Source organism: Sphingomonas sp. UYAg733 (assembly GCF_054057355.1).
This window is the reverse complement of the sequence record NZ_JBSRZE010000001.1, coordinates 446,441-559,681: the sequence shown is the minus strand read 5'-3', so window position 1 is coordinate 559,681 and position 113,241 is coordinate 446,441. Positions and strand designations below refer to the sequence as shown.

The 113,241-nt window shown below is 63.6% G+C and carries 103 protein-coding genes and 7 pseudogenes (2 of these 110 only partly in view); 59 read left to right on the top strand and 51 right to left on the bottom strand.

The window, feature by feature from the left end; translation table 11 throughout:
• Both ACVWZA_RS02870 and ACVWZA_RS02865 read left to right on the top strand, forming a co-directional pair.
• Positions 1-41 carry the end of an Lrp/AsnC family transcriptional regulator gene (locus ACVWZA_RS02870; RefSeq protein ID WP_457309633.1) on the top strand. It extends 424 nt beyond the left edge of the window, so 41 of the gene's 465 nt are visible here — the last part of the coding sequence; its start codon lies off the left edge, out of view; it ends in the stop codon at positions 39-41.
• 115 nt (positions 42-156) lie between these two features.
• The gene (locus tag ACVWZA_RS02865; RefSeq protein WP_457309632.1) at positions 157-1,011 is read left to right on the top strand and encodes a helix-turn-helix domain-containing protein; all 855 of its coding nucleotides are present in this window, start codon (positions 157-159) and stop codon (positions 1,009-1,011) included.
• On the opposite strand, the gene ACVWZA_RS02860 is transcribed toward ACVWZA_RS02865, so the two are convergent.
• Positions 974-1,909 (bottom strand): alpha/beta hydrolase family protein, encoded by a 936-nt coding sequence (locus ACVWZA_RS02860; RefSeq protein WP_457309631.1) that lies wholly within the window; start codon positions 1,907-1,909, stop codon positions 974-976. The two genes, ACVWZA_RS02865 and ACVWZA_RS02860, sit on opposite strands and share 38 nt — an antisense overlap.
• Before the next feature lie 392 nt (positions 1,910-2,301).
• Complete coding sequence (locus tag ACVWZA_RS02855; RefSeq protein WP_457309630.1) at positions 2,302-3,045, bottom strand: SDR family oxidoreductase; 744 nt, start codon at positions 3,043-3,045, stop codon at positions 2,302-2,304.
• Between the two features lie 95 nt (positions 3,046-3,140).
• Between ACVWZA_RS02855 and ACVWZA_RS02850 the strand changes: the two genes are divergently transcribed.
• Positions 3,141-4,046 (top strand): LysR substrate-binding domain-containing protein, encoded by a 906-nt coding sequence (locus ACVWZA_RS02850; protein ID WP_457309629.1) that lies wholly within the window; start codon positions 3,141-3,143, stop codon positions 4,044-4,046.
• A 274-nt stretch (positions 4,047-4,320) separates the two neighbouring features.
• On the opposite strand, the gene ACVWZA_RS02845 is transcribed toward ACVWZA_RS02850, so the two are convergent.
• Positions 4,321-4,758 (bottom strand): nuclear transport factor 2 family protein, encoded by a 438-nt coding sequence (locus ACVWZA_RS02845; protein ID WP_457309628.1) that lies wholly within the window; start codon positions 4,756-4,758, stop codon positions 4,321-4,323.
• Positions 4,759-4,812: 54 nt separating this feature from the next.
• Between ACVWZA_RS02845 and ACVWZA_RS02840 the strand changes: the two genes are divergently transcribed.
• Positions 4,813-5,718, top strand: a complete 906-nt coding sequence (locus ACVWZA_RS02840; RefSeq protein WP_457309627.1) for a LysR family transcriptional regulator — start codon at positions 4,813-4,815, stop codon at positions 5,716-5,718.
• Positions 5,719-5,747: 29 nt separating this feature from the next.
• On the opposite strand, the pseudogene ACVWZA_RS02835 reads toward ACVWZA_RS02840, so the two are convergent.
• The 5 genes and pseudogenes from ACVWZA_RS02835 to ACVWZA_RS02815 all read right to left on the bottom strand — a co-directional run.
• Positions 5,748-5,946: pseudogene (locus ACVWZA_RS02835) on the bottom strand (transposase); the annotation flags it as partial.
• A gap of 106 nt (positions 5,947-6,052) precedes the next feature.
• Positions 6,053-6,802: an alpha/beta fold hydrolase gene (locus ACVWZA_RS02830; RefSeq protein WP_457309626.1), complete on the bottom strand. Its 750-nt coding sequence runs from the start codon at positions 6,800-6,802 to the stop codon at positions 6,053-6,055.
• A gap of 19 nt (positions 6,803-6,821) precedes the next feature.
• A complete protein-coding gene (locus tag ACVWZA_RS02825; protein WP_457309625.1) occupies positions 6,822-8,729 on the bottom strand; it encodes an autotransporter domain-containing protein in 1,908 nt (635 codons plus the stop codon).
• A 92-nt stretch (positions 8,730-8,821) separates the two neighbouring features.
• Positions 8,822-10,054: a helix-turn-helix domain-containing protein gene (locus ACVWZA_RS02820; RefSeq protein ID WP_457309624.1), complete on the bottom strand. Its 1,233-nt coding sequence runs from the start codon at positions 10,052-10,054 to the stop codon at positions 8,822-8,824.
• Positions 10,055-10,562: 508 nt separating this feature from the next.
• Positions 10,563-11,519 carry a zinc-dependent alcohol dehydrogenase family protein gene (locus ACVWZA_RS02815; protein ID WP_457309623.1) on the bottom strand — a complete coding sequence of 319 codons (957 nt, stop codon included), beginning with the start codon at positions 11,517-11,519 and terminating at the stop codon, positions 10,563-10,565.
• A gap of 663 nt (positions 11,520-12,182) precedes the next feature.
• Here ACVWZA_RS02815 and ACVWZA_RS02810 point away from each other — a divergent pair.
• Together ACVWZA_RS02810 and ACVWZA_RS02805 are read left to right on the top strand one after the other, a co-directional pair.
• Positions 12,183-13,055, top strand: coding sequence for a LysR family transcriptional regulator (locus tag ACVWZA_RS02810; protein WP_457309622.1), 873 nt, complete (start codon positions 12,183-12,185; stop codon positions 13,053-13,055).
• An 844-nt stretch (positions 13,056-13,899) separates the two neighbouring features.
• Positions 13,900-14,466, top strand: coding sequence for a GNAT family N-acetyltransferase (locus ACVWZA_RS02805; RefSeq protein WP_457309621.1), 567 nt, complete (start codon positions 13,900-13,902; stop codon positions 14,464-14,466).
• A gap of 532 nt (positions 14,467-14,998) precedes the next feature.
• Here ACVWZA_RS02805 and ACVWZA_RS02800 read toward each other — a convergent pair.
• Positions 14,999-16,810: a hypothetical protein gene (locus tag ACVWZA_RS02800; protein ID WP_457309620.1), complete on the bottom strand. Its 1,812-nt coding sequence runs from the start codon at positions 16,808-16,810 to the stop codon at positions 14,999-15,001.
• 83 nt (positions 16,811-16,893) lie between these two features.
• On the opposite strand from ACVWZA_RS02800, the gene ACVWZA_RS02795 reads away from it, so the two are divergent.
• From ACVWZA_RS02795 to ACVWZA_RS02770, 6 genes are all read left to right on the top strand, one after another.
• Positions 16,894-17,511, top strand: a complete 618-nt coding sequence (locus ACVWZA_RS02795) for a histidine kinase dimerization/phosphoacceptor domain -containing protein (protein WP_457309619.1) — start codon at positions 16,894-16,896, stop codon at positions 17,509-17,511.
• A 1-nt stretch (position 17,512) separates the two neighbouring features.
• Positions 17,513-18,412 carry a 3'-5' exonuclease gene (locus tag ACVWZA_RS02790; protein WP_457309618.1) on the top strand — a complete coding sequence of 300 codons (900 nt, stop codon included), beginning with the start codon at positions 17,513-17,515 and terminating at the stop codon, positions 18,410-18,412.
• A complete protein-coding gene (locus ACVWZA_RS02785; RefSeq protein ID WP_457309617.1) occupies positions 18,405-18,764 on the top strand; it encodes a hypothetical protein in 360 nt (119 codons plus the stop codon). The genes ACVWZA_RS02790 and ACVWZA_RS02785 overlap by 8 nt, the downstream gene beginning before the upstream one ends.
• Positions 18,765-18,814: 50 nt before the next feature.
• Entirely contained in the window at positions 18,815-19,612 is a 798-nt protein-coding gene (locus ACVWZA_RS02780; RefSeq protein ID WP_457309616.1) for a hypothetical protein, read from the top strand.
• Positions 19,600-19,977, top strand: a complete 378-nt coding sequence (locus ACVWZA_RS02775; RefSeq protein WP_457309615.1) for a hypothetical protein — start codon at positions 19,600-19,602, stop codon at positions 19,975-19,977. Before ACVWZA_RS02780 ends, ACVWZA_RS02775 begins: the two co-directional genes overlap by 13 nt.
• Before the next feature lie 68 nt (positions 19,978-20,045).
• The gene (locus ACVWZA_RS02770) at positions 20,046-21,905 is read left to right on the top strand and encodes a hypothetical protein (RefSeq protein ID WP_457309614.1); all 1,860 of its coding nucleotides are present in this window, start codon (positions 20,046-20,048) and stop codon (positions 21,903-21,905) included.
• A gap of 16 nt (positions 21,906-21,921) precedes the next feature.
• Here ACVWZA_RS02770 and ACVWZA_RS02765 read toward each other — a convergent pair whose 3' ends face one another.
• The 9 genes from ACVWZA_RS02765 to ACVWZA_RS02725 all read right to left on the bottom strand — a co-directional run bounded on the left by ACVWZA_RS02765 (position 21,922) and on the right by ACVWZA_RS02725 (position 29,500).
• Positions 21,922-22,278, bottom strand: a complete 357-nt coding sequence (locus ACVWZA_RS02765) for a hypothetical protein (RefSeq protein WP_457309613.1) — start codon at positions 22,276-22,278, stop codon at positions 21,922-21,924.
• Between the two features lie 482 nt (positions 22,279-22,760).
• Positions 22,761-25,769, bottom strand: coding sequence for a hypothetical protein (locus ACVWZA_RS02760; RefSeq protein ID WP_457309612.1), 3,009 nt, complete (start codon positions 25,767-25,769; stop codon positions 22,761-22,763).
• Positions 25,770-25,864: 95 nt separating this feature from the next.
• Positions 25,865-26,113, bottom strand: a complete 249-nt coding sequence (locus tag ACVWZA_RS02755) for a helix-turn-helix transcriptional regulator (RefSeq protein WP_457309611.1) — start codon at positions 26,111-26,113, stop codon at positions 25,865-25,867.
• 114 nt (positions 26,114-26,227) lie between these two features.
• Entirely contained in the window at positions 26,228-27,184 is a 957-nt protein-coding gene (locus tag ACVWZA_RS02750; RefSeq protein WP_457309610.1) for a hypothetical protein, read from the bottom strand.
• Positions 27,185-27,202: 18 nt separating this feature from the next.
• Complete coding sequence (locus tag ACVWZA_RS02745) at positions 27,203-27,577, bottom strand: XRE family transcriptional regulator (RefSeq protein WP_457309609.1); 375 nt, start codon at positions 27,575-27,577, stop codon at positions 27,203-27,205.
• 20 nt (positions 27,578-27,597) lie between these two features.
• Positions 27,598-27,720, bottom strand: coding sequence for a hypothetical protein (locus ACVWZA_RS02740; RefSeq protein ID WP_457309608.1), 123 nt, complete (start codon positions 27,718-27,720; stop codon positions 27,598-27,600).
• Positions 27,717-28,076, bottom strand: coding sequence for a type II toxin-antitoxin system RelE/ParE family toxin (locus ACVWZA_RS02735; RefSeq protein WP_457309607.1), 360 nt, complete (start codon positions 28,074-28,076; stop codon positions 27,717-27,719). Before ACVWZA_RS02735 ends, ACVWZA_RS02740 begins: the two co-directional genes overlap by 4 nt.
• 213 nt (positions 28,077-28,289) lie before the next feature.
• Positions 28,290-28,802 (bottom strand): hypothetical protein, encoded by a 513-nt coding sequence (locus tag ACVWZA_RS02730; protein WP_457309606.1) that lies wholly within the window; start codon positions 28,800-28,802, stop codon positions 28,290-28,292.
• Positions 28,803-29,005: 203 nt separating this feature from the next.
• Complete coding sequence (locus ACVWZA_RS02725) at positions 29,006-29,500, bottom strand: hypothetical protein (RefSeq protein WP_457309605.1); 495 nt, start codon at positions 29,498-29,500, stop codon at positions 29,006-29,008.
• Between the two features lie 214 nt (positions 29,501-29,714).
• Between ACVWZA_RS02725 and ACVWZA_RS02720 the strand changes: the two genes are divergently transcribed.
• The gene (locus ACVWZA_RS02720) at positions 29,715-30,053 is read left to right on the top strand and encodes a helix-turn-helix domain-containing protein (protein WP_457309604.1); all 339 of its coding nucleotides are present in this window, start codon (positions 29,715-29,717) and stop codon (positions 30,051-30,053) included.
• Positions 30,054-30,316: 263 nt separating this feature from the next.
• Here ACVWZA_RS02720 and ACVWZA_RS02715 read toward each other — a convergent pair whose 3' ends face one another.
• The 3 genes from ACVWZA_RS02715 to ACVWZA_RS02705 form a co-directional block, all read right to left on the bottom strand.
• Entirely contained in the window at positions 30,317-30,580 is a 264-nt protein-coding gene (locus ACVWZA_RS02715; RefSeq protein ID WP_457309603.1) for a hypothetical protein, read from the bottom strand.
• Positions 30,581-30,993: 413 nt separating this feature from the next.
• Positions 30,994-31,218, bottom strand: coding sequence for a hypothetical protein (locus tag ACVWZA_RS02710; RefSeq protein ID WP_457309602.1), 225 nt, complete (start codon positions 31,216-31,218; stop codon positions 30,994-30,996).
• Between the two features lie 122 nt (positions 31,219-31,340).
• Positions 31,341-31,664, bottom strand: a complete 324-nt coding sequence (locus ACVWZA_RS02705; RefSeq protein ID WP_457309601.1) for a hypothetical protein — start codon at positions 31,662-31,664, stop codon at positions 31,341-31,343.
• A gap of 86 nt (positions 31,665-31,750) precedes the next feature.
• On the opposite strand from ACVWZA_RS02705, the gene ACVWZA_RS02700 reads away from it, so the two are divergent.
• The gene (locus ACVWZA_RS02700) at positions 31,751-34,045 is read left to right on the top strand and encodes a hypothetical protein (protein ID WP_457309600.1); all 2,295 of its coding nucleotides are present in this window, start codon (positions 31,751-31,753) and stop codon (positions 34,043-34,045) included.
• Positions 34,046-34,122: 77 nt separating this feature from the next.
• Here the strand turns inward: ACVWZA_RS02700 and ACVWZA_RS02695 are convergent, their stop codons facing one another.
• From ACVWZA_RS02695 to ACVWZA_RS02670, 6 genes are read right to left on the bottom strand one after another with little or no spacing between them, the layout of a single operon-like run.
• Positions 34,123-36,087, bottom strand: coding sequence for a hypothetical protein (locus ACVWZA_RS02695; protein ID WP_457309599.1), 1,965 nt, complete (start codon positions 36,085-36,087; stop codon positions 34,123-34,125).
• Between the two features lie 53 nt (positions 36,088-36,140).
• A complete protein-coding gene (locus ACVWZA_RS02690) occupies positions 36,141-38,522 on the bottom strand; it encodes a sensor histidine kinase (RefSeq protein ID WP_457309598.1) in 2,382 nt (793 codons plus the stop codon).
• Positions 38,523-38,573: 51 nt separating this feature from the next.
• Positions 38,574-39,374 (bottom strand): phosphoadenosine phosphosulfate reductase family protein, encoded by an 801-nt coding sequence (locus tag ACVWZA_RS02685; protein WP_457309597.1) that lies wholly within the window; start codon positions 39,372-39,374, stop codon positions 38,574-38,576.
• Positions 39,371-42,736 carry a hypothetical protein gene (locus ACVWZA_RS02680; protein WP_457309596.1) on the bottom strand — a complete coding sequence of 1,122 codons (3,366 nt, stop codon included), beginning with the start codon at positions 42,734-42,736 and terminating at the stop codon, positions 39,371-39,373. Before ACVWZA_RS02680 ends, ACVWZA_RS02685 begins: the two co-directional genes overlap by 4 nt.
• On the bottom strand, positions 42,730-43,650 hold the full coding sequence (locus tag ACVWZA_RS02675) for a DUF4007 family protein (protein WP_457309595.1): 921 nt from the start codon (positions 43,648-43,650) through the stop codon (positions 42,730-42,732). The genes ACVWZA_RS02680 and ACVWZA_RS02675 overlap by 7 nt, the downstream gene beginning before the upstream one ends.
• On the bottom strand, positions 43,647-44,840 hold the full coding sequence (locus ACVWZA_RS02670) for a cysteine desulfurase family protein (RefSeq protein WP_457309594.1): 1,194 nt from the start codon (positions 44,838-44,840) through the stop codon (positions 43,647-43,649). The genes ACVWZA_RS02675 and ACVWZA_RS02670 overlap by 4 nt, the downstream gene beginning before the upstream one ends.
• A 301-nt stretch (positions 44,841-45,141) precedes the next feature.
• Between ACVWZA_RS02670 and ACVWZA_RS02665 the strand changes: the two genes are divergently transcribed.
• From ACVWZA_RS02665 to ACVWZA_RS02650, 4 genes are all read left to right on the top strand, one after another.
• On the top strand, positions 45,142-47,622 hold the full coding sequence (locus ACVWZA_RS02665; RefSeq protein ID WP_457309593.1) for a hypothetical protein: 2,481 nt from the start codon (positions 45,142-45,144) through the stop codon (positions 47,620-47,622).
• Between the two features lie 714 nt (positions 47,623-48,336).
• Positions 48,337-48,549 carry a hypothetical protein gene (locus ACVWZA_RS02660; protein WP_457309592.1) on the top strand — a complete coding sequence of 71 codons (213 nt, stop codon included), beginning with the start codon at positions 48,337-48,339 and terminating at the stop codon, positions 48,547-48,549.
• A gap of 276 nt (positions 48,550-48,825) precedes the next feature.
• A complete protein-coding gene (locus tag ACVWZA_RS02655) occupies positions 48,826-49,500 on the top strand; it encodes a class I SAM-dependent methyltransferase (RefSeq protein WP_457309591.1) in 675 nt (224 codons plus the stop codon).
• Positions 49,497-50,288 (top strand): hypothetical protein, encoded by a 792-nt coding sequence (locus ACVWZA_RS02650; protein ID WP_457309590.1) that lies wholly within the window; start codon positions 49,497-49,499, stop codon positions 50,286-50,288. Before ACVWZA_RS02655 ends, ACVWZA_RS02650 begins: the two co-directional genes overlap by 4 nt.
• Positions 50,289-50,307: 19 nt before the next feature.
• Here the strand turns inward: ACVWZA_RS02650 and ACVWZA_RS02645 are convergent, their stop codons facing one another.
• The 8 genes and pseudogenes from ACVWZA_RS02645 to ACVWZA_RS02610 form a co-directional block, all read right to left on the bottom strand.
• Entirely contained in the window at positions 50,308-50,808 is a 501-nt protein-coding gene (locus ACVWZA_RS02645) for a hypothetical protein (RefSeq protein ID WP_457309589.1), read from the bottom strand.
• A 151-nt stretch (positions 50,809-50,959) separates the two neighbouring features.
• Positions 50,960-51,163: pseudogene (locus ACVWZA_RS02640) on the bottom strand (arsenate reductase); the annotation flags it as partial.
• The gene (locus ACVWZA_RS02635; RefSeq protein ID WP_457309588.1) at positions 51,160-51,516 is read right to left on the bottom strand and encodes an ArsR/SmtB family transcription factor; all 357 of its coding nucleotides are present in this window, start codon (positions 51,514-51,516) and stop codon (positions 51,160-51,162) included. The gene ACVWZA_RS02635 and the pseudogene ACVWZA_RS02640, both read right to left, overlap by 4 nt.
• On the bottom strand, positions 51,516-51,968 hold the full coding sequence (locus tag ACVWZA_RS02630; RefSeq protein WP_457309587.1) for an ArsI/CadI family heavy metal resistance metalloenzyme: 453 nt from the start codon (positions 51,966-51,968) through the stop codon (positions 51,516-51,518). The genes ACVWZA_RS02635 and ACVWZA_RS02630 overlap by 1 nt, the downstream gene beginning before the upstream one ends.
• Before the next feature lie 273 nt (positions 51,969-52,241).
• Positions 52,242-53,321 (bottom strand): hypothetical protein, encoded by a 1,080-nt coding sequence (locus ACVWZA_RS02625; protein WP_457309586.1) that lies wholly within the window; start codon positions 53,319-53,321, stop codon positions 52,242-52,244.
• A gap of 58 nt (positions 53,322-53,379) precedes the next feature.
• A complete protein-coding gene (locus ACVWZA_RS02620; RefSeq protein ID WP_457309585.1) occupies positions 53,380-53,949 on the bottom strand; it encodes a hypothetical protein in 570 nt (189 codons plus the stop codon).
• Positions 53,950-54,035: 86 nt separating this feature from the next.
• The gene (locus ACVWZA_RS02615; protein WP_457309584.1) at positions 54,036-55,112 is read right to left on the bottom strand and encodes a hypothetical protein; all 1,077 of its coding nucleotides are present in this window, start codon (positions 55,110-55,112) and stop codon (positions 54,036-54,038) included.
• A 287-nt stretch (positions 55,113-55,399) separates the two neighbouring features.
• Positions 55,400-56,779 (bottom strand): tyrosine-type recombinase/integrase, encoded by a 1,380-nt coding sequence (locus ACVWZA_RS02610; RefSeq protein ID WP_457309583.1) that lies wholly within the window; start codon positions 56,777-56,779, stop codon positions 55,400-55,402.
• A gap of 812 nt (positions 56,780-57,591) precedes the next feature.
• Between ACVWZA_RS02610 and ACVWZA_RS02605 the strand changes: the two genes are divergently transcribed.
• From ACVWZA_RS02605 to ACVWZA_RS02540, 14 genes are all read left to right on the top strand, one after another.
• Entirely contained in the window at positions 57,592-58,791 is a 1,200-nt protein-coding gene (locus tag ACVWZA_RS02605) for a DUF932 domain-containing protein (RefSeq protein WP_457309582.1), read from the top strand.
• A 79-nt stretch (positions 58,792-58,870) separates the two neighbouring features.
• Positions 58,871-59,332 carry a hypothetical protein gene (locus ACVWZA_RS02600; RefSeq protein WP_457309581.1) on the top strand — a complete coding sequence of 154 codons (462 nt, stop codon included), beginning with the start codon at positions 58,871-58,873 and terminating at the stop codon, positions 59,330-59,332.
• Positions 59,333-59,452: 120 nt separating this feature from the next.
• Positions 59,453-61,585, top strand: coding sequence for a ParB/RepB/Spo0J family partition protein (locus ACVWZA_RS02595; protein WP_457309580.1), 2,133 nt, complete (start codon positions 59,453-59,455; stop codon positions 61,583-61,585).
• A gap of 62 nt (positions 61,586-61,647) precedes the next feature.
• On the top strand, positions 61,648-62,691 hold the full coding sequence (locus ACVWZA_RS02590; protein ID WP_457309579.1) for a DUF7146 domain-containing protein: 1,044 nt from the start codon (positions 61,648-61,650) through the stop codon (positions 62,689-62,691).
• Positions 62,692-62,994: 303 nt separating this feature from the next.
• Positions 62,995-63,918: a DUF2493 domain-containing protein gene (locus ACVWZA_RS02585; RefSeq protein ID WP_457309578.1), complete on the top strand. Its 924-nt coding sequence runs from the start codon at positions 62,995-62,997 to the stop codon at positions 63,916-63,918.
• A 669-nt stretch (positions 63,919-64,587) separates the two neighbouring features.
• On the top strand, positions 64,588-64,752 hold the full coding sequence (locus tag ACVWZA_RS02580) for a hypothetical protein (RefSeq protein ID WP_457309577.1): 165 nt from the start codon (positions 64,588-64,590) through the stop codon (positions 64,750-64,752).
• A gap of 128 nt (positions 64,753-64,880) precedes the next feature.
• The gene (locus ACVWZA_RS02575; protein WP_457309576.1) at positions 64,881-65,267 is read left to right on the top strand and encodes a hypothetical protein; all 387 of its coding nucleotides are present in this window, start codon (positions 64,881-64,883) and stop codon (positions 65,265-65,267) included.
• 655 nt (positions 65,268-65,922) lie between these two features.
• A complete protein-coding gene (locus ACVWZA_RS02570; protein ID WP_294042622.1) occupies positions 65,923-66,249 on the top strand; it encodes a DUF736 domain-containing protein in 327 nt (108 codons plus the stop codon).
• A 180-nt stretch (positions 66,250-66,429) separates the two neighbouring features.
• The gene (locus ACVWZA_RS02565) at positions 66,430-66,825 is read left to right on the top strand and encodes a transcriptional regulator domain-containing protein (protein WP_457309574.1); all 396 of its coding nucleotides are present in this window, start codon (positions 66,430-66,432) and stop codon (positions 66,823-66,825) included.
• A 67-nt stretch (positions 66,826-66,892) separates the two neighbouring features.
• Positions 66,893-67,264, top strand: a complete 372-nt coding sequence (locus tag ACVWZA_RS02560; protein ID WP_457309573.1) for a DNA -binding domain-containing protein — start codon at positions 66,893-66,895, stop codon at positions 67,262-67,264.
• A 141-nt stretch (positions 67,265-67,405) separates the two neighbouring features.
• Positions 67,406-67,669, top strand: coding sequence for a helix-turn-helix transcriptional regulator (locus ACVWZA_RS02555; RefSeq protein ID WP_457309572.1), 264 nt, complete (start codon positions 67,406-67,408; stop codon positions 67,667-67,669).
• Positions 67,669-68,241: a S26 family signal peptidase gene (locus tag ACVWZA_RS02550; RefSeq protein WP_457309571.1), complete on the top strand. Its 573-nt coding sequence runs from the start codon at positions 67,669-67,671 to the stop codon at positions 68,239-68,241. Before ACVWZA_RS02555 ends, ACVWZA_RS02550 begins: the two co-directional genes overlap by 1 nt.
• Positions 68,238-68,912 carry a lytic transglycosylase domain-containing protein gene (locus ACVWZA_RS02545; RefSeq protein ID WP_457309570.1) on the top strand — a complete coding sequence of 225 codons (675 nt, stop codon included), beginning with the start codon at positions 68,238-68,240 and terminating at the stop codon, positions 68,910-68,912. The genes ACVWZA_RS02550 and ACVWZA_RS02545 overlap by 4 nt, the downstream gene beginning before the upstream one ends.
• Before the next feature lie 95 nt (positions 68,913-69,007).
• A complete protein-coding gene (locus ACVWZA_RS02540) occupies positions 69,008-69,172 on the top strand; it encodes a hypothetical protein (RefSeq protein ID WP_457309569.1) in 165 nt (54 codons plus the stop codon).
• 77 nt (positions 69,173-69,249) lie between these two features.
• Here ACVWZA_RS02540 and ACVWZA_RS02535 read toward each other — a convergent pair whose 3' ends face one another.
• Both ACVWZA_RS02535 and traD read right to left on the bottom strand, forming a co-directional pair.
• A complete protein-coding gene (locus tag ACVWZA_RS02535; RefSeq protein WP_457309568.1) occupies positions 69,250-69,534 on the bottom strand; it encodes a conjugal transfer protein TraD in 285 nt (94 codons plus the stop codon).
• Positions 69,535-69,571: 37 nt separating this feature from the next.
• The gene (traD, locus tag ACVWZA_RS02530) at positions 69,572-69,877 is read right to left on the bottom strand and encodes a conjugal transfer protein TraD (RefSeq protein WP_457309567.1); all 306 of its coding nucleotides are present in this window, start codon (positions 69,875-69,877) and stop codon (positions 69,572-69,574) included.
• 152 nt (positions 69,878-70,029) lie between these two features.
• Between traD and traA the strand changes: the two genes are divergently transcribed.
• Together traA and ACVWZA_RS02520 are read left to right on the top strand one after the other, a co-directional pair.
• Entirely contained in the window at positions 70,030-72,462 is a 2,433-nt protein-coding gene (traA, locus tag ACVWZA_RS02525) for a Ti-type conjugative transfer relaxase TraA (RefSeq protein WP_457309566.1), read from the top strand.
• Positions 72,462-74,252, top strand: coding sequence for a type IV secretion system DNA-binding domain-containing protein (locus ACVWZA_RS02520; RefSeq protein ID WP_457309565.1), 1,791 nt, complete (start codon positions 72,462-72,464; stop codon positions 74,250-74,252). Before traA ends, ACVWZA_RS02520 begins: the two co-directional genes overlap by 1 nt.
• Before the next feature lie 118 nt (positions 74,253-74,370).
• Here ACVWZA_RS02520 and ACVWZA_RS02515 read toward each other — a convergent pair.
• The 5 genes and pseudogenes from ACVWZA_RS02515 to ACVWZA_RS02495 form a co-directional block, all read right to left on the bottom strand.
• A pseudogene (locus ACVWZA_RS02515) lies at positions 74,371-74,919 on the bottom strand (sulfotransferase family protein); the annotation flags it as partial.
• A 165-nt stretch (positions 74,920-75,084) separates the two neighbouring features.
• Positions 75,085-75,390 carry a tetratricopeptide repeat protein gene (locus tag ACVWZA_RS02510; RefSeq protein WP_457309564.1) on the bottom strand — a complete coding sequence of 102 codons (306 nt, stop codon included), beginning with the start codon at positions 75,388-75,390 and terminating at the stop codon, positions 75,085-75,087.
• Between the two features lie 17 nt (positions 75,391-75,407).
• Positions 75,408-75,874 (bottom strand): annotated as a pseudogene (locus tag ACVWZA_RS02505) (transposase); the annotation flags it as partial.
• Between the two features lie 65 nt (positions 75,875-75,939).
• Positions 75,940-76,207 (bottom strand): annotated as a pseudogene (locus ACVWZA_RS02500) (transposase); the annotation flags it as partial.
• Positions 76,208-76,293: 86 nt separating this feature from the next.
• Positions 76,294-76,968, bottom strand: coding sequence for a helix-turn-helix domain-containing protein (locus ACVWZA_RS02495; protein ID WP_457309563.1), 675 nt, complete (start codon positions 76,966-76,968; stop codon positions 76,294-76,296).
• A gap of 150 nt (positions 76,969-77,118) precedes the next feature.
• On the opposite strand from ACVWZA_RS02495, the gene ACVWZA_RS02490 reads away from it, so the two are divergent.
• The 9 genes from ACVWZA_RS02490 to ACVWZA_RS02450 all read left to right on the top strand — a co-directional run bounded on the left by ACVWZA_RS02490 (position 77,119) and on the right by ACVWZA_RS02450 (position 90,412).
• Positions 77,119-79,245, top strand: coding sequence for a serine hydrolase domain-containing protein (locus ACVWZA_RS02490; RefSeq protein ID WP_457309562.1), 2,127 nt, complete (start codon positions 77,119-77,121; stop codon positions 79,243-79,245).
• Between the two features lie 45 nt (positions 79,246-79,290).
• Positions 79,291-80,346: a dipeptide epimerase gene (locus ACVWZA_RS02485; RefSeq protein WP_457309561.1), complete on the top strand. Its 1,056-nt coding sequence runs from the start codon at positions 79,291-79,293 to the stop codon at positions 80,344-80,346.
• 2 nt (positions 80,347-80,348) lie between these two features.
• Entirely contained in the window at positions 80,349-81,638 is a 1,290-nt protein-coding gene (locus ACVWZA_RS02480) for an amidohydrolase family protein (RefSeq protein WP_457309560.1), read from the top strand.
• A 169-nt stretch (positions 81,639-81,807) separates the two neighbouring features.
• Positions 81,808-82,923, top strand: a complete 1,116-nt coding sequence (locus tag ACVWZA_RS02475) for a dipeptidase (RefSeq protein ID WP_457309559.1) — start codon at positions 81,808-81,810, stop codon at positions 82,921-82,923.
• Between the two features lie 38 nt (positions 82,924-82,961).
• Positions 82,962-85,247, top strand: a complete 2,286-nt coding sequence (locus ACVWZA_RS02470; RefSeq protein WP_457309558.1) for a TonB-dependent receptor — start codon at positions 82,962-82,964, stop codon at positions 85,245-85,247.
• A gap of 48 nt (positions 85,248-85,295) precedes the next feature.
• Entirely contained in the window at positions 85,296-86,354 is a 1,059-nt protein-coding gene (locus ACVWZA_RS02465; protein ID WP_457309557.1) for a DUF1611 domain-containing protein, read from the top strand.
• Entirely contained in the window at positions 86,354-87,484 is a 1,131-nt protein-coding gene (locus ACVWZA_RS02460; protein ID WP_457309556.1) for a YkvI family membrane protein, read from the top strand. The genes ACVWZA_RS02465 and ACVWZA_RS02460 overlap by 1 nt, the downstream gene beginning before the upstream one ends.
• Complete coding sequence (locus tag ACVWZA_RS02455; protein WP_457309555.1) at positions 87,481-89,052, top strand: serine hydrolase; 1,572 nt, start codon at positions 87,481-87,483, stop codon at positions 89,050-89,052. Before ACVWZA_RS02460 ends, ACVWZA_RS02455 begins: the two co-directional genes overlap by 4 nt.
• Before the next feature lie 73 nt (positions 89,053-89,125).
• Complete coding sequence (locus ACVWZA_RS02450; protein ID WP_457309554.1) at positions 89,126-90,412, top strand: peptide MFS transporter; 1,287 nt, start codon at positions 89,126-89,128, stop codon at positions 90,410-90,412.
• A gap of 970 nt (positions 90,413-91,382) precedes the next feature.
• Here the strand turns inward: ACVWZA_RS02450 and tnpC are convergent.
• The 3 genes from tnpC to tnpA form a co-directional block, all read right to left on the bottom strand.
• Positions 91,383-92,936 (bottom strand): IS66 family transposase, encoded by a 1,554-nt coding sequence (gene tnpC, locus ACVWZA_RS02445; protein WP_457309553.1) that lies wholly within the window; start codon positions 92,934-92,936, stop codon positions 91,383-91,385.
• Between the two features lie 61 nt (positions 92,937-92,997).
• On the bottom strand, positions 92,998-93,345 hold the full coding sequence (gene tnpB / locus ACVWZA_RS02440; RefSeq protein WP_457309552.1) for an IS66 family insertion sequence element accessory protein TnpB: 348 nt from the start codon (positions 93,343-93,345) through the stop codon (positions 92,998-93,000).
• Positions 93,342-93,734, bottom strand: coding sequence for an IS66-like element accessory protein TnpA (gene tnpA / locus ACVWZA_RS02435; protein ID WP_457309551.1), 393 nt, complete (start codon positions 93,732-93,734; stop codon positions 93,342-93,344). The genes tnpB and tnpA overlap by 4 nt, the downstream gene beginning before the upstream one ends.
• Positions 93,735-93,900: 166 nt before the next feature.
• Here tnpA and ACVWZA_RS02430 point away from each other — a divergent pair.
• From ACVWZA_RS02430 to ACVWZA_RS02420, 3 genes are all read left to right on the top strand, one after another.
• A protein-coding gene (locus ACVWZA_RS02430) for an IS630 family transposase (protein WP_457309550.1) occupies positions 93,901-94,958 on the top strand; the annotation gives its coding sequence in 2 pieces (ribosomal slippage) (positions 93,901-94,393 and positions 94,393-94,958; 1,059 coding nt in all).
• 6 nt (positions 94,959-94,964) lie between these two features.
• Entirely contained in the window at positions 94,965-95,330 is a 366-nt protein-coding gene (locus tag ACVWZA_RS02425; RefSeq protein ID WP_457309549.1) for an N-formylglutamate amidohydrolase, read from the top strand.
• Positions 95,331-95,469: 139 nt separating this feature from the next.
• Positions 95,470-95,835, top strand: a complete 366-nt coding sequence (locus ACVWZA_RS02420; protein WP_457309548.1) for a RidA family protein — start codon at positions 95,470-95,472, stop codon at positions 95,833-95,835.
• A 23-nt stretch (positions 95,836-95,858) separates the two neighbouring features.
• Here the strand turns inward: ACVWZA_RS02420 and ACVWZA_RS02415 are convergent, their stop codons facing one another.
• Entirely contained in the window at positions 95,859-96,788 is a 930-nt protein-coding gene (locus ACVWZA_RS02415; protein WP_457309547.1) for a LysR family transcriptional regulator, read from the bottom strand.
• Positions 96,789-96,937: 149 nt separating this feature from the next.
• On the opposite strand from ACVWZA_RS02415, the gene ACVWZA_RS02410 reads away from it, so the two are divergent.
• The 11 genes from ACVWZA_RS02410 to ACVWZA_RS02360 all read left to right on the top strand — a co-directional run bounded on the left by ACVWZA_RS02410 (position 96,938) and on the right by ACVWZA_RS02360 (position 108,655).
• A complete protein-coding gene (locus ACVWZA_RS02410) occupies positions 96,938-98,137 on the top strand; it encodes an acetylornithine transaminase (protein WP_457309546.1) in 1,200 nt (399 codons plus the stop codon).
• Positions 98,138-98,247: 110 nt separating this feature from the next.
• Positions 98,248-99,234, top strand: a complete 987-nt coding sequence (locus tag ACVWZA_RS02405) for a Glu/Leu/Phe/Val family dehydrogenase (protein ID WP_457309545.1) — start codon at positions 98,248-98,250, stop codon at positions 99,232-99,234.
• Complete coding sequence (locus ACVWZA_RS02400; RefSeq protein WP_457310052.1) at positions 99,162-99,440, top strand: hypothetical protein; 279 nt, start codon at positions 99,162-99,164, stop codon at positions 99,438-99,440. The genes ACVWZA_RS02405 and ACVWZA_RS02400 overlap by 73 nt, the downstream gene beginning before the upstream one ends.
• 49 nt (positions 99,441-99,489) lie before the next feature.
• Positions 99,490-100,911 carry a succinylglutamate-semialdehyde dehydrogenase gene (astD, locus tag ACVWZA_RS02395; protein WP_457309544.1) on the top strand — a complete coding sequence of 474 codons (1,422 nt, stop codon included), beginning with the start codon at positions 99,490-99,492 and terminating at the stop codon, positions 100,909-100,911.
• Positions 100,908-101,087: a hypothetical protein gene (locus tag ACVWZA_RS02390; protein WP_457309543.1), complete on the top strand. Its 180-nt coding sequence runs from the start codon at positions 100,908-100,910 to the stop codon at positions 101,085-101,087. Before astD ends, ACVWZA_RS02390 begins: the two co-directional genes overlap by 4 nt.
• Positions 101,084-102,112, top strand: a complete 1,029-nt coding sequence (locus ACVWZA_RS02385; protein ID WP_457309542.1) for a hydrolase — start codon at positions 101,084-101,086, stop codon at positions 102,110-102,112. The genes ACVWZA_RS02390 and ACVWZA_RS02385 overlap by 4 nt, the downstream gene beginning before the upstream one ends.
• Positions 102,109-103,128 (top strand): arginine N-succinyltransferase, encoded by a 1,020-nt coding sequence (locus tag ACVWZA_RS02380; protein WP_457309541.1) that lies wholly within the window; start codon positions 102,109-102,111, stop codon positions 103,126-103,128. Before ACVWZA_RS02385 ends, ACVWZA_RS02380 begins: the two co-directional genes overlap by 4 nt.
• Before the next feature lie 25 nt (positions 103,129-103,153).
• Positions 103,154-104,326, top strand: coding sequence for an acyl-CoA dehydrogenase (locus tag ACVWZA_RS02375; RefSeq protein WP_457309540.1), 1,173 nt, complete (start codon positions 103,154-103,156; stop codon positions 104,324-104,326).
• A gap of 7 nt (positions 104,327-104,333) precedes the next feature.
• Positions 104,334-106,520 (top strand): dehydrogenase E1 component subunit alpha/beta, encoded by a 2,187-nt coding sequence (locus ACVWZA_RS02370; RefSeq protein ID WP_457309539.1) that lies wholly within the window; start codon positions 104,334-104,336, stop codon positions 106,518-106,520.
• Positions 106,517-107,569 carry an ACP S-malonyltransferase gene (locus ACVWZA_RS02365; protein WP_457309538.1) on the top strand — a complete coding sequence of 351 codons (1,053 nt, stop codon included), beginning with the start codon at positions 106,517-106,519 and terminating at the stop codon, positions 107,567-107,569. Before ACVWZA_RS02370 ends, ACVWZA_RS02365 begins: the two co-directional genes overlap by 4 nt.
• Positions 107,570-107,644: 75 nt before the next feature.
• Positions 107,645-108,655 carry a LysR family transcriptional regulator gene (locus ACVWZA_RS02360; protein WP_457309537.1) on the top strand — a complete coding sequence of 337 codons (1,011 nt, stop codon included), beginning with the start codon at positions 107,645-107,647 and terminating at the stop codon, positions 108,653-108,655.
• Here ACVWZA_RS02360 and ACVWZA_RS02355 read toward each other — a convergent pair.
• Together ACVWZA_RS02355 and ACVWZA_RS02350 are read right to left on the bottom strand one after the other, a co-directional pair.
• Entirely contained in the window at positions 108,636-108,866 is a 231-nt protein-coding gene (locus ACVWZA_RS02355; RefSeq protein WP_457309536.1) for a helix-turn-helix transcriptional regulator, read from the bottom strand. The genes ACVWZA_RS02360 and ACVWZA_RS02355 overlap by 20 nt on opposite strands.
• Positions 108,867-108,929: 63 nt before the next feature.
• Positions 108,930-109,736: pseudogene (locus ACVWZA_RS02350) on the bottom strand (IS481 family transposase); the annotation flags it as partial.
• Between the two features lie 58 nt (positions 109,737-109,794).
• Between ACVWZA_RS02350 and ACVWZA_RS02345 the strand changes: the two are divergent.
• Positions 109,795-111,018 carry an IS256 family transposase gene (locus tag ACVWZA_RS02345; RefSeq protein ID WP_457309535.1) on the top strand — a complete coding sequence of 408 codons (1,224 nt, stop codon included), beginning with the start codon at positions 109,795-109,797 and terminating at the stop codon, positions 111,016-111,018.
• Between the two features lie 37 nt (positions 111,019-111,055).
• Here ACVWZA_RS02345 and ACVWZA_RS02340 read toward each other — a convergent pair.
• Positions 111,056-111,220 (bottom strand): annotated as a pseudogene (locus ACVWZA_RS02340) (helix-turn-helix domain-containing protein); the annotation flags it as partial.
• Positions 111,221-111,307: 87 nt separating this feature from the next.
• Here ACVWZA_RS02340 and ACVWZA_RS02335 point away from each other — a divergent pair.
• Positions 111,308-111,481 (top strand): hypothetical protein, encoded by a 174-nt coding sequence (locus tag ACVWZA_RS02335; protein ID WP_457309534.1) that lies wholly within the window; start codon positions 111,308-111,310, stop codon positions 111,479-111,481.
• Between the two features lie 15 nt (positions 111,482-111,496).
• On the opposite strand, the gene ACVWZA_RS02330 is transcribed toward ACVWZA_RS02335, so the two are convergent.
• Together ACVWZA_RS02330 and trbG are read right to left on the bottom strand one after the other, a co-directional pair.
• The gene (locus ACVWZA_RS02330) at positions 111,497-112,690 is read right to left on the bottom strand and encodes a TrbI/VirB10 family protein (protein WP_457309533.1); all 1,194 of its coding nucleotides are present in this window, start codon (positions 112,688-112,690) and stop codon (positions 111,497-111,499) included.
• A protein-coding gene (gene trbG / locus ACVWZA_RS02325; protein ID WP_457309532.1) for a P-type conjugative transfer protein TrbG crosses the window boundary here: on the bottom strand, positions 112,687-113,241 show its 3' portion. Its footprint extends 291 nt past the window's final position; only the last 555 of its 846 coding nucleotides appear in the window; its start codon lies beyond the right edge, outside the window — the gene reads right to left on this strand; it ends in the stop codon at positions 112,687-112,689. Before trbG ends, ACVWZA_RS02330 begins: the two co-directional genes overlap by 4 nt.

The following is a 113,241-nucleotide window of genomic DNA, read 5'->3' as shown; positions in this document are numbered from 1 at the left end:
CGCTCTCTGAGATCAAGTCTACCACGGCCATGCCGCTTTGACTTTCGTGGGGCGTGCAACGATCGACCGCCTGGATCGGAATCGCCTTTGGGCGCCGTTCGCGCGCGCCGAGCCAGAACCTCCTCAATTTGCCGTGAGTTCGATACCGGGAATGGCGTGCTGGACGAAAAAAGTGTTGTTCCGGGTTCCATGGTAGAGCCGTCACCTTCCGATGCCGGCCGCTTGCCGACCGACCCCGACCTGCATGGAACGACCACCGTGCTCCGGCGGGTGCCGGGTATCCACGTCCTTCGGGTCGAGCACCGACCTCGGCAGCGTATCGAAGAGCATATCCATGACTGGCCCTGCCTGACCTTTTTTCGTTGCGGCGCCTACGTAGAGCGAATCGACGAAGCTGAGGTAGCGATCCATGGGCCAGCGCTGGCGTTCCACCCGGCCGGTTGCGCGCACGCCAACGCGATCGGGACCGCCGGACTTGAGACGCTTTCGGTGGTCTTCGACCCGGCTGTGCTTGCGCCGACGCTAGGTGCTCTCCACCGTCAAAGCCGGATCTGGCAAGGCGGGTCGCTGGGGCGGACGGTCACGCGAACCGTCCGATACCTGCTCACCCCGGCGCTCGACCCTGCGCAGGAACTGTGCAACCTGTTCGAGGTGGCCCTTGCGGCCGATCAGCGGCGCCCGCAGCCCCATTGGCTGCCACGGATGCGGACGATGATCGCGCAGGGCACGACGTCGACCGCCGGGATTGCGAAATTACTCGGGCTTCATCCAGGCTGGTTGGCCCGAGCCTATCTCCAGGCGACCGGCGAGAGCATTCAGGAGCTGCATCGGCGTCGCCGTGTCGAGCGCGCTCTCGGCCTCATCAGGACGACGGCCGACTCGCTTGCGACCATCGCGGCCGAGGTGGGTTTCTGCGATCAAAGCCACATGGCCCGCGCGTTTAATGCGGTTCTGGGGCGACCGCCGAGCGCCGTCAGGGACTCGGCCTTGACCGGTATCCCGGGTGCGTGATCCCCAGTCTGTCCGACCACGCGCGTATCACTCCGGCGAGATCGTAGCGCGCCCCGCTGAAGACGTTGTAGAAATTATGGTCTCCGAATGGGAAGATGTGGATCTCGAAGTTCCCTCGGCCGGCCTTTTGGAGCTGTCCGATGCGGTCGATCGAGAGGTGCGTCGGAATCGCTTCATCGTAGAGGCCGTACGTCCACATCACGGGCACCTCCAAGGTCCTGAGCACTGACGCCGGGTCATAGCCTTTGTCGCCGATATAGTCCTCCGCGAGCGCGTCGGCGGCGTCTATCTGTCTTAGGCTGGGCCTCGATTGTCCGTAGGTCGCGACGGCGTCGAGATACGTCGAGTGGATCTCCTCGATGCCCGCTGGCAGAGGCACTCCTTCCCCGATGAACAGAAATCGGATCATCGGCTCTCTGGATGCCGCCAGCGGCATGATCCAACCGGCCTGACTTCCTCCCATCAACCCGAGGCGATGTGGGTCGATGCCGGGTTGCCTGGCGAGCCATCGCGTTGCCTCCTCCGCATCGGAAGCGAGGTCGGAGAACATCTTCGGGGTCGTCTTCACGTCCCACTCGGGATAGACGCCGGTCGATTTCCCGGTCCCGCGCTTATCGTACACCAGGACGGCGAAGCCGCCGGCGCGCAGCACGCTGTTGACCCAGAAGCTAGCCATATCTCGGGTGACCGGACCTGAACCATGGACGATGACCACTGCGGGCAGCATGCCCTTCGCGTCGGGTGGCCGGTAGAGCGTCGCGGCTAGAACATGATCGCTGGCGACAATCGTCGCGTCGCGGGATGTCGTTCCCGCCGGGCGTTCAACTGGTTGCGCCTCGACGCTGCCCGACCAGAGTAACAGGATTGCGAGAAGGCCGGCGAACCAAAATCTTTGCATGCTGCATCCTCCAACCGGTCCAAGACCACGCGACCGCGAACCACGAATAACGTTTTCGGCGGTCTGGGCTTGGACGATTCGAAGGTGTCGGCGGCGATTTTTGAGTATCAGGACCGTTGCCAGGATTTACGCTTTCGCCGTCGCTGGGCCGGCGAAGTCTGGCGAAGACTGGGAACCGTACAACTTAATCGGATTAGCGTTCCCGTCGATGTGGGGTGGACTTCACGGCGGACCAGGATCACCGCAGTCGGCGTTTTCGGTCCCAACTGCGAGATTGGATATCCACGGCCTAGGTGTCTGATCCCATGGTTTGATGGTGCGGTCCTTTCGATGGAATGAAAGGTGCCGATGCGGGGCAACTTCGTCTGCACTAATTAATCTGCCAAGTGCCGCTAGGCCTGCTCCGTTGGGTAGATCGTCAAGATATTTACGTTGACATGTTTGGGCTGCGACACAGCGTAAATCACCGCGTTAGCGATGTCGTCGCCTTGCAATTGTTCCATCGTTCCGAGCCGGTCTGTTACTGCCCGCTGAATTTCCGGACGCATGTGGGACAAAAATTCTGATTTGACTGCGCCCGGATCAATGCAGGTCACGCGGATGCCGTCCTTGCCTATCTCTCGGCGAAGCGATTCCGCGATCGCGCTTACAGCATGCTTGGTGCCCGAATATACCACGGAGGGATGAAAGTAGCGGCCGGCGCCCGAAGATATCACGACGACGTGTCCGTTCCCTTGTCGCCTGAACACAGGCACGGATGAGCTGAGACAATTGAGAAAGCCCATCAGGTTGACCTCGACCATGCGGCGAGATTCGTCTGGCTTCGTGGCGGCGAACGACGCTGCGACGCCTATACCCGCTGCATTCAGGAGAATGTCTAGGTGGCCATTTGTCTCCAACGCGAAATCGACCATCGCCGCCGTCTGCGCCTCGTCCGTGATGTCCGTGACGGTGATCTGGGCTATGCCTCCCTCTTCGCGAATACGCGCCGCTATTCGCTCCAAGCGATCCCGCCGGCGCGCTGCAAGAACTACTGATGCGCCATTGCGTGCGAGCGCCAACGCGGCTGCTTCGCCGATGCCTGACGAGGCGCCAACGATGAGCGCGACGCGCCCAGCTATCCTTTCCGAAACCATCTGCTTCCTTTCAAAATGAACACCGCAGATAAGTCGATGGCATTCATCGGAAAATGCCTTATAAACCTAACAGTAACTTCGGGTTATAGTTCATAATGCGCGGCAGTGAATTTTCGGAACTCCGGGCCTTCGCCGCGGTCGTCGAGCGTGGCGGCTTTGCAAAGGCAGCTGTTGAACTCGGCCTCTCCGCATCCACACTCAGCGAGACGATCCGCCGGCTCGAAGAGCGGCTCAGACTTCGATTACTCAACCGCACCACGCGCAGCGTGTCGCTGACGGAGGCAGGCGAGCGTCTCTACGGTCTGTTCCAACCCGCGATGCTGAAAATGGACGCGGCAGTTCGCGAGACGCTGGAGCTTCGCGACGTTCCTGCGGGCCGCGTCAGGATCCTGATTTCGAGTATCCCGGCCGAACTTTTTATCCGGCCCGCGATTGGGGCGTTTCGCCACGCCCACCCGGATATCCTACTCGACCTAACTGTCGATGATGCCCCGATCGAAATCATCGCAGCGGGCTACGACGCCGCGATCCGGCTGGGCGAGTTTCTTGATGAAGATGCCGTTTCCGTGCGCCTTGGCGGCTACCAGCGCCAGATTGCCGTCGCCTCCCCGGCATACCTAGACGCGCGCGGTTGCCCCGAAACCCCAAAGGACCTCGCACAACATGATTGCATCAACTGGCGAAAGCCATGGGATGCATGCTTGTACAATTGGGAGTTTGCACGCGGAGGCCGATGGTTCTCGGTCGCCGTCAGCGGACCCCTGATCGTATCTGATCGCAGGCTGGCAATCGCAGCGGCGCTACAAGACGTCGGAATCGCATTCTGGGCTGAAGAATTGCTTCAGCAGCATATCGAAGCCGGCCACCTGATCCCGCTACTCCAGGAATGGAGCGCGCCGTTTCCAGGCTGGCATCTGTTCTATCCCAAGCAGGCGAATATGCCACGACCGCTGCGCGCCTTCATCGATTTCTTCGTAACCGAAGCGCGCAATCGGGAATAAAGGTGGAGAAGATGCGCGGCGCCGTCGAGTTCCGTAAGGTGTCTCGGATGCTTGCATCTTCGCCCCGCTTAAAAGAGCTCGTCCATGCAAAACCCGTGCTCGGTCGACCATTCGCTGTGGGCGCTCACGCATTCTTGATTGCGTGTGCTGTCGCCATGGAGTGTCCATGCCCCAAGCCGAACTCCTGCTTCACGTTCGGCAGACCCAAGGACTGGAGGCGCATTCCATATTGGCGGCGCTGCAGGTCAGTTAGAGGGGGCCTTACCGCAGCAGATTAGCTTTTAGTGAGCTCGTATTCCTCCACCGCGCGGCTGTAGGGGCCGAGCGCCCGCTCCTCCAGGTCGGTGTCGCAGTATTCCACGATCTCGATGATCTTCCCGTCCCGGAAGCGGAACAGCATGCAGTACTGGTTGTCGTATCTGACTCCGGACTTCGTCTCCACGTCCCCTTCGATCTCCGCCACCACCCTGTCGCCTTCACCCAGCACGCTCACGAGCCGTGCCGTGTAGGTGCTGGTGAACTGGTTGAAGAGGGGTCCGAACAGCCGCGAGCGCACGTCTGCCTGCCCCTCATACCTGTCGGACCAGCTCGCTTTGCTGGGAAAGCGCCAGACGTAGTCGGGGTCGACCGATGCGCCGAAAACGCTGCGATCGCCTGTCTCCAATGCGGCATAGATTGCGCGCACTACGGCCTTGTTGTCTTCCACGGTCATTTCGGTCTCCTCGAGCGTCCGGCAATCCGCCTTCCGCTTGCATTTGTAAAATGCATGGATGATATTTCGAACATGTCCGAAACGCATGATGCGGGTAGATCGCTTGATCTATTGCACGCGCTCGACGCTCTGCTGGAGCTCGTGAGCGTGACGAAGGCGGCGGAGCGGAGGCGTCTGTCGCAGCCGGCCATGAGCCGGATACTTGGTCGGCTACGTGTTCAGTTCGGCGACCCCTTGCTCGTCCGCGTCGGTAAAGGCTGGGAGCTGACGCCCCGCGGACTCGCACTCCGTGCGCCCCTTGGCGACGTTCTGCGCGGCGCGGACGCGCTGTACCATCTTCCAAGTTTCCACCCCGACTCGTCGACGCGCACTTTTCGAATGGCCATCCCCGACGTGATCGGTGCGGCACTGCTGCCAGACCTGCACGGTGCCATCTCCCGGGCGGCACCCGGCTGCACGCTCGTGGTAATTCCCTGGCCAGGTGATGGTGTGGATCTGCAAGACCTCGATATCGCGATCGGCTCCGAAAGTCGCCTCTTTCCGACATTCCGGATGGAGCCGCTGTTTGATGACGTGGACGAGTTGGCCTACCGCCTCCGTGACGGTCCCCCTACGGAAGCCGAACAGCTGTCACGCGACCACGTCGCGGTGATCCCTGCCGGGTTTCGGCGCGATCTCGCCGACGATTGGCTCGCGACGCATGGCTTGTCGCGCGAGATCGCCATCGTCGTTCCGCACTACCTGCAGGCCCTGCATCTCGTCGCCAGAACAGGCCTGATGGCGATCCTGCCGAGCCGTCTCATCGCGACGCTCGGACAAACGGTCGGTGTTGGCGGCGCGAGGCTCGCAGTGCCGCAGGACCCCGATCGTCAATGGCTCCTATATCCAGCTCGGCTCCAGTCGGACCCGGCCGGGATCTGGCTGCGCAAGATGGTCCGCGCGGCCGTGAACGCGGTTTGAGCTGCCCATCATTTACCGGCCAGTCCATACTCCTTCTCGAGATTCTTCATTCGCCGCGCCTGATCGGTCTCCAGTCCACCATGTTTCTTGCGCCATCGGTGATACGGCTTCTCACTGACCGCGATCCCGCCGCACGCATCAGGTGTCGATGCACCGTGTGCCAATACGACCTCAACTTCACGCAGTTTGCCGATAGTGTCTCTCGGCTTTGTGCTTCTTGAATGGCATTCAAGGTCTCCTGCGCGATTCAAAATCCCAGAGATTCGGATCGATCAGAAGGGGCAGATCACTGCACGTGCCTGCACTTAAAGCGACAGGCTGGACTCGATGAAGCTCATTGAGGTGCCGGGTGGCCCGCCTTCACGGCGTCAGCGATGATATTCGCCAATTTTGAAGGCTGGTCACGCTGGATATAGTGGCCTGAGTTTTGGACCGGCTCTGGCGGGCCTGCGCCAATTTTGCGCAGCCAGTCTTGCGTCAGCGCGGTGTCGATCTCGCGCAGAGCCTTGCCGCCCATCGGGTCGAGCGTTGTGCTGATCAAACTTGTTATTGGAAAGGGAAGATGTCCCCGCGGCAATGTATCGAGGCACGAATCCTGGGCATCGAATTCACGTTTCATGGTTTTGGAAAATAACAGCGACTTCATCCCCTTAAGCATCTGTGCGACACCGGGCATGCCCTTTTGCATGGCTGCCCAATGCCCGGGCGGCGTGGCATCGACGAGGATCAGCCCCGCCACATCCTGCGGAAACAGGCGAGCGAAGGCATATTGATACTGGCCGCCCAAGGAGTGCCCCACCAGCAGATAAGGCGGGGCGATACCCTGCGCTCTGAGCTTTTCATGAAGTTCGGTGGCAATCGTGCATGGATCACGCGGACGTGTGCTCGCAGGCGATTTGCCATATCCCGCCCGATCATAGGTAAACGTAAGCATCTGCGGCGGTAGCTTCTTGATAAGTTCGCGCCAGACCGAGCCTCCATCACCCATTCCGGATTGAAACACGATTGTGGGCGCCGGCCCGGCCGGTTGCGCCAAAAACGGCGCGGCCCGAAGCGCAAGCAACAATGCAGCGAGCAATTTCATCGCGGGTCCTTTCAGTTCGTCAGAATGACAATGTGAGGCGCAGCGTGGCGGTGTTGCGGTTGCGCTCGGACCCGGCGAAATCGCGCTCATAGCTGGCACCGAAGGCAAATCGTTTGCCAGCCAGAACATCGACGCCCCCGCCGACCCCCAAACGGTCTTTGCCCGGGCCAGAGATGCGTGTTTTTACTGGATCGGCGAGGTTATCAGTCAGCTGCGAAAGGATGTCATGCTTGCCGCCTGCCAAACGCGCCCGGTGCGCAAGCGACACAAACGGCCGCACCGCAAGGTTCTGCGCCCCCTCGAAGACCGAAACACTTGCTTTCGTGGTTGTTTCGAGCAGGAGCCGGGCGGCGCGCTGACGGCCGATCGCCAGATTAAGCCCGTCGGCTCCGGCTTCGGTAAACCGTTCCAGTTGAACCTGCTCAAACGTCAGCCCCAAGCTGGAGATGATGCGAAGTGGCCCAAATTGCGTTACGCCGGCGATTGACAGGCTGCCCTCGAGCGATCGCCCGCTGGTCTGGGCGCGGGCGATAACGCTGGCGAATGCGGTTGGCTGGCGGGTAAGCGCCAGATCCGGGCGCGCATAGGTGATATGTGCGGATATTTGTGCGGTCTTCAGGTCCAGCCCGCCAAATAGCGACAGGCCCCATTGCCGGTTGGTAAGGTGGCTCTGCGCGCCAATATCGGCCGTGCTTCGCGACCAATCCCCCGAAACACCGACGAAGCCGCGCTGACCAAGCGGCACTTGCAGCCCCAGCAAGCCACCGTCCATTTCCATGTTCACCGCCGACGCACTGGCATTTCCTGCGAGACGTCCGCTAGATCGGAACGGGCTGGCAAACAGATGGGCGCGCCGTCCATCCGCCGCCATTTGCTCCCGCGCATCAACTGTAAACGCACGTGTATTCTGGCGCTGAACCAAGATTAGGTCGGGCATGCGCCCGGCGTCCTGCGCAGCGGTGCCATCTGCTGCGGCAAGCGTGGCGCGATACCACTGTGCCAGCAACTGATGCCCCGCCGCCGAAAGATGATTGCTGTCGAAGAACGGCAGACGGTTCTGCTCGGCAGGATTGGCCGAACATAGCGATCCGGTGGCGACGTCGTAGCAGGCCTCGTCGGGAGCGGTGAAACCCAAAGCCGCATAGTCGCGGCTGAGCGCGGCGAAGAATGGTTTTTGCTTGACCATGACAAGAGTGGTGCCCGCAGGAAGTGTCGCTTTGCTTGCCTGCAAAGCGACGGACAACGCCGCATTGGTGGCGGACACATACCCGCCCAGGGCTTGGCGCACGCCCGCCAGATCGGCGCCTGCAAACAGCGGCAAATACTGCACGGACTGGACATCGGCGATGACAATTCTGCGGGCGCCCGCCTTCGCCAATCTTTCGACGTTAGCGCTTGCCGCCGCGATGATGCCGGACTGCACAGCGGCCGGGTCTTCGCCATTGAGCAAACCGACCAGATCGTTCGACCCGGCATGGATGAAGAACCGGTCACTCGGCGAAACGGCTACCGTGCCGCTTTTCTGCAGGGTCTCGAACCAGCCGATCTGCGTGCTGACCCCAGTGGGCACGGGCAAAGCGGGATCACCTTGTAGATCCATCCGCGCTCCGGACACTGCAAAATTGAGCGAGCCACGCGGTCGGTCCTCGGCCAGCACGGGCCGAACGGCGGGGTTCAGCACTTCGGCCCAGACCGGGCCGTTGGAATCGCGGCACAAACCGCCGGCACAATAGTAGGGCGCGCTGTCCTGCGCCGTTTGCCCCGCAATGATCTGGAAATTGCCTTGTTCAAGATCGGAATCGCCAAAGAAGTAGTCATTGCTTGTAACTGGCGCCGTGGCCGGCTGGCTTTGGGACATGGCCGGGGTCGCGCAGTTCACGGCCCACAAGGAGACTGACGACAAAAGGAAAGTACGCAGGAACGACATAGGGAACTCCAATTGGCGAGTGGTGCCATGGAGGAACCCGAAATTGCGAAGTCTGTCGTCCGGGCCTATCGGCGCGGACCTACCAACGCGAATTATGTGGCGACTGCTCCTACCCGCGGGGGCCCCGCGTGGGTGGTGCGCCACGCGGTTGGAGTCATCCCGGTCTCCCTGCGAAACGCGTTGTTGAACGTGGATTTCGAATTGAATCCACTCGCTTCGCAAATGGCCAGAACGTTCTCGTCGCTGTTTTTAAGCGCTTCGCACGCAGCTTTGACGCGCCAGCCGTTGACGTAATCGAAAAAGTTGCGGTCGCGGCCTGCGTTGATCGCTTGACTAACATAATATGGCTTGGTCGCCACGTGTTCGGAGAGCAGTTTGAGCGTGAGGAAGGGGTCGCGCCAAAGCGCCGACCTAGCCATCGCTTCATCCAGTCGATCGGCGATCGTCAGGCAATCATCATATCCTAGCGCCGAACGCGCATAGCGGTTGCCGGGGGTGTTAGATGCGATATTTTCGATTGTCATGTCCGGCCGCGGGTCTTCGAGCACATCGTCGGCCCAATCCGGCAGCGCGCGACTTTGACCCAAGCCGAACAGCGCTAAACCCAGCAGTAACGCGACCTCGAAGGCGCCGCCGCCGACATCATCGAGCAAAGCCCGCCCGGACCATAACGCAAAGATTGGATCGGCCAGCGCGATGAGGGCGCCGATAACTACCAATACCAACAGCCCGTCGAGCCAGCGCAAATCGAGCAGCGCCACATTCGAGCAAAGTTGGCGCACGCGCTTTCGGTGCTGTGTAATCCTTTTGACGATCAGGATGCTCACCGCCAGTAGCTGCGCGATCCACAACACTATAAACAGGAGCAAGCCAATTACAGCTGCCAGAGCCATTGCAGTGACGGGCGGCACTCGTCCTTCATATAGGCCAAGCCTTGCGGCGCCCGGCAACAGCTGGAAGGGTATCCAGCACAAGACCATCGCGACGGGCGCACCCAATTGCCAGCGCGCCGGCCGCCAATCTTCGCCTTCTCCTGCCGTAATCGCCTTCACATATCCAAGCAGAAATAGTGGAATAATCGGCCAGACCAGCATCACGCTCAACCAGATCAGGCGCGACGTGATCGACCGCATCGGCGAAAGATCATGGAGCGAGGACAGGATATCCAGCGTCAGCGCCAGCAGCAGCCCGCCCACCATCCACAGCGCTGGGCGTTCTTTCTGTGGTGCACGGCCCAACCGGAGGGCCAATTGTGCTAGCGCCAAAATCCCGACGCCCACGCCCGAAGCGTTAAGTAGCGAGGCAATTTGCTGAAACGGCGACAATCAATATCTCTCCAGATGCGTGTTCGACGCCGTCGCAGTCAAAGCCCCCAAAGCCCCGAAAGCGATCGACAGGTTATAAAGGTTGGTCGGGTGCCTTGGCGACGTTTGGCATACGCCCCGAGGATGTAAAGATCGTGATTGCTAACTCCATTGGCGATCGGTCGTTCGCCAAGGGTTAGGGGTGCCGCAAGAGCGCACGCTTCGATAAGGAGGCGGGCATACGCCAAGATGCGATGAGCGGACATCGGGTTAGCCATTAAACGGGCTGCGGTGAGCCTACGTGGTTGCGGTATCGACGCTGACGGCACCTTAGGCCGTATGACGAGAGCGCGGTTGCGCGGCTGCCCGGTCACGCGCGGGTTGAGCAGGGGTGAATCCTGGGATCAGCCGCCTTCGTCGCCCTGCAACCTGTAATTCAAGCTGGGCTGCACCTTGTCCCCACGGCGCGGTTGTAATGTTGGAGACAGCTCGAAGAGTGGTCCCGGGTTCCCATGGCAACCCGGCAGGCTCAGGCAGCGTCGTCGAACCTCAGCACCACCTTTCCAAACGGATCGCCCGACGAGACATGGTCGAAGGCGGAAGCGGCCTCGGTCCAGGGGTAGGTGCGGTCGATGATGGGGCGTATGGCGTTGGTCGAGATCGCGGCGCTCATCGCCTCGAAGGAGGCGCGCGAGCCGACCGGAATGCCCCGCACCGTGATCTGGCGTCTGAAGATCTCAAGTGGATCGATCGAGCCACCACCGCCAAGATAGCCGATCGCGTTCACCTGCGCGCCAACGCCACATGCGGCGAGGGACTGGGCGAACGTGGCGCCGCCCCCGACCTCGATCACGTGATCGACACCACGGCCGCGGGCGAGCCGATGTGCCTCCTCTCCCCATCGTGGTGTCGTGGTGTAGTTGATCAGCTCGTGCGCTCCCAGGGCCTGAACCCTCTCCAGCTTCCGGTCTTTGCTCGACGTGACGATCACGCGTGCGCCCGCAGCCAGCGCGAACTGTAGCGCGAACAGCGACACGCCGCCCGTGCCCAGCGTGAGCACCGTCTCGCCGGCCTTGAGACCCCCCAATGAGAAGAGCGCGTGCCAGGCGGTGACCGCTGCGCAGGGCAGCGTCGCGGCTTCGACGTCGCTGAGATCGGACGGAGCCAGGACCGCCCCCTGCTCGTCGAGCAATGCGTATTCACTAAGCATACCGTCGATGGGGCCGCCTAGTTGATAGGATGCCTGGGCAGCCCGGAAGTCGCCAGCCGCCCATCGTTGCCAGAACGTGCTGCAGACGCGGTCGCCCTCCTTCACACGCGTCACGTCGTCGCCGACCGCCACGACGGAACCGACCCCGTCGGACAGCGGGATGAGCCCAGCGGGAAACCTTGTGTGGTACGTCCCTCTCAATATCTCGACATCGCGGTAGTTTATCGCGGCGGCGGCCACCCTGACGACGATCTGTTGCCGTTCGGGGCGCGGCATGGGCCTCTCCTCCATTGTCAGACCGCCACGGCCATCGGTGACTATCGCCTTCATATTCATTCTCCCGCGTATGGAGCAGACTTAGGGTCTTCTGAGTCATAACGAAAATTCATTATGCTTATGAAGTTCATAATCAGAAGTTGCGATGTTGACGAAATGGGGCAGTCCGTTGATCTCCGGCCGACGAGGCTTGGACTATAGGGCGTGGTCTCCGCGCAGGACCCTCACAGCCCAACGCCCACCAAGCAGCTCCAGCGGTTCGCTCTCCAATCACGTTCGGAGTGTTCGGTTGGGACGAACGACTGCAAGCTACAAGCGCCCCCTCTAACCCGCGTCTGGCCTACCAGCGCTATGCTTGGGCCGGCGTTAGCGGTCTGAATGGCGTGGCTCAGCGCCGCGAAGTTGGGACAGGCGACGACGCGCATAGCCGAGCATTAGGGCGCCTCGCCGGCGTGAATTCGGGGCACTTATCTTCGAAGGTCCACCGATCAGATCGTCTGCATGACTATCTTCGAAGACGCGCGTTCGGACGTTGCACGGCATGACTCCGAAGACCGGTGAGCATCGCCGGCACCGGTTTCATCCTGCGCGGAATGACAGGGGCACCTCTGGCCGCGACCTGAAATTCATAATAACTCCGGATTTTATAACGAGAGTTTTGCGATGCTCGCCGAGATGAGAAGCCTGCTATTCGTTCTGGAGGAAGGCTCGGTCGCGAAGGCAGCCCAGCGCGTCGGACTTTCGCAGCCGGCGGTCACGAAGCAGCTTCAGCGTCTGGAGGACGCGCTCGGTGGGTCGCTCCTCGATCGCCGCAGGAAGCCATACCGACTTACGCCGGAGGGACTGCGGGTGGCCGAGCAGTGTCGCACCATTCTGGCGAGCGTGGCTGATCTCAAGGGTCACTTCGGCGCGGCCGACGCGCAGGGCATCCTCAGGCTTGGCGTCGCGACTGGATTCGCCCCTGACCGCATCAGTGCCGCTGTCAGGGTCATCGCGGATCTCCATCCGCGCGTGGCCGTTCGGCTGACGAGCGACTGGAGTGCCGCGCTCTGCGTAAAACTGGACGATGGCCTGCTTGATGCGGCACTCATCCTATCGGACGAAGCCTCTTCGGGCCCGTCGCTCGGCATCGAGTCACTCTCGATCATCGGAGCGCGCGACCGACTGGCTGGTCGAACGATGACCTCGCGAGACCTAAGGAGCGCGCCGTGGGTTCTTAGCGCGGAACCGTGCGCGGCCAGGCGGGCGCTTTCCACCCTGCTCCTCCGACCCGGAGAGAACCTCAGGATCGCGGCGGAGGTCCAGGATTCACATCTGCAGATGCGGCTCGTCGGGGACGGCCTGGGACTGAGCATGATGCCGACGCGGCTGGTCGATCAGGTCGCCGACTCGACCATAGCCACCATCGGGGGGTTTGGGGTTCGTCTGTCTATGCAGATGCGCCGTTCGCCATATCTCGGCGCCTTGTCGCGTGTGATCGACGACGTGGAGGCCGCTGTCCGTAGTGCCCTTGGAGACGTTGGAGCTGCTGGGTAGGCAGCGGCGGCTAAATTTTTCTCAGTTTGTTAGCCACCAAGACGGCAGCGAAGGCGTTGGCCGCCCCCGCCACCTCACCGGTGTGAAAGTTAGATGAGCGCGGTCGGCGGGCCGCGTTGGGCGAGACCACGCTAAGTGAAATTGAGGCGGACCTCGGAGATCCGGCGAGGGTGGCGCGCTTGTCGAGCGCAGTCTTCCGGCGTTTGGCTTCCGGCAATGCCGGCAAGCTCCAGGTGGTCGCGGGGCTGCTGGCCGAGAATGCGGCGGAGCGGTACGGTGCTGGTAGTTGGTGCCGACGGTGGGATTGGGGCTCCGCTATCTGGCGGGCATCGAGCTGAGTTAGCCTTTTGTCGGGGTTGATCCAGCGCCCGCGATGCTGGGCGTGGCTCGCGCCAGCCCGGGCCGATTGCCGGTGATCCTAAGCACCTGATCGAGGACGCGCTCATCGATGCGCCGTGCGCACAAATGACGCAGCGTGCATTCTCGTCCCCGGCTTCATCGCCAATGACGGGGCCGAACTCGCGCAACTGGTGGGGACGCGCCACCACTTGAAACCGGATCGCCCTTCATCCCGGTGGACCACGGCAACGACCTCTTGTCTGCCGACGTGGATCTATAGCTGGACATATGCGCAGCCTATGCGTGCCGCTCGGGCGCAGACCGTGCGCCGTCGATCGAGCTAGGAGAGCCATCGCGTAGATGACGATCACGGTGCCCGCGTCGCGCAACTAGGCCGCAGGGTTAAGCGGGCTTCAGTGAAATCGCGGTGCGCTATGCCGGCATCGCATGACAGGGGCGATTCTCCTATGGAGATCGTGTGGGCAGCTGAGATTGGGCGATTTGCATGAATGTTCGAGGCGGGGACGTGCCGGGATGCGAGATCCTAGAGTATCGCGGCGGACGCGATCCTGAGGTCGCGGCGCTGATCCTTGCCATCCAGCGGGTTGACGTCGGTCTCGACGTACCGATCGAGGAGCAGCCGGAACTTCTCGACGTTGGTCGTGCATACCGTGACGGCGCCTTCTGGGTGGCGGTGGCAAATGGCGCAATTGTCGGCACGATCGGAATGCTGCGTTACGGGGCGAGCGGGATCCTAAAAAAGTTATTCGTGCGACGTGACTATCGCGGGCCGGACGGGCCGTCTCATCGCCTGTACGACAAGGCGATTGGGTGGGCTGTGGCGCGCGACCTCACGGCGCTATTTCTGGATACCCCATCGATTGCGACGCGTTCCCATGCATTCTATGTGCGGCGGGGCTTCCGCGTCGTGGACCGCACCGCATTGCCGAACGGCTACGAGTTTCCGGATCGCGATAGCTTGATCTTCAGACTTGATCTGCCTGGACCGGAGGTGCGAGCGCGGCAAGGACAGGCGGTAGGGGGTGCAGATGAGTTCAGAGTTTCTCGATAGGGCATCGTTGAGCGAAGTGTCCGAGCGTTTCGGCTTCTACTACGACCAGGCGATGATGCATCCGCGGGCCGTCGAGTGTGACGGGGCTGCCCGCGTGGTGATGCTGCCGGCAGCCGAGTATAGCGCCTGGCGCGTCTCGATCACGTTGCGCTGCTGCCAGAGGAGCTCGACAGGGAGGATGTGGTCGCCATCCGAGACGCCGTCGTCCCTGGCATGGCGCGGGCGTAGCCACCGACGAGAAGATGGAGAAGCTCTTCGCTTACCTCGCGCGCGTCGAGGCGGCGGGACTCGAACATCGCTTTATCCTCCTCGCGATCCGGCTGCAGTTAGAGTCCGCCGCCCGCATGTCGGATTATCCTCCCTATCGAATGGTCGCGGGTCGATTACGGCGCCTGTGCCGGATGCTAGACACTACGACCTCCTCTCCTAGCTCGCCCGCGACCAGCTCGTTCGGGCCATGGCCCGCCCCGATCGCACAGCGCACGTCACCGAGGCCGCAGTCTGCCGAATTGCGGGTCCGCCGACGGCCGGATCACGCGGCGAACCGGTCCTCATCCAGAAAGACGTGCTGTCGCGCGCCATCTTCGTGGCATACGACGTGCGCGATCGCCCATGTCGTCGGTCCACGGTTGTAGCCCAGATCGAGCTGGCAGACGCCGGCGACATGCACCCCGCCGCGCACCTGGGGGTGGTGGAAGTGGCCCAGCACCATGTCGATGCCCAGCCTGTCGAAGGCACCTACTGAGCCGCGGCAGCCGTCCGGTCCCAAGTGGCCATGCAGTCCGCACTCTACGCCTCCGATGTTGAGGCTCTCGCCGTCTACGAGGAAGCGCACGCCGGCGAGCCCGTCCCCCGACAGCGAGCGCATGGTCTCTGCGAAGAACGTGTCGGTGCCCGCTCCGCCCCGGATACGCTTGTGGAGGGCGCGCTCGCGGTCGAGCTGGAACTCCGCGTTCAGCGGATCGGAACGGTGGTCGGCCTCGCGCAGCCAGCGCAGCAGATGATCGTCGTGGTTCGAGTGGACCACCGCCGTCTTGCCGTCCGCGAGCCGGATGCGTTCGAGGAACGCCACGGCGGCGGCCAGCTCCGCGCGCACATCACCCGTGCCGCGTACGTGCTGCGCGAAGCGTGCGTGGGCGTCGCGACGCTGGTGGTGGCTCCGCGCTCGCATGTCGCAGACGTCGTGCAGCACCTGGACGCGCGGGCGCAGCCGACCGACGAGGCCACTGTCCAAGGACTTTCCCCAGGTCGCGCGCACCGCCGCGTGGTCGCAGTGCGGATGGTGGAGGTCGCCGACGACCAGACCGGCCACCCGGTTTCCGGTCGACACCCGTCCATTCGCGATCCGCTCGTCGAGGTCGCTGAAGGACCCGTCGCCGCCCGCGTCCGCGGACACACTGCGTGCGAAGACGCGGCCGTCCGGGAGCATCTCCACGATGAGCGCGCCGAGCCGTGCCGGTATGCGCCGAATGGGGTCGCCGTTGAGTATGGCGGCGCCGGTCGTCAGTTGCACGCGCGGTGGTCTCGCGCCGATACGCGGAAGACTGTCCATCTGAAACGTGGGGTGTGGAAACGCCGCCCAGCGGTCGGGTGACAGGCTTTGCAGACCATCGAGAGGATGGCGGGACACCATCTGCGGCTGTGCGTCACAGCGCAGATCGAGACGTCCGGCGAAGTCGATGGGCGTGCGGGTGACCGCGCTTTCTCTTCCGCACCGCGGGCCGAGCGCCGCCACGATCAGTTCCGCTCCGTGATGGCCGGCATACGTGTCGAGGTTGCGCATGAAGCCTTCGTGGATCGTCGCGTCCGCACGGGTCGCCGTGATCACGAAGCGGCGGACCCCTCGGGCCGGAGGGTCGATCCGTCGCACCGTACCAGGCGCGGCCGGGCCGGCGCCGGCGGGCGTCGCGGGCACCGTCATCGCCACTGCGCGCGTGTGTGACGCCGGGCGTCCGTTTCGTAGGTCGCGCGAGATCTGAAAGCGGACCGAGACGTCTCCGCGCAGCATCGCCTTGAGGGACGGAGGGCGGAGCCCGGCGTCCCTGAGCAAGTTGCGCTCATACTGCACGAGCGCTTCGCGGACGCGGATTTGCGACAGGCCGAGCTCGCGCGCCGTCTCCGATTCCGAGTGCGTCCTCATGTAGGACTGGAAGACTGCCGCCTGGGCGGCGGTGACGTACGTTCCCGTCGCCGGTCGGGGCTTGGCGGGCGCTACGGCGGTCCACGACGGCGCGGACGTGTCCTCGGAGGCCCCGCGCCCGCGCGATGCGGACGAGCGTCGGCGTTCCCGCTGCACACGTCCCGCGCGGCGTGCCGTGCCCCCTGTCCTGCTGTTCTCCACCATGTCGATCGGGCCCCTTGACGTCTTAAGGTAAAGGTGTATATATACACCATCACGGGCCAGGCAAGGTCGAGGGAGAAGGTCGGATGCGCGAAGTTCAGGACGGCCTGCTGCTCAGCGAGCACGCACACCGCGTCGCCAACGACATGGCCGTGGCCGCGGCGGCGTTGCGTCTCGCGCTTCGCCGGACGGACGGCGACCCCGACATCGCGGCCGCGGCCGCGAGGATCGGCGCGTCCGCACAGGTGCAGCGCATTCTGTGCGCCCGTCCGGTGGGCGCGACGGTGGAGCTGGGGTGTCTGCTGAAGCGCCTCTGCGCCGCCATGGCGCTCGCACACCCGGGCCCGATTGGCGCGGTGGAGGTCATCGCCGCGCCGCTCCACGTCACTGACGGTGCAGCGATGCCGCTCGCCATGTGCGTGCACGAGCTCGTGCGGAACGCGCTCGTGCACGCCGGTCGCGGCGGGGGGCATGTGCGGGTCGAGGTGAGCGACGACGGCGTCACGACCACCGTCGCGGTCTGTGACCGGGGTCCCGCCCGCGTGTGGGAACGCTCGGGAGGACAAGGAGCTGCGATCGTGGATCAGCTGGCTGCGCGCCTGCGGGGCAGCGTCTCGCGGCAGGCGTCCGCCACCGGAGGGAAGGTGGTCATCGCGATGCCGAGCATCGTCGCCGGCATCGTTCCCGCGCTCGCCGAGGCCTGAGGTGGACGTGGCCCTTCTCCAGGACGTGAACCGCGTGGTGGGGGATGACTTCGCTCCTGCGACGGACGAGGTGCGCGTACTCCGGCGTCTGCGGCTTGTTGAGGGTCCGACCGGACTGGGCGACCCCGATGCAGGCCGGGTCGCGGTGGCCGTCGATGTCGAGACGACTGGCTTTGACCCCGGAGAGGACGCGGTCATCGAGCTCGCCCTGCGGCGTTTCCGCCACGACGAGAATGGGGTCGTCACTCGAATCGGGCGCCTTTATTCGTGGCGCGAGGACCCCGGCCGTCCGATCCCACCACAGATCTGCCGCCTCACGGGCTTGACGGACGCCGCCGTCGCGGACGCGCGCATCGACACCGGGCTTGCGACCCGGCTCCTTTCGGACGCCGACCACGTTGTCGCGCACAACGCCAAATTCGACTTGAGGTTCGTCGAGCGCCGGTTGCCGGCGCTCGGGCAGCCCCACTGGGCTTGCTCGATGCAGGACGTGGATTGGCCGGCGCAGGGGTTCGATGGCCGCAAGTTGGGTCATCTGCTGTCTCAATGCGGTTGGTTCCACGATGCCCATTCCGCGGGGTCGGACGTGGACGCGGTCATCGCGCTGCTCGGCCACGCGATGCCCGACGGCCGCCCCGCGATGGCACATCTCCTGGCCTCCGCATCGGAGGACTCCTGGCAGGTTCGCGCGGTCGGAGCGCACATTTCGCTGAAGGATTTGCTCAAGCGGCGCGGGTATGGCTGGGACCCGGATGCGAAGGTGTGGCAGCGCCGGGTCGCCGAGGGCGATCGTGACGAGGAGCGCGCCTGGCTCGCCGATCGCATCTACGCGGAAAGCGTCAACCCCTTTGGCAACGAACCGCAGTGGGACCGGGTGCAGTGGGGGCGTCGACATGCCTGACACGATCGTCGCTATCCTTCCACTCCGACTCGTTCGCAGCCGTGCGGCGGATGAGCCGCCGTGTCGTCTGCACACCGCCGTGCTGCGGATTTCGGACGCGGAAGGCGTCGTGGAGGTGTTCCATGCCTGCCGGGTCGCGTCCACCCGAGAGGTCGTCTCCCGCCTCGCGACGCGCATCGGGCCGGCGTTCGCCGCTGCGGCCGTCGTGCGCGAGGGGGTCGATCCTCTCGATCCGATCGTACAGGGCCTGCTCCCCGCGGGCTGGGCGCAACACCTGGTAGCCTGCGGCGATCTGCCTGGGCACGCTCTCTCCGGCGGCGGCGACCTTCACATTTTTCAGCGGGGCGGATGATGCTGGCTTCGTCAGGGCGTGTTCCGTCAGCGGCCACGGTCACGGAGGTGATGGCACTCGCTGCGGCCGAACCGTATGGGCTTGCTCACCTCCTGGCTCACGAGAGCCGCGAAATCCTCGCCCGCTACATCGCGCAGCGCGCCGTCTCGCCTTGGGAGGACGCGTGGCAGCTGGCACGTTCAGAGCTTTCGGCGGCATTGGCCGAGCTGGGTCAAGAGGTTGATCGGCGCTTGCTCGAGGCGTTCCGCGCATATGTCGGGGTGACCGTCGTCGCGGTCTCGCCGTTGCTCTTGGACGCGAGCGCGACCGAGGGAATCGAGCTCGATTGCTTGGCGTCGCAGATGCGACACGATGCAGAGTGGCGGCAGTGGCTGGGCGGGCCGCCGCCCAAGATGGTGCGGTGGCCGGCCGGTTTCGCGCGCCCGGTGAGGGCCGAGCTGGGAGTCGCAGCATCGCTCAGGCGCCTGCGGTATGGACACGTCTTCCGGGAGCTCTGGCATCCTCGTGGAGCGTTCGGCATGCGGGTCGGGGGTCGGTGTCTGGAGGTCGCCATGCGAACCGACGCCTATTGGCTCAGATCCTCGAGCGGCCGCGGGGTTCTGACCATCACCGGTCCCGTGCCGGAGACGCTTAGGATCGCGATGACCGGCCGCCTCTTGGATGACGTGCTGGACCATCCGGTCACTCGCGGCCGGGGTTATCGGATCCGAGAGGCGCGCGGTGGTGATGGCGGCGAGGTTACGCTCGTGTTCGCCGCGAGACCGGTCGCCTGGCGTCTCCCCTGGGCGAGGGAGGTGGCCGAATCCGCGGGACCGCCGCCGGCGGCTCGCCCGTCATGTGGTGGTTGATTGCGATGGGCAACGTCCGCTTGGATCTCGAGGAGTTCGAGACTGTCGTCGGCGAGCGCATAGAGGTCGTCGCGATTGGCAGGCGGCGGGCGTGTGACGATTTCGATCACGACGTGGCGGTTGAGCCGATCCCGCGCGATGAGGCGATGGCGATCCTGGATTACGGGTTCGACGGCGGGGTCGGCAGCAACGACAGGCCACATCCGATCTACGCCTGGACTGCGAGCTGGTGCGTGTTTCTCGGCGACGACGACGGGGCGACAACGTTGGCCTGGGTTCCACGTCGCCCCCGACGCTGTGTGCCCGAGTTAGGAGGTGCCTGGTGGCTGTGCGGACCACACGACTGGCGCAGTCTCGCCGAGTGACGATGTGAACGGAGAACGGAGAATGGTGGAGTTGTGCGCGACCGCTTTGCGCGGGGCCGGGGTGGCAATTGACCAAGACCCTGCCGCCTGCCGCGTGGCCGCGGAATACGTTGCGAAAACCGGTGCGAACGCCGGTGATGACACCGCCGTCTGGGTCCGTCTCGAGCCTCGTCGTGCGCGCCGGTAGCGCCCGTGTCCGGCCTGACGGCTACCGCCGTCGCATGGAGTCAAACCTCCGCCGCGATGCGGCGGCGCTGGAGGCGCTGCGTGCGCTCGGCCTCGAAGCCGCCGAGGTCGCGGATCTGGGCCTTGGACTGAGGGATCCTTACGCCCGGACCGACGGCGCGGTGGTATCGCGGGTGCTGTGCTATCCGCTCGCCGACGTAGGCGGTCGCGCGCGGTTTGGATGCGTGAACATCGACGGGATCACGGCCAACCCGGAGGACGCGGATGCCTGGAGCGCAGGGGACGCCGCGACCGTGAGGCGCGGATCTGGAGATGAGACCTTGGTCGTCGCCGACACTCCGATCGCGGTATGGCGGCTTGGTTTTGCGGCTGCCCGCGCCGGAATCAACCTGACCGTCGTCGCCTCTTCGAAGCCGGGCAGGATGCCCGCCGAGTGGGGTGCGCGCCGGTTCTGGGGGACGTGGAAAAGGGTTCTTGTCTCCGGGGAGGTGTCGGCCGTCCTGCGCGACGCGATCGCCACCGTGGCGCGCCGTCCGCTGGAGGTCGCCCGCGCTGCGGCTCCCACGGCGAGGGGAAGCGGCGCGCGCGAGCGCGACGATGACTGGCTGGCGGACCTGATGGATGGCGGAGTGCGCATCGCAGGTGGCTCGACGGAGTCGGAGGCGACCGTCGGCGGGGGGACCGGGGATTTCGCCGCCGAGCCGGTAGCCCTGCACGGGGGCTTCTCGCGGGGTCGGATGCTTTATCCGTTCCGGGTCGAGCGGCGGTCACGCGACGGTGCGGGGCGGGGTCGGCTCGTCCACAGCTATGAGACACTGGTGCTTCGGGCGGACGGTGCGATCCTGGAGGCCGACGTGTTGCCCGCCCCCGCCGGAACCCCGGCGCACCGGCGGGTGCACGCTCTTTCCGACGGCACCCGCATTTTGGCGGCGCCCGAACCGAGCCGGACGACTTCATGGTCGCTTCAAGGTGTTCGAGCCTACGCCGCTGCGCGCCTCGACGGAGTGGATCCGTGCCGCCGCGCACCCGCTGACATCATGGCCGATGTTCACGCGTTCATCGCATCGCGCGTCGCACTGCCACGCGCCGACGATCTGTGGATCGCGTCCGGCTTCGTCGCGGTCTCGCACATGTTTCGGGTGTTCCCGGCCATCCCGCTGCTGCTCGTCGAGGGAGAAAGGGGCAGCGGCAAGTCGGAACTCGCCGGTGCCGTCGCGATGCTCGGCTTCAACGCGACTGTCATGGGGCAGGGTTCGGCGGCGGCGTTGGTGCGGCTTGCCACGGATTGCGGCGGCTTGGTGGTCCTAGACGATGTCGAGAGGTTGGCCGGAGACGGTGGCGCATTCGGTGAGCTCGCCCAGTGTCTCAAGACCGGCTACAAGGCGGTGACGGCTCGGAAGGCTATCTCGTCTCCATCCGGCCGGGTGCAGGTCCATGATTTCTTCGGTCCGCGCTTGATCACCACGACGCAGGGTGTCGATCCTGTGCTCTACTCGCGCTGCATCGGCATCGCGACTGCGGCCGATCCGGCACCGCGGCGTCCGTGCGATGCGGAACCGACGGCCTTGCGCGATGAGTTGCACGCGCTGGCCATGTCGCGCGCCGAAGAGGTTGCGGAGGCGTACGCGCGGATCGAGGCCACGATCTCCACGCGCGGTGAGGAGATCGTCGCACCTTTGTTGGCGATCGCCGAGGCGTTCGGATGCGGGCCCCTTGCTTCCGCGCTCGCTAGCCGCCGCTAGCCGAGGAGGCGCCCGCTCAGCGTATGGACGTCGCCATCCCGAGGTCCGCCAGCAGCGCCCCGATCACCGACATGGCCGCTGCAGCGTCCGGTGCATGGTGCGACGACCCATCCAGCTTCATCTCTGCTCCGCTGCTGACCGTCACCGAGTATAGGTCGCAGCGACTGTTAATGAATGAGCATTCCACGGACGTCCTGCCTTTCAGCGCGGTGACGGATAAATGTGCCATGGTCCGGGTGGTTGGGCCCATCGATCGCACCGCAGCTGCATTTTCGGTGATCCAGTACTTGAGCGACGCCACGGCGCGATCAAGCGAAGGTTGGTCTGCATGTGGCAGCATCTCCCTCACGCGCTCTTCCAATGTGATAGTCATGTTCGTATCCCCACGATGCTTATGAAACGTGGCCGTGTGGCCGCGGCAGGAAAGCAGCGGGGGGCACGGGCTTGACTGCGTGAATGACGCGCGACGCCGTGCGCCTCACCGTGGGATCCACTGAAGTATTCGTGTGGGACCGGCTTTAGAGGCCTTGCGTCACCTTGCCGAAACGCGCCTACGACTAAAAGTGAATGATCGCGTTTTAGGTCAAGGGCTTTTAAGTTGTTGTTATTGCACCGTTCTCTATAAAAATGCGGGTCCGCGATAACTGCCGCACCGTCGTATTTCTGTGGTCGCTCGGAGCGATTATGTAATCGCCCTAAATCAACACGATGACCCCAAATCCCGAAACGCTTCCGGGCATGTGTGCGATGAGGTTGCGAACAGTTGCCCTGAGTTGCCAAAAACGCGGGGAACTACCGCGCTTATTTCGACGGCAGCGGATCTGCCCGCCGACGTCGTCGACGGGCAGAACTGGTTCAATTCCGTCCGGCCAAGCGCGCCTCGCTCAGGACCCGCACGGCGTGCTTCACCTTGTCGCGGGGGATGAAGCGAGCGTAGTGCTTAAGGAGCGTCTCGACGGTATCCTGGATCGCCCAGGCCGCGAGGTGGAGGTCTCCGGTCACCTTGACGATGTGGGTCGCGATCACCGACCGCACCGCGTGCATTCGGTGGACCATCGCACCCGCCACGCCGCCGAGACCGGCGTCTGGATTCTGGATGAAGTAGTTCGACGTGATCCGCCCGTAGCTCTTGGAGAGCTGGTCCTCGTCCATGTCGCCGCCGTGCCGGTTGACGAAGAACGCGTCGGTGACGCGGCCACGCAGGAGGTAGGGTCGTGACTTGAACGCGTAGAAGTCCAGGCGTTTGTAGAGATCGTCCCCGTCCTCCAGTTCCAGCTCGTAGGGCGCGCCGTCCTTGAAGTAGGGGCTGTACCAGTTCTTGAACTCGCTCGCGGGGATGTGGATGATCCACTTGACCACGCCCTCCTCGTCAATCCGCCGGAGCGTCGGGGCCAGGATCGAGCCGTCGCGCCCCTTCCGACGGTGCTTCGCGTTGCTGCCGTCGTCGTAGGTCAGCACCATGTTGAACGACCGGAGCCCTGCCTGGATCAAGGTCTGGGTCTGGACGCAGTCGCGGGCGTGGATATGGCGCGACATGATGTCGAGCGGACGGGACGCGAGCAGATTTCGCACCGAGCGCATGTAGTGCTCCATGGGCCGGTCGTGGTCGATGTACACGCCGACGGCGAGGAACGGATCCCGGGTGATCGGAGTGCCCCCTTCCCGCAGCTGGCCCAGGTTGTTGAGCGTCGTCCGGTAGGCTGCCTCCACCGCGCCCTGCCAGTCGGTCTCGAAGGCCGAGATGTCGAGCGTGATCGGCCCGTCGATTGTATCGTGCGGGTTCGCGTCCCACCACGCCTTGAAGCGCCGGAGGTCCTCGATCAGCTCTGGCGTCTTCCACACGTGGCCGGTGTCCGGCTTGAGGAACGTCGACGCGATCTCGAACACCTTGTTGATGCTGGATCCCCACGTCCCCGAGCGTCTGAAGCGCCACCAGGAATGGGACAGCAGCAGATCGTCGAAGACGATCAGCGCGGGCGAGAGCAGCTCGACGGGGATGCCGAGCCCTGCTTCGGGCGTGAAGTCCGTCTTGCGCGCTTGGTCGCCTGCCGCATCGTCATCGAGCTTGCGCGGTCGCACCCAGTAGCCGAACACCGGCTCGAAGTAGGTCTGGCGGATGAGGTTCGTGCCATTGCGCCAGGGCTTGGGCTTGCGCTTCGCCTTGCCATCGGGACCCAGCTCGCGCTCGGCGTCGCCGGGCCGCCGCAGCGGGGCGATCTCGCCCTTCCTGGGTGGACGCTGGCGCTCGAAGGCGTCGACGAGCTTCGTAGGCCAGTCGGTGATCCTCAGCCGGTATCTGTCCTTCGTCATGTCGCGAGAGCGTCGCGACCAGTCGGTGTCCTGGACGTTGTAGCGCTCGTGCCCCTCCTCGACGGCGGCCTTCCGCTCGTCATCGTTCAGGGCGTTGAAGCCCTGGGGGAGATGGCGCGTCGCGTTACGCAGCGAGCTCACATCGTCGTCGAAGGTGCGGCGGCGCCACTCGTCCGGGAGGTGATCCTTCAGGCGTTCGACGGGGACGCGCAGCACACCGCACATGCGCACGATCATCGGCTGGGCCTTGGCCGCCGGGAAGCTGTGGCCGGTCGCCCAGCGAAAGACGGCTCTATCGCCGCCCTTTCCGCATGCGAGCCCGACGGCGTTCGGCGTCATTCCCACCTCGTGGCACAGCACGCGTATAGCGAGCGCGAAGTTCTCCGGGAGCGGCTTGCTGGCCCGGAGGGCGTCGTTGTGGTCGATCCACTTCTCGATCCGGCCACGCCAGCCGGGTGGGCAGCGCCCAGCATCCGTCGCCATGGCGCGCCGGATGCGGGATCCCAGATCCAGCGGCACGATATCCTTCTCGGCAGCCCGGTAGCTGGGCAGCTTCAGGAACTGGCGAAAGGCGAACACCGCCTGGCGCGCGTCCTCGTCGCGGACGCGTCCACGCCCCCACTCGATCAGCTCGGCATAGGTGTAGCGGCGCGCCTCTAGGATGGGGTTCGCGACGAGTTTCTTGCCCTGGACGAGCGTCTGCAGCAGCTTCTTGTTGGCTGGGCGTTCGTAGAGGTCGCGGGTGCCGATGCCGGACCGCTCGGAGACGGTGATCATGTCCACCACGCCGGGGCGCAGCGGATCCTCAGGGAGACCGTCTGTGAACGACGCGACGCCGATGGCCAGGAGCACCGGCACGGCCGGATTGTCCCGGGTGTAGCGCTTGCCGTTGGCGATCGGCGCGCCGACGGTGTTCACGAATCCCTGCTGCAGGTGGCGCCCGATCTCGTAGAGGCGGGTCATGACGATCTGGTCGAGATCGCCCACATGGCAGCCGATCTCCAGCGCGGCGCCATATTTGCAGATCCGGCTCAGGCTCGTCGCGGACAGCGGCGCCCCGTAGCCGCGCGCCCTCAGGACGATCTCGTACTTGTCGATGTCGAAGTCGATCTGCCGGGGAGGGTCGTGACGGATCTTGACCCGGTCCAGGCCGTGGAGCGCCGCCAGGTCCGTCAGCGCGCCGTCGATCAGGCCGGTCCGCTTGGCGCCGGCATGCCGGATCGTCTGCAGGACCAGCCGCCAGTCCATCATGCCGTCGATGCGCATGGGCGGGCGCGCGTTAAGTCGTTCAAGCCAGTCGCCGTAGGCGCCGATCTTGAGCAGCATGCGCGCCTCCAGCGTCTGACCGCCCGGGATGCCCGCGAACTCGTCACGGCCGTCGATACCGCGGCAGATGATTGCCAGCTCCTCGAACGCCGCCTTGATGGCCACGCGCTGCTGCGGATCGGCCATGACGTAGTTGAGCGGCATCGCGATGGCGGGCGGCGTTGCCGGGGCGGGAGCGATTTTGGCGGTGTCGGTGCCGACTTGAGCGATGTCTTCGATCGTGTTCATGTGAGTTCTCCTGTGCCCGCGGGCCGGCGGCCCGTGGGGGGGTGGTGGTGTGGTGGGGTGTGCTCGGCGTCGTGTCGGGGTGTGCCGACTGCAGGTCAGCGTCCGTTCGGCCCACCGCGCTTGCGCCGGCGCGCGCGGTCCTTCGTCGAGCGGTAGATGCGCTCGGCGAGCCAGGCGTCCAGGTCCGCGATCCTGTAGCGGACGGACGATCCGAGGCCCGCGAATGGCGGACCGTTCTCGGAATATGTGCGCATCTTCTCGAGCGTGCTCGCGGTAAGCCCGAGGTAGATCGCTGCTTCGTGGGTGTTCATCACCGCGGTGCGCGGCGTCGTCCTGCGTGGCATGGTGCCCTCCTGTGTTGCAGAGGGCACCCAGATGTCAGCGGATGCGGTGTTCTAATACTCGCGGTGATTCCGACGTTTACGTAATTCGCCCATGGGGTGCGCCGTGCTGTTGGGTCACGGCTTCTGCGAACGGCGGCCCTTCTCCGCGCGCTCCGAACAGATTTCCGTCGCCATCTTCCAGGCGTCGTCGAACAGGGCGTCGGTGAGGTAGCGGTCGAATGCCGGGATGGACATTTCCCGCAGAATTTTGCGATTGTATCGCCATGGCTTCACCCCGTCCTCGTCGAAGCGGGCGAGCAGCCATCCCGCAGCCCGCTCGGTCAGCGCTAGCTGGTGGCGGTAGCCGAGCACCCGCCGCGCGCCTGCGAACAGCCGGTCTAGCTCGGCCGGCGTCGGGTCGGCACCGTCTCCGGTCCGGGCGAGGCCCACTCCAGCGCGGGTCATGAGCGTGGTGCGCGGCGTGCCCGCGATCGCGGCCAGGTTGTCCAGCACGATGCCGGCCAGCCGGTCGTGGCGGCGCAGCAGGTTCGCGACCAGATCGTGTGGTGGCGCGCCTGCCGGGGAGTGGATCTCCATGAGGAGGTCGAACTCGACGCGGTCCAGGAAGACCCAGTGATCATGAGGCGTCCCGTCGTGATCGCCGAGGGCGACCGTGCCCTCGGCAACGGCGAGCGTAACCTGGCCGGCCGTCCAGCGGTGCGCGGCCATCGGCTCGCCGCGTCCGCCCGTGCTTGGCTGCGCGAAGGTCGTCATCGCGTTGCCGACGAGCAGGCGCGTGAAGAGGTTGACCATGGTCCAAAGGACGCCGACCCGTTCCTCGGGCTCGCCAATGGTGTCGATCGCGTCGCGGTGGGGTTGGAGATCGACGTCCTCGCTGCCCCAGAGCGCGTCGGAGAGCTGGTCCACGGCGTCCGGCAGGAAGATGCGGTCCGGCAGTTCGGGCCAGTCCGCGCGCCGGGCGTAGATGGACCAGATCGGCTCCTGCTCCTGCCGCTCCTCCGGCTCCAGCGACCCTTCGCGGTCATCGGCCGGTCCCGCGGCCGGGGACGCCGGGCCGGGGACGCCGGGCATGTCCGGGTCTGGCACGGTTCAGGCCCTGACGACGGGCCTCGGGACCGGCGCCGCGCCGTTCCGGCTCCGGTCGTCGTCGTCGATGTCGGCGAAGTTGGTGATGACGACGTCGCCGTCCGTGAAGTGCGCGGTGATCTCGAGCTCACCGCCCATCGCGTTGATGAAGCGGCGGAGGTTGCCGACGTACATGTCGGTCCGCTTCTCGATCTTGGCGATCGCCGGCTGTCCGACGGACAGCGTCTCGCCGAGTGTCTCCTGGGTGAAGTGGCGCGCGGCGCGGAGCTCGGCGAGCGACATCTCGGCGCGGAGTTCGGCCTTGCGGGTCTCGATGGCCGAGCGGCGCTCCGGGGCGAGGGTGCCGGTCAGTGCGCTGAGTGGTTTGCGGTTAGCCATGGTCTGGGCCTCTCTGTATGTCAGGACGACGGCTGCGCCGTCTGCTCGCTCAGGAGCTGGTTCTTGCGGATCTCGACCACCCGGCGGCGCTCCTCCGTGAACGCGCGGGTCAGGTCGGCGAATGGCTTGCGGATGCTCGTCATATCAGTCCCTCCTTCCTAAGTTCCGTCAGATGCACGTCGTACAGGTCGTCTGCCAGGGGGGTGAGCGTCTCGTAGAAGCGGTCGTCCCCGGTCTTGTCGCCGCCGATCAGCAGGATCGCCGACCGCCGGGGATCGAAGGCGTAGAACACCCTGAGCGGCTGTCCGCCGCTCTGGATGCGGAGTTCGCGCATGTGCGGATGACACGAGCTCTTGATCTGCGACGAGTGCGGGAACGGCAGCATCGGCCCGCGCTCCTCCAGCAACTCGGTGATCGCAGCCACGTCGTTCTGCTCCTTCTCGGTCAGCCCGGTCCACCAGTCGCCGAACTCGTCCGTATACTCTACATCACATGCCATGGATGGAATATGCCATCTATGGAATGTTTTTCAATAGGGTTTCCCGCATTGACGTTGGATTAACGCCTCGAAGGTCGTCGCGTGCCGTCGGCGACGTCGTTGCGGGCGGCCATGCCACGGTGCGTCGGGCGTCGGCGCTCGAACTCAGATGGCTCCCTGTTTACGCCTGTCGCGTGGTCGGCTCGCGGGCTTCCGGAAGCCGACCCCGCCGCGTCAGGCCGCTTGCCTGAACGGCGTCGCGACCTCTTCGAGTTGCTCATCGGTCACCTGCCGGGCGGCGCGGGCGAGGCGGATGCGGGCGCGCGCGATGCCGTTCGAGAGCGACTTCGTGGGGCGCGTGGGCATCGAGATGAGCGCCCGGCCATCATGCGCGAAGCACACGTTGATGCCCTTCGGCATCATCAGCGCTGGACCGCCGTCCCTGGGCGCCCACAGGGCGCACTCGCTCCAGGTGTAAAAGAGCCCAGAGCGCTCGGCGAAGATCGACACATTGGTCGGGCCGAGGTGCTCGCGACCGCGCGCGAAAGTCAGGTAGGCCAGGTCCATCTGGGTTTCCATTGCGCTCTGGATCCAGCCTCGGAACGCCCTTGCGTCCAGCGGGTGTCCCGCCAGGAATGCAAGCGAGGGGCTGTCCTCCGCAAACTCCGGGTCGAGGTCGCGGCGAAGCATCTCTGCGGCCGCGATGGCGAAGCGATTAACGGTCTCGTCCTGGTAACGTTGCGTCATTCTGATGTCCCTTCTGTCTTCCTCCACGGTCGTGGAGATTCTCCCGCACACGTCTGGCGGGTAAGGCGGTCGCTGAACGGCCGTCGGCGCGAGCTGCGCGACGCGTGGGCTGACCGTGCCAATCTGTAGACGGTCTAGGCCCCTCGCTATCGCGGCTCGCTGTGGCGTGAGGGGCCGTGCCCGTGTCCGGGCACGGCCATGGCTCACGCGGCTGTCGCGGTAGGGAAGACGTGGACCCCGAAGCACCCCGCGACCGTCGCCTTCCGCGCCGCCGCTATCAGGTGGCGCGATGCCTTGATGGCGTTCGCCGCGACGTTCGGCGGGCGCCCGTGCCGGCGCTCCACGCCGTTCGGTCCGATGGCGAAGTGGAACGTCGCGGCGACCGGGCCGCGTGGCACGAGTACGTGGCGGCCTTCGGCGTCGATCGCGAGCGCGCAGTCGTGAGTGGTGTCCGCACCGCCCTGACCGTCGGCGAGCGCGACCGAGAAGCATCGCGGCCCCTTGGCCTTCGCGGTCTCTCCAAACTCGAGCGAGACCATGCTGAACCCTTGCTCGAGCGCGGCGGCCAGCGCGCACGCGCCGATCGCCGAGATGCGCTTCGTCGTGCTGATGAAGAGCGTGCGTGAGTGCCGACCGGCGGCGGCGTCGACGAAGCCTTTCTCGAGTAGCGCGCGTGCTGCGTTGGAAAACTTCTGCATGTGCTCGGAGCCACTTACCATCTCTTAATCCTTTCGCTCGTAGGCTGCGCCGCAGGCTTTTCCCTTCAACCTGCTGAGCCACAGCATCTGCTTCAGAACAGTGAGCGCCGCAGCGCTCTGGGCGGCGCCGGAGCGCTGTCGCCGATCGGTCCGATGGTTCCCTCCTTCGTTTCCTGGCCGGTAGGACGCGCTGTGGCGCAGCGGACGGCGGGTCATGCTGGTTGCCCCGGCCATCCTGAAAACCTACCCTGCCGACATGCAGATCGACGCGATTCGACAGCTTGGCGCGGCCATCCGTGAGCGCAGGGTCGATGCCCGCCTCAGCCAGGTGGCGTTTGCCGTCCGGGCCGACCTGGACCGTCAGTACCTGTCGCGGCTCGAGCGCGGGATGCAGAACCCGTCGATGCTCGTCGTTATGCGGATCGCGCTGGAGCTCGACGTTTCGCCCGCAGAACTGCTGCGCGGCGTGACGCTGGACCCGACCGAGCTGCGCGCGGTCAAGCGGCTGTCACGCGGGCCGCGCCCGGCTCAGGGCGTTCTAAAGCCGGAATGACGCTCGAGCGCTCGCGTCATTGAAGTAGCGCGTGCCGGCGCTATGCCAGCAGTTCGTGGCCGTAGGGCGCGACTTGGCGACAGCCCCCGCCGGCAACAAAACGGGGAGGCGCCCGGTGGCACGGCCACCCGTGGCACCTCCACAGTCATCATCGGACACTAAGTCATAGGAAATCTTAGCCCGGACCTCGCCGCGAAATGCGCGTGCGCAGATCCATCCGCTCGCCCCTCCGGAAGATATCGCCGTCCGTCTTGCCAGCCCCTTCATTCGCCGACGCGGGCGGCACTTGGCCGAATCGACGGCGCGAGTGCATTTGCAACAGCGGGTGGCTGCCAAGGCTTGTCGGCGCCTTTGGAAAGGCTGCACATCCGCCGCTCGGCTCCGCGTGAACAGATAAGCAGGCGATGCCCTTTCCACAGCGTGGCCATGTCCGCTGCGATCGACTCGACGAAGTCCCGGTTCTGCGCCGGAAGCGCGGCGCTGAACCGCGAGGCGTCGGTCCCGTTCGCGAAGACTTGCAGGACCACGTCGCCGGCGGGTGCGAAGGGCGGAAAGTGCAGGAGCTGGCGGTCGTCGTTGTCGACGATGTGGGCTGGCGCGGGCAGGCCGATGCGGCGGCTCGGTCCGGCGGGTCAGTCTCTCAATGTGCTGCAGCAGCAGGTCGAGGTTGGGGCCGTGCGCGTCGCGCCGCATGGACTCCAGGGGATGCGGGCCGGCCCGGCCAGCGTCGAGGGTCCAGTGCTCGCCGCCCGCCGTCGTGTCACCGATGTCGCCAGTTTTGAAGATCGTGCCGAGCGGGAGCGCGAAGTGGCCACCCTTCGTCTCGACCGCGTGAATCACGTCGACGGCGGGGCGATGACGTCGTCACGCGGCAGCGCGTCGATCACCTCACGGCCGTCCTTGCGGCCGCTGATGCGCAGGTCGAGCATGAGTGCGGTCGTCAGCGCGGCCGCGACGGGCGTGCCGTTGCCGACGTCGTGGTCGCGAGCGAGGCCTTCAGGCGGTCAGCGAGCACCGCGATGTCCAACTGAAACTGGCTTAAAATGGATTGCCGGCGCAAATACACAGGCAACGGCTTGGCCGTAGCGATGGGCGGATGCATCACGGCAGATGCGGTGATGTCGAAGGTGGCACGCTGCCGCCGCTGCTTACGGCGTTTGGCCACGGTTGGGGCATTGGTATCGGCTGACGCGACGCAGCGGCATGTGCCTTGGAGGCACGGATCGCTCGCGGATCAGCCCGGTCGCCCGTGCGCGCAAATATACGCACGGGCGACCGGCTTTGCGATCACGACGATCCGTGTCGCGACAACGCAAGGCGCACGGCGGCGCTAACGCCTGGGTCGGCGATCTCGACCGCGGACCGCCGGCTGATGCGCAGCACGCCGAGGTTGCCGCGGCGCCCCATCAGGCCCCGTAGCGTCGTACGGATGGAGGTGGTCGTCGCGGTCGTGACGACCAGGCGGGTCTGCTTGAACGGCTTGATGACCGTGCCGATTGCCGAGAGGAAGCGGTCGGCGGTGCGGTAGCGGTGGTCGCCGGGGACGGGATTGTTGAGATCGAATGTGACGAGCACGAGGCTGGGTCGGCGGGGGGTTACGCGAATCGGCATTGGGGACTCCTGTTGTTCCACGTTGTTCCAGTTGCATTTGGCTGGAACGTGTGTCAACAGGTTTCGGAACAACAAGGAACAACGTCATGACTCGGCAGATTTTCACCGCGTCGAAGACCAAGTCAGACCGGCCGGGATGGGCGATCACCTTCAGGCATCCGCTCAGGCTCGATGGTCAGCGCAAGCCAGGGCGCAAGGTCCGGCGCGGTCTTGGAACGACCGATGCCGATGCCGCAGACTCGCTGGTCGCGCAGATGAACGAACTGCTTTCCGACAGTTCGTGGTGGAATCCCGTGCGGCGGCGCGAGGCCGAGACGCGATTCGCGCAAGCGATCGTCGCGGCGTTCTATGACGACATCCAGGTCGCTCAGAACGATGGCGAGGCGATGCGCGAGCGGCTGATCCCCATGCCCGGCCGGGACGAGGGGTACTCCCGCGTCCTGTTCGTCGGAACGACGGGCGCGGGGAAGACCACGCTCCTGCGACAGCTGATCGGCTCGGATCCCGATCTGGACCGCTTCCCCTCGACCGCGCCCGCGAAGACCACGATCGCCGACATCGAGGTGGTTCTGGCCGACGGGGGCTATTCGGCCGCGGTCACCTTCTTCCCCGAGCAGCAGATCCAGACCTTGGTGGAGGAGTGCGTGCTCGACGCCGCGCTGGCGGCTCACAAGGATGCGCCGCGCGCGCGTGTCGCCGACCGGTTCCTCAATCACCGGGACCAGCGCTTCCGCCTGAGCTACGTGCTGGGGCCGTGGCGCGCCGAGGGCGCCGCGGACGATTTCTCGTTCGACGACGACGAGGACGAGGATGCCGCGGCGCTGGCTGCCGACGTCGGCGAGGATGAGGACCTGAGCGAGACCGAGCGCGAGGCCAACCTCACCGTGGTCGAGGGCTACGTCACGCGCATCGAGGCGCTTTCGGCGTCGATCGCCGAACGTGTAGCCGACGCGGTCGAGGTCAGTTCCGAGACGCTGGGTGCGGAGGACCGTGACGCACTGGACCAGTTGGTCGGCGAGGTGTTCGAGGCCGAGCTCTACGAGCAGGACGACTTCGGCAACCTCGTGCACGACGTGCTGGACGCGATCCGTACCAGATTCTCGCAGGTTACCCTGGGGGAGATGATCACGTCGCGCGGCGAGTGGCCAGATGGATGGTCGTTCGAGACCGACGACCGCGCCCTGTTCATCACGACGATCCGTTGGTTCTCCAGCAACTTCTGGCCTCACTTCGGCCGCCTGCTGACCCCGGTGGTGGACGGTGTGCGGGTGCGCGGCCCGATGTATCCGGAGATCCGCCCCGACGGGGTGAAGCTGGTACTGATCGATGGTCAGGGCATCGGCCACACCCCTGACTATGGCGCCAGCATCTCGACATCCATCACCCGCCGCTTCGAGGCGGTCGACGTGATCCTGCTGGTCGACAACGCGCAGCAGCCGATGCAGGCAGCGCCGCTGTCCGTGATGCGCGCCGTAGCTTCCAGCGGCCATCACGATAAGCTGGCGGTGGCGTTCACGCACTTCGACCTGATCAAGGGGCCGAGTCTAAAGTCGGCGGTCGATCGCCGGACGCACGTCATGGCCTCGGTGCTGAGCGCGCTGGGCAGGCTCCGCGACATCATCGGAGGCCAGGTCGTGAGCGCCATCGAGCACGGTCTCGTCGACCGCTGCTTCATGCTCGGCGGCACCGATCGGCGGCTCGACCAACTGCCGCCGAAGGCGGCGAACTACATGCGCCGCCAGCTTGGAAGCCTCATCGAGATGGCGGAGGCGGCGCACGCGGCCGAGCCCGTCCAGTCGTCCGACGCGCCGACCTACGACCCGATCGGCATGCTGTTCGCGGTCCAGGACGCAGTGGTGAAGTTCCATCAGCCTTGGCGCGCCCGGCTCGGCATCGACACGTACGCCAACGTCCGCAAGGAGCACTGGACGCGCATCCGGGCGCTGACCAAGCGGATCGGGACCGGCTCCGACGTGGAGTACGACACCCTGCAGCCCGTCGCCGATCTCCACCGGCAGCTGCAGGAGGCGATCTCGCTCTATCTCGACAATCCCGTCAGCCCGCTTGGCGACGAGGGCGAGCGAGTGGTGTCGTCGATCAGGCGCCTGGTCTCCAAGCGGTTGCTCGAGATCACCCGCCGCAGGCTGATCGACGACCACGGCGCCGCGTGGTGGGATGCCTACGCGCTCGAGACGGGCACGGGATCGACGAAGCGGCGCGCGGGACGGATCGCGGCGATCTTCCAGTCGGCGGCACCGGCGCCCGATGCCCTTCTGACCGCCGAGGCCCGCGCCCTGCTCGACGAGGTGATCGCCACGGTGTCGTCGAGCGTGGACGCGGTCGGGGGTGCGATGCCTTCCCGACTCACGGGCGGGGGCTGACCGCCAACTCTCGATCGCGGCCAAGGTAAAGCGGGACGAGCCGATGGCGTGTGTCCGCGCCACGACGGTGGCTAGTCCTACGCGACTTCCTTCCTCGGCTCCTGATAGCTGACGATGACAATGCTGGCTGTGGACTTGATTGCCGGTTCATTGGCGCGCAGCACTGCCTTCTTGAATTCGACACACGCGTCCAACCCACGGGTGCCGGCCTTCATCGGCCGCATCAGGTCCATGTAGGTGCCCATGTCCTTCAGAAGTTCGCCACAACGGTCGGCCGCCGAGCGTAGGGCGATGTCGCCGGCCGGCACCGCTTGAAGCGCCGTCGTCAGTCGCTGCGCCAGCTTGCGCGACCCTTGATACAGGTGAGATGGGTCGAGCTTGCCGTCCGCCTTGCGGAGCTTCACCGGACCCATCTCCCACACCACGCCGTCCGAAGCGGGGAATTCCGCCACCTGTTCGAACATGACCTTGGCGCCGTTGGTGACCGAGATGAACACCTTGCCCGCGCGGGCACGCGGAAACAGCGGCGGCACCTCGGTCCCGATCCGCGTGAACTGGTTCGCGAACAACTCGCGGATCTTGTGAAAGTAGAGTTCCCGCAGGCGGCCGAGCCTCTTGAAACCTTTGCCGACGCCCACCGTGGACATCGTGGCCCACTCGATCGCCGCAGGATTCTTGTGCTCCCACGTGAGGTCGAACGTGCGCCAGATCCCTCGCTCGTTGACCCTGATGAAGTCGACGCCGGACTTCGCGACGTCTCCGTCCATGTCCTGATCGGCCATCAGCCGCATCCTGCCGGGGATCAGCAGGACGGTCTTCGCCGCCGGCGCGAGGCCCTTGGCGCGCGGCAGCAGGTCGCAGCTGGGCGTCATCACCAGCCGTACCTCGGCACCGTCGTATCCCTTCCGATCCTGCCCCTTTGGCTTGACGAAGAGATCGCCCTCTACGAGGTCGGTCGGGGCCAGGGTTGAAGGAAATGCCTCCTCGCCAGCCGCTCGCGACGTGTCGAACAGGATGTCGCCGTAGGCGTGCGCGATGGCGTCGCTGGGGCCGTCGAAGGTCTTTACCAGCGTCGATGGATCAAGCTGGCCGGCTTCGTTCAGTACCTCGAACAGCCTGAGGTCTTCGGCTTTGCGCCACACGGCCTTGTCCAGCTCGCCGGTTACGCGGGCGTGCAGCGAAGCGGTGAGGAACCACCGCAGATAGTTCGCGACCGTCACCCCCTCATGGGTCAGCCTGAAGCAGTCGAGATAGACCAGGTCGGAGACGTCGAGCTCGAGCATCCGCTTGTAGACGGCGTCGACGGCGTTCCGTGCGCCATCGCGCCAGTCGTCGAGCAGACTCTCGACCACGCTGGCGCGGTTGGCCGCATCGACGAGGTCGTGGAGGCTGACCAGCTCGTCGATGCTATCGGCACTCAGCGCCGCCTTCGGGAAGAATCTGAAGCGGCTCTTCATCAGGTCTGCGCGGGTTCGGAACGCGTCGATCTCTATCTCCTCCGGTCGGCTGGACACGAGGAGGAAAGAGGGCGGCGCGCGCCCGGCGTGGCGAGCGGCCTCGGCGACGTCGCTTACCGCCCGGGTTGAGAGCTCGAGCGCCTGCTCCCGGGTGATGTTCTGCCCGAGGAAGAAGTCGATCAGCACTATGTCGGACTTGGCGACCTCCACCGCGTCGTAGTCCGAGCCGTGCACGGTGACGAGGCGCCCGAGGTCCTTCTTGAAGAGAGACAGCAGCTCGACGACCAGATCCAGCATCGCGAGCAGATCGTGGCCGTGCCCTTGGAACAGCGCGCGGACCGTGGTGGCGTGCGCTGCGTTCAGCTTCCGGCCGTTTATCCTGGTGCGGTAGAGCGCGGTCCAGAGCGGACCAACGTCGCGCTCCTCCAGGTCGTCGAACGTCCCCAGCGCCTGCGGGCCGCGGCCCGATACGCGGGTGATGGCGTGACGGAGGACCGCGTCCTGGTTGTACGCGGCCCGGAACGTGGCGAAGGCTTCCCGGTCGAGCAGCTCTGGCGCGGGCGTGTCGAAGACGTCATCGACCATCGCGACGCGCTGGATCGACCGTGCGTCGCACGTCTCGCGCAGTTGGGCGGTGCTCAGTTGCCGTCTCCCATCTCTAGGACGAAAGTCGAGGTACGCCCATCCTCGTTCAGGGCCTCCTCGTCGAGCGACAGTCCCCAGTCGTGATACTGCGCCATCTCCCGTGATATGTAGAGCCCCAGTCCACGGCCCTGTCCGGGTGGCTTCGCCGTCACGAACGCCTCGAAGACCTCCTCGGCTCGTCTGGGGTCGATACCCGGTCCCGTGTCGGAGAACGTCAATTCCCGCGATCGTGGGTCGATCGAGATCTCGATGCCCGCTTCGAAACCCCGGCGCCGTCGCTGCTCCACCTTCAGCCAGTAGACGGAGTTCTCGAACAGGTTCTCCAGGATCTGGATGACCATGCCTTTCACCGCCTTGATCTTCACGGGGCGTGACGGGAGATCCAATGTAACCTCTATCCGGTGCCGGGCGGTCTGCTGCGCACGGCCGTCCACGATCTGCTGAACCAGCGCGACGAGATCGAACGGCTCCTTGGTCTGCCTGCGCGAGGCGCTCAGCGGATCGAGCGTCTCCACCCTTTTCCCGAGGGTCTTTAGCTGATCCTGCAGCGTGCGCATCGAGGCCGACCCCGATCCGTCGAGGTTCTGTACGTCGATGTCGTCCATGACGGACAGCGCGCGCGTGGTTGCGCGGCCGATCTCGTGGAGAATGAACTCGACCATCAGGCCGATTCCCGCCAGGTGCACGAACTTCGACCGGTCGTCCTCGTATTCCTGCGCCATCGTCTTCGCGCGGTCGACGAGCCGGCCAAGGTTGGCCGTCAGCCTACGCAGCTCGTTGATCGCCTCGGTCTGCTCTGGAACGTCTCGGCGCAGTTCGAGCAGCTTGACTTCGATCTTGTCGTTCGCCTCCTCGATCCGCGCCTCCAGGTCGTCGACCGTGGAGTCGTCCGCCACCTTGCGTTCCTTGTCCACACGCTCGATGAAACTACGGAATTCCGAGATGAGAATGTGGCGGAGCATGCCGACGAGCACCAGCTTGTACTCGTTGTCCGCCAGCCCTTCGCGGTTGGTCTGCTCGACGAGGTGGAAGTTGCGCGACGTCAGGTTGACCGAGCCGATGATCTGCGAGCGGTTCACCTTGTAGCCGCGTGCGCCGAGGGCCTTCTTGTCTAGCTCGAGCCAGTCGTCGTCCAGGCCGCCATAGGGATTGATACGGTATCCGTCGCGGAAGACCATCAGGCCTCCGGCCCAGGAATTCACCGAGGCCAGCACGTCCCTCCGCTTCATCTTAAGGTCGGTGATTTCCTTGAGGATGCGACGGTTGTACCAGTGGAACTGAACCTTGAAGGGCCCAAGTTCGCGGAGCGTGCGCGGGCCGGTCCTGATCAGCCTGTCGGCGATCGGGTCGGTGAAGCTCATCAGTTCCGCCTCGTTGCGCTCGAAGTCGTCCTCCCGCCCCCTGAGCCGGTAGTTGATGTCGCCGCGAAGCCGAGGAGAACCGTCGGCACGGTAGTCGAACTCGGCGGTGACGACCGCATGCGCCTGGTCGAGTAGCCATGCCGGGATGCCGGGTATCTCGTGGCGCTGACCATTGAAGCGGAGGTCGAAGACCTCGTTTGGATCCGGCGGCACGTTATCGTCATCGTCATTGTCGTCGTCATCGTCGGGTGCCGGGAACGGGTCGATGATGCGCTTGAACTGCTCGTCCACCATGCGCTTGAACGTGCCGGTTTCCCAGTCGCCCTTCAGATCCTTGATGAGGATCCTTGTGCCCTCCCTGGACGGGTCCTGCTTCCTGCGGCCCCGCGTGGGCGCCAGCTCGATGTCGCCGATCAGGTCCGACGACTCGTGGGAGAAGAGGTTCCAGTCGATGTCGAGGACACTCTCATAGGCCTCACCCGCCCGTGTCGTACGGACGACCATGTGATCGCCGAGGCGCATCGCGGACAGCCGGCCGACGCCCTTGTCGCCGAGCACCGTTCTCCCAGGCGCTAGGAATTCGCCGTCGTCGCCGACCTTCTCCTTGCGCCTTGACCGGGTTCCGATCGTGAGGAATATCTCGTCGAGTTGCCGGCGGCTCATGCCATGCCCGCGGTCGCGCACCTCGATCCAGTTCTGCTCGTGATACGCCGCGCGGAGCGCTGCCTCGAATTCCTCAACGTCGTCGTCGGCCTGCAGTAGCGCGGTGCGGAATTCCTCGCGCGCTGCGGCCGGCGCGTTTGGTTCGATGCTGTTCAACAGCTTGCGGCGTATCGGGTCGACGTCGTCCCCCTCCTGCAACGCCTCCACGGCTTCGATGAAGAACGAACGCCGCAGCACGATCTGGACCGAGATCCGAACATCGGGCGACCCGGCGTCGATGGCGTTCTTGATGAGCTCGTAGAGCGCCACGGCGTCGGAGCTGATCAGCTCCGCGCCCAGCTCGAGTATCATCCGCGCCGAGACCCTAAACGGCAAGTCCGCGTCCTTCCCGGATGGGACCGGTCAAAGAGTGCAGATCAGACATCCGTCGCCCTCCGCCTCGTCCTCGCGGGCGATCCGCTCGTATACCTGAGCCAACGTGAGGTCGGCGCCGCTCTGCGCCTTGGCGCGCACGCGCTTCGCGTGCTCCTCCTTGATCGCCTCCATGCGCTCGGGGCGCTCGAGCTCGGTAAGCGACTCGCGCTCGCTCCAGGTGAACGTGTTGCCGCTCTTCTCGTACGGCTTCTCGTAGGCCTTGGCCTTCTCGTAGTATTCGGGATGCTTTTCCTTCAGCCGCACCCACTCGATCTTCTGCTGGTAGAAGCAGAAGTAGCACCCCGAGCGCGAACGGCCCCACAGGGTGTATGGCGGCATGCCTACCCCCGAGAGCCGCAAGATCTGCTCGATGTCGGCGAGCTTCAGGCCCTCGTCCTGGAACGGATACGCGGGCGTGATGTTCGGTTTGTGGCTGATGTAGCCGGCCCGGTTCTCGTCCGCGCGCAGGCCGACGTAGTTGATGCAGGGTGTGTCGCCGACGAAGTCCTCGAACGGCTTGAGCTTCAGCATCTTCGTGCACCAGCGCCGGTGGTTCGAAGGGATCATGCTCCCGTAGACATCGTACCAATGGTCGAAGCCGAGCTCGGCGTTGAGCCGGTTGACGCGCTTGCCGAGATAGTCCTCGATGCGCTCCAGATACTCGTACGTCTCCGGCAGCTCCTTGCGCGTGTCCGAGAAAATGTACTCCATGTCGGGCACGCGGTCGCGCAGGTGGATCGCGAGTGCCGCGGAGTCCTTGCCGCCCGAAAGACTCAGTATGTGCCTCATGGCTTGCTCCCCGCCAATTCTTTCGACTTCTTGCCTGTGCTCTGCTCAGCCATCAGCTGGGCCAGGATCTCGGCCGCGGCGGGATCGTTGCCGAGCGCGGTTCGCACCCGTTCGAGCCTGTCGGCGAGCGCGGCGCTCGGGCGGTCGCGTCTGACGACGACGACGTCCTCGCTGCCGTCGACGCCCACCACGTGCACGCTGTACAACTCGGCGCTCACCGCCTTGCGGGTGCGCGCGAGGGCGAGCCAGCGTGCCAGCCGCCCGGCGATGACGCGCACCTCGTAGCAATACTCGTCGATCGTCGTGTCGGCCCAGGCGTCCGGACGCTTGCCCGTGAGCAGACCGGCGATACCGTCTAGCCACCGATCCCGCTCAAGGTCGGGCGCGCTCGCGCGGTCGACGAATGCGCGCAGTCTCGGCTCGGTCAGATCCAGCCGGTGCGGGCCGTAGTCGGCTTGGATCTGCGACCTGAGCGCGTCGGTGTCGCGCGTGCCGAACGCCTCGGCGGTGGCGGCGGCGGCGCGGCGGCGGACGAGCGGCGTGGCACCGTCGATCGCGGCGATCGCCTCGTCCAGCCGCTCCGCGTAGAGATTGGCGTCGATCCGGCCGTCGGCCGTCGCGCCGCAGGCCTGCGGCAGATCCTCGAGCAGCAGTTGAGCGGGTTCAGTCGCCTTGCGCAGGGCCGTGCGGACCGTCTGCGCGGTCGCGGGCACCTCGCGCGTGTCGAGCGCGTGTTGGGGCAGTGCGTTCCACCACCGGTAGAGCCGCTCCGCCAGGGCGGCGACGGTCGGCGCCACGGGTGAGCCGAGCGCCGGGAGACCTGTGGCCAGCGCCTCGAGCACGCCGTCCGACCCTGCGGCGTCGTCCAGGTAGCGCAGCGCGAAGTTGGCAGGCGACTTGCCGAGCCGCATGAAGTGGGCGGGACTCGGATCGGGCTGGAAGGTGTTGCGTTCCATCAGCGCGACGCGGTCGCGCGCCGCGAGCATGAACGCTGCGATCACCAGCAGGGCGGGTCCGGCACGCAGGCCGATCGGCGGTTTGGCGAGTTCGGCGATCAGCTCCTGGAAGGAGACCGGGCGTCCGGCGCCGAGTTCACGCGTGATCGCGTCCCACGTCGGCCGCCAGCCCCGCGGGTCGTCGGCGCTCGGCTCGGCGAACGCGTAGGCGCCGCCATCCGTGCCTCGCCGGTGGAGGCCAGAGTCCTGGAACAGCGACAGGTAGATGGTCCGCTCGGGCGGAGCGCCGTCCAGGCCCAGGAACGGCTCCCCCTCGGCCGATAGCATTCGGTCGAGCAGCCGGGTCCGCGCGCTGGCGATGGCCGTCGACAGCTTCATCCGGTTGATCAGCTCGTTGCGGAGCACCGGCGCCTGTCGGAAGGCGTGGTCGCAGACCTGGCTCAGCAGGACGCTCAGGCCGCCGGGCGGCATATCGATGCGCTCGCCGTCGCGCCACCACAGCGCGCTCGCGTCGGTGGCGTCGGAGAACGGGGCGATCGCCCGTATGAGCGCGGCCTCGGCGGACGCGATCCGCTCCGACACCTCGGCGCGGGCCAGCTCGTCGACCCTTAGCTCCTCGCAATTGTCGCGGATCCAGCGCCAGATGGCGAGTTCGTGCGCCCACTTCAGGCTCTCTGCCGTGACGTCCCTGGCGCAGACGAGCGCGACCGGGTCGCCCGCGACGGCGGCGAGCGCCTGCTCGACGGGTGCCGCACCCTCGTCCGGGTGGATCGGCACGACCAGGATGAGTCCGTCGGCCTGGCGGGCCTTCGGCGTGGTCCCGTCGTGGAGAGCGACGTCGAAAGTCCTGAGCGTTCCCGTCTCGTGGTAGTGGCGGTGGGCGACAAGGGGTCGTGGCGCCGGCAGCAGGTGCGCGACCTCGTGCAGTCGCGCGGGCGGGCGAATGCCGCGGCGGGCGCGGTCGAGCCAGTCGCCGAGGTCCACGCTGGACCGTGACCACAGGCTGTGGTCGCCCCGGTGGGGTCTGCGGTAGACCAGATTGCGGGCCGTGAGCGCGTCGATCGACGCCTGGACCGACGCGTCCGTCCTGCCGAGCGACCAGGCGAGCGTGTCCACGTCGGCGACGAGCCCGGGCACGGGTTCGAGGATGGCTAGCAGTCCAATCGCCTTCAGGACGCCGCGGTCGTCGTCGGCCATGTCGGCGGCCGACGTAAGCGCGTCCATTGCCAGCGACCAGCGGCGGGCGCGGTCGCCGGAGGGCCTCGATCCCGACGTCGCGCAGATATGGTCGAACGCCTCGGCCAGACCGTACCAGCGGTCGGCCGCGTAGGGGGTCTCGTGCGCGAAGCGCTGCAGGCCGGCAGGTTCGAGGGACTGCAGGAAGCCGAAGATCGACCGTTCGTTCTGGCCGAAGCGACGCATGGCTGCGGAGAGGGTCGCGACCGCAGCTGGGTGGAGCGGATATAGCCGGCTCGCGATCGCCGCGACCTGGACGGCGTCGGTCGCGAACACGCCCCTCGAGACGGCTCGGCCGTACAGCGCGGCGGCTGCGCGCGAGACGGCGGGGGTGTGCTTGGGGTCGGGTTCGATCGCGCGGGCGAGCAGGAACAGCGTCTGCTCGGTGGATTCGCCAAACGGCAGCTCTTCGTAGCGCTCCGCGGACCGGGTCCACTCGTCTTGGATCCAGTTGCCCATGGTCGAGACGTAGTCGGCGAACCGGTGGTGCATGAACGTGACGACGCCAAGGTCGCCCCCGGGCTTGCCGCCGGCGCGCTCGGCCAGCAGCTGGAAGATCGCGGGATCCTCGGTGGTGACGTTCGCAGCGGCGTGCTCCAGGAAGCGGCCCATCTCGTCGATGAGTAGCAGCAGGCCGGCACCGGTCTCCTCGCGCACGGCGCGGGCCGTGAGCAGCATCACGTCCGCAACGGCACCGGCGTCGATCCTGTCGCGCGCCAGCAGGGCGGCGGCGGCATCCGCTGGCGCGAGCGTGGCGCCCCCGATCTCGGCGGCGATCCGGCCGATGGTCGCGAGCAGTTCGCCGGCGAACCCGACCCGGCGCCCGGAGATGACCGCCGGATGCCAGTGGGTCACGGCGTCGGCCGCCTGCGCCGCGCCTTCCGCTAGAAGGCGGCGCGCCTCTGAACCGGGGCCGGTCGAGACCAGCTGCGAGAGGAAGACGCCGAAGGACGACTTGCCGGAGCCGTACGGGCCGACGACGCGGAACGCTCTCTGCGAAGATGCCGGTCCCAAGCCCGATGTGAGCCGGATCGCGGCGTCGCGCGCCGACGGCGTCAGGACGTAACCGTCCAGCGCGCCAGGATCGAGGTGGTCCCGCAGCAGGTCGACCGCCCGCACATACCGCCGCGCGACGTGAATGCGGTCGGAGATCATCGGCAAGCTCACCATGCCATCTTCTCCAGCTCGGCGATCGGGTCGCGCGACGCGGTCAGGTCTAGACCGCCGGCCCCGTCCGGCCGCAGTGTGAGCGTGCGGCTCGCCGCGCAGAGCGCGTCGAGCCTGTCGTGAAGGCCCGCCTCGTCGAGTTGCAGGGTCGAGCCCGGCGCGGCGTGCGACAGCATCATCGACCGCATCGAGAGCGTCCTGCTCGTCGGGGCCGTCCCGCCCCAGAAGTCGTGCAGCACGAACGCGAGCGCGGCCACGTCGATGCTGGGTTTCGGCCCGCGCTGCAACCGCAGCGTCTTCACGCCGGCAGGTTCGACCATCCTGATTAGCCCCAGCTCCTGGAACGGGCTGCCGAGGATGTCGTCCGCGGTCGCGTCCACGTCGGTGGTCGCGGCGTAGGTCCTGACGAGCATGTCGACATGCACCCCGGCGGTCTGCGTCGTGATGGATCCGCGCACGGCCTCTGCCTTGCGCATGACGGCATTGACCAGTCGGTCGCGGGGGATGTCCTGGTCGTGCAGGTCGAGGAACGTGACGGCCCAGGCCCCCAAGCCGCCATGCGTGGCGAGCACCCAGTGGAGGCGCCATAGCGCGCCGGGCGTCTCCAGGTAGCGGTCGAGTCCACCTTCCGGGGCGAGCAGACGCTTGGCGAGGTCCGTCGGCCGCACCTCACCGCCAGCCTGCCGGGTCAACCCGAAGGCCTCGCCCCAGAAGCGTAGCGACTTCACCATGTTGCGGCCTAGGCCGAGCGTAAGGATGGCGCGCTCGTCCGACGAGAACAGCGCGGGATCCCCTGTCACGGCCTCGTGGAGCTTCGGCAGCCAGCCGTAACGGCAGGCGAAGGATTCGTGGCCCGAGAAGACGCGGGCGCCCGGTCGCCTCGCCCAGCCGGCCGGCGTCTCGACCACGGTCGTCATCGGCGGTCATTCCGCAGCTTCGCGACCGCATCAACGATCGCGCTCGTCGCCTGCACCACGTCCTCGCGCACCGTGTCGCGCGCGAACCCCATCCGGACCGTCGCGGCGATCGCGTTCGGGTCTAGGCCGAGCGCCTGTAGCGTCGGTGACGAACCGGGTGCGCCGCCGCTGCAGGCCGAGCCTGTCGAAAGCGCGAGGCCGGGGAGCATCGCCAGCAATTCGTCCGCTTCGATTCCGGCGAAGGTCAGGCTGAGGTTGTGGGGCACGCGGTCGTCCAGCGAGCCATTGACGTGCCATCCTCCGACCGCCGAAAGAACGGCGAGCGCCGAGCGCTGCAGCGACAGGGCGTGGGCGTGGTCGGCGTCGCGCCGCTCCGCAGCGATCTCGCACGCCTTGCCGAAGCCGACGCAGGCTGCGACCGGCACGGTGCCGGGGCGCAGCCCGCGCTCCTGACCGCCGCCATGCGCCAGTGGCGAGGGCTGCCGGGCGCCCCGTCGCACGTAGAGCGCGCCGATGCCCTGGGGACCGTGGATCTTGTGGGCGGAGAGCGACGCATACGCGACCTGGCGGTCGCGGAGCGGTGACGGCGTGCGCCCCGCACCCTGCGTCATGTCGCTGTGGAGCGCCGTGCCCGCCTGCGCGCAGAGCGCCGCGACGTCCGCGATCGGCTGTACGGTGCCGATCTCGTTGTTGACCTGCATGACCGACGCCAGCGCGGCACCGGAGCCGAGCGCTTCCTCCAAGGCATCGAGATCGAGGACGCCGTCGGCGCCGACGCCGACCGTCGCGACGTTCACGCCCTGGGATGCGAGCGCCCTCGCCACAGCGGCGATGCTGGGGTGCTCGATCGCGGAGACGATTAGCCCGTCGCCCCGGGACAGCAGCCCGCGCAGCACGATGTTGGATGCCTCCGTCGCCCCCGAGGTGAACGTGAGCTCGGTTCCGTCGCAGCCGAGCATGGACGCGACCCGGTCGCGCGCCTGCTCCACTGCAGCCGTGGCGGCGCGGCCCGCAGCGTGCTCGGTGGCGTGCGGGTTGACCGCAAAGCCGAGCCACGGGGCCATCGCCTCGACCACTTGCGGATCGGGCCGCGTGGTCGCCTGGTTGTCCAGGTAGATGACGCCGTCGCACGGGCGAACGTCGTCTGTCACCGTGCTCCCGTCCGTGAATGCCTTGCGCGCCGTCGTCAACGTGTCTCACCCCTTAGCGCTGAGGACCTTCGCCCCCGGCCGCGAAACTGCTCGACATTGCGGGATCGTCGTGGCCATCCGACGTCGCTGGTACGATAGGAGTCTTGATTCCACGAGTATAGTGCCAAAATTCTCGTCGCTCCGGTAGAACCCATTAGTTCGATCATCGCAGCGCTCGGACATATGTCCAGTGCCGGCCACGAAGACATTCCGGAAATTGTTTGACGGCCGCGGGCTTCCGCCGGTTGGTCGGGGAAAAATATCCGTTTTGGTTGCAATGACCTGGCCGATGAAGTGACCGTTGACCATCGCCGTGGCGCTGGCGATACCGTGTCCCGGGGGGCGGATCGAGATGCGCAAGCTGTTCATGCGGTTTATGGCTGCAGGCACTGAGGACGAGGTGCAGGCGATCCTCGATTCCGAAGGTCTGGCGACGGATTCCACCAAGTGGACGCCCTATGGTGACAACGAGGCGTTCTACGGGGTTGTGGAAAACCAGCAGGCGCATCCGGTGCCCGCACTCGTCGAGAAGATCACGAACGGAATTGACGCGATCCTCGAGAAGCGGGTGATTGAGGACGGCATCGACATCCGGTCCCCCGAGGCGCCCCGCAGCGTGCGCGAGGCGCTCGACCGATACTTCCCCGACCATCACAACTGGGACCTGGGCGACGCCCGCCGGCGCCAGGCGCGGGACCTGCAGATCGTCGCGAGCGGGCCGCGCGGCGATACGTCGCTCCTTGTCTACGACAACGGCGTCGGCCAGGCGCCGGCCGACTTCGGACGGACGTTCCTGTCGTTACTGCGCGGCAACAAGAACGACGTCCACTTCGTCCAGGGCAAGTACAACATGGGTGGAGCAGGGGCGATCGCGTTCTGTGGCGAGCGGCGCTTCCAGCTTGTCGCAAGCAAGCGGTTCGACGGATCCGCACCGCTCGGCTTCACGCTGCTCAGGCGCCATCCGCCGGAGCTGGCCGAGGCCGCCAACCGCAAGAACACCTGGTATGAGTATCTCGTTTTCGGCGGCGCGGTCCCGACTGTCGACGACATGGGCGAGCTGGACGTCGGGCTCGACGGTCGCAAGTTCACCACCGGCTCAATGCTCAAGCTCTACTCCTATCGGCTGCCCGAGGGTGCGCGGTCGATTATCTCGCGCGACCTCAATGTCAGCCTGAACGAATTCCTCTTCGAACCGGCGCTGCCGTTCCTGACGGTAGACGACAAACGGCGATATGCCGACAACCGTGCCCTGGTGACGCAGGTCTATGGCCTGAAGCGACGTCTCGAGGCCGATACGCAGACGATCGAGACGAAGTTCTCGGAGGTGTCGCGGACTCCGGCGCTCGGCGAACTCGGTGTCACCGTCTACGTTTTCAAGGCTCGGTCGCGCGGTCAGGGCGTTAAGGAGACCAAGCAGTACATCGAGCGCGAGTATTTCAAAAACAACATGACGGTGCTCTTCTCGCTCAATGGGCAGGTCCACGGATCTTACACGTCGGAGTTTGTGACACGCGCGCTGAAGATGCCGCTGCTCAAGGGCTATCTGCTGATCCACGTCGATTGCTCGAACCTACACATGGGGGTTCGCAACGAGCTGTTCATGGCTTCGCGCGACCGGCTCAAGGCGGGCGACAAGGCCGACGAGGTGAGGAAGCACCTACGCGACATGCTGCTAAACAGCGACCTGAAGGACATCGCGAAGCGCCGGAAGTCGACGCTCAACGTTGACAGCGGGGATGCGGGTCAGATGCTGCGAGACCTGACCCGCAACATGCCGATGAACGAGGCGATGACCAGGATCCTCCGGCAGACTTTCGACCTGCCCGACCAGCGGCCCGGCACGTCGCCCAAGCAGGAACGCGAGGAGCCGGCCAAGCCAAGGAGGGATCCGCGCGACGCACCGCCATTCAATCCGCAGCGATACCCCTCGGCCTTCCGTGCCAAGGGTGGCGACAGTGCCGCGGGCGGCATTAAGCTCTACAAGCTGCCCCAGGGCGGGAGCCGGACGATCTCCTTCGCCACCGATGTCGAGAACGACTTCTTCGACCGGTCGGACGATCCCGGCGACATGTCGATCGCGGTGATGCTCCCGGCGAGCGCCGGCGGCGGTGGTGGCGTCACACCCGATCCGTCCACCGAGGGCGACCTGCTGGCCGTTGTCCGCACGAGCCCGTCCGATGGCGTGATCAGGGTGGGCGTGCGCGCCACCGCCGAGATGAAGGTCGGCGATTGCGCCGAACTGCGAGCGACGCTCACCAGTCCGCAGGGCGACCTGGTCGAGACCGTGCTGGTGCGCGTCACCGATCCCGAGCGCGTTCCGCCCCGGAAGGTGCCGGACGTCGAGCCGCCGCTCGGCATACCCGAGCTCGTGCTCTGCTCGAAGGAGGGCGGTGAAGGTCTCAAGTCTTGGGAGGAGATCGCCGAGGCCGGCATCGAGATGGGCTTCGAGATCGTGGTCTACCCGTATGTCGAGGACGACAAGCTCGCCCGCATCTACGTGAACGTGGACAGCAAAGTTCTAAAGGACTTCAATTCGGGTGCCAGATCGTCCGAGGCCGTCGAGATCGCCGAGCGCCGATACATCAGCGCCACCTATTTCCACACGCTTTTCCTCTTCGCGACCACGCGATCGCGCAAGTACGACCTGCGCAGGGGTGGCGACGACGAGGGGGACGGCGTCGAGGTGGACCTGGCCGACTACGTGTCCGACCTATTCTCCTCGTCGTATGCGCAGTTTCTTCTGAATTTCGACACCACCGACATGCTCGAGGCTGTGGCGTGACGCGGACGCCGCCGCCGCCGTCGCTCCCATCGGCCTGCGGATGCGCCAGCTAGCCCGCGATCGGCTTCGGAGTCTGCTGGCATTGCTGCTGCCGACCGCAGTCGTGGCGGGTCTGCTGGCAGGACGCGGCGGCGAGCAGCACGCAAGCCAGCGCGGTCGCGCGGGACGTCCGCGGCCATCGCCGTGCGCGGTGCCAGCGCGCGACGTTTCGAGCGTTCGCTGCTCGGTTGGCGACTTTTCCCATTACTTCCTCCATTTTAGTGGTTGGTCTCTTCTTCCGAAGTTGGGATTGCCTCGCGGCACCTGCTGCGAGCCGGGTCGTGACCTCATCGGCTTGTCTTGCTCGATCTGCTCCGGAAGGCAGGCTGATGATGAGTGCGAACGGCGCGTCGGGCGCGGGCATTCGCGACTAGTGAGGGCGGGCGGCGTGTATCCGCGACGATCCACGCCCGGATACATCTCGGTCGACAGCTACGACCGCCTGCCTGCCGCGCCGCGCAGGGCGTCGGCGATGGCTTTTCGCCTTGGCGACGCTAACGGGACCGGAACGCAGTTCTCCATCGTGCGGGCGGCGACCGGCTACGCGACTTCTTCGTGGTTCCAACCCACAGACCCCATCACCCTGGACATGACCTGCTAACGCCGCCGTGATAGTGCGCCATGCCTAGGGTGAAGCATGGAGGACGACCTGGAATGTCATTGAGGGATACGGGAATGCGCGTTTCGACACTGGCGGGGGAGAACGCGCGGGCGACGGACCAGGATGGGAGAACCGTTGTTATCGAGACGGGAAGCGAAGCCATACAGGACTACGGTTGGGGCACCATATTCGCTGTTGCCTCCGAGAAATTTGATACAGGTGACATCGTGCCGGACAGCGACCCGCAAAGGGTGATTGTCACCCATGAGAATTGTCGTGATGTCTAACACTCCCACACGATCCAAGCCTCCCGCCGATGTTGTCAGCAACGCGGGACAAGTCATGCGTGTGCAGACGGGCGACGCCGATTAGGACATGCCGGCTGATGGAACGTCGGAGGTGCATCGCCTTCATACCCCGAGCCGGGCGATGTGACCCGGGCGCGCGCGCCGGATCGCCCCGTCCGAGGCAGCAGGCCTACATGATGGTTGTCGATCCTGAACCTTGGGTTTTGCCGCGGCTCCGCTGGTCACGCGACTCGACACACACTATGTGGAAGCGCGATGGAGATGCTCGTCCACGATCGATCGGAGGGTCGCCCCAACGCCCGGCATGCCGCCCGCGGCGCCGCGGGGCGTCGGCGTACGAGTACCGCCGCATACTACGAGACGCGCGCGGAAGAGTACGCCGCCGCCACTATGGCCCTGGACGTTTCCGAGCGGATCGCGCGCTTCGCAGGTTCGCTGGCACCCGGGGCCAAGGTTTTGGACGCTGGCTGCGGAGCTGGCCGTGATCTGGTCGGACTCAAGGCTTCTGGGCTGGATCCGATCGGGCTAGACTGCGCTGCGCCCTTGGTGGAAATCGCGCGCCGGACGTCCGGGTTGCCCGTGGTCGTCGGAGACCTGCGGGACCCTCCCTTCCCACCATCTTCCTTCGATGGCGTCTGGGCGATGGCGTCACTGCTGCATCTCGAGCGGGCTGAGACGACCGCCGCGTTGAGGAGCCTGACCGATCTGCTCGTGCCGGGCGGGATCCTGTTCGCGTCGGTCAAGCGGGGCACCGGCCAGGCCTGCGACGAGGACGGGCGCTGGTTCACGTTGCACGACGAGCTGGGTTGGGAGGGTCACCTCCGTGACGCCGGCTTACAGATCATAGAAATCATCGGCGAGCCTCCGGCACATGCGATCGGGTCGGTTAGTCCGGGATGGATCTCCAGTTTGGCTAGGCTGCCGGCATGAGACACACCGCAATTCTGCTCTCGCTGGTGCTGGCGGCGACTTTCGCCGGACCTGCGATCGGGAACGCGCAGCCGCGGACCGCGCCGACCGGACTCGTGTCGGTGGGTTCGCCGGCACCAGCCGCGCCGTTATGGCCTGCCGCGCTTACGGGAGTGGTTGGTTTGTTGGGCGTCCTGGCGGGCGGTTATTTCGCCACGCGCAACTCCAAGGCCGCCATCGTGCAAAAGACGAACGAGCTCGAGATTGCCTCCATCGACAGCCGCCTCTCAGGCTTCGTCGCCCCGTTTGAGCAATTGAGCCTCGAGAACCTGAAGCTGTCGCGCGAACTTAAGCGCCAGCATGGTGGCGACACCTTCAGGACCTTGCCAGCCCTGCTCCAGCCAGGCTGGAAGGACGGGCTCGGCATGGGGGACCGCACGCTTGTTGATGCCATCGTCGAGAACGGTGCCAAGCTCCGCGAGATGATACTGGCGCATGGTGGCGCTGTTTCGCCCACGGTGCGACCACATCTCGCCGCGGCCAGCATGCACTTCCGGATGCTGGCCCTTGCCGACGCCGGCAGCCTGGATCCGGATCCGGACCGGTACGCCGCCTACGTCTATCCGCGGCAGCTCGATGGCGCCCTCGCCCTCGAGCGGGCGCGGCTGGAACTTCGCAGAGAGGTCCTGCGGAGCATGCCCGACACGTCGCACGCGGCGATGGCTGATCTGGTGCTTCCGCACGAACTGGCGCTGGCTGACACCGCCGATTTGCCCGCGCACGCCGAAACGGCGACGCCGACTTCCTGAAGGCGGATCGCGTGGGCGCTCAGTGGCCGAGCAGGTCCCGCGCGGCACGGCTGTAGCGTTCCTCCACACGCCAGGGACGGGTTCCGCCCAGCCTAGGATAGAGCGTATTCAGGCGCGACATCGACGGATGGTGGAATATGTAGGTTGGCTCCCGTCCGATCGCGCGAACTCCCAACTCCGCGACCGCGCTGAACGTGACGATGATGGGATGGTGCGCCAGCAGCTCGGACAGGCGCTCGAGATTCGCCGGTGCGAGCACCTCGCAATCGCGCGGCATCGTTCGCCCGTCGCGCGACTTGTACAAGGCGAACGCGACCGAGTTCACGATGCGGTATTCGTGGCGGGATGGGGACGGGAAGTCGCCTGCTGACATTTCATGGAGATGTCGCAGCATGCCGTCGAGGTTCGTGCCCGTCTGACCCGCGGCCGGGTAACCCGCCTCGAGTTCCCGCCCGCCTGGGCACGCCAACACGAGCGCGGTGCCGATATCAGGTCTGCCAAGTTGAAAGTCGGGCTGCATGCGACGGAGATGGGCCTGTGGCTAGGACTTGCAAGCGGCTTGATCGCGGATGCGAACTATGCCCGGCACCATCGAGGCTGCAAGCCGCTGGCGAGTTCGTGAATGACCGCCGACTATTTGAAATTGGGCGCCTTCACGTCGATTCGACCGGCTCCGCGAAGGGCGTGCCCTCCTTGCGCAGTAACGCACGCGGCGTCAGGCCCATGCGCTCGATGAGCGACACCAGCATCGGCCGGGATGGCGGAGTCTTCAGATACTCGACGACATGCGGTTCGATCCCGGCGTTGCGGATCACCGCCAACGTGTTGCACGACGTTCCGCACTTCGGATCATGGTAGATCACGATATCGGTCATTGGACCGCGCCCGGCTGACAGCACGCCGCCTTCGCCACGATGTCGGCGAGCGGGGCGCAGATCTCGGGCTTCCCGGCACAGCAGTCCTCCATGAGGAAGCCCAGTAGGCTGCTCATATGAGCGTAAGCCGCAGTGTAAATAATCGAGCGTCCCTCGCGGCGCGAAGCCACGAGCCCTGCGTGCCCGAGGATCGTGAGGTTGCCGGACAGCGTCTGCGGCACATGCCCTGCCACGCGCGCGATCTCCCCAGAGGCCATGCCCTCTTCGCCGGCACGAACGAGCAGTCGAAACACCTCGAGCCGACCACCGTGAGCAAGCGCTGAAAGAGCGGTAACGGCAGCGTCGGCATCCATCAGCCGCAGGCCTGCGCGCGATCGTCGTCGGCCAGACCGCAGCAAGCGCTGGCTGGCGGTGTGGGAAGAACCTCGTCCTCCCCGTAGCTGGTGGCTTCGCCGAATGTGAAAAACGTCTCCCAGCGAACGCCGGCGGGGTCGTTCACCCAACTCTTGTCGGACTTGGCGTAACAGCATGTAGTCGCGTCCTGATCGAACGTGTCCGTGCCTGCGGCCTTCAGACGATGGGCCAGCTCCCCCAGCTCATCGGCGCTATCAACCTGAATGCCGATGTGATCGACGCCCGCGGTCCGCGCCCGCTGTGAGATAGCGAAGTTGACCTTCGGGTCCTCGAGCATCCACTTGGCGTAGTCGTCCTTCACTACGGTCGGGGCGGCGCCGAACAGCGTGTCGTAGAAGGTGATCGATTGGGTGAGGTCGGGCACATTGACGTGCAAATGCATGCGCTTCATGGCGATCTCCTACAACTCTATGATACTACCGATATATCCGTAATATCATAGAGTCAATTCCCTCCTGTACTAAGAATGGCGAGGATTTTGGCTGTCGGGCTCAGCCGGGTCTGCATCGCCCCCGGGCTTGCAGAAGTGAGTGATCGGGATTTGACCCACGCTGGGTTGGAGTCCGAGAGCAACGGTAGCTCCAATGCGTGACCGCGGAATCCTTCTGTTTCATACGTCGTTGGTCCACGAGCGCCCAGCTCGGCGTCCGCGGCGGTCCTATCATTACTCTGGCTCCTCATCCGCCTCCTCGATTCGAGGCGTGGAGCCCAACTCGGGATCTAGCTGCCAGACCCGGCCTGACTTTCCGCAGAACGCTAGGCGCGGTTGATCGAACGCCACCTTTACGCAGTGCCCGAACTCGTCCGAATGGGATGACGCGTCCAGTATCGTCATGTCGTCGGAGAGGACGGCATGCGTCACCAGCTCGGTTAATGGTCGTCCGCACTTGGCTGTGAGCACCGTCGCCGGAAGGGTCATTCCAGAAATGGTGACCGTGTCGCGATTCCATCCAAATTCGGAGCGTTGTGGATCGCTGCCGTGACAACGGATGACGCCTCTTTCGTCAAATACGGTCAGGCTGCCCGGCAGGTCGGGCCACACGCCAGACGCGATCTGCCGCAGCGCTGCGCCGACGTCCATGTGGGTGGCGATGGCATTCACCACGAGTTGGTCGACCAGGCCGTCCGCCCCCTGCCTCGAGAGCGCGCGGTGCATCGCGTACCGTCGATCCATGGCCGGCCGCAAACTGGCGAGCGTCTCGTCGAGTTTGTCGGGGTGTTTGATCTCTTCCCACATGACGGCGGGCCGCAGTCTGTGGTCGAGGCCCAGAAGGGCCATCTCGATCGGCAGGTCTCCGACGCTCGGCGGATATTCGTCGCGGATCAGCCTGATGTCCCGGAGAACGACGTGTGTTCCCTTGGCCGACCATCCCGCCAGAACCTTGCGGGCGCGCATGCGCGATCCGTGCAGGGCGTCCGCGACCAGGTCGGCGCCCATCGCGAGGAACTCCTTGACGGTCCTGACCACTAGGAAGGCGACCGCCCCGCCTTCGCGGTCCTCCGGATCGCCCTCCTGATCTTCCTCGTCGACCGAGCCATACCTGACCGCCAACTCGGCCCCTGGGGCGAGTTCGACGACGACCTCGAAATCATACATGTCGAAGTAGTGGGCGCGGATTCCGATCGACACGACGCGCGAGCGGCGGTCGCCGATCTTGCGCAGGCCTGCGTCAACCTCGTCGAAGATCTTGATCGCGTGCGGAAAGGCGGTCTGCCTTCCTTTGATCGAGTGCCAGACCTTCATATCGGTACCTCCCTGTATGCCGGCGGTGCTCCGGCCGGCGTCGGCCCGCGCGCCCTTCTCAGTGGATGCCCGACCGGCCGCCGGGCGAGAGGTAGGGGGCGGGTTCCTTCTGGGTCACTCGCGGGAGGCCAGCCGGGACCCGTCCGGCCGCCGATTTGAGCAACTCACGGGCATGCGCGACGTTCTTGTCGAACGGCGGACCGGTCTGCAGGTCGGTGACGCGGATGAGCGCCGACCCGTCGAACGCGAAGCCGAAGTCCTGACCTTTCGGCACGACCAGGAAGAAGTTGCCGCGATCCGTCCACAGGTCGCACGCGGGCCACGTCAGGATCATCCCGTTGCGGTCCTCGCAGAGGTAGATGTTCGTCGGGCCTTCGGCCTCCTTGCCGACCTCGAACTCCAGATGGATCACGTCCAGGTTCCGCTCGACGACCGTTCGCGCAAGGTCCCTCTCGTCCACGAAGCCCGGCGGACCGTATGAGAACATCACGGTGAGCCGGGTTCGAGGGGACGGTGGACGCTTCCTGAGCGTCATGAGGCTGCCGAACGCGACGATGAATTTCTCTACGACTTGATTGTCTAGCTTCTGCACGGGAATCTCCTTTCCTCCGCCTTCGGCGGGCAGCATTTTTCAATCCTCCAGGGAGGCAATCAGGGACTTCCGGTCGAAGTCAGTGCTCTTCGATACTTTCGCCTGCTTGGCGTCGCGTGGCGCTAGGAAGCGCCGTCTTTCTTGTTGCCGGCTCGCTTCTCCGCCTCGACCCGCAATGCTTTCCGGACCAGGGCCTTCGCTCTTGCGGACGGCGATGCGCCCGTCGTTCCGAGCATGGTGCCGGGCCATTGCGTCGGTGGTGTCAGGCCGACCGCGTCGCCGACTGCCGCGAGGTAGTGCTTGAGACGGGGGCGGCCATCGGTCGTCCCGATTTCGCCCTTCCACGCGTCGATAGGGGACGGCCGGCCGAGATAGTCGAGCAGGTTCTGGGCGGCTTGGCGCGATCGGGGACGGATTTGCGAGGCCTCGGCATCTTCGGGCGCCTGCTCGTTTATGCGAGGCAGCGCTTTCGCGATCTTCAGGAACGCCGCAGCGCGTTCGAGATAGGGTCCGCGGTCGAGGAAGCTGGTTCCCGAGAAGAGATCGCTGACGGAGGCGCGGTGGGGAATCCGTCCCGCGTCCCACCCGAAGCCGAGGTCGAGATCGCCGAACGCGACGGACGCCCCAGCGGCACCATCGCGTGAGCGTTGGAGGCGAGGCACGACCAGCTCCACGAGCCTGGCGCAGTTCAGCCGAAGTTCGGCCACCAAGCCCGACCCGCCGTTCCGCAGGGTCTCGATTGGGACGTTGGCGGCGGTAGCCTGCAACTGGCCTTCGGAGGCGAACCCGTCTGGCAGGATCGCGACGACCGCCGAGATCCCGGCGGGCATGTGCTTCGGCCTCGGGAGGACACCGAGTTCAGCCGCCCCGGCTATCATGCCACGCACGATTTCCGGCCAGACGCTCTGCACGATGCTGACTGCGTTCGACTGGGGGACGAGGAGCGCATTCACCTCGAACGCGGTGCACAGCGCCAGCACGCGCGGAAGGTCGTATTCGACCCGGTTGCCCGTTCCGAGCTTGACGGCGTCTGGGAACGACAGGAGCCGGAGCTTCTTGAACCGGCCTGCCACGCTCCTCGGATCCCCCTCGGTCAGCTCGACCAGCAGATCTTCTACGTCCCCGTAGCGCGCACGGGGCCATGTCGAGGCGACTTCGCCGCGTTCAGCCGCTTCTTCTCTCTCATCGTCGTCTTGCACGAATGGTCTCTCCGGTGTGTCGGGTCAGTATTCGGTAGTGGAGGTGAACGAGTTGCGCAGGCGCCACGCCTGCAGGTCGGACCTGAAGTAAAATATCCCCCGGCGCTTGAACTTGCGGTGAAAAGTCGGCCCACCGCCGAGATTCCGTAAATTGCTTAAATGCCCTGCCGAGCACCTGAGGAACTCCGCCGCGCCTTCGGTGTCGTACTCCGGTTCGTCTAGATCGACGTCCGATGATGTGCAGTGCTTTTCCATGGACTGCAATTTAGGGTACTACAGTATGTTAGTCAAGTCGTTTGATCCTGAGACCGCTTCCGGCGGCGCCTGCGCCGTGCCGGGTCGAGCGCCCGGATGCCTTCGACGTCGCCGGCTTCCCAGCACTTCAGCGCGGCGGCCAGGAGTTCGCACCACTTGTCGAGTGCCTCGGCCTTCTCATCGTAATAGTCGTACAAGTGGTAGATCCCGACGACGCCGGCTCGCTTGCCGGAGACATGGTTGAGAATCGCCTCCGTGTGGGCGAGCGCGACGCCCATGGCCTGGCATCCGGTCGCCAGCGATCGCCGCACGTCATGGACCACCCACGGCTCCAGGCCTTCTCCGACGAGCGCACGCGCGCGTTCGTCGGACGCGACCAGCGCGTCCACGGCCTCGTCGATGGCGGTCTTTGCCTTGCTGAACCCGGAGACGCCGACCAGCCCGTTGGTGGTGAAGACCGGGCCCAGGCGGAGCTTGGGATCGGGCTGCACCGCCTTGATCAGCTCGATCGCCTGGATTGGGAGGGGGACGAGGTGGTCGTTGGAGTTCTTCGTTCGGGCCTTGGGCAGCAGCCAGTCGTCCGCCTCGAGGTCGAGTTCGTTCCACGGGACGCCGGCAGTCTCGCGCAACCGCTGTCCGAGCAGGATGAGGAGACGGTGGAACGAGCGGAACGGCTCCACCACCCCCTCCAGCGCGATCCAGAGCACGACTAGCTCGCCGAGACGCAGGACGCGGGTGCGCTCGCCCTCCTTGAAGGGCGGGCCCATCCGATCGAGCGGCGACTTCTCGATATGACCCTTCTCGATCATCCAGTTGAACATCTGGCGCAGCCACTTGTGGCCCTTGTTGGCGGCGGCTTCGCTGCGCAGGCCGATGGCGTTGAGCATGGTGGTGACGTCCGCCTTGGTGATCTCGTCGATCGTCTTCCCGGCGAACGCCGGCTTTAGGTCACGCTCGACGACCCCCCGGATATCCGTTTCACTGCGCAGCCGGTCCCGCTGCACGTGGTCCTTCATCCAGATGTCCGCGAACGCCGCGAACATTCGGTCGGCGCGCGCGTCGAGGTCGGCGACCGCCGCGGCGATCGCGGCTTCGCGATCGGCGACGTGGTCGACGCCGAGCCGGACCTGCGCGAGCAGTTCCACCGCGCGCTTGCGGGCCCGCTCCGCGGTCCAGGGGGAACCGTGCCGCCCGATCGTGAGCGTGCGCTGCGGCGTGTCGCGCCCGGCCATCCGGTAGCGCAGCAGGTAGGTCCTTGCGCCGCTCCCCGCGATGCGTACGCCGAACCCCTTCACTTCGGTGTCCCACAGCATGGTTCTTCCTCCCGCTGGGGGCGTCGCCATCGCATCCACGGTTGACTTGTTGATGCGGGCAATGGTTTTGTCGCGCCGCTTCTTCGTATCGCCAGACACTTCAATCTCCCATCACCGGGAGACCAACTCGGCCATCACCGGGCCATCACGCTGGAATTAATTGTGACCAACGACGATGAACTACGATGAGTAATAGCGTATGTTTTTCAGATGGTTGCTAGCGTGCAAGGACGTCAGATGAAGTGCGATGTTCTATAGTTATTGACCCTACGATTCTTGGTAAGGCTGAGGTCGTGAGTTCAATCCTCACCGGCAGCACCATTTTCCGCCATATACTCTGATAGTTAGAATAACCCCTCGGGGGGCCAAAGGCAACCCTGTGGCGGCTTGGAAGCGTATCGGAAGCAGCCGGAAGCGAAGGATCGGCGGCAAAGGACGGTCCAAGCGCCCCGAAATCGACCGCTATCTTGAACTCAGATGACGAGGTTCAACCAGCGGTAGGGGGAAAGCCTTCCCCTGAGCCGGAGACCTGCGGTCTCCAGCTACCCCTTCAGCAGGGGCTCCGCCCCCGCAACGCCCCCAATTGCGCGCGGGTTCAGCGGTGCGCGCACTGGCAGCGGCAAGCGCCGCCAGAGGTCGCGCTTCATGTCCGGGCCGCGCATGCGCTCTTGGCTCGGGCCGGAGGGCGCGGCGGCGGCTGGCCCCCAGGCCCGCGCGCACGGCCGCCGCGGCGGCCGGCTTCGCCAAGGGCGCCCCTCTGCCTGGCGCCTCCAGCGCCGCTATGCGGCGGAACGTCAGCCCGCATCATGCCGGCATGACATTCGCCGCAGGAGAGTGAGAGGAGGGCCGATGGGCCATGACGGGTAATGGGCTGAGAGAGAGGCTCTCGGCACCCGTCGTGGAGATTTTCCATGGCTACTGTTCTTTTCCAGACCCCCGCATCGCGTCCGGTCTCCGCCGCCTATAAAGTCGATATATCCCGCGGCCAGCGCATCGGCCGCGTCTCGTCCGAATGGTTCTCACGCCCCGACGATGAGCGATTCCTCTCGCTGACCGAACTCTACTCAGCGGTGAAAGCCCGCGCCGATGTCGCCACTGCGCGGACGATCCAGACCCGCGATGTCCGGGTCGAGGCAAGCCGCGATAATGCCGAGCGCCTAACACTCATCGTCCCCGGCCGCGACGAACCCATTGCGCCCACCCATTGGTCGTTCGGCCAGCTTGCCAGTCTGATCGGCGCCCCGGCGGGCTATCTGCGCCAGCTCCCGGCACCGCTCGCCGGGATCAACCTGCAGCATGGGTTGATCGAACACCGTGCCGAACTCATGAAGACCCTCGAAGCCGAGGATGGCCGCGTTGAGCTTCGCGCCGTCACCGGCCCCGACTATGGGCGCATCTGGGATCACGAGCTGGTCGCCGCGGTGATGAAGATCGCTGGGAACGGCACCGGCGACACGCGCTGGAAGGTGCCGGGCCTGCTCGACTGGTCGACCATGACCTACAACCCGCTCGTCGACGTCACTAAGGATACCACTACGCTCTATGCGAGCGATCGCGACGTGTTCCTGTTCCTGGTCGACGATCTTCACCCGATCGAGGCCGGGCGGCTTCCCAATGGCGATCCCGATCTCTTCTTTCGCGGCTTCTACTGCTGGAACAGCGAGGTCGGCTCGAAGACGCTCGGCATGGCGTCCTTTTATTTGCGCGCGGTCTGCATGAACCGCAACATCTGGGGCGCCGAGGGTTTCGAGGAGATCAGCATCCGCCACAGCAAGTTCGCTGCCAACCGCTTCGCGCATGAGGCGGCGCCCGCGCTGGAGACTTTCGCATCGTCGTCCCCGGCGCCGTTCATGGCGGGCATCAAGGCGGCGCGCGAACGAATCGTCGCGCGCAAGGACGAGGACCGCGAGACCTTCCTGCGCAAGCGCGGATTCTCGAAGGGCGAAACCGAGAAGATCATCGCGACCGTGCTTGAAGAGGAAGGCCGACCGCCGGAATCGATCTTCGACTTCGTGCAGGGCATCACCGCGCTCGCGCGCGACAAGCCGCATCAGGACGCCCGACTCGAGCTGGAAGGCAAGGCTGCGAAACTTCTCGTCTCGGTGCGCTAGCCGGGGCGCCCAGCCGGCGGCGGCAGCGAGGCGCACCGCCGCCGGTCCTCAGTCACATTCTCACCTACAGGAGGTCATTATGGCCGACCGCGTATCCGCATCGATCGTACTTGGCGGCAAGGTTTCCCAAGCGGCATTCACCGAGCTCGCTGCCGCCATCGCCGACGAGGCTCTTTCCACCGAATGGGATGGCGAGCCGTTCGAACCTGCGCATCGTACCTTGGGCGAACCCCTCAGCCTCTATGCTCACGAGGTCGCCTGCGGACGCTTCGAGGCCTTGGAGGCATGGTGCGCCGCGAACCGCGTACCGTTCGCGCGCTGGTCGGGCGGCTATTCCGGCCAATGGGGCGCCGAGCGCGTGGTCTTCAACGGCGAAGGCGAGCCGCTGACCTTCGCCGCTGACGAAGGCGACGATGTCATGATCGGTCGCGAAACGGCGGAGCGACTGGGATCGATAGATGCGATCCGAGCCCATTTCGACGCGGCCGACTTCGTCGTGCCGCCGCTTACCGTCGAAGGAGATTCTCCGGCGCACGCCTAGCTCGCGGGTCTCTGCGTCAGGCGCAGCTCTCACCCTCCTAGAGGGAGAGGGCTGCGCTGCCTCCATGACGGGTTGAGGGTCGAGAGAGAGTCTCCCGGCCGCCCGTCATGGAGAACTCCCATGACCAAGCATGTTAAGATCGCGCTCAATGCCTCGCGCGACATCCCCTTCAATCAGCTCGTTCTGAGCCAGGCCAATGTCCGGCGCGTGAAAGCCGGCGTTTCGATCGACACGCTCGCTGCGGACATTGCGCGCCGCGGTCTGCTGCAAAGCCTCAGCGTCCGCCCGCAACGCGACGCCGAGGGCGCCGAGACCGGCAAGTTCGAAGTACCGGCCGGCGGTCGCCGCTTCCGTGCCCTTCAACAACTGGTCAAGGCCAAGCGGATCACACGCGTCCAAACGGTCCCCTGCATCGTCCGCGACGATGCCGAGATCTCGGCGGAGGAGGACTCGCTTGCCGAAAATACGCATCGCGAGGCGCTTCATCCGCTCGATCAGTTCCGGGCCATGCACCAGCTCGTGCTGGGCGGGACCGACGTCGAAACCGTTGCCGCTACCTTCATGGTGACACCGGCGGTGGTGAAGCAGCGGCTGCGCCTCGCCTCCGTCTCGCCCAGGTTGCACGAGGTCTATGCCGGCGACGGCATGAGCCTCGATCAGTTGATGGCCTTCTCGGTGTCCGACGACCACGAGCGGCAGGAGCAGGTCTGGGAACTGCTGAGCGGCGGCCACAACAAGCAGCCCTACATCATCCGCTCCCGGCTCACTGAAAATGCCGTTCGCGCAACCGACAAGCGCGTCCGTTTCGTGGGGCTCGATGCCTATGTCGCAGCGGGCGGCTATGTGCTGCGGGATCTGTTCGAAGATGACGATGGCGGTTGGTTGCAGGATATCGGACTGCTCGACCGCATGGTCGCCGAGAAGCTGCAGTCGGAAGGCGCCCGCATCGGCGAGGAAGGCTGGAAGTGGGTCGCGGTCGCGGTCGATTTTCCGTACGGCTATGACCACGAATTGCGCGAGATCGACGGCGAGCAAGCCGCGATCCGCGATGAGGACGAAGCCCGCCTTGTCACCCTCCGCGAGGAAGCCGAAGCGCTCGAAAACGAGTGGGCCGGTGCCGGCGATGTCCCCGAGGCGATCGAGGCGCGCGTGACCGCGATCGATGAGGAGATCGCCGCGATCGTAGCACCGCGGTTCGTTTACGATCCTGCCGACCTGGGCCGCGCCGGCGTCTTCGTCAGCATCGACGTCGACGGGTCGCTCTACATCGAGCGCGGTTATGTCCGCCCCGAGGACGAGCCCGCCGCGGAACCCGGCATCGTCGATCATGAAGACGGCGAGATCGTCGACGAGCGCGATGCCGACGAGATCGATGGCGAGCAGCCGTCCGCGATCGTCAGCATCGGCGGCGCCCCGGGCAGTGAGGACGACGATGACGGCGACGAACAGGACGATATGCTTCGCCCGTTGCCCGACCGGCTCGTGACCGAGCTCACCACGCATCGCACGCTCGCGCTGCGTGACGCGGTCGCGAACAGTCCCACGGTCGCCTTTGCGGCCGTTCTCCACGCGCTCGTGCTCACCACCTTCTACCGCTACGCGTCGGTGGAATCCTGCATGGAAGTGTCGGTGCGTGGCGGCAGCTTGGGTGTCCACGCGCCTGGGCTCAATGATAGCGCCTCGGCCCAGTCGATCGCGGGGCGTCACGATGCATGGGAACAGCGCTTGCCCGACCGGCCCGAAACGCTGTGGGACATGCTGATTGGCCTCGACGCCGATGATCAAGCCGCATTGTTTGCGCACTGCGTATCGTTCGGCGTGAACGCGGTGTGGGAACCGGCCAACCGCTACAATCAGGGCCGCGTCTCCGCGCATGTCGTTTCCGGCCGCATCGAGCACAGCCATGTCATCGCCCGCGCTGCGAATCTCGACATGGTTGCCGCCGGTTGGACTGCAACGACCGACAATTATCTCGGTCGAGTGACCAAGGCCCGCATTCTGTTGGCCGTCGAGGAAGCAAAGGGCACCGAGACGGCAGGCCGGATCGAAGGTCTGAAGAAGCCCGAGATGGTCCGCGAAGCCGAGGACCTGCTCGCCGGCAGCTCTTGGCTTGCAGAACCGCTGCGCACGCCCGCGCCGCCCATCGCCGAGAGCGTCGGGCAATCGGCCGCAATCGACGGCGAAGCGGCCATCGACAGCGAGCCGCTGCAAGATGACGATGACGCCGATGAGATGGCGATCGCCGCCGAATAAGATCGGCATCTCCTGAAGGGGTCCGCACGCCGCGGGCCCCTTTCTTTTTGCACGAGGCGTCTATGTCCGGAGTTGCAGCTGAATTGTCGCGCACGCTTGCACGCAATGCGGAGGCCGTGTGCCGTCATTATCTCGCCGCAGGTCGGCGCGAGGGCCGTTACTGGATCGTCGGTGATGCGCTCGGATCGACCGGGCGCAGCCTCTATGTCCGACTGAAGGGCGGCGAACACGGCAAGGGTGCCGCTGGCAAATGGACCGATGCCGCCACCGGCGAACATGGTGATCTTCTCGATCTGATCGGTTTGAACTGCGGCCACCGCATGCTCCGCGACACGCTTGACGAAGCCCGGCGATTTCTCTCCATTCCACGGCCGGCGCCCATATTCGATTCCGACGAACCGCGCCCGCCCGCTGGTTCGCGCAAAGCCGCACGCCGCCTGTTTGCGGGATCGAAGCCCATTCGGAGCACCTTGGCCGAAGCATATCTGCGGGATCGCAGCATCTCCGCCCTCCAGTCCGAACGCTGGCTGCGCTATCATCCACGCTGTTGGTATCGCGCTTCGGACGATGATGGTCCCGGCACGCCGCAAGCATTTCCAGCTCTGATCGCGGCCGTTACCGATAATGACGGCACCATCACGGGCGTGCATCGCACCTGGCTTGATGCTGCGACGCGTGACAAGGCCGACATTGCCACGCCCCGGCGAGCCATGGGCGACCTGCTCGGGTTCGGTGTTCGATTTGGCGGCAATGGTCCGATCATGGCCGCCGGCGAAGGGATCGAGACGATGCTGTCACTACGCACCGTCATGACCTCGATGGCGATGATCGCCGGTCTGTCGGCGCCGCATCTCGCCGCCATTATCTTTCCGGCAGAACTTCTCCGGCTCTATGTCGCTCGTGATGATGACCCGGCAGGCAACGCGGCGTGGGCGACATTGTCCGGGCGCGCCATGGCAGCCGGGATCGAGATCAAGCCGCTGTCGCCGCTCATGGGTGATTTCAACGAGGATCTGCATCAGCTCGGTGCCGATTGCCTTCGGGCAAATCTTCAAGCGCAGCTTCATTCCGACGACATCAGGGCCTTTCTGCCGCTCGATTGCTGACGTGCTCTGGCGATTGAGCAGATGTCGAGGGAAGAACTGCCGCCGTTGTTGCCGCAGTGATCGGCGCAGTCGCGCCCCGGCCTTCTAGAGGGCGGTCGGGACAGCAAGCGGCCCGGACCCGCAACGGCGGTCGGCAACTTTCTTCCCCTGGCGGCTGCGCCGCCATTCCTCGCGAGGCAAGAAAGCCTTGCCCGCCGTCCTCCGCTGCGCTGCGGCCGCAAGCGGTGCAAGCCCGGTCCGCTTGCTGTCTTTCGTCGCCTGCGAAGGCCGCGAAGGGCGCGGCCGTACCGAAAGGCAGGCATCATGACCGACTACCAGCACCTTGATCCCGAACCTGAGCATCAGCCCTCTGGCACCGCTGCGGTTCTCCATGAACTGGCGCTCTTTGGCTACCGTCCGTTCGACGATGAACCCGACGCAAGGCCATTACCCGATGACCGCATGGCCGCCGGCGCCGTCGCCGACATCTTCGACGCAGTGGTGGCGACCCTGCAGGACACGCGGATCGAACCCGACCTCGAAGATTTGCTCTGGGGCATCACCAATGTCTTCCACCGCGCCGCCGAACGCATTGAGCGCGAACTTGACGACAATGAGCAGGCGCAGAAGCGCAGCCAGCGCGAGCAGGATGGCAGCGAGGTCAAATCCGTCGAACTCGAGCGGCACTTACGCGAAGGCACGACGATGATCGAACGCCGCGACACGATGGAATTCTTCCGCGAAGCCTGCGCCGACCAGTTCCGCATTCATACCCGGCACGCCTGGAGCCCCCGCAACGGATCGCTGGTCAATCGCAAGGCGCTGACCGCTACCATGATCGACAGCCGTGACTTCATCACCGCGCGCAAGCGCGCAGAGAATGTATTGCTCATCCCGCAGGGCACCCTGATCGCGATCACCGGCGGCGCAGACTATCAGGATCATCGCCGCATCTGGGATGCGCTCGACAAGACCCACGCGAAATATCCCGACATGGTCCTCCTTCACGGGGCTACGCCGACCGGTGTCGAACATATCGCCGTCTGTTGGGCACGGAACCACAATGTCATTCCGATCGGGTTCAAGCCCGACTGGACCCGGCATCACAAGGCTGCTCCATTCAAGCGCAATGACAAGCTGCTCGCCGAAATGCCCGTTGGCGTCCTTGCGTTTCCGGGCACCGGCATCAACGCCAACCTCGCCGACAAGGCGCGCAAAATGGGCATCCCCGTATGGCGTTTCGAATGAGGGCCGCCATGCGCGCATTGCATGTCCAATTGCCGCCTCGTGCTTTCATCTGGGGCGTCGCCGGATCACGGATTTTGGCTGGCCACAGGTGGCGCATTCGGCGGTCGCGCGCTCATAACCACGCTGGCCAGCGAGTTCACGGGTGCGCTGGCTTGCCTGATGAAGCGCTGCCAGATGCAGGCGTTCGACGATGCACTCGTCGCAAATCGGCACGGGGGCGAGCCTGGTAATCAACGCTTCGACTCGATCCATGCGCGCGCTCAACCTCCCAAGCCGATCATAGAAGCAAATCGCGGCCGGGCGGGAAAGAGCGGATCGGAACGTAGCGCATTACGATCAGGCAAGACCGCACCGACCAGCAGTGCAGACACCTTACCGACGGAACCATCTGGACGTGTTCTAGGTGCCCGAAATCGCCAAGCCCACATCCCCACGGTTTCAACCGCCATTGTCCCTGTGGCCGCCCGCGGAACCTCTCCCCGCTCTTGGAGGCGCTAGTCCTTTCCGACCTCCGGCCTTCCACGTTCAACCCATAAAGGGTCCGCTATGCCTTGCATGCGGCCGCTACTCGGCTGCGCCTCCCGACGCGGTAATCGCGGCCGGACGCCGGATGCGTCGGCGCCTGTCGAGCGGGGAGAGGCTCCGCTCCGGAAACGACAGGAACCGGACATGTCACTCGAAACCGCACAACGCTACGCCTGGAACCTGGCCTGCACCCTCAAGGTCATCATCATCCTGATCGAGACCGACGACGGCTACAACGCGATGCCGAGCGACGATTACGACGGCGACGCCGACCATGTTGTTCGAGAATATGATGTTTTCTCAAACTGATCGTTGCAGTCGAGCGCCGAACCGAACCCGACGACGGTTTCGTCGCCGGGCATTTTCTGCTATATCTTGTACGCGCTGTGGTGGCTGGTGGATGCGCGTCCAACCCTTTGAAGAAAGGACGTGACGCCATGCCTATCCTGTTTCCACTGACGTTGATCGGTGTCGGTTTTCTGATTTACGCGCTGTTCGCCAGCGCGACACTGGCGCTGCCGATCGGCGCCGGCCTTGCGGCCGGCTTCGGCAGTGCTGCGCTTGGCATCGCTCCGTTGCCCGCGATTATCATCGGCGTCGCCGCGTTCATGGGCATTATCGCGCTCGGTCGTTTCGCGGCCGTCTCGCTTTCCAGCCGTCCAGCACGCGGGGTGCTGATCGCCGTTTTCGCGATCCCCGCTGCGATTGCCGGCTTCTCGGTCGCGAGCGCTTTCGCGTCGCTTGCAGGCTTCGCCGTTGCGCTCGTCGCGGGTGGCTTGAGCGGCGCTGTTGCCGCCCACAGACTCGCCGGACCAGTCGCCTAATCCGCAGCAATATCGACGTCATTTCTCGCCACATCGCCCCGCCCGGTCATTCCGGGCGGGGCTTTTTGTAGGTCCATGAGTGCCATTGCCCGAGAGGGGCGATGGGATCAGCCGGGTCGCTGTCCGCAGCTGAACACAAGGGGCTCGATGGTTCCGCCATGCAGATGGCGAGCCGGCGGTCCGCTATGCTGCGGTGATCGTCGGACAAGGATCCAGGGGCGCGACTCCGCGCGGCCTGAATCCCTCCGGCTACGGGGTTTCCGTTGGTGGAGCGGGGATCGAGTCCGAACGGACGCCCGCCGGTTTGCAGGTGGATCTATCCGGCAGCACGCTCTCGGCGTCGGGCTTCTGGACGGGCGGTGATGCTGGGGCCACGTCTCCTTCCGGCAGATCCGGGCCCGTGCCCAAAGGCCTCTCGAAATGGCTTGATGACCGAAACCGGCTTCGCCTCTGCCGCTCGGGGCCGCAATGGCTTTGGGTCACTTTTTTCCCCTGCCGGCTTCGCCGTCATTCCTCGCGGGGACAAAAAAGCGCCCCGCCGCCGTCCTCCAGCTGCGCTTGCGGGTCTTCGACTGCAGCCGCGGCAGCCCCGGTCACCTTCAACGCCATCGAGGCCGTGATGGGCACGGGCTCGTGGATCAAATGGAGACTTAACATGGCTACCATCGGCACCTTCAAGAAGACCGCCAACAACGAGTTCGTCGGCGACATCGTCACCCTCGGCGTCCAGGCCAAGGGCGTCCGCGTCGTTCCCGACAGCAACCGCGCCAACGACAATGCGCCCTCGCACAGGGTCTTCGTCGGCCGGGCTGAAATCGGCGCTGCCTGGACCAAGGAATCCAACGAAGGCCGCGCATATCTCGGCCTCAAGCTCGACGATCCGAGCTTTACCGCTCCGATCTACGCCAACCTGTTCGACGACGAGGACGGCGAGACCTACAACCTGATCTGGTCGCGCCCGACCCGCCGCAACGGCGACTGAGCCCAACCGATCAAGCCCCGCCCGGAACGACCGGGCGGGGCTTTCGTTTGATCCATTTTGGTCGTAATATTAACTACTTGAGATAACTCATGCTTATCCGGCGATAAGCGCGAGCGGCCTTGCATCGCGAATCGTTCGCAACATAATTCGACCTTGCAGGGGGCATCCGGGAGTAACGCGATGCCAGGTTATCAGAGAATGCGCCTGCCCGAGGCTTATCGGGCGCTGCTGACGTTGAATGCGCGCGGCTTTGCATGGGAATGGGTCCGCCGCAATCCGGACTTCCGCGCGATCTGGGCGTCGGCCGGTGCTGCCGCTCGTCGCAGTTCCGAGCTCGCCCAAAACGCCATCCGGCGTTCGGCGCGTACTATGATCGATCTCCCGCAGCATCCATTGACGCGGAGGTGGTCCCTCTGGGGCCTCACCTTTCGCAGTCGATCCCGACACGCCGGCGACCGACGCGCCGCCGGTCGCCTGGCTGCCGTCGGTCGATACGACTGCGTTGACGGTCATACGACCGGTCCCTTGGGCGCGAACGATAGGCGATTTGTATTTCCGGCCGTCCGCCTGGGGTGACCGCGTCGTTCGCATTGCCGCACCCGGCGGGATATCGTTGCTGATCCGAAGGCATAGCGCCCCGGAATTGCCGCTTTGGATTCCTGCCGACCTCGAGCCGGTGCCGGGCAAGCCGTTCGGGCTCTATCTCCATCCTGACCGACACCACAGCGACCGGATCCGTGCGGCCGAGACCTTCCGCCGCGCGGTCGGGCTTGGCGCGCCGTTGCACGCCCCACCAAACCCCTATGCACATCGGCAGGCAGCGATGCTTTGCATTCACGACTTCCAGCGCGACGGTGCGTCGCTACGCGACATTGCCGGCCACCTGCTCGATCCGCTGCCTGACGACTGGCGGCTGAGTTCCGAGCGCTCGGATCTGCGCCGCCTCGCTGACGCGGCGGCCGCGTTGGCGGCGGGAGGATATAGGCGACTGCTCGGAGCACGTCTCAAAGCATAGACACCATCATCAACCCCATGTGGTCGGATCGCGTACCCCCGCTTTCCGGCCACCCGTGGACGCCGTTCAACGCCGATGATCGCCGGGCTCGCGAGGCGCTGCCCGCACCGCCCCGCAGCGCCAACATCGACGGAGTCCAACATGCCCGATATCATCAAGGATACGCGCTATCTGCGCACGAAAGAGGCCGCCCATTATGTCGGTCTATCGGCGCGGACACTCGAGAAGCATCGTACCTACGGCACCGGTCCCGCTTACCGGAAAATCGGCGGCCGCGTCGTCTACACGATCGAAGACCTGCGCGCCTGGTGCGATCGTGGTGCCTGCGCGTCCACCTCCGATCCCAATAACGGAACCGTGCTGCCAGCCATGCGCCGTCCCGGCGACACGGCGGAGCACCGGTGATGGCTGGCGCACTTGACCAGCACGCCGCCAGCGCCGCTGCGACGGCCACCGGTTTGCATCGCCATCGGTCTCGCTTAGGCCTGCTCGCGGGGGCAGGCGCTGCCCTCGCAGCGCTTCTCCTTCCGGCCCTGCACCGTCCGCAACTGCGCCTTGTCTGGAATGCCTCGGCGAGCGTGCCGCTCGGTCTCTATTCGATCGAGCCCAACGCGACCCTGCGCGTCGGCGATCTGGTCGCGGTGCGACCGTCGCCTGCACTGACCCGCTTTATGGCGCAGCGCCGCTATGTCGAGGCGAACGCGCTGCTGGTGAAGCCAGTCGCGGCTCTCCCCGGCGCAACCTTCTGCCGCACAAATATGCGTGTCACGATCGACGGACGGGCCGTTGCGACCGCGCTGCCGCGCGACCGCTTCGGTCGTCCGCTGCCGCGTTGGTCAGGTTGCCAGCGTGTGGCCCGCAACGAGCTCGTGCTGATCGCGCCGGCGCTGCGCGCGTCGTTCGACAGCCGCTATTTCGGTCCCGTCGATCGCGCGCAAGTGATCGGTCGTGCGACCCCGTTGTGGACCTGGTCATGATGAGGCGGTGGATCAGCACGCTCGCCGTCGTCGCGATCGCGGCCTCGGCTTCGCCATCGGCCAGCGCTCGAACAGCGCCGGCTATCCCCAACCGTTGCGCCGTGCATGTGCCAGAAGCGGCGCGGCGCTCGGGTCTTTCCGAGGATGTGGTGGTGCGCGTAATGCTCGCAGAGTCGGGCGGCAAGTCGCGGATTGTCTCTGCCAAAGGTGCGATCGGCTGTATGCAGATCATGCCGGCGACATGGGCCTATCTGACCGCACGCTACAATCTTGGTGCCAATCCGTTCGATGCACGGATGAACATGATCGGCGGCGCCATGTATCTCGCCGAGCTTGCCGCGCGGTATGGATGGCCGGGTGCGCTTGCCGCCTACAATGCCGGTCCGGGCCGCTATCAGCGCTATGTGCAGGGCGGCGTGCCTCTGCCGGCGGAAACGATCGCCTACACCGCGCGTCTCGGCCGAAATGCCGAGAGTCCGCCGACGGTTGCTCTGGCGCCGCGCTGGCGGGAGGCGCGCCTGTTCATGACCCGTCCGACGTTCGAGGGCGCGGCGTTGCCCCCGACAACGCCGATTCCGCCCGCCGGGAATGTGGAGATGCGGCCCCGCAACTCGCTCTTCCCCTTTTCCCGTGTTTCCGACGGCGGCAACGCAACCGACGTTCGTCCATGACGTGGCGCATATGACCGGGAATGGGTATCCTCGCGCCGACTTTGAATTATGCTCCCTGGCGTCTCAGCTCCGGCCAATTTGATGGAGGACCGATCATGTTGAACATCGAGAAAGCCATTGAAGCGGCCGCCCGTGCGCTTTGTCGCTCCGACGGCAATCCGGAGAACACAAGGTTCGAAGGCAAGCCGATGTGGCAGAGCTATTTTCCCGCAGCGAAAGCGGCGGTCGAAGCTGCATTGCCGCATCTGCGCGACGAATGATTTCCACGCGCAGGTCGCTTCGCGGTCGGCCATGATTCAATCCGAATAGCCGCCGTTCTGGAGGTTTGAGACAGACGCTATGTTTCGCCCTTTGGCCTGGCATCTTTGTTCGGAGTTCTCGGGCTTCTGCCTTGCGCGCGGGCGGCGTCGGCTTCTTCCGCTTCCGTCGCAAAGGCGCGAGCGCCGCGACGCCGGAAGAGCAGCTTGACCTGGGCCGCATCCTCGCCCTGCATCTGCAGCGCCAGTGCGAGAAACGCCCCGTACAGCAAGGCGCGGTCGTCGTCGGCGATGCCGACCAGCCCGGCTTTCTGCACGAGACCGCCCAGTTCGATCAGATGCCGCGTGCGTTCGCGTCGTGCCACTACCCAAGCTCTCGTGTCCGACCGGGATCTTGCCGCATCAAACCGATTGCGAGCCTGCGTCAGTCGCCTTGCCGCCTTCACCAGTGCTAGCAGCGCGGCGCGAGGAACGCCGGCTTGTGTCGCGAAAGAACTGGGCGCCCTGGCGACTCCATGCCGACGTGGTGGCCTTGTCCTTTTCCGCAACCGCCGCCAGGAGAGCGCCGGCAAGCAGATCGGGCTCAAGCGCATCGGCACCAGTCGCCTCGATCAGCTCGCCGAATTGCTGGACCTTGCGTTGCTTGAGCAATTTGGCGCGATCGTTCAGCGCCTTCAGTTCGGCATCAAAATCCCTGACCTTACGCATCCTGCATCTCCATCTAGCGTCTCGATGCAGGTGAATTGGGCCGTCTAATCCCTGGTTCAACGGCTGAAATCTCTCAGGAGCGCTCTAGCGTATGAGAGCGCGCTTATACGTCGTACCGACGTCGCGGGATCAGGCGTAGATGGGTTGCCGTCATGGCGATCTATCACTTCTCGGCCAAAGTCATCGGGCGCGGAACCGGCAGGAGCGCGGTTGCGGCCGCCGCCTATCGGTCGGCCTCGCGGCTCGAAGATGAGCGGCTCGGACGACATCACGATTTCACAAGCAAGACTGGCGTCATCCATTCCGAGGTGATGCTTCCGGAGGGCGCGCCAGATCGTCTTCGCGACCGCGAAACCCTTTGGAATGAGATCGAGGCGACCGAGAAGCGCAAGGACGCACAGCTCGCGCGCGAGGTTGAATTCGCGATCCCGCGCGAGATGACGAGGGAGCAGGGCATCGCGCTCGCCCGCGATTTCGTTCAGCGCGAATTTGTCGCGCGGGGCATGGTCGCCGATCTGAACGTGCATTGGGACGTTGGCGCTGATTGTGAAGCCAAACCGCACGCGCATGTCATGCTCACCCTGCGCGAGATCGACGGCGAGGGGTTCGGAGCCAAGGTCCGCGAATGGAATGCGACCGCACTTCTCCAGCATTGGCGAACAGCTTGGGCCGATCACGTCAATGCGCGCTGCGCCGCCCTCGGTATCGACGCACGCATCGACCATCGCAGTTACGAGCATCAGGGCATAGATCTCGAGCCGCAGCACAAGATAGGCGCCGCCGGCGCGCGACGTGAGGCGAAGGGCGAGGATGCGGAGCGTGCGGACGATCATTGCGCGATCGCGCGCGGCAATGGCGCAGTCATTCTTGCCAAGCCGGAAGTCGGCCTCGAAGCACTAACGCGCACCCAAGCAACCTTCGCGCTGCGCGACCTGGCGATGTTCGCGCACCGCCATTCCGATGGGCAGGAGCAGTTCGACGCCGTGCTGGCCGCGATGCGCGCGTCTGACAGCATCCTTGCACTCGGACGCGACGGACGCGGCCAGGAGCGCTTCACAACCACATCGATGCTGTCTGCCGAAGAGGCTCTTGCGCGCCATGCAGCAACCCTTGCCGCGAACGCGCACGCCGTCGGTAAGGCCGATGTCGAGCGTGCGATCGCGTCAGGCGAGCGGCGCGGACTGAAACTGGGCGCCGATCAGCGTGGTGCGCTCGATCATGTCGTCAAGCGGCCGGGGCTCAGCCTCGTGGTCGGCTTCGCCGGATCCGGCAAATCGGCGATGCTGGGCGTCGCGCGCGAAACTTGGGAGGCCGCGGGCTTCACCGTGCGCGGCACCGCGCTGTCGGGCATTGCGGCTGAAAATCTCGAAGGCGGCTCGGGGATTTCGTCGCGCACGATCGCCAGCTTCGAACATGCCTGGTCGCGTGGCTATGACCGCCTCACCGATCGCGACGTGCTGGTGATCGACGAGGCGGCGATGGTCGGTACGCACCAGCTTCAGCGCGTGCTCGCTGAGGCCTCGGGCGTGGGCGCGAAAGTCGTGATGGTTGGCGACGTCCAGCAGCTCCAGGCAATCGAGGCCGGTGCCGCGTTCCGGCTGCTTGCGGAGCGCCATGGTGCCGCCGAAATCGGAGAAGTGCGCCGGCAGGCGGTGGCGTGGATGCGCGACGCCACCCGTGACTTCGCCAACGGCCGCACCGGGGACGCCATCGTTGCCTATTCCCGCGCGGGCATGGTCCACGCCGCCGAGAGTCGTGATGGCGCGCGAGCTGCCCTGATCGATCGCTGGGACGCGGAACGCCGCGCCGAACCCGGTTCCTCGCGCATCATTCTCACCCACATGAACAAGGAAGTCGCCATGTTGAACGATGCAGCACGCGCGAGGCTCGCGGAGCAGGGAGCGCTTGGCGAAAGTGTCGCCGTCCGAACCGAGCGAGGCATTCGGGAATTCGCTGATCAAGATCGGATCCTGTTCCTCAAGAACGAGCGCGATCTTGGTGTGAAGAACGGGACGCTCGGCACGGTGGAGAAAGCCGCGCCCGATCGCCTCGCCGTGCGCCTGGATGACGGGCGGCGGATCGATGTCGATCTCAAGAGGTACGCGCATGTCGATCACGGTTATGCCGCAACGGTCCACAAGACCCAGGGCATGACGGTCGATCGGACACATGTGCTCGCGACGCCCGGCCTGGACGCCCATGCGAGCTATGTCGCTCTGAGCCGGCACCGTCACGGCACCGCGCTCCATTATGGCCGCGACGATTTCGCTGACGAAAAGGCGCTCCGCCAGACGCTCGGACGCGAGCGACCCAAGGATATGGCGCTCGACTATCGCGACAAGGGAGCGGCGCCGCCACAACCCTCTCGCTCCGCCAGCGCCAGCCCTCCTGGCGCGAACAACGCGGGCACCCAGACGCCAACCGCGCAGAGTGATCGCGCGAGCCGGCTGCGGGCGATGGTGGCCGCTCGTGTGGCGGCGCCACGTCCGACGGCAGAGGCCGTGCGCGACGCCATCTCGCGCGCGGCCGATGCGGTGCAAGGCCTCGGTCGCGGCCGTGGCCGCGACAATGGGGCGGAATGCTGATGAACGCTCCCGGAAACGGCGGCGCGGCCGGCGGGCGCGGGCCGGAGCCTGTCGTGCAGCAAATCGCCTTTCTCGCCGCTATGGCATCCATCTGGGCGTGCTGGCCGCTGGTGCGCGGCCTTATTCCGGCCGAGGACCGCTTCGCCTTTACCGACCTTGTCCGCGAACATTGGGCGCATCGCCAAATCCTCGAGCCTTGGCTTGAGCAGCGTTGGGCCTGGCTCGCCGTCCATCACTATCATCTCTGGTTTGCAGCTGCAGTTTTCCCGGGTGTCATTGCCGTGAGCATCGTTCAAGGCGGCGATCGCCGCACTGCCTGGCCGTTGCTGCATGGACCGCTCGGCTGGTTTTGCGGCGCCATCCTAGGCTACATGCTCTACGGCAGCTTCCGTGGTGATAGCTGGCCGCTGGCGGTGGTGATGCCTGCGACCTTCGCCTTTCTCGGCGGCGCCATCGGCGCGCGCCTCGCTGCGCTGCCGCGCAAAGTCAAGCATCTGCGCGGTACGCGGTTGCGCCTTGCCGCTGGCGGGCGCGTGGGTCGACTGCGCGCGCGGCTTCTCCACGGTATTGCGCTCGCTGGCGTGCCACTCAGCCGCGAGGATGAGGCAATGCATGTCGCGGCGATCGGTGCGACCGGTTCGGGAAAATCCACCGCGCTCCGCGCCCTGATGGCCGATGCGGTCCGGCGTGGCGACCGCCAAGTCGTTGCCGACCCCGATGGCGCGTCGATGACGGCGTTCTTCAGCCCAGGCGACATCATCCTCAACCCGTTCGACCGACGCTGCGCGCGGTGGGATCTGCTCGCCGAGATTGAGCGGCCAAGCGACTATGCCTTCGTCGCGCAATCGCTGCTGCCGCATTTCGGTGTTGGGGACCATGATCAGTGGATCACCTACGCTCAGCAACTCCTTGCCGGAGCCTTGGAAAACTTCGTCACGCTACAGCTGGGAACGTCCGAGGATTTCGTGACGATGCTCGCCAGCGGGAAGATCGGCGAACTCAAACAGCTATGTGCCGGGACGCCCGCCGCGCGGTATTTCGAAGAGGGAGGGGAGCGGATGCTCGCTAGCATTCTCGGCACGCTTGCGCCGGCAGTCGGACACTTACGGCACATCGCCGCTGTCCGGGGTGAACCGTTCTCAATTCGACGATGGATCCGGCAAGGCGCGGGCTCCCTCTGGCTGCCTTATGCCGCCAACCAGGTGGCCGCGCTTAAAGGTCTCATCTCCTGCTGGATGAATATCGCTATCCTAGAGACCCTCTCGCTTGAGCCGAGCCAGGACCGCCGCATCTGGTTTCACGTCGATGAGCTTGATGCGCTCGGACGGATCGAGGGCCTCAAGGATGCGCAGGCCCGCCTGCGGAAATTTGGCGGCTGCGTCGCAATCGGCTTCCAGTCGTTCTCCCAGGTCAAGCAGGTCTATGGCGAGGCCGCCCAGACCATCATCGAGAATTGCGGAAACCTATTGTTGCTGCGTGCCGGCGTCAGCGAGGATGGAGGAACCGCGAAGCTCGTTTCCGAACTTATCGGTGGCCGTGAGGTCGAGCGCGACGATGTAAGCCAATCGCGGACCCATGGCCGCTTTACCACCCGATCGATGTCAATGCAGACGCGGCGTTCTGTCGAAGATGTTGCGCTAGCCAGCGAGATCACGCAGCTTGCCAATAGGGAAGGATTTCTGAAGCGCGCGACCGGATCCGATTGGCGACGCGTGAGGTTTCCGTACGTCGCCTATACGGGACGCGTCCCGGCGCTCGAAACATCATCGATTCTTGAACACGGGAACTGATTAACAGTGAACCTTGCGAGCGAAAGGCGCGATTAGACCGACTGAACCTTAAAAAGCGAGCTAATGCGCGCGCTCCGAGGCTTTGCTTCCCACACCGCGGTTGCAGCCGCATTACAGATCACGTTACTGCCCGACGGATCGCCCTGTGGTGGCCCTCATGCACGCGGGTGGCCGGATCGAGCTCATTTAGGAGCGGATCGAGCCAAGGTATAAATCGCTGCCAATGGTCGACTGCATCGGAGAAAATCGGTTGGCGAGCTCGTTCTGAGCTCGGAGTCCTGACGGCGCGGTCGTTCTGCCAGGAAGATAGGCAGCCGTCTTCGAGCGCCAGTTCTACAGCTTTGAACAATTGCCGTATCTCGGCCTCGCAATCGGCGACTACCCGCTCGTACATCACGCGATGGATCATTCCTGGCATGATGTGCTCAAAGTGGCTCATGAACGTCGAATAGTCCTGATAGTATCGCGCCAAATCGCCGAGGTCGTACGAGAAGCCTTGGCCTCGTGCGAAATGCTGCTTCCACATTGAGAGACAATTGCCGGCGGGGTGCCGCCCCGTGTCGACTATGCGGGCGTTGGGGAGGATCACCCGGATTAGCCCGACGTGCACCCAATTGTTGGGCATCTTGTCGATGAAATACGGGCGATCCGTCTTTCGGTGGATTCTGGTCCTATCAAGATATCCTGGCCCAGCTCAGCCCGCTCATCGGCCGACAGCCTGGCGAGAACCTGGGTGTAAGAAAGACCGCTTTGATTTGCCCGACGCTCAAGCTTCGCTGCGATCTCCATGTCGGACAACTCCATCGTGCCCTCGACTTCACTATGTGATATATTAGCCACGTTTTCGCCTGCTGCGGGTGGGCGGAAAGTACGGTTTCGTCGAGGAGGCGTGCGCCTGCTGGTCTCCCATTTTTATCAGCAGGGAGGCCTTTAGAAGTTGCAGAGACGGATTCCGGGGATCGTCGGCGAGGAGTGTCTCCACTTCGTTTAAGGCTTCTTCGACACGGTGGCAGCGTTGAAGATTGCGTGCGAGCAGCTCCCGCGCGCCGTTGAAATCGGGAGCGATCTGGAGCGCGCGGTGGAGAAGCCGTTCCGCGTCGTCGAATCGATCGAATCGGGTCGCGAGCTCGGCCATCATCCGGATTGTCGTCACTTCAGATGGGAAATCCAGTAGCCGAACCGGCGGCGTTGATGTGCAAGCTCGCGCAGCTTCTCCCGAACTGGGCCATCATCATCGCGGCGCGACCGATAGCGCACGCTCGTCCGGTCGGCCTCGATCACCCCACACGCCCGCCGCTCGCTCATCCCGAACACCGCCCGAGGATGTGCGATCGCTTCCCGCTTTGCGACGGGCGTCACCATTTTTTTGTCAGCAGATCCTTCAGACCCGCATTGTCCAGCATCGCATCCGCCAGCAGCCTCTTGAGCTTCGCGTTCTCATCTTCCAGCGCCCGGAGCCGCCTGGCTTCCGACACCTCAAGGCCGCCATATCTGGCCTTCCAGTTGTATAGCGTCGCCTCCGATACCCCGTGCTTGCGCGCCAGATCGGCCGTCTTCGCGCCGGCCTCCGCCTCCCTCAGCACCCCGATAATCTGCTCTTCTGTAAACCGTGATCGCTTCATCGTCCGTCCCTTCTCAAGGCGGACTCTGGATCCCACCTGGAGGAAAATCAGGGGGTCACGTCACGACCAACCAGCCGGTCTGCCTCGTTTAGAAGCGCCTCTTCGAGCGCGGTTCTGTCCCATATCCCCGCTGCGACGAAATGATAAAGCTGATCATAGCCGGCGTCTCCGCCCCGCGCAGCCATCGGCTGCACACTCTTGCGGTCGCCGGGGACCGATCAGACCGGCAATGTACTGCGGGCACATCTTGCGCCGCGCCGGATGCAGCAGCCCCGCCAGAAACGGAGCTAGCCATCGCTCAAGATCGGTCCGCCAGCTCTCGTCCACCACCATCGTCGTAAGTCCGTCAGCTTATACTGACAAACAGGAATCAACGACGATTCCAGCTGGTTCCAGCAACCTGCCAAAGTAGTGCTAGTCTAGAGGGAACTCACCACCCCGGGCAACGCTCCGAAAGCATTTTCTTCGTTAGAATTCAGCAACAGTGTTTCGATCACCCCCTCTTTAACGCTCGCGCAGACGGCCAGAAGCGTCGCAGCCGTGCAATCCGGCCCTAGAAGATAGGCGTGTCCCATGTTGGAATCGATGTAAATGGATTCTCCAGGACCAAGGGTCGCAGGCCCGTAAAACTCGGTGCAAACAACAACTGATCCATCTAATATATAAATATACTCCTCACCGGGATGACGAATGAGTTCACCAAACTCCTCTAGTGTCCTCATTTTCACCTTAGTTATAACCGGAATCATCAGTTTCCGTCTAATGTCGGGGCAAAGATAGTTATAGTCGTAATTCTTTGTATTTATCTCAACTGAATCGCCTAATCTACCAAAGCTGCGGCGCGCGGTGACAAGCGACTCAGCAGCCCCCTCAGGTTCGACAAACAGTTCTGACATCGCTATGCCAAGTCGTCCCGCCAGCTGCTGTATCTTGTCGTACGACAGCGTGAGGTGATCATGCTCGACTTTTGACAGTGTGGATAGCGGAATACCTGCCTTTTCACTCATCTGCTTCAGCGACCAACCACGCCGCGATCTCAGGCTGTTCAATAAGGTGCCTAAAGTTGGCCGGGGATTGCGGTCTGTTTGCGTCATTTTATATCCGAAAATCATATATCAGGCCCGCGAGCCTGAACAGAAAGATTGGTAACGCATTAACACTCATCGCTCAAGTCGTAGCCAATCAGTTGACATTTCTCTGGAGGGGATGGCATTATGCCTGTATAGAGAAAAAGGTGATCGGAGATGGCGGGGGTGGTCAGAAGGGCGGATTGGAGCTCCTATGGGGTGACCATCCAGCGACGAATTCGCGAAAAATTTTTCATCTTTGCCTCCCTGTTCATACTTCTGCTGTACCTAGCCGCAGCCTCCCAACCGCCAGTTCCCGCATCGCGGGTTGCCCTTGGCCACGTCATCTCAATCACGCCCGCACGAGTCGCCAAGGATATCACACCGTCTCCGAAAGTCGGTCACGTCCTAACGCCATCTGATCTTGAGCCGTGGTTAGATGGCTTATTGCCATCCGCCCTGGCCCGAGGGGATATAGCAGGCGCCGCCGTTGCTGTCGTCCGAGACGGGCAGATCGTGCTAATTAAGGGCTATGGCTATGCGGATGCGAAAGACCGAAGGCCGGTCGTCGCTCAAACGACTTTGTTTCGCGTCGGTTCTATTTCCAAACTTTTCACTTGGACGGCGGTGATGCAGCTGGTCGATCAGGGCACAGTTGATCTCGATCGCGATGTTAATGTTTATCTCGACTTCAAAATACCCTCGCGACCCGGCGGCCCCATCACACTCCGCCAATTGATGACTCATCGTTCAGGGTTCGAGGAAGCCTATAAAGGTCTGATCAGGACCGATAGGTCTGACGTGGAGCCGCTGGGCCTGGTATTGAAAAGATGGATCCCGAAACGCATTTTCGCAGCGGGGACGACGCCTGCTTATTCCAATTATGGCGCAGCGCTTGCCGGCTATATCGTTGAGCGCCAATCGGGCATGCCGTTCGACGCGTATGTCGAACGGCGGATTCTCCTCCCGCTGCATATGAACCATTCAACCTTCAAGCAGCCTGTCCCTGCTCGTTTCTCTTCCCAACTGTCCAAAGGCTATTTCGCCGCTTCGCAAGGTCCGCAACCTTTCGAATCTATCTCCCTCGCACCCGCCGGGGGGCTGAGCGGGACGGCTGCGGATATGGCGAAATTCATGCTGGCTCACCTGGGGAGGACGGAGGCAAATTCCTCCAAACTGTTTGGCGATCGAACTGCTGCGATGATGCACAATTGGCGTGCGGCCGGGATCGGGCCGTTGCGCCGGATGCGACTTGGCTTTTACGAAAGTGATATCAACGGACGGCAGGTCATCGCCCATAGTGGTGACACCCAAGAATTCCATAGCGACATGAACCTGTTTCTTAACGAGCGGACCGGGATCTTTGTGGCAATGAACAGCAGCGGAAAGGACAGCGCGGCATATTCGCTGCGAGCATCGCTGCTGGAAGAGTTCGCAAATCGCTACTTTCCAGTAAATTCCACTGATCCGAACAGGATGGACTTGGCCCCACCCCGGCTGGGTAATTCGTTTAAAGGTGGAAATCTCGATACCGCCATTACTAAACTCCATGTGTCGCAAATAACGGGCAGTTATGAGAGCACTCGCCGGGCTCAGTCAAATTTCATGGCGATCCTCGGATTGTTTAATCAAACTATAGTCCAAGCCGATGACAATGGGCATCTGTCCGTTTCGGGGATCGACGATTTAGCCGGCAATCCACGGGAGTGGCATGAAACGGCGCCATATTTGTGGGAGGACGAGACCGGCTCGCAGCGGCTCGCGGCCGAAGTGCGCGACGGCAAGGTGATCCGTATTTCTGCAGACGAAATAGCTCCTATTATGGCGCTTGATCGTATTCCCTGGTGGCTCTCGGCAACGTGGCTGGTGCCGACATTGTGGGCAAGCGTCAGTGTGCTCGCGCTTGTCATATTGGCATGGCCGCTCGGCGCGTTGAAACGGCGTCTTTATAAACAAGCATCTACGCGCACGCACTATGTTGGCCAGGCGCTCTTATGGGCCCGACTGGGGGCGATCGCGGTCTTACTCTCGCTCGCAGCCTGGAGGGCGACGGTTCTTGAGATGGCGAGTAATCTGAACCTCATGAGCCCGGAACTTGACTCATGGCTCTGGGCGCTGAGCTTAACACTTCTGGTGGCGCTGACCGCCGCTGCGGCAACCGCACTCGCTTACATTTGGTCGAGCTGGCGGATCTCGTCAGCCTGGCCGGACAAGTTCTGGAGCCTTGCCCTGACCCTCAGTATCGCTGCGATTGGTTGGATTGCAACGTGCTTCAAGCTCCTTTCGTTCAGCACGAATTACTGACTGGGACCCGCTTTCACCACGGTCGTTATCAAAAAGAGATCTGCCATGAATGACATGAAACTCGATCGTCTCACGTTGAGTGTATCGACTGAAACACTTCCGTTTACCGAGCCTTTTCACATTTCTGGCTATATCTTTAATGATTCTCCGGTCATTGTTGCCACCTTGTCGTGCAATGGCGTCATCGGCCGCGGAGAAGCGTCCGGCGTTTATTATCGGTCACAAACCTGCGCCACGATGGTCGCCGAAATCGAGGCTCACCGCTCGGCCTTGGAGCAGGGCATCACACGCCGGGAACTGCTCAGCGTTATGGTGCCCGGCGGCGCGAGAAATGCCATTGACTGCGCGCTTTGGGAGCTTGAGGCACGGCAGAAAAACATTCCCGTTTGGAAGCTCGCTGGCCTCTCGAGCACGAAGCCGCTGTTGACGACTTTTACGCTGAGCGCTGACGAGCCGGAGCGGATGGTCTCGGCCGCGCTGAAATTCGGCGATGCCAGAGCATTGAAGCTAAAACTAACGGGACAGGACGTCGCGACCGATGCGGAGCGTGTGCGCGCAGTCCGTGCAGCTTTCCCTGGTATTTGGATCGCAGTGGACGCCAATCAGGGCTTCACGCCCAAGACTCTTGATGAACTGCTTCCGACGCTGATCGATGCTCGCATAGCTCTGCTTGAACAGCCTTTCGCTATTGGACGAGAAGCCGATATGGAGGGTCTCGAATTGCCATTTCCGACCGCAGCCGACGAAAGTGTTCAGGGACTAACCGACATAGACGCACTCGTTGGCAAGTTCGATATAATCAACATTAAGCTGGACAAGTGCGGTGGCCTCACCGAGGCCCTCGACATGGAACAGCGCGCGCGCGCCCTCGGCTTGGGCGTGATGGTTGGCAACATGATCGGCAGCAGCTGGGCAATGGCACCAGCGTTCATTGTGGGACAAAATTGCGACGTCGTTGACCTTGATGGCCCGGTTTACATGGCAAGGGACCGTGAGCCCTGCGTGAGCTATCACGATGGTTTTATTGACTGCCCAGAGGCAGTGTGGGGCAGTTCCGAACATCTTAGCAAAAGCCTGACTTCGCTGGGTTCGGGAAAGTGACGATGGCCCGCGCAAAATCACTAATTGTCGTGCTCGCGGCATTGCTCTGCCCCGGCAATGCTGATCTTGATGATACGGTTCGTATTCATGCTGGCCGCCTTCTCGCAGATCCTGCAACTGGCCGGGTGACTTTGCGCCAGACCGTCATCGTCCACAACGGTCGCATCGTCTCGGTCATACCAGGTTATGGGGATGGTCCAGGACGTGTTGTCGATCTCAGCGATTCCTTCGTCCTGCCCGGCCTGATCGACAGCCACGTTCATATCACGTTCGAAAACGGCCCATCGGCAGAGATTGATGCGGTGAAGAAAACGTCGGCCGATCTCGCAATTGACGGCGCGGCTTACGCACTTCGAACTGTGCGCGCGGGTTTTACAACTATAGTTGATCTTGGGGGTGATGAGCAAGCGGTACGGGCCCTGCGCGACGGGATCGCGGCTGGGCGAATTCCAGGACCGCGTATCTTGGCCGCGGGCATCGTTGGCGCCCATGGTGGTCATGGAGACGCCCATGGCTATCATCCCGATATCCTCAAATGGATGGCACCTGAGGGGCTCTGTTCTGGCGCCGACGAGTGTCGGCGAGCGGTGCGTCAAGCGGTGCAGCGCGGCGCTGATGTCATCAAGATTGCCACGACGGGGGGGGTCATGTCGAATACGGCTACTGGGCTCGGCCAGCAAATGACTGATGCTGAAATCGCAGCGATCGTGGAAACGGCGCACGGGTTGCAGCGCGGGGTCGCCGCCCACGCGCACGGGACGGATGGGGTCAATGCCGCCCTGCGCGGGGGCGTCGATTCTATCGAACACGGGACATACTTGGATGCAGCGTCAATCAAACTCATGCGCGCTCAAAAGACTTATCTCGTGCCTACTCTGCTCGCCGGGGAAACAGTGACTCAAGAAGCGACTGAGGCAACCTGGATGTCGGAAGCGGTGCGAACGAAGGCGCGCCGTGTCGGCCCTGATATGATGGGCGCTGCGAGGCGCGCCCAAGCAAACGGAGTGCGCATCGCATTTGGCACCGATTCAGGGGTTTCCCGTCACGGCGCGAATGCCCGTGAGTTTGCCCTTCTGGTCAGGGCCGGTCTTTCGCCACTCGACGCGATACGAACCGCTACCGTTTGGGGCGCTGACCATGATGGCCTGGCTGGCGAGATCGGCAGCATCGCGCCGGGTAAGGTGGCGGACATAATCGCGGTATCCGGCGATCCCCTCGCCGACGTGAGCGAGCTTGAACGCGTCGCTTTCGTAATGAAGGCCGGAAATATTCTGGTTCAGACCGCCAAATAATAGCGTCTGGCACGCCGCCGCATCCCGGCAGGGCAACTTAGCCATCTCCAATCGGTCTAAAAGAGATTTTATGATGTTCTAGAGAAATACGTTGACATTTCTCTCCTCAGGATGCATATGGGATGAAATGAGAATCTAGGCGGAGCGGAGTGTGATTCAGAGCAAATGCATGAGCCGGCGCGAGATCATTGCTACTGGCAGCGGCATTGCCTTTGCTTTGTCGGCAGGGCCGCTCGCTTCCGCTTCGCCTTTGTCGTCAGCGGTGTCGGCCAAAGAGCGGCGACTTGTAGAGCGCGCAATGGTTATCGATATGCTTGCGCCTCTAAAGCTCAACTTCACCCCCGATGCATACGCTCACACTTTATCGCCGTCAGAGCTGGCCGACTTTCGCTCGAGCGGCATCTCGGCCTTTCATAATTCGATCGGCGTAGGAGGGCCGTCGGCGCGCGAGGACGCGCTGGCGTTTATCGCGGCTTGGCAAGGATTTGCCGGACGGCAGCCAGATGTGTTCGCGCTAGTCGATCGCGCTTCGGATCTCGATCGCGCTAAGGCCTCGGGCCGGATCGCGGTCATCACAGGACTTCAGAACGCAGAGCAATTCACCGACGCCGACGATGTTGCATTTTTCTACAAGCTGGGCCTGCGTTGTGCGCAACTCACCTATAATGCACAGAATCTGCTTGGGGCGGGGGGCACCGAGCGCGTCGATGGTGGGTTGACGGATTATGGTGCTGAGATCGTCGGAGCAATGAACAAAACCGGCATGCTCGTAGATGTGTCCCATTGCGGCGATCGCACAACACTCGATGCGATCGCCGCTTCCACCCAACCGATTGCAATTACCCATTCCAACTGCCGGGCGCTCAACAATCACCCTCGCCTCAAGACCGACGATGCGATCATCGCGTTAGCCAAAAAGGGTGGTGTCATGGGGATCACGGGCGTGCGAAACTTCGTACGGGATCGCGAGCCGACCACGGTAGAGCACGTGGTCGATCACATCGATCACGTCGTCAAGCTTGTTGGAATCGATCATGTCGGCATCGGATCTGATGCGGATCTAAACGGATATGACGATATGCCATCCGACCAGCTCGCCGCACTGCGGGCAAGCTATAAAGCGTCGTATGCGTTCCGCGAAAAGCTGGACACAGATGGCTATGATCGGCCGGACAAAGTCTTCCAGCTAACCGCTACACTGCTGCGCAGGGGTTATTCCGAAAGTAATATCGTTGCCGTGCTGGGAGGTAATTTCCGCCGCCTCGTCGGCAGCGTCTGGAAATAAAAACGGTCCAAAAAAGGATCTTATAGGGAGATGGATTGATGCGTGGATACAGAGGGAGCTTAAGTCCTGCGGTGCTGATCGCCACGATCATGTTCGCGCCGGCAGCGTATGCTGCGAGCAATACTGGTCAAGACGTAGTCGCCGACACCGATATTGTCGTGACGGCACAAAAGCGCACCGAGGCCATCCTGGATATTCCGCAGTCAGTCTCGGTCATTGGCGGTGAAACACTGGAGCGTCGGCAGGCGTCGAGCTTCGAAGACTATATAGCCCTTGTCCCCGGCCTTAGCCTCGAAAGCGGCACTGCCGGCGTTTCTCGGCTTACGTTGCGAGGCATCAATACCGGCGGCGCCGCATCGACTGTCGCAGTTTATGTCGATGAGATTCCGTTTGGGTCATCCAGCGGGCTCGCAAACGGTGCGATCCTTGCCGGAGACTTCGATACGTTCGATGTAAAGCGTATCGAAGTGCTGCGAGGGCCTCAAGGAACGCTCTATGGCGCCAGCTCACTGGGCGGTGTTCTGAAGTTTGTGACGGAGGCTCCCAACACGAGCAAGTTCGAGGCCGAGGCGCGCGCGGGAATCGAGACTGTCTCAGGCGGCGATATCGGCTACTCTGGTGCAGCGCTGATCAACATTCCAATCAGCGACCGGGTCGCTGTCCGAGCGAGCGGTTTCTACCGGTTTGACGATGGCTTTATTGATTCCATCGGTAACAATCCGGTCACAAGTGCGACCGATCCAAACATCAATATTATTCCTAGCTCGCGCATCGCCAAAAATATCAACGCCGTGCGTTCCTACGGCGGCCGCTTTTCCGCCCTGGCAGAGATGAGCGACACCTTGTCGATACGCTTCAATGCGCTCCTCCAAAACCTAGAGAGCGATGCTTCGAATCATTTTGAAGTCGATCCAAGGACGCTCAAGCCTCTTTATGGCGGGCTCGTACTGTCCCAATATCACCCGGAATTCACCGACTCGAAATACCGAGTATACGGTATGACCGCCGAGTGGGATTTGGGCTTCGCCTCGCTGACGAACTCAACGAGCTTTAGCACCTTCAAGGCGGATCAGCAGCGAGACTACGCGTTGTTTCTCGGGCCGATCGCGACAGAGTTGTTCGGCGATCCGGCCACCAGACCGCTAAGCGCGATCTTGCGGCAATCGACCAGTACTAAGAAATTTACCGAGGAAGTACGCCTTTCCTCTCCCGACAGCGATGTCTTGGAATGGCTCATAGGAGGTTATTACACGCATGAGCGTTCGGCAATCGACCCACAGAATTTCTTTGCGGTTGCGCCGGGATCCGAGACAATCGCAACCGGCGTTCCAACACTTATAGAAGTTTATCTCCGCTCAGTATTCAAGGAGTATGCTCTGTTCGGAAACGCCACTTTCCATGTTACTTCAAAATTCGATGTCACCGCCGGCGGGCGGTACAGTAGAAACGAACAGAATGCGAGTCAGCTTAGAGACCAGACTGCATTAGGCGGAATCAGAGAGAATATCGGTCAGGCGCCGTCATCAGAAAACGTGTTCACATTTTCTTTTGCGCCTCGTTATGAGTTGAGCAAGAACACATCCGCCTATGCGCGCGTCTCGACCGGTTATCGCCCTGGCGGCCCGAACGTACTGCCACCCGAGGCGCCGGCCGGAACGCCGCGGACCTACAAATCCGACCGCGTCACCAGCTACGAAGCAGGTCTGAAGGGAAGCTGGATGGGGGGCCAGTTAGCTTTGGATGTATCTGCATTCTATCTCGACTGGACCGACATTCAACTCGTCACGCTGATCAATCAGACCGGTGTCAACGCAAACGGCGGTTCTGCGATCAGCAAAGGCGTGGAGTTTAATGTGACACTGCGCCCGACGCGGGGCCTGAACGTAGGTATAAATGGAGCATATACGGATGCCCGCCTAACGGCCGACACCGACCCTATCGTGGGGGGCCTCGACGGTGATGCACTACCTTTCGTTCCCAAATGGACGTTCAGTATCTCGGGCGACTATGACTGGTCGATCGGGAAGGACGCCACGGCATTTCTAGGTGCATCGTTGGGGTTCGTTGACGACCGAATCGCGGATTTTTCCATCCGCGACGACGCCGGCAGACTGCGCGAGGCCCCCAGTTACGAGACGATTGACCTTCGCGCGGGCGTTAATTTTGGCGGTTTCTCGCTGGAGGCATTCGTCCGGAACGCTGCCAACAAGCGCGGTGTCACTTCGATGTTTGGTTTTTATCCCGGCGCCTTCCCCAACGATGCAGCGGCCGTTGCAGTCATTCGTCCGCGAACAATTGGGCTGACGATCGGCTCTAAATTCTAACGGACTCCGTGTCGCTTTGACGCGGAGCCAACTGGAGACGTACTTCCCATGTCTGTGATGAATCGCGGCTGGCCTGGCGCCAGCGGTGAAGCCCTTCTTTTGCCAAAGCCCTATCTCGTTTTTATGGGCGATGAGCCCAATAAGGCGTTTGCTAAGACGGCGTTCGGCCTGCGGGACTGGTCGAGAGGGGATTGCATCGGGGAAGTCAATTGCGGCAGTAACGCTCTCACCCTTGGCTTGCCTTTGATGTCACCGGCGGAAGCCAGAGCACGGGGTGCTCGCTCCTTGGTGATTGGCATCGCAAATTCTGGCGGGGTGTTTCAGGACAACTGGAGCGCGACCGTGCTCGAGGCGCTTCGGTCCGGCCTCGATATCGTGAGTGGCATGCACATGCGCCTCGGCGATGTTCCCGAAATTGCCGAGGCGGCGCGGCGGCATGGACGGCAGCTTATCGATATTCGCCATCCGCCCGCGCAATTACCCACCGGCACTGGACGCAAGCGGGCCGGGCAGAGGCTTTTGACGGTTGGAACCGACTGCGCCCTAGGAAAGAAATATACCGCCCTCGCGCTAGCGCGCGCATTTGTCGCCCGCGGAATCGATGCCACCTTCAGGGCAACTGGCCAAACCGGCATATTGATCGCCGGTTCAGGTTTGCCTCTGGACTCTGTTGTGATCGACTTTGCCGCAGGGGCGGCAGAGATATTATCCCCCGATGCCGAAGCGGAGCACTGGGACATTATCGAGGGGCAAGGATCGCTTTTCCATCCCGCTTATGCGGGCGTATCCCTCGCGCTGCTTCATGGCAGCCAGCCTGATGTCTTTGTGGTGTGTCACGATCCGTCGCGAATGCATGTTTTGGGCAATCCTGACTATGCTTTGCCCTCCATTGAGGAAGTCATCGATCTGACCCTGACGATGGGCCGACGCACCAATCCCGGCATTCGATGCGGGGGTATCGCGTTCAATACGGCTCATTTGAATAGCAAAGCTGCGGCGGCGTTGATCGATGCAGAGGGCGCGAGGCTAAATCTTCCCGTCGCGGATCCCATTCGCGGGGGTGTGGCGTTTGAGGCCCTGGTATCGGCCTGTCTGTTAGCTCGGTGATGAGAAGAGAGGCCGATCCGAGCTGGTTTCAGCGCTTTATCCTGCCCAGTCTTGCATTCAAGGCGGTCGTGATCGGCGGCGGCTATGCGACGGGCCGCGAGCTGGTGGAATTCTTTCTGCCCGCAGGTCCTTGGGGCGGACTTGCGGGAATGCTTCTGGCGGCGCTCATTTGGAGCGTGGTTGCGGCATTGACCTTCGAATATGCCCGGATGGTATCGGCCTACGACTATCGCAGCTTCTTCTCCCATCTTCTCGGCCCTGGCTGGATCGCGTTCGAAATTGCCTACCTGCTCTTCGTTGCGCTGATATTAGCGGTATTCGGCGCTGCCGCCGGCTCAATCGGTCAGGCCGTGTTTGGAGCTCCTCCATTCGCCGGGACTTTGGCGCTTGCCGTGCTGATCACGGCTTTCGCTACGTTTGGCAACGAGTCAGTCGAGCGACTGTTCAAATATGTTTCGTTTCTGTTATATGTGACATACGCGGTGTTTCTTGCTCTTTCGGTCAGCACTTTTGGCGATCGTATAACGAGTCAGTTTGCCGCTGCTCCAGCTATTGTGGTGAGTGATGCCTGGATCGTGGGCGGGATTACTTATGCAAGCTACAACATTGTCGGCGCTGTTGTGGTTTTGCCTGTGGTGCGTCATCTCACCCGGCGCCGCGATGCCTTGATTGCTGGTGCGATCGCAGGTCCAGTCGCTATGGCTCCGGCGATCCTTTTTTTCGTCTGCATGATCGCATTTTACCCCGCGATCGGAGCCGAGACACTACCCGCCGACTTCCTGCTGCGGCGGCTCAACCTTCCGATCTTTCATCTGCTATTTCAGTGCATGATCTTCAGCGCACTCCTCGAAAGCGGAACGGGGTGTGTTCACGCGGTCAACGAGCGGATCGCTAGCGCGCGTCTGAGCAAAGGTCGGGCGGATCTCAGCCTGGCCCGGCGCCTCGCACTTACCTCGATCTTGCTCCTGCTTTGTATGCTTGTCGCAGATCGGGTTGGCTTCATCACACTTATAGCAAGTGGGTACCGCGTGCTCGCAGCAATTTTCCTCGTCGTTTACGTCGTCCCCGTGCTCACGCTTGGCGCCTTACGGCTATATCAAACGCGCCGTTCCAAGGAGACCCTGGCATGAAGTTGACCTGTCTTGCGCTTATCGCTTTGACAATGCCGACATTACTCCGCGCCGAGCCGCCCCGTGACTTCAAGGCGCGTGTGGAGGCCGTCAGACGGCAGATCGGTGTGCCGGGCATTGCGATCGCCATCGTCGAAAACGACAGCCCCGCCTGGACTCAAGGCTTTGGTGTCAAAGAGCTTGGCAAGGCAGGATTGGTCGATGCCGATACGTTGTTCCTCACCGGTTCAACCGGAAAGGCCTTCACCAGCGCGGCGCTCGCCATTCTGGTCGATCGAGGCCGGATCGCGTGGGATGACAAGGTCATCGACCATATGCCATGGTTCCAAATGTACGACCCGTGGGTCACGCGCGAAATGACGATCCGAGACCTTCTGGTCCACCGCAGTGGTCTCGGACTCGGCGCGGGTGACCTGATGTTCGTTCCGCGATCAGACCGGACCCGCAAAGCGAGCGTGGAAGCGCTAAGATATATCAAACCAGCGACCAGTTTCCGGTCTGGCTACGCTTATGACAACTTACTCTACATGGCGGCGGGCCAGTTAATTGAGGAGGTCAGCGGTAAGACGTGGGAGACCTTTGTCGCTGATGAAATCCTCGCGCCAGCGGGAATGAAGCACACAACAACGACCAATGCCGCGCGCTTCCGAAATCCCGACCGTGCACAACCACATACGCGGATCGGTGGAGCTATTCGAGGTGTGGGTGCGCTAACCGTACTCGCAGAGCGTGGAGAATCGGCAGCGAATTCTGCGCCTGCGGGGGGTCTTGCGGTCAGCGCGAACGATATAGCGCGCTGGCTGCGGCTCCAGCTTGATGGAGGTTCGCTGCCAGGAGGACAACGGCTCTTTAGCCAAGCCGCGCGTGATGAAATGTGGACGCCCGTGGTTATTCAGCCGATCGATCCTCGTCCAGTCGAGCTGCAGGCTACGCAGCCGATGTTTTACACCTATGCGCTCGGCTGGGATGTCCAGGATTATCGCGGCACCAAGATCGTCTGGCACGCTGGGGCCATGTGGGGATTTCTGACAGCCATCGTGCTGATCCCTGAAAAAAATGTTGCGTTCTCGATCATGATCAACAGTGAAGATGGAGAAGTTATTCGTGGCCTCATGTACGAACTGCTCGATCACTATCTGGGCCTTCCTGCAGGTGCCTGGCCCGAAAAATATGCGGCATATAAAAACCAACGGATAAAGACGGCGCTCGAAGCGTTCCAGGCCCAGACTCGGCCGAGTGCGCCGGTAGGCCCCTCGCTAGCGCTTGAAAACTACACGGGTGACTATGTCGACCCCTGGTACGGCAAAATCTCGGTTCGTCGAGACAAAGCCCAGCTTTCGATCGATTTTACCGCATCGCCGGGCATGACGGGGAAGCTCGATCACCATCAGTTTGATACGTTCGTGACCCGCTTCCCCGACAAGTCGCTTGAGCCGGCCTATGTTACCTTTGCGCTTGACGCGGATGGAAAGGTCAAGAGCGTCACGATGAAGCCCGTCTCTCCGCTCGCGGACTTCAGCTATGATTATCAGGACCTTCTTTTCACCCCCACGGGACGGGCTAAATGAGCGCGGCCCGGTTATTCAAATGCTTGCTGACAGTCAGTCGGCTGGGCGGTATCTTGTTTTATCGAGTTAACCCGTGACAGCTTCTGACGCCATTTCGTCGCAGCGACATCCGCCGGGCCTCTATGTTCTCTTCCTGACCGAAACTTGGGCCCATTTTTCATATTATGGCATGCAGGCAATGCTGCTCTATTATATGACCAAGAGCCTGTCGTTCACGCAAGCGTCCGCATCGGCGCTTTACGGCGGCTATGTTGCATTCGCTTATCTTACCCCGCTCTTTGGCGGAATGATCGCGGATCGCTGGATAGGCCAAAAAAACGCGGTCATTGCTGGTGGCCTTATCATGGCGCTGGGTCATTTTGCGCTGGCATTTGATGGCGGCTTCTTTCCGGGCCTAACGTTGGTTGGAATTGGTAATGGGCTTTTTCTGCCCTCGACAACTACGCAGGTTGCGCAACTCTATGCCCCCGATGATCCTCGGCTCGACCGGGCCTATGCGATATATTATGTTGGACTGAACCTCGGCGCCTTCCTTGCACCGCTAGTGTGCGGCACGTTAGGGGAACTTTATGGGTGGCACTATGGCTTCGCCGCAGCTGGGGTCGGAATGCTCGTAGGCTTGGCGATTTATTTAGGCGGGCAGCGCACCCTGACACCGGAAATTCGACGTGCTCCGCTGCCGGCCTCCGGTACGGACGAAAAACGCAGCGCCATTCAGATGATAAAAAGATTAGGCGTCGTGGCCCTGTTCGTTGTCCTGTTCCGGATCGCCTACGAGCAAAGCGGCATTACAATCGCGATATGGGCGGACGCATTTACTGACCGCGCCATTATGCTGGGAAGCACGACCTACACGATCCCGGCGACCTGGTTTCAGTCGATCAATCCGTTGTTTATTTTTCTGCTGGCGCCGTTTGTTGCTAGGCGTTGGGCGGTACAAGCCTCCCGCAAGTTAGAGCCGCCTCCGCTCCTCAAAATGAGTTTCGGTTGCCTCTTTGGCGCGGCGGCGTTTTTTGTAATGTCAGTGGCCGGACTGCAATATGAAGCAAGTGGCCTTGTAAGCTGGGCATGGCTCGTGGCATTCTTCCTCCTGTTGACTTGGGGCGAACTATTCGTGTTCCCGATAGGACTTTCGCTTTTTAGCCAGCATGCACCGGCCGCTATCGCCTCTGCGATGATCGGCGCATGGTATTTGGCCAAATTTGGTGGAGGCTTGATGGCGGGTTGGCTAGGTATATTTTGGCAAGACTTTCCACCTGCGGGATACTTTCTGATCGCCGCAACCGCCGCGTTAATAGCCGCGTTGGCTCTCTACCTCGCTGATAGGCTCCAGCTCATCCCCCCCATTTCAAGCGCTTAATCAGCATTTCCATTTTTCTCGTAATTATTTACCTGTGAGCGCTTTTTTGGGTTGCGCTTGCGGAGCGGACGTAAATTTAATTGCAAAAGAGCGGTTTGAGCTGCTGCCGGTCTTATGGACACCGAGATAAGGTGTTTCGGAGTAATACCAGATCCCGCGAGAGCTGACTCATGGGGGATTCCCAAACGGTCTGAAGTTCGATTCAATGTAAGCGCGGTCTGAAGACCGCGGAACGGTGATAGCTGGTGGGGAGCGGTCCGGCGGCTTTGCTAGCGAGCAAGGAAGAAAGGGACGCTACCGCTCGCTGGATGCTGGTCCCTCTTCGCGAGTACAGATAGTCCTTCCGCCGGCGCGAGAATTCCACTTTTGTTCGGTGCAACGCCGCAGATTGGTAAACATAGCGATCGCTAGAGAGCGCAAACCGCTGGCCGCCTGGCTGTAGTATGAGGCCGCACTTGCGAACTCGGCCTGATAGGACGCGATTTGTGATGGCGTGAGCGAGCTACAGCGGGTGAGTGTCGCACCGAAGGCCTTTCCGTTCTTTTGCCAGTCTGCATTCGTGGCGGATCGTGCTTGATATGCGGCGTAGATACCGCCGAGGCGGCACGATCCGGGCATTTTCGGGCGGGTAGGGTAGGAGAATGTTCGAAAAAGGAGAGCGCCATTGTCTTCATAAAGGATGAATACCCGACCGTCCTCCGACGACCATCTCAACCGAACTTTTGAAACGCAATGTGCATAGTGCAAAACAGCCACTGGCGGGCTGCGCTCAACGCAATCTTCGCGCTCCAATTCGTACGGGCCATAGGCAGCAACGGCACTCGTTTGCTGATCGCGAAGAATATAGTCTTGGGCGACCAAAGTGAGGAGTACGAGCATCGACAGATGCTAGCTGCGCGAATGAACAGCTGCAATCGGCAACGCCGCCGCAATCCACTCATGTCTGCTTCTGGGCGAATTGCGACATTGCCTATGCGGCTTCGGCGATCATCTGGATGTCTGCGCGCCAGTTCCACGGTATGAGCTCGTCCCAGCGCGCGGAAGGCCAGTTGCCGGCGATTTTGGCGATGACGTCAGCGATGTACGCCTGCGGCTCGACACCGTTGAGCTTGCAGGTCTCGATGACGGCGTAGATCGCGGCGGCGCGCTCGCCGCCTGCCTTCGATCCGGCGAACAGCCAGTTCTTGCGGCCGATCGCGATGCTGCGCATCGCGCGTTCGGCGATGTTGTTGTCGATCTCCAGCCGACCATCATCGAGGAACCGCGTGAGCGCGGTCAAGCGCTTGCGGCCATAGGCAATGGCCTTGGCCATCTCGGACTTGGGTGAGAGGCGTCGCAGTGCGTCGTCGAGGGCTATGCGGAACGCCTCGACCAAGGGCGCTGCGCGCTCCAGCCGAGTTCTTCGTCGGACATCTGGTGGCGCCCCGCGGATCTCCTCCTCGATTTTGTAGAGGCTGGCGATCCGGGTCAGCAGGTCGGTGGTGAGCGGCGTCGGGCTGGTGGTGTGGATGTCGAAGATCTTGCGTCGGAAATGCGCCCAGCAGGCGACCTCAGTGACGCGGCCGGTGCTGTAGAGCTTGTCGTAGCCGGCATAACCGTCGGCCTGCAGGAACCCGGTGAAGCTGGCGAGCTGCTGTTGGGGGTGGCTGCCGGTGCGATCCTGGGTGAACTGATACCAGACCAGCGGCGGCGTGGTGGCGCCCGAGGCGCGATCATCGACGACATAGGCCCAGATCCTGCCGGTTGCGGTCTTGCCGCGCCCCGGGTCGAGCATCGGCACCGGCGTGTCGTCGGTATGTATCTTGGCGGCGGTGAGCCCGACCTCGCGGATGCGGCTGACGATCGGATCGAGCAGCGCTGATGCTTGACCGGCCCATCCCGCAAGGGTCGAGCGATCGATATCGATGCCCTGCGCGGCCATTATCTCCGCCTGTCGGTAGAACGGCAGATGATGGTCGAACTTGGCGACCACGACATGGGCAAGCGTTCCGAACGTCGCCTTGCCGCGCGCGATCGCCTTTACGGGTGCGGCTGCCTGCACGACCTTCTCGCAGGCGCGGCAGCTATACTTGGGGCGGATGGTGCGGATGACCCGCCACTGGACCGGTACCGCGTCGAGCATCTCGTCGCTATCCTGGCCCAAAGGGCGCAGGGCGCCGCCGCAATCGGGACAGGCGCAGTTACCATGCTCGGGCTCAATGCGCTGTTCTGCACGCGGTAGATGGGCCGGGAGCGCCCGAACGGGTGCCGGCCGGTCGAGCCTGGCAGGATCGACGCGCCGCGCGCTCACCGTGGCGGCTTCGGCCTCGAGTTCTTCGAGCGCCAGCTCGAGCTGAGCGATCTCGTGGCTGAGCTTCTCGGACGCCTTGCCGAACTGCATGCGCTTGAGACGGGCAAGCTGCACGCGCAGCGTATCGATCAGGATATCGCGGGCGCTGATATCGGCGCGGGCGGTCGCCAATGCGGCTTCAAGCTCGGCGATCCGAGCGTCTTTATCAGGGGCGGAAAGAGCTGCGTCCGACACCGCGAATATATAGCACAATGGGCACCAGCGAGCCAGAAAAAGCGCAGGAATCCGGGCATTTTTAGCCCGCCAGCGACGGTATGAATGTGCGTTCCGGACGTCGCCAGTCAATGCCTTCCAGCAGCATCGAAAGCTGTGCCGCAGTCATCGCGACCGAACCGGTTGCGGTCGACGGCCATATGAACCGGCCCCGGTCCATGCGCTTGGAGAACAGGCACAACCCCTGCCCATCATACCAGAGCAGCTTGACGAGATCGCCGCGCTTGCCGCGAAACGCGAACAGCGCGCCGGAATGCGGACTCTGCTCCAGCGCCTGCTGCACCAGCACCGCCAGACCGTCGAACCCTTTGCGCATATCGGTTGCGCCGCACGCCAGGAATATCCGCGTCAGCGGGGGAAGCGGGATCATCGCGCCAGGACACCGATCACCCGCGATAGCGCCTCAGCATCGACTGATGCGTCAACTGTCAGCCGCACGCCGGATGGCAGCTCGATCCCGATCTGCCCGCTGCCCGGCGCGGCCGGCGACGGCGCCGGCGCCGGCAACATCGCTGTGGGCTCGCTGATCTGGACCTCGGCAAAGCTCGGCACCGCAAGCCTGTTTATCCCGGTCAGGGCGCCCGACATTGCCTGCCGGCGCCAGGTGTAGATCGCGCCGCTGCCAACCTCATGGCGCTCAGTCGCTCCGCGGACCGACCCATCGGGCCCAAAGGCATCGCGCAGGATCGCCAGCTTCTGCTCGACGGTCCAGTGCCGACGCCCTGACACCCGGCCGACAATCTCGATCCGACTACTCATACGACCGCTCGTATGACTGCTCGCTCCTTCGTCCGCTGACCGAATCTCGCCCGACATCACCGCCCCGCTCAAAGAGCCGCTATCAGCCCGTCGATGGGCCAACGCACAAGGTGGCCTTCACGCCACGCTTACGATTCAATGGTCGCGAACCCGAGAGAGGTTGGCGATGGCATGGGCAGTGGCGCTTCGAGATGATTTCACAGCGGCGAGGATGCGGGCACTGGCACGGTTGAGCGGTGACGCGAACCAGGTTCGTCGGCTGCTGGCGCTGGCGACGATTTGCGATGGGGGGACGCGGAGCGAAGCTGCGCGGCTTGGCGGCGTTGGTCTCCAGACGGTTCGCGACTGGGTGCTGCGGTTCAACGCAGCCGGGCCTGATGGCTTGATCGACGCGGTGCCGCCTGGCGGCGTGCCGCTGCTCGATGACGCGCAGCGTTGTGCCTTGGCGCAGATTGTCGAGAGTGGTCCGATCCCGGCCTCGCACGGTTTGGTGCGCTGGCGATTGATCGACCTGGTGCAGTGGGTGTGGGACGAGTTCGCGATCAGCGTCAGCAAGCAGACATTGAGCCGGGAGTTGCGCGCCATGGGGTATCGCAAGCTGTCGGCGCGGCCGCGTCATCATGCGCAAGATGATGAAGCCATCCCGACGTTTAAAAAAACTTCCCCGCCCAAGTGGCGACGATCCGGGCAACGCTCCCGCGCGGCACACCGATAGAGCTTTGGTGGCAGGACGAGGCGCGGGTCGGCCAGAAGAACGGGATCACCCGGCGCTGGGCCCGTCGCGGCACCCGGCCTTCGGCGCCGAAGGACCAACGCACGGCATCAGCCTATATTTACGGGGCGATCTGCCCGGCCGAGGGGAAGGGCGCGGCGCTCGTGCTGCCGCGATGCAACACGCAAGGGATGGCCTTGCATCTGGCGGAAATCTCCGCCGCTGTCGCACCGGGCGCGCACGCCATACTACTCCTCGATCAGGCGGGATGGCATGGCTCGGGCGCGCTCATCGTTCCCGCCAACATCACCTTGCTGCCGCTGCCGTCGAAATGCCCCGAGCTCAACCCGGTTGAGAATGTCTGGCAGTTCATGCGCGACAACTGGCTCTCGAACAGGATCTTCAAATCCTACGCCGACATCCTGGATCACTGCTGCTTCGCATGGAACCGCCTCGTCGATCAGCCATGGCGCATCATGTCCATCGGGCTGAGATCATGGGCCCATGGGTGACGATCGATGAGACTGGGTATCAGCATTGAGGAGATGGCGTTCCGCGAAACCGAGATCTTCACGCGACTCCACCACGCGGTCACATCCTGTTTGGACGAACGCCAGCGCAACGGACAATCGACGAGGCTTGTTGCGATCCATAGTTTCACTCCCGTTTACGCCGGTGTGGCGAGGCCGTGGCATGCGGGCGTCCTTGTTGGCGCTGCCGAGACAGTCGCGCATCAAGTATTGCGCCGATTTCGGGCTCATACGCAGTTGAACGTCGCGCTGAATGAGCCTTATGCGATCGAGCGCGAGAGTGACTGCACTGTGCTGCTTCACGGTGATGACCGAAATATCGATGCCGTGCTTCTGGAGATCAGGATGATCTGATCGGTGATGAGCGTGGAGTCGAAAGCTGGGCCGATCTGATCGCCGAGGCCCTATCGCCGCCTGTGACGAGCCGATGACCTCGCGTCCTTCGTAACTACGACGCTGCGTCACCTCAAATGTTCGTTGGAGTTAGGAAACGATGATCGACATCAAACGGGTCGGCCCTGATACGCGGTACTGCCGAGCGGTAATCCATAACCGTACCGCCTATCTCACGGGCATCACCGCGGACGACTGGAGCGGGAACGTACAAGAGCAGACCCGCCTGACATTGCCGAAGGCGGATGAAATTCTGGCCGAAATCGGCGCCGATCGGTCCCGATTGCTCAGTGCCACAATCCACCTGAGCGACATCGCCGACTTTAGCGAGATGAACGCGGTGTGGGACGAGTGGGTCGAAGGATTATCTTCCGGCTCGCGCAACGGTGGAGAGCAAGCTCGCCTTTCCAGAACTGTTGATCGAAATCCAATTTATCACCGCGGTCGATTAAGGAAGCCTTTATGAACGCCACGGGATAGGCGCAGATCTTACGGTCCGGCTGCGGCCGATCCCGCGTCGAACGTGGGGTTGGCTTCGTTCACGATCCACGCCCGGAATTGAGCAAGCCTAGACGGAAGCGTACGATTGATGGGAAGCACCAGATAGTAAGCTTCCTCGGTCCTCAGCGTTATGTCAAAAGGAATGACGAGCGTCCCGTCGGCCAACTCCGGTTCGATTAGGAAGCGGGGGATGAGCGCGAGACCGGCCCCCGCCGCCGCCGCTTGGGCCAGCATGAGGAAATGCTCGAATGAGCCGCTAGGCGCAGGAACTGGCCGATCCACCCCTGCAACCGCCAGCCATTGAGACCAGGCGTCACGCCTCGAACTCTGTACCAGCAGAGGCCAAGTCAGGACGGATTCGGGAGCAGCGATGGGATGCTGCGCAAGGCGGGCGGGCGAGCAAACCGGAACCGCCTCTTCGTGGAAGAGGAGATCGTGGGACGCGTCGAGCCAGGTCGGAAGTCCGAAGTGAATAGCGGCATCGAACCTCTCCTCTGAGAAATAAAAGGGATGTGACTTCGCCGAGAAGTTGACGATGATGTCGGGGTGTTTGGAATTGAGCGCCGGAAGGCGAGGCGCCAGCCAGCGCATTCCGAAACTAGGAAGTGTCGCGATGTTTAACTCCAGGTCGGACTGCTTGGAAAGTGCGTTCGCAGTTGCCGCCCTTATTCCTTCGAGCGCCGGACCGATCGCTTTCATATAGGCATCGCCGGCGGAACTCAGCTTCACGCGACGTCCAGTGCGGTCGAACAGCGTGGTTTGAATCCAGTCTTCAAGCACGGCGATTTGGCGACTGACAGCACTCTGCGAGAGCCCGATCTCCTCGCCTGCCCGCGAGAAGCTATCGTGTCGGGCCGCAGCAGCGAAACTGGCAAGCGCGCCCATTGGCGGAAGAAGGCGTCGGCTATTCTCGTTCATTCCGAATCTGCATTTGTAGATGATAGCAATTCGTTTGCGCCTCGTCGTGCGACAGTGCAAACCATAAAGCACATAACAAGCCATCATTGCACGATTTCGGAGCGCCCTTCGCGCAAGTTACTTATTCGTGTTTGGAATGAGGAACGGGCATGACCGACAGTCGCTTAATGAACACTTATAACCGCACTTCCTTTGGTGTGGCGTCAGGTCAGGGTGTCTGGCTAACCGACACCGAAGGCCGCACCTATCTCGACTGCATCCAAGGCATCGCTACCAACGCGCTCGGCCACGCGCACCCAAAGCTAGTCGCGGCGTTGACCGAGCAGGCAAAGAAGCTCTGGCATGTCGCGAACATCTTTCAAATCCCGGGTCAGGAAGACTTAGGCCGGCGACTGACCGAAGCTTCGTTCGCGGATGTCGTGTTCTTCGCGAATTCCGGCGCCGAGGCTGTCGAGGCGTGCCTCAAAACGGCCCGGCGTTACCATGTGGACAAGGGCGATACCGACCGCGTAGACATCATCGGTTTTACCGGATCATTTCATGGCAGGACGTACGCGACGATAAACGCGTCCGGGAATCCTGACTATCTGAACGGCTTCGGCCCGCGATTGCCTGGCTATGTCCAGCTCTCGATCGATGACGATGACGCCCTTGAAGAGGCGATTGCGCGCACCACGACCGCGGCCGTCATCGTCGAGCCCGTGCAGGGTGAAGGCGGCGCCAGGGCGCTCTCAGGCGAGTGGCTTCGCCATCTTCGGAAGCTGACTCGAGAAAAGGGCGTGCTTTTGATCTTCGACGAAGTGCAGAGCGGAATGGGGCGGACAGGGCGACTCTTCGCCCATCAGTGGTTCAATGAGGTCGAGCCCGACATCATGGCTTTGGCCAAAGCCCTCGGTGCGGGCTTTCCTGTCGGCGCCTGCCTCGCCACGGCCGATGCCGCGCGAGGCATGACGGTCGGGGTGCATGGCACCACGTTTGGCGGCAATCCGCTCGCGATGGCGGTAGCTTTGGCAGCCTTCGAAGAGATATCTCGGGAGGAAACGCTCGCCAACGCGCGCATCGCCGCCAGCGATTTCGTCGCGCGCCTCACCACGTTGCGCGCACAATATCCCGACATCGTCGTCGATGTCCGCGGTAAGGGCTTATTGATTGGCCTTAAGTTGGTGCCCAACAATCGCGAATTTATGGCACTGGCGCGAGAACATGGCTTGCTCGTCGCGGGCGGTGGTGAGAATTGCGTCCGGCTGCTTCCTTCCCTGCTGATTGCGCCAGCCGAGATTGCCGAGGCGATCTCGCGACTTGAGGCGACCTGCGATGCAGCGCGGACCAAACTAGGCAAGGCCGCCTGATGTCACCCAATAGCAATCGTCAAGCGTCCGCGGCGGCGGCGCATCCTTCATCTCGGGATCCAATGACGGTTTGTCCGCAGTCTGGCCTCTATTCAGGACCAGTCTTTGACATGGCGCGCCGCCAGTTCGATCTTGTCGCCGATCATCTCGATATTGGCGTCGACGAACGGCAACGAATTTTCCTTCCCAAGCGGGCTATCGCCGTGCCCTGCCCGATCCACCGCGATAACGGATCGGTCGCAGTATTTAATGGCTACCGCGTGCAGCATCATCTCGCGCTCGGTCCGACCAAGGTTGGCACCCGCTTTGCGCCGAGCGTCGACATCCGCGAAGTTGATGCGCTCACGATCTGGATGAGTTGGAAATGCGCGCTTGTCGGTTTGCCTCACGGCGGCGGCAAGGGTGGCGTCACAGTCGATCCATACAGCCTATTGCGTCGCGAACTGGAGGCGCTTTCAAGGCGCTACATGCAGGAAATGATGCCGTTCGTCGGTCCGCAAATCGACGTGATGGCGCCCGACATGGGGACGGACGAGACCGTAATGGCCTGGTTTATGAATACCTATTCTATGTACCATGGCAGCGCGGTCACAGAGATCGTGACCGGCAAACCCGTCGAATGCGGCGGTACCGTTGGACGGCGCGAAACCACGGGTCACGGCGTCGTTTATCTGACGGGCCGCGCCATGGAGACCGTAGGCATCAAGGCCGACGGGGTTACCGCTATCATCCAGCGCTTTGGAAATGTCGGCTCGATCGCCGCCTACGAGCTCGGGCGGCGGGGCATGGAGATCGTCTGCGTCAGCGATCACACCGCCGCTTACTACGATCCCAAGGGTCTCGATGTCGATGCTCTCCTAGCCTTCGTACGGAAGAGCCGGGTATTGCGAGGATATTCTTCGGAGGCTCTGGCAGATCCCGGCGAACTGCTCGCCAAACCCTGCGACGTGCTGGTACCGCCGCGATGGAGCGTGCGATTAACGCCGAAGGTGCGAACGGTCCCACTACACCGGACGCGGATTTCATCCTCGCCGAACGGCGTGGCGACATTTTCGTCATTCCCGACATCCTCTGCAACGCTGGTGGCGTTATCGTGAGCTATTTCGAGTGGGTCGAGGATTTGCAGCGCTTCTTCTGGGATGAGAGCGAAATTCTCGACGCGCTGTACCGGACACTCGAGCGCTCGTTCCAGCGGGTCATGGCACGCGCTGCCGCCGATGGTATCACTCACCGCGATGCCGCGAGGGCGCTGAGCGTCAAGACCGTGCGAAAGGCCAAGGCGGCCCGAGGACTCTTCCCTTGAGCAAGCGTCGCACCCGAGGGTTCCGGCCCCTCGGTATTGGAGATCAGACATGAACGGTCAGCTAGAATCCACCTGTCCGGCTACCGGCGAGGTTCTTTGGACCGGCCCGGTCGCCTCAGCTGCCGACGTGCATCGCGCCGTCGCGCTCGCTCGCAACACCCTTGCCGAATGGCGAGCAACACCGCTCATCCGACGGATCGGCGTAGCGCGCGAATATGCTGTGGCGCTCAAGCGCAGGGCGGAACCGCTCGCAGAGCTGATCGCACGTGAGACGGGGAAGGTTCTGTGGGAGACGCGTCAGGAAGTCGCGTCGATGATTGGCAAGGTCGAGGTTTCGATCGCAGCCCAGGCCGAGCGCGCCGGCGAGCGGCGCGCTGCGGTTGCATTCGGCGCGAGCATGTTGCGCCACCGACCGCACGGCGTGATGGCGGTCCTCGGGCCGTACAACTTTCCTGGTCATCTTCCGAACGGGCATATCGTTCCGGCACTACTTGCCGGTAACACGATCGTCTTCAAGCCCTCAGAGCTGACCCCGGCGGTCGGCGAAGCCATGACCGATGTCTGGCGAGAGGCGGGGCTTCCTGATGGCGTGCTGAACCTCGTACAGGGCGGACGCGAGACCGGCGAAGCCATGGTCGAAGCTAGGATCGACGGTCTGCTCTTCACTGGATCCGCTGCGACCGGGATGCATTTCCGCCGCGCTTTCGCCGATCGTCCTGAGGTGATCCTGGCGCTCGAACTCGGCGGTAACAATCCGCTGATCGTCTGGGACGGCGATGTCGCCGAAGCGGCAGCGCTAATCGTCCAGTCAGCCTATGCAACAAGCGGCCAACGCTGCACTTGCGCGCGCCGGCTGATAGTGCCCGAAGGGGCTTTCGGGGACGCGATCGTCGATGCGGTCGCTTCGCTCGCCGACCGACTGCCAGTCGGCGCCTGGAACGAGGACCCGACGCCATATCTGGGACCGATGATCTCAGCGCGTGCCGCCGACACCGCGCGTGCCCAGACTGAACATCTGATTGATCGTGGTACTCGTCCGATCCGGCCGCTGGCTTCAATTGCGGGCCGCAATGCAGCCTTTGTGACCCCGGCGCTGCTCGACGTGACCGGAGTCGAAGTCCCTGACGACGAGATTTTCGCGCCAGTCCTTCAGGTCCGGCGCGTCGCCGATTTCGGGGCCGCGATCGCCGCCGCGAATGATACGAGGTTTGGGCTCTCGGCCGGGCTCGTGACCTCCGAAGACACATTGTGGGAGCGCTTCCTGCTTGAAGCCCGTGCTGGCGTCGTCAATCGTAATAGGCCGACAACCGGTGCTGCCGGTTCCGCGCCATTTGGCGGGATCGGCGAGTCCGGCAATCACCGACCAAGCGCCTTCTATGCCGCTGATTATTGCGCTTACCCGATGGCCAGCTTCGAAGCCTCGACAGCAATCGGCAACCGCACGGCGCTCGAAAATATGCTCCGGCAATGACCACGCTGTCCCCATCTAAAGAAGCGTTGATCGCGCCAATCGAACAGGCGTCGATGACCGCGCACACCTTGGCCTGGGCTGCGGTCAACAGCGGCACCCGCCATATCTCCGGTCTCGGCACCTCGCCGCTCTGCTCGCGGACGCATTCGCCGCGTTGCCCGGCGGTGTCGAGTTGATCGACCTGGACCCGGTCGAGACAATCAACGCGAACGGTGAGCGCGTGGTGGTTCCCCATGGGCGACATCTGGTCCTCCGCGTGCGCCTCGACGCCCCGCGCCGCGTCCTCCTGGCCGGCCATATAGATGCGGTCTACGCCGCCGCCGACGCATTTCAGCGGTGCGGTTGGCTCGACGAACATCGGCTGCGCGGACCCGGCGTCCTTGATATGAAATCCGGATTGGCGATCATGCTCGCGGGCCTTCAGGCTTATGAAGCCGGCGCGGCCAAACTCGGCTATGACGTGCTGATCAACAGCGACGAGGAAACCGGCTCCGCCTCCTCGGCGGCGCTGATCGAGCATCTCGCTGAGGCGAAAATTGCGGCGTTGACTTATGAACCCTCGCTGCCCGGCGGCGACATGGCTCGGTCACGGCTAGGATCGGGCAACTATGCGGTGACCATCGCGGGGCGATCCGCGCACGCCGGACGCAATCCCGAAGATGGGCGCAATGCGATCGTCACGGCGCCGGATCTCGCTCTGCGGCTCGCTAAGGGCCGCCACGCCCTGTTGTCGGTCAACCCCGCGAAGATCGATGGCGGCGGGCCCGACAACGTCGTCCCGGCCCATGCCGTGTTGCGTTTCAATCTGCGCCCGCGTGGCCCTGAGCAAATGGCTGAAGCCTGCGCGCTCGTGGCGGAAACTACCGCTGCGGTGCGAGCGGAGCACGAAGTTACGATCCACGTGCATGGTAGCATCGGTCGCCCCGTCAAGAGCGTCGACGCTGCGACGGAACGCCTCTTCGGGCTGGTCGCGGGCGCCGCTGCGAATCTCGGCGAGGCGCTATCCTGGCGTGATTACGATGGTGTGTGCGACGGAAACAATATCGCAGCCTGCGGTGTGCCGGTCATCGATACGATGGGGGCGAATGGCGATCATATTCACTCCCCCAACGAGTATCTCGACGTGCGTTCGCTCGTGCCAAAGGCGCAACTGACCGCCTTGGTACTCAAACGATTCGAGCAACACGGGGCGCTGCAATGACGCTGGTGTGGCGGGCTGCAGGGCCTCATGATCTGCAGGCGATTTACGAGATGGCCAAGACCACCGGCGGCGGCTTCACCAATCTGCCCGCCGATCGCGGCAAGCTGCGCTCGAAGCTCGAGAGCGCAGCGACGGCGTTCGCACGCACCGGCAAGACGCTTGGGGAGGATATGTTCATGTTCCTCCTCGAAGATTCTGCGACCGCCCAAGCGCTGGGCACCTGTCAGATCTTCTCCCAGATCGGCAGCGCCTGGCCGCACTACAGTTTTCGTAATGACAATTTCACCCATTACAGCGCCGAGCTTGGGCATTCGATCCGCGTCGAGATGCTCTCCTTGGTGACCGACCACAATGGGTGCAGCGAAGTTGGTGGCCTGTTTTTGCGCCCCGACGCACGCTCCTCCGGCGGAGGCGCGCTGCTCGCGCGGAGCCGCTATCTCTTCATCCGTGCCCATCGTGGCCGCTTCGCGGACCGCACCCTTGCCGAGCTTCGCGGCGTCATCGACGAGGCTGGAAGCTCGCCTTTCTGGGAGGGGGTGGCTGGGCGCTTCTTCGGCATGACCTTTCGCGAAGCCGATGAGTATAAGGCGGTTCGCGGCATCCAGTTTATCGCCGATCTGATGCCCAAGCATCCGATCTACACAGTCATGCTGCCCGAAGGGGCCGCCGCCGTGCTCGGCGTGCCGCATCCGTCCGGTCGCGCTGCACAGCGGATGCTGGAGAACGAAGGGTTCGTCTACGATCGCTATATCGATGTCTTCGATGGCGGCCCTACGATGACGGTTGCCACCGACAACATTGCGACGTTGCGTGCTGCCCAGGACGAGATGGTCGTCGATATCATCGATAGGATTGCAGACGGGACAGCGAGCATGGTCGCAGCCGGTCAGCTCGGCACGTTCCGTTCGACCTACGGCGTCATTGCTAAGCTGGAGGGGGGAACGAGCTTGGATCGCGCTGCCGCCAATCGGCTCGGCGTGAAGGTCGGTGATCGCATCACCCATGTGCCCCGATGAGCGCACCGCAGAAGGACTTTGTACGATGAGTTTCGATTGGGCCGATCCATTCCTGCTCGACGACCAACTCAGCGACGATGAGCGGATGATTCGGGACTCTGCGCGGGCCTACGCCCAGGATCGTCTGCAGCCCCGCGTGATCCAGGCTTTTGCCGACGAGTACACGGATCCAGAAATCTTCCGCGAGATGGGGGCGCAAGGTTTGCTCGGCGTCACCATACCCGACAATTACGGCGGCGCCGGCGCCTCCTATGTCGCTTATGGTCTGGTCGCGCGCGAGATCGAGCGGGTCGACAGCGGTTACAGGTCGATGGCTTCGGTCCAGTCCAGCCTCGTCATGCATCCGATCCACGCTTACGGTTCAGAAGAGCAGAAAAGCCGCTATCTTCCCAAGCTTGCCCGGGGCGAATGGATTGGCTGTTTCGGACTGACCGAGCCCGATGCCGGCTCTGACCCCGGCGGGATGCGAACCCGCGCTGCAAAGATCGACGGTGGCTTCCGGCTCAACGGCAACAAGACCTGGATCTCGAACGCGCCGATCGCCGATGTGTTTATCGTCTGGGCCAAGTCCGATGCGCACGCTGGCGCAATCCGCGGCTTCGTGCTCGACAAGGGACTGAAGGGCCTCTCGGCGCCCAAGATCGAGGGTAAGCTCTCGCTACGCGCTTCGATCACCGGAATGATCAACCTCGACGATGTAGAGGTATCTGAGGACGCTCTCTTGCCCAATGTCGAGGGGTTGAAGGGACCGTTCGGCTGCCTGAACCGGGCGCGCTACGGTATCAGCTGGGGTGCGCTCGGCGCTGCCGAATTCTGCTTCCACGCCGCACGCCAATATGGCCTCGATCGCAAGCAATTTGGTCGGCCACTGGCGGCAACCCAGCTCTACCAGAAGAAGCTCGCGGACATGATGACCGACATCGCGCTCGGTCTGCAGGCCTCCTTGCGCGTCGGTCGGCTGATGGACGAGCATCGTTTCGCGCCCGACATGGTTTCGGTCGTTAAGCGCAACAATGTCGGCAAAGCGCTCGATATCGCAAGGGCCGCGCGAGACATGCACGGCGGCAACGGCATCTCCGGGGAATATCAGGTGATCCGCCACATGATGAACCTCGAGACGGTCAACACCTACGAGGGCGCGCACGACGTCCACGCCCTCATCCTAGGTCGTGCCATCACCGGCATCGCTGCTTTCTGAGGTCGCCATGGATCGGGTTCAGATCGTTCACGAGAACTTCCTGCGGCGCGTCGCGAGCAGCGATTTGCCCGCCGGGCGGGCGCCGGCCGGGCCGCTGACGGCACCGGAGGCGGTCACCATCTATCGGTCGGCCTGCCTGTCACGGTCGCTCGACCGCGTCAGCCGCACGATGCAGGCGGCTGGCCAAGGCTATTACACCATCGGTTCTTCGGGCCACGAAGGCATGGCCGCCGTCGCTGCCGCCTTGCGCCCAACCGACATGGCCTTCCTCCATTACCGCGACGCGGCCTTTCAGATCCAGCGCGCGAGCCAGGTGCCGGGCCAGTCGATCGCTTGGGACATGCTCTTGTCCTTCGCCTGCTCGACCGAGGATCCGATCTCGGGCGGCCGCCACAAGGTGTTGGGTTCGAAGGCGCTCTTCATCCCGCCGCAGACGTCGACGATCGCCAGCCATCTGCCCAAGGCGGTCGGCGCCGCTTATTCGATCGGCCTGGCACGCCGCCAGCCGCCCGAACACAAATTTCTGAACGACGATGCGATCATCGTCTGCTCGTTTGGCGACGCTTCGGCCAATCATTCGACCGCGCAGGGCGCGTTCAACACCGCGCAATGGACCTCCTATCAGTCGGTTCCGCTGCCCTTGCTGTTCGTTTGCGAAGACAATGGCATCGGCATCTCGACGAAGACCCCAAAGGGGTGGATCGCTGCGACCTTCTCGCATCGTCCAGGACTGCGATACTTCGCCTGCGACGGATTAGACTTTTACGATGCCTATCGGGTCGCCCGCGAGGCAGCGGAGTATGTCCGGTTGCGTCGCAAGCCCGCTTTCCTCCACATCCGCACCGTCCGCTTCTACGGCCATGCAGGCGCGGATGTGCCAACGACCTACATGCCGCGCGAGGAACTCGAGGCTGAAGAGGCGCATGACCCGCTGCTGCACGCAGTACGGCTAATGGATCAGGCGGGCGCACTCACGCCCGACGAAGCCCTGGCGATCTACGAGGAGACCGATGCACGCGTCGACCGCATTGCCACCGAAGCTGTCAAGCGGCCGCGCCTATCGACCGCTGCCGAGGTGATGGCGCAACTGATCCCGCCAGCAAGGCCTTGCCAGTTGGTCAACGGTCCTTCGTCCGAAGCCCGCGCGGCAGCGTTCGGCGGCGACCTCAAAACAATGGCCAACCCGCAGATCATGTCGCGGCTGATTAATTGGGCGCTCACCGATCTGATGCTCGCCTATGGCGAGGTCGTGCTGATGGGCGAAGACGTCGGCCGCAAAGGTGGCGTCTACGGCGTCACGCAAAAGCTCAGCGCCCGCTTCGGTCGTACACGCGTGATCGATACGTTGCTCGACGAGCAATCGATTCTCGGGCTCGGGATCGGCATGGCGCACAACGGCTTTCTGCCGATCCCGGAAATTCAGTTCCTCGCGTATCTCCACAATGCCGAGGACCAATTGCGCGGTGAGGCCGCGACGCTGCCCTTCTTTTCCAACGGCCAATATACCAATCCGATGGTGCTGCGGATCGCCGGGCTCGGCTACCAGAAAGGCTTTGGCGGCCATTTCCACAACGACAATTCGGTCGCGGTGCTGCGCGACATCCCCGGGCTGATCCTCGCTTGCCCCTCCAATGGCGCGGATGCCGCCAAGATGCTGCGCGAATGCGTCCGCCTGGCGCGAGAGGAACAGCGGCTCGTCGTCTTTCTCGAGCCGATTGCGCTCTATCCGATGCGCGACTTGCATGAGCAGGGCGATGGCGGCTGGCTCCAGCATTATCCCGACCCGTCCGAGCGTATCCCCTTCGGGCAGGTCGGCTGCCATGGCGATGGCAAGGACATCGCGATCCTGACCTTCGGCAACGGCACCTATCTCAGCCGCCAGGCGCAAAAGCGGCTCGGCGCGGAAGGGATCGATGCGCGGGTCATCGACATTCGCTGGCTCTCACCGCTGCCCGAAGAAAAGGTTGTCGAGGCGCTCGACGGTGCGAGCAACGTGCTGATCGTCGACGAGACCCGCCGCACCGGCGGCATCGCCGAGGCATTAATGGCGCTGCTGACCGAACGGACGCAGATGCCCCACGCACGGCTGACAGCTGAAGACAGCTTCATTGCGACGGGGCCTGCCTATGGCGCGACAATGCCGTCATCCGACGACATTGTGCACGCAGCGCGGAACCTGGTGAAAGGCCGATGATGAAGGCGGTATTCGTCTGCCCGGGCAGGGGCACCTACAACAAGACTGAGCTCGGTTACCTGCGCCAGTATTTCCCGGACGCAGGCCTGCTCGGCCGTCTCGACGATCAGCGCCGCGCCGCGGGTCAGCCGACGTTGTCCGAACTCGATACCGCCGAGCGTTTCTCGATGGCCACGCATACGCGCGGTGATAACGCCTCAGGCCTGATCTTCGCGGCGACGCTCGGCGATTTCCTGTCGCTCGACCAAGATAAGATCGAGATCGTAGCGGTCACGGGTAATTCGATGGGCTGGTACTCCGCGCTCGCCTGTGCCGGTGCGCTGTCGCCCGACAACGGCTTCCAGGTTTCCAATACCATGGGAACACTGATGCAGCGCTCGCTGATCGGCGGCCAACTCATTTACCCGGTCGTCGATGACGATTGGCGCCCGCGGCCCGCACGACGCGCCGAGCTGCTGGCGATCGTGCAAAACATCGCGGCTCGGGTGGACCATGCGCTATTCTTGTCGATCGATTTGGGTGGCATGCTGGTGCTGGCTGGCAACGAGGCCGGGCTGTCGGCGTTCGAGCAGGCGGTCGAGCCGATCCAGCCGCGCTTTCCGATGCGGCTTGGCAATCACGCCGCTTTTCACACTCCGCTGATGGCGCCGGTCGCTGCTAACGGCCGGGAGCTGCTTCCAGTCGACCTGTTCGACAGCCCGACGCTTCCGCTGGTCGACGGGCGCGGCGCGATCTGGTGGCCGGGCGCAAGCGATGTCGATGCCCTTTATGCCTACACGCTCGGAACGCAGGTCACCGACAGCTATGACTTCACTCGCGCGATCACCGTCGCCGCGCGCGAATTTGCTCCGGACCTGTTCATCATCGCCGGGCCCGGCACAACGCTCGGTGGGGCAGTCATCCAATCTTTGATATCCGCCGGATGGCGCGGCTTGGAGAAGAAAGCCGATCTCCAAGCTATTCAGGACCACAACCCAATTCTGGTCTCTATGGGCCTGCCCAAACAGCGCGGCTCAATACTCACCAGCAATGCAGAGAACATCGCCTAGCCATGGCTGGCTCATTCGCAAGCAAAGCAACAAGCTTCGCCACTGATTGTGGCGCGGCCGGGCGTTCGCCGATCGATGGACCATGACGTGCCGACATCGCACCCCGATGCCTCTGGCGAGCGCGGTGCCCGCGCTCGCCGCGCAGCGCGCCGGCACAGTGCCTCCCGCCCCGATTTCTATCAGCTCGAAACCTTCCTCAAAGTGGCCGAAACGCGAAGCTTTGCCGCAGCAGCCCGCGAACTGGGGGTAAGCCAGCCCGCCGTCAGTCAGACCATCGCCAAACTCGAAGAGCTGTACGGTGGCGACCTCTTCGAACGGCGCCGTGGCGCTCCGGTCGCGTTGACGCCCATTGGACGGGCCGTCCTGCCGACCGTGAAATTGCTCCTTTTCACCGTCGATCGCCAGATCGGCCGTGCTCTTGCGACCGCTCAGAGCATGAAGGGTTCTTTGGCCGTCGGCTTCTATCCGGGACTCGATTCGAGCCCCCTCAGTGCCGGAATCGCGGAATTCCACCAGACGTCCCCCGATGTGCAACTTCGCTTCGTGGAGGCATCGCCCAGCGAACTACACCGACAACTCAACGAGCGAATACTGGATATCACTTTCACAGCACTGCTCCCCGAACTGACGGGTGCAATGGTCGTGCAGGAGCGGCTTTGGGAAGAACCGCTGGTCGTCGGGATGCGGGACGATCACCCGCTCGCTGCAAATGAAAATCTTCGTTGGGCGGATCTGTCGTCGGTTTCGATCATATTGCGTTCTCATCAGGGAGATCTGTCGGCCTATCGCGCAGTTACAGCCCGAGCAGGAGACCAGCCGCTCGATTGCGAACTTCACGACGTATCGCGCAGCGCGCTTATCGAAATGGTCCGACTTGGCCTCGGTGTGGCGATTACCCTGGCATCGGCATCGGCGCCACGCGACGGTATCGCGTTCCGGCGCCTCGCCGAAGACAATGCCTTCGTGGGAATCGATGCTGTCTGGCCGAAGGAAGACCGGAATCCGCTGCGTCACCGTTTGCTCACGTGCGTGCGAAAGCACGCAGCTTCCGTCCAGCCGCCAACCCCTATGACCTTCCGCGACTGACTATCGCCGGCGTAATCAGATCGCAGGCGCTCATCCCAAGCGCTGCCGCAAATTTTCCAAGCAGCGTTACGCTCGGGGACACCTTGTTGCGCTCGATGGATCCAAGATAGCGCAAGCTGATGCCGAGCACATGTGCCATTTCCTCCTGCGTGCGCCCTGTATCGTTGCGTATGCGCCTGAGATTGGTCGATAGAACTACCTTGAGGTCCATCCGACACTAGATCACAGCGTAGGCACGATCGTTCTAGGAACGATCGTGCCTATTCGGTATGGACTAGGTGTTTAGTCCCGGCATCTGGTGGATCGGATCGAGGATGAACCTATCCGGCTCTGACGTCCATACTTTGGCGATGTATTCGTAAGGCGTGAGGCCACTGAGCGTCTTGAGCCGACGGGCAAAGTTGTAGGCTGCCATGAAGTCGGCGAGGTGTACCCGTAACTGGTTGTGGTTCTCGTAGTGGAAGCGCTTGACGGTCGCTTCCTTGATGGTGCGGTTCATCCGCTCGACCTGACCGTTGGTCCAGGGATGGTTCGGCTTGGTGAGCCGGTGCTCAATGTCATTCGCCTCGCAGATCATGTCGAAGCGCATCTGGCGCGACCAGGCGGTGTTCCGGTTACGCGGCTGCTCGGCGAACTGGATGCCGTTATCGGTCAAGATCGTGTGGATGCGGTAGGGTACGGCTTTGAGCAGGTGTTCGAGGAACTCCCAGGCCGTTCGCCTGTCAGCCTTGTCGATCAGCTGGGTGACCGCGAACTTGCTGGTGCGGTCGATGCCTACGAACAGGTAAAGCTTGCCTTCGGCAGTCTGCACCTCGGCGATATCTATGTGAAAGAAGCCGATCGGGTAGCGCTTGAAGCGCTGTCGCTTTGGCTTGTCGCCCTCAATGTCCGGTAGACGGGATATGCCGTGCCGCTGCAGGCAGCGGTGGAGCGCTGACCGTGTCAGATGCGGGATCGACGGCTGCAACGCATAGAGGCAATCGTCGAGCGGCAGTAATGTGTGGCGCCGGAATGCGACGACCGCCGCCTCTTCGGCTTTGGTCAAAGTCGTTGAGTGAGGGGCCTTCGGCCCGGTCTTCAAAGGGACTGTCAGGATTTCCGTGTGTGTGCGGGCATAATGGGTAAAAAGGAGATCCGATATGTCCCGACGCAAAGAGCCCGCGATACCGAACGAGCTTCTCGACCAGTTGCTGGCAGGAGGAGCCGCCAGCGCAGCATTTGAGCAGGGTGGCTTGCTCGATTCTCTGAAGAAGGCGCTGACCGAACGTGCCTTGAACGCGGAGATGGATCACCACCTGGCCGGAGATGACGGCGCTGGCAACATGCGGAACGGCTACGGCCGGAAGAGCGTGATGACCGAGACGGGCAAGTTGGCGATCGACGTGCCGCGCGACCGTCAGGCGACCTTCGATCCGCAGCTGATCGCCAAGTATCAGCGCCGCTTTCCCGGGTTCGATGACAAGATCATATCGATGTACGCTCGCGGGATGAGCACCCGGGAGATCACCGGGCATCTGCATGATCTGTACGGCATCGATGTCTCGCCCGACTTGATCAGCACGGTGACCGATGCGGTGCTCGACGAGGTAGCCACCTGGCAGCAGCGGCCGCTCGACGCGTGCTATCCGCTGGTGTTCTTCGACGCGCTCCGGGTGAAGATCCGCGACGAAGGGATGGTCCGCAACAAGGCCATCCACATCGCGCTGGGCGTCCGCGCGGATGGCGGCAAGGAGGTGCTCGGCCTGTGGCTCGAGCAGAACGAAGGCGCCAAGTTCTGGCTGCGGGTGATGAACGAGCTCAGGAACCGCGGCGTCGAAGACATCCTTCTCGCCGTCGTGGACGGCCTCAAAGGCTTCCCCGAGGCGATCACCGCGGTGTTCCCCGAGACGATCGTCCAGACCTGCATTGTCCATCTGCTGCGTAACTCGATGGACTTTGTGTCCTGGAAGGACCGCAAGGGCCTGGCGACCGCGCTCAAGCAGGTCTACCGCGCCACAGATGCTGACGCCGCCGAAAAGGCGCTGACCGCGTTCGAGGCCGGCCCTTGGGGTCAGCGCTATCCCGCTATCGGCCAGAGCTGGCGACGCGCATGGAGCGAGGTCATCCCGTTCTTCGCCTTCCCCGATGAGGTCCGCAGGATCGTCTATACGACGAACGCGATCGAGGCGCTGAACTCCAAGCTCAGGCGCGCCGTCAGGGCCAGGGGGCACTTCCCCAGCGACGACGCCGCCACCAAGCTGCTCTATCTGATCTTGAACCGATCCGAAAAAGAGTGGAAAATGCCGCCGCGTGAGTGGTCCATGGCAAAGGCACAGTTCGCCGTCATCTTCGGCGAGCGCTTCATCAAGGCCATGGCGGCGTAATGTTCAACCGCCCGCACACACACGGAAATCCTGACAGTCCCGTCTTCAAATCCTCGACCGTCGCCCGCTTACGCCACTTCGCCACCGTCTTGGGATTGATCCCCAGCTCCCGGCTCAGCGCCGAGAGCGAAGCTTGCGATCGCTGTATTGCCGCTCTGACGGCGTGCGTGGTCGTGGCGCTCCCGTGACGTACCTGTCCCATATGGCATCCTTCCATTCTAACGAAAGGATCGCACCATCAAACCGTGGGATCAAACAACTAGCGCGCTATCACCGCTACGGAATTGACATGACGAAACCGCCATTCACCTCCGATCCACGCCGCAGCGAAGCCGAGCGGCTTATCGAGCTCGCACGTGGGCTGCTCGATAGGCCCGAAGAGGAGATGGTCGCGAACTATCTCGATCACGCTATCGAAGCATTGCACATGATTGCTCCAGATTCGCGGCCCGCGTCAGCCTGACCGCTCTGCTGCCCCTCAGTTTTCGCTCCACGCCGTCAACACCAAATCGCGGCTGATCAACACTCTCACCCGCGCGCCTGGCCGCACGGTGATCGTGGGTTGAACGTCGAGCTGGCGGCTGACGATCTTGTCCCCCGCGCTTTCAACCGATCGGCCGGCGCTCTCGCGAATGGCGAACGCGATATCGCTATTGTCGCCGCCCCCGGTGGTCGCGGCATTGGCGCCGACCCCGAACAAGGTCGATAGCAGCCCCGCCATCAGCAGCTTGCCGGTGTGATTATCGACCCGGTCCGTGAGTCCGGACTGACCCGCGGCATCGGTGCCCACCATCCGCTCAAGATCGAGGGAGCGACCATCGGAAAAGATCAGCCGCGTCCACACGACCAGCGCGCGGGATTGGCCATAGCTGACCCGCGCGTCATAGACGCCGATCAGCCGGGCGCCTTGCGGGATCAGCCGTGTCTGGCCGGTCCCCGTGTCGAACACGTCTTCGGTCACTTGCGCCACGACCTGGCCGGGAAGGTCGGAGGACAGCCCGGTGATCAGCGCCGCCGCGATCGTCGAGCCGGCCGACACGACATAGCGCCCCGCCGGCGCCGTCAGCCTCCCGCTATTCACGGTCGGCTCCCTTGTCCCGCCGGCGATGAACGCCGCCTTGCGATCATGGGCATCGCCGTTGGCAACCTGAGCCGCCACACCAGCCTGCGGTTGGCCCGGAGAGGAAGGCGGGGACTCGGTGTTGGTCGGGGTGGAACGTGCCCCTTCGCCGCTGGCGGCAAACAGCTTGCTCGCCCGCGCGCTGTCGCGCGCCTGGCGACGTCGTTGCTGGTCGGAGGCTGCCTCACCGTTTGGGGTCGGCGATGATGGTGTCGCACCGTTCAGCGCAGCCGGCGTGGTCGGCTCCGGCGTTGTCGGTGGGGTCCCGATCCCGGCAGAGGCAGTCCGCGCGAGATCGCCATAATCCTTCGGCGCATCGGCGAGCGCGTCGGTGTTGCGGCGTTCGACGGAGACGGTTTCCTGCGGCGCCTGGGTGCGGTGGCTCGTGGTCAGGCTGTAGCCCAACGCCGCTGCCACGCCGAATGCGCTTACACCGGCGAGCGTCGCCAGAGCTTTGCGCGACAGGCGCCGCGGCGTCGGAGCCGCAGCACGGGTCGCAATCGGCTCCCGCCTCTCGGCGGGACCGCGCTCGAATTCCTCGGGTTCAGTCACGACCGCTGCTCCCGAGCACGTGTCCGTTCGATCCGGACGATTTGCTGCTTCCTGGTCCCGAGCCGGAGTTCTGCGATCGAGAACAGCCGATCGACCACTATGTAGCGCCCGGACACGCGGTAATTGACGAGCTCGGCCTTGTTCTTCTCCCCGATCATGAAGAGCGGCGGCAACTCGCTCTGCGCGATCGTGCTCGGAAACAGCAGATAGATTTTCGCACCATCGTCGAACACCTGCACCGGTTTCCATGGCGGATTTGCGCCGGTCAGCCGGTACGCGAAGTCCAGTCTCGCAGGATCGATCCCGGTCTGGACCTGGGTGCTGGCGACGGCCGTCGCCGCCTCGATCCGCGCGCGAACCGCGATAAGTTCATCCTGCGGATAGGACCAGCCGACACTCGCCATATAGGTTGCCGGCGTCGAAAGCAGCTCGACATGATAGGTGCGCTTGTCAGTATTGATGACGAGATTGGTCCTCAGACCGGGATCGGTTGGCTTGACCAATATGTGCGTTCGGCGAGCGGTGCCGGTCCCGCTTGCTGCCTCGCCGAT

What these genes read in the sequence shown, in the direction of transcription:
- ACVWZA_RS02860 (WP_457309631.1), bottom strand. Translation starts at nt 1,909, where the DNA reads ATGCAAAGATTTTGGTTCGCCGGCCTTCTCGCAATCCTGTTACTCTGG.
- ACVWZA_RS02855 (WP_457309630.1), bottom strand. Translation starts at nt 3,045, where the DNA reads ATGGTTTCGGAAAGGATAGCTGGGCGCGTCGCGCTCATCGTTGGCGCC.
- ACVWZA_RS02850 (WP_457309629.1), top strand. Translation starts at nt 3,141, where the DNA reads ATGCGCGGCAGTGAATTTTCGGAACTCCGGGCCTTCGCCGCGGTCGTC.
- ACVWZA_RS02845 (WP_457309628.1), bottom strand. Translation starts at nt 4,758, where the DNA reads ATGACCGTGGAAGACAACAAGGCCGTAGTGCGCGCAATCTATGCCGCA.
- ACVWZA_RS02840 (WP_457309627.1), top strand. Translation starts at nt 4,813, where the DNA reads ATGGATGATATTTCGAACATGTCCGAAACGCATGATGCGGGTAGATCG.
- ACVWZA_RS02830 (WP_457309626.1), bottom strand. Translation starts at nt 6,802, where the DNA reads ATGAAATTGCTCGCTGCATTGTTGCTTGCGCTTCGGGCCGCGCCGTTT.
- ACVWZA_RS02825 (WP_457309625.1), bottom strand. Translation starts at nt 8,729, where the DNA reads ATGTCGTTCCTGCGTACTTTCCTTTTGTCGTCAGTCTCCTTGTGGGCC.
- ACVWZA_RS02815 (WP_457309623.1), bottom strand. Translation starts at nt 11,519, where the DNA reads ATGCCGCGCCCCGAACGGCAACAGATCGTCGTCAGGGTGGCCGCCGCC.
- ACVWZA_RS02810 (WP_457309622.1), top strand. Translation starts at nt 12,183, where the DNA reads ATGCTCGCCGAGATGAGAAGCCTGCTATTCGTTCTGGAGGAAGGCTCG.
- ACVWZA_RS02805 (WP_457309621.1), top strand. Translation starts at nt 13,900, where the DNA reads ATGAATGTTCGAGGCGGGGACGTGCCGGGATGCGAGATCCTAGAGTAT.
- ACVWZA_RS02800 (WP_457309620.1), bottom strand. Translation starts at nt 16,810, where the DNA reads ATGGTGGAGAACAGCAGGACAGGGGGCACGGCACGCCGCGCGGGACGT.
- ACVWZA_RS02795 (WP_457309619.1), top strand. Translation starts at nt 16,894, where the DNA reads ATGCGCGAAGTTCAGGACGGCCTGCTGCTCAGCGAGCACGCACACCGC.
- ACVWZA_RS02785 (WP_457309617.1), top strand. Translation starts at nt 18,405, where the DNA reads ATGCCTGACACGATCGTCGCTATCCTTCCACTCCGACTCGTTCGCAGC.
- ACVWZA_RS02780 (WP_457309616.1), top strand. Translation starts at nt 18,815, where the DNA reads ATGGCACTCGCTGCGGCCGAACCGTATGGGCTTGCTCACCTCCTGGCT.
- ACVWZA_RS02775 (WP_457309615.1), top strand. Translation starts at nt 19,600, where the DNA reads ATGTGGTGGTTGATTGCGATGGGCAACGTCCGCTTGGATCTCGAGGAG.
- ACVWZA_RS02765 (WP_457309613.1), bottom strand. Translation starts at nt 22,278, where the DNA reads ATGACTATCACATTGGAAGAGCGCGTGAGGGAGATGCTGCCACATGCA.
- ACVWZA_RS02760 (WP_457309612.1), bottom strand. Translation starts at nt 25,769, where the DNA reads ATGAACACGATCGAAGACATCGCTCAAGTCGGCACCGACACCGCCAAA.
- ACVWZA_RS02755 (WP_457309611.1), bottom strand. Translation starts at nt 26,113, where the DNA reads ATGCCACGCAGGACGACGCCGCGCACCGCGGTGATGAACACCCACGAA.
- ACVWZA_RS02750 (WP_457309610.1), bottom strand. Translation starts at nt 27,184, where the DNA reads ATGCCCGGCGTCCCCGGCCCGGCGTCCCCGGCCGCGGGACCGGCCGAT.
- ACVWZA_RS02745 (WP_457309609.1), bottom strand. Translation starts at nt 27,577, where the DNA reads ATGGCTAACCGCAAACCACTCAGCGCACTGACCGGCACCCTCGCCCCG.
- ACVWZA_RS02740 (WP_457309608.1), bottom strand. Translation starts at nt 27,720, where the DNA reads ATGACGAGCATCCGCAAGCCATTCGCCGACCTGACCCGCGCGTTCACG.
- ACVWZA_RS02735 (WP_457309607.1), bottom strand. Translation starts at nt 28,076, where the DNA reads ATGGCATGTGATGTAGAGTATACGGACGAGTTCGGCGACTGGTGGACC.
- ACVWZA_RS02730 (WP_457309606.1), bottom strand. Translation starts at nt 28,802, where the DNA reads ATGACGCAACGTTACCAGGACGAGACCGTTAATCGCTTCGCCATCGCG.
- ACVWZA_RS02725 (WP_457309605.1), bottom strand. Translation starts at nt 29,500, where the DNA reads ATGCAGAAGTTTTCCAACGCAGCACGCGCGCTACTCGAGAAAGGCTTC.
- ACVWZA_RS02720 (WP_457309604.1), top strand. Translation starts at nt 29,715, where the DNA reads ATGCTGGTTGCCCCGGCCATCCTGAAAACCTACCCTGCCGACATGCAG.
- ACVWZA_RS02705 (WP_457309601.1), bottom strand. Translation starts at nt 31,664, where the DNA reads ATGCCGATTCGCGTAACCCCCCGCCGACCCAGCCTCGTGCTCGTCACA.
- ACVWZA_RS02700 (WP_457309600.1), top strand. Translation starts at nt 31,751, where the DNA reads ATGACTCGGCAGATTTTCACCGCGTCGAAGACCAAGTCAGACCGGCCG.
- ACVWZA_RS02695 (WP_457309599.1), bottom strand. Translation starts at nt 36,087, where the DNA reads ATGGTCGATGACGTCTTCGACACGCCCGCGCCAGAGCTGCTCGACCGG.
- ACVWZA_RS02690 (WP_457309598.1), bottom strand. Translation starts at nt 38,522, where the DNA reads ATGATACTCGAGCTGGGCGCGGAGCTGATCAGCTCCGACGCCGTGGCG.
- ACVWZA_RS02685 (WP_457309597.1), bottom strand. Translation starts at nt 39,374, where the DNA reads ATGAGGCACATACTGAGTCTTTCGGGCGGCAAGGACTCCGCGGCACTC.
- ACVWZA_RS02680 (WP_457309596.1), bottom strand. Translation starts at nt 42,736, where the DNA reads ATGGTGAGCTTGCCGATGATCTCCGACCGCATTCACGTCGCGCGGCGG.
- ACVWZA_RS02675 (WP_457309595.1), bottom strand. Translation starts at nt 43,650, where the DNA reads ATGACGACCGTGGTCGAGACGCCGGCCGGCTGGGCGAGGCGACCGGGC.
- ACVWZA_RS02660 (WP_457309592.1), top strand. Translation starts at nt 48,337, where the DNA reads ATGCGCGTTTCGACACTGGCGGGGGAGAACGCGCGGGCGACGGACCAG.
- ACVWZA_RS02655 (WP_457309591.1), top strand. Translation starts at nt 48,826, where the DNA reads ATGGAGATGCTCGTCCACGATCGATCGGAGGGTCGCCCCAACGCCCGG.
- ACVWZA_RS02650 (WP_457309590.1), top strand. Translation starts at nt 49,497, where the DNA reads ATGAGACACACCGCAATTCTGCTCTCGCTGGTGCTGGCGGCGACTTTC.
- ACVWZA_RS02645 (WP_457309589.1), bottom strand. Translation starts at nt 50,808, where the DNA reads ATGCAGCCCGACTTTCAACTTGGCAGACCTGATATCGGCACCGCGCTC.
- ACVWZA_RS02635 (WP_457309588.1), bottom strand. Translation starts at nt 51,516, where the DNA reads ATGGATGCCGACGCTGCCGTTACCGCTCTTTCAGCGCTTGCTCACGGT.
- ACVWZA_RS02630 (WP_457309587.1), bottom strand. Translation starts at nt 51,968, where the DNA reads ATGAAGCGCATGCATTTGCACGTCAATGTGCCCGACCTCACCCAATCG.
- ACVWZA_RS02625 (WP_457309586.1), bottom strand. Translation starts at nt 53,321, where the DNA reads ATGAAGGTCTGGCACTCGATCAAAGGAAGGCAGACCGCCTTTCCGCAC.
- ACVWZA_RS02620 (WP_457309585.1), bottom strand. Translation starts at nt 53,949, where the DNA reads ATGCTGCCCGCCGAAGGCGGAGGAAAGGAGATTCCCGTGCAGAAGCTA.
- ACVWZA_RS02605 (WP_457309582.1), top strand. Translation starts at nt 57,592, where the DNA reads ATGGCTACTGTTCTTTTCCAGACCCCCGCATCGCGTCCGGTCTCCGCC.
- ACVWZA_RS02600 (WP_457309581.1), top strand. Translation starts at nt 58,871, where the DNA reads ATGGCCGACCGCGTATCCGCATCGATCGTACTTGGCGGCAAGGTTTCC.
- ACVWZA_RS02595 (WP_457309580.1), top strand. Translation starts at nt 59,453, where the DNA reads ATGACCAAGCATGTTAAGATCGCGCTCAATGCCTCGCGCGACATCCCC.
- ACVWZA_RS02590 (WP_457309579.1), top strand. Translation starts at nt 61,648, where the DNA reads ATGTCCGGAGTTGCAGCTGAATTGTCGCGCACGCTTGCACGCAATGCG.
- ACVWZA_RS02585 (WP_457309578.1), top strand. Translation starts at nt 62,995, where the DNA reads ATGACCGACTACCAGCACCTTGATCCCGAACCTGAGCATCAGCCCTCT.
- ACVWZA_RS02580 (WP_457309577.1), top strand. Translation starts at nt 64,588, where the DNA reads ATGTCACTCGAAACCGCACAACGCTACGCCTGGAACCTGGCCTGCACC.
- ACVWZA_RS02575 (WP_457309576.1), top strand. Translation starts at nt 64,881, where the DNA reads ATGCCTATCCTGTTTCCACTGACGTTGATCGGTGTCGGTTTTCTGATT.
- ACVWZA_RS02570 (WP_294042622.1), top strand. Translation starts at nt 65,923, where the DNA reads ATGGCTACCATCGGCACCTTCAAGAAGACCGCCAACAACGAGTTCGTC.
- ACVWZA_RS02565 (WP_457309574.1), top strand. Translation starts at nt 66,430, where the DNA reads ATGCCAGGTTATCAGAGAATGCGCCTGCCCGAGGCTTATCGGGCGCTG.
- ACVWZA_RS02555 (WP_457309572.1), top strand. Translation starts at nt 67,406, where the DNA reads ATGCCCGATATCATCAAGGATACGCGCTATCTGCGCACGAAAGAGGCC.
- ACVWZA_RS02550 (WP_457309571.1), top strand. Translation starts at nt 67,669, where the DNA reads ATGGCTGGCGCACTTGACCAGCACGCCGCCAGCGCCGCTGCGACGGCC.
- ACVWZA_RS02545 (WP_457309570.1), top strand. Translation starts at nt 68,238, where the DNA reads ATGATGAGGCGGTGGATCAGCACGCTCGCCGTCGTCGCGATCGCGGCC.
- ACVWZA_RS02540 (WP_457309569.1), top strand. Translation starts at nt 69,008, where the DNA reads ATGTTGAACATCGAGAAAGCCATTGAAGCGGCCGCCCGTGCGCTTTGT.
- traD (WP_457309567.1), bottom strand. Translation starts at nt 69,877, where the DNA reads ATGCGTAAGGTCAGGGATTTTGATGCCGAACTGAAGGCGCTGAACGAT.
- traA (WP_457309566.1), top strand. Translation starts at nt 70,030, where the DNA reads ATGGCGATCTATCACTTCTCGGCCAAAGTCATCGGGCGCGGAACCGGC.
- ACVWZA_RS02520 (WP_457309565.1), top strand. Translation starts at nt 72,462, where the DNA reads ATGAACGCTCCCGGAAACGGCGGCGCGGCCGGCGGGCGCGGGCCGGAG.
- ACVWZA_RS02510 (WP_457309564.1), bottom strand. Translation starts at nt 75,390, where the DNA reads ATGATGGCCGAGCTCGCGACCCGATTCGATCGATTCGACGACGCGGAA.
- ACVWZA_RS02495 (WP_457309563.1), bottom strand. Translation starts at nt 76,968, where the DNA reads ATGACGCAAACAGACCGCAATCCCCGGCCAACTTTAGGCACCTTATTG.
- ACVWZA_RS02490 (WP_457309562.1), top strand. Translation starts at nt 77,119, where the DNA reads ATGGCGGGGGTGGTCAGAAGGGCGGATTGGAGCTCCTATGGGGTGACC.
- ACVWZA_RS02485 (WP_457309561.1), top strand. Translation starts at nt 79,291, where the DNA reads ATGAATGACATGAAACTCGATCGTCTCACGTTGAGTGTATCGACTGAA.
- ACVWZA_RS02480 (WP_457309560.1), top strand. Translation starts at nt 80,349, where the DNA reads ATGGCCCGCGCAAAATCACTAATTGTCGTGCTCGCGGCATTGCTCTGC.
- ACVWZA_RS02475 (WP_457309559.1), top strand. Translation starts at nt 81,808, where the DNA reads ATGAGCCGGCGCGAGATCATTGCTACTGGCAGCGGCATTGCCTTTGCT.
- ACVWZA_RS02470 (WP_457309558.1), top strand. Translation starts at nt 82,962, where the DNA reads ATGCGTGGATACAGAGGGAGCTTAAGTCCTGCGGTGCTGATCGCCACG.
- ACVWZA_RS02465 (WP_457309557.1), top strand. Translation starts at nt 85,296, where the DNA reads ATGTCTGTGATGAATCGCGGCTGGCCTGGCGCCAGCGGTGAAGCCCTT.
- ACVWZA_RS02460 (WP_457309556.1), top strand. Translation starts at nt 86,354, where the DNA reads ATGAGAAGAGAGGCCGATCCGAGCTGGTTTCAGCGCTTTATCCTGCCC.
- ACVWZA_RS02455 (WP_457309555.1), top strand. Translation starts at nt 87,481, where the DNA reads ATGAAGTTGACCTGTCTTGCGCTTATCGCTTTGACAATGCCGACATTA.
- tnpB (WP_457309552.1), bottom strand. Translation starts at nt 93,345, where the DNA reads ATGATCCCGCTTCCCCCGCTGACGCGGATATTCCTGGCGTGCGGCGCA.
- tnpA (WP_457309551.1), bottom strand. Translation starts at nt 93,734, where the DNA reads ATGAGTAGTCGGATCGAGATTGTCGGCCGGGTGTCAGGGCGTCGGCAC.
- ACVWZA_RS02425 (WP_457309549.1), top strand. Translation starts at nt 94,965, where the DNA reads ATGAGACTGGGTATCAGCATTGAGGAGATGGCGTTCCGCGAAACCGAG.
- ACVWZA_RS02420 (WP_457309548.1), top strand. Translation starts at nt 95,470, where the DNA reads ATGATCGACATCAAACGGGTCGGCCCTGATACGCGGTACTGCCGAGCG.
- ACVWZA_RS02415 (WP_457309547.1), bottom strand. Translation starts at nt 96,788, where the DNA reads ATGAACGAGAATAGCCGACGCCTTCTTCCGCCAATGGGCGCGCTTGCC.
- ACVWZA_RS02410 (WP_457309546.1), top strand. Translation starts at nt 96,938, where the DNA reads ATGACCGACAGTCGCTTAATGAACACTTATAACCGCACTTCCTTTGGT.
- ACVWZA_RS02405 (WP_457309545.1), top strand. Translation starts at nt 98,248, where the DNA reads ATGGCGCGCCGCCAGTTCGATCTTGTCGCCGATCATCTCGATATTGGC.
- astD (WP_457309544.1), top strand. Translation starts at nt 99,490, where the DNA reads ATGAACGGTCAGCTAGAATCCACCTGTCCGGCTACCGGCGAGGTTCTT.
- ACVWZA_RS02390 (WP_457309543.1), top strand. Translation starts at nt 100,908, where the DNA reads ATGACCACGCTGTCCCCATCTAAAGAAGCGTTGATCGCGCCAATCGAA.
- ACVWZA_RS02380 (WP_457309541.1), top strand. Translation starts at nt 102,109, where the DNA reads ATGACGCTGGTGTGGCGGGCTGCAGGGCCTCATGATCTGCAGGCGATT.
- ACVWZA_RS02375 (WP_457309540.1), top strand. Translation starts at nt 103,154, where the DNA reads ATGAGTTTCGATTGGGCCGATCCATTCCTGCTCGACGACCAACTCAGC.
- ACVWZA_RS02370 (WP_457309539.1), top strand. Translation starts at nt 104,334, where the DNA reads ATGGATCGGGTTCAGATCGTTCACGAGAACTTCCTGCGGCGCGTCGCG.
- ACVWZA_RS02365 (WP_457309538.1), top strand. Translation starts at nt 106,517, where the DNA reads ATGATGAAGGCGGTATTCGTCTGCCCGGGCAGGGGCACCTACAACAAG.
- ACVWZA_RS02360 (WP_457309537.1), top strand. Translation starts at nt 107,645, where the DNA reads ATGGACCATGACGTGCCGACATCGCACCCCGATGCCTCTGGCGAGCGC.
- ACVWZA_RS02355 (WP_457309536.1), bottom strand. Translation starts at nt 108,866, where the DNA reads ATGGACCTCAAGGTAGTTCTATCGACCAATCTCAGGCGCATACGCAAC.
- ACVWZA_RS02345 (WP_457309535.1), top strand. Translation starts at nt 109,795, where the DNA reads ATGTCCCGACGCAAAGAGCCCGCGATACCGAACGAGCTTCTCGACCAG.
- ACVWZA_RS02335 (WP_457309534.1), top strand. Translation starts at nt 111,308, where the DNA reads ATGACGAAACCGCCATTCACCTCCGATCCACGCCGCAGCGAAGCCGAG.